At 54.2% G+C, this 115,343-nt stretch carries 111 protein-coding genes, 4 tRNA genes and 2 pseudogenes (1 of these 117 running past the window's edge); 42 read left to right on the top strand and 75 right to left on the bottom strand.

What is annotated here, in order from left to right:
• The 14 genes from pqqC to CLV44_RS05685 form a co-directional block, all read right to left on the bottom strand.
• Positions 1 to 318 carry the 5' end (the start) of a pyrroloquinoline-quinone synthase PqqC gene (gene pqqC, locus CLV44_RS05750; RefSeq protein ID WP_106591154.1) on the bottom strand. It extends 441 nt beyond the left edge of the window, so the window shows 318 of its 759 coding nt (coding positions 1-318); it begins with the start codon at positions 316 to 318; its stop codon lies off the left edge, out of view.
• Positions 319 to 329: 11 nt separating this feature from the next.
• A complete protein-coding gene (gene pqqB / locus CLV44_RS05745) occupies positions 330 to 1,250 on the bottom strand; it encodes a pyrroloquinoline quinone biosynthesis protein PqqB (RefSeq protein ID WP_106591153.1) in 921 nt (306 codons plus the stop codon).
• A gap of 77 nt (positions 1,251 to 1,327) precedes the next feature.
• Positions 1,328 to 1,399 carry a pyrroloquinoline quinone precursor peptide PqqA gene (gene pqqA, locus CLV44_RS05740; protein WP_003243383.1) on the bottom strand — a complete coding sequence of 24 codons (72 nt, stop codon included), beginning with the start codon at positions 1,397 to 1,399 and terminating at the stop codon, positions 1,328 to 1,330.
• 287 nt (positions 1,400 to 1,686) lie between these two features.
• Entirely contained in the window at positions 1,687 to 3,207 is a 1,521-nt protein-coding gene (gene exaC, locus CLV44_RS05735; RefSeq protein ID WP_106591152.1) for an acetaldehyde dehydrogenase ExaC, read from the bottom strand.
• Between the two features lie 197 nt (positions 3,208 to 3,404).
• The gene (locus tag CLV44_RS05730; RefSeq protein WP_106591151.1) at positions 3,405 to 4,709 is read right to left on the bottom strand and encodes a TRAP transporter large permease; all 1,305 of its coding nucleotides are present in this window, start codon (positions 4,707 to 4,709) and stop codon (positions 3,405 to 3,407) included.
• The gene (locus CLV44_RS05725) at positions 4,699 to 5,193 is read right to left on the bottom strand and encodes a TRAP transporter small permease (RefSeq protein ID WP_106591150.1); all 495 of its coding nucleotides are present in this window, start codon (positions 5,191 to 5,193) and stop codon (positions 4,699 to 4,701) included. The genes CLV44_RS05730 and CLV44_RS05725 overlap by 11 nt, the downstream gene beginning before the upstream one ends.
• A 63-nt stretch (positions 5,194 to 5,256) precedes the next feature.
• Positions 5,257 to 6,264, bottom strand: a complete 1,008-nt coding sequence (gene dctP, locus CLV44_RS05720; protein WP_106591149.1) for a TRAP transporter substrate-binding protein DctP — start codon at positions 6,262 to 6,264, stop codon at positions 5,257 to 5,259.
• Positions 6,265 to 6,459: 195 nt separating this feature from the next.
• Positions 6,460 to 7,734, bottom strand: coding sequence for an ATP-dependent protease ATP-binding subunit ClpX (gene clpX, locus CLV44_RS05715; RefSeq protein WP_106591148.1), 1,275 nt, complete (start codon positions 7,732 to 7,734; stop codon positions 6,460 to 6,462).
• A 93-nt stretch (positions 7,735 to 7,827) separates the two neighbouring features.
• Entirely contained in the window at positions 7,828 to 8,463 is a 636-nt protein-coding gene (clpP, locus tag CLV44_RS05710; RefSeq protein ID WP_281257811.1) for an ATP-dependent Clp endopeptidase proteolytic subunit ClpP, read from the bottom strand.
• 96 nt (positions 8,464 to 8,559) lie between these two features.
• Positions 8,560 to 9,900 (bottom strand): trigger factor, encoded by a 1,341-nt coding sequence (tig, locus tag CLV44_RS05705; RefSeq protein ID WP_106591147.1) that lies wholly within the window; start codon positions 9,898 to 9,900, stop codon positions 8,560 to 8,562.
• A gap of 218 nt (positions 9,901 to 10,118) precedes the next feature.
• A tRNA-His gene (locus tag CLV44_RS05700) sits at positions 10,119 to 10,194 on the bottom strand.
• Between the two features lie 24 nt (positions 10,195 to 10,218).
• Positions 10,219 to 10,303: transfer RNA gene (locus tag CLV44_RS05695), tRNA-Leu, on the bottom strand.
• Positions 10,304 to 10,333: 30 nt separating this feature from the next.
• Positions 10,334 to 10,409, bottom strand: a tRNA-His gene (locus tag CLV44_RS05690).
• A 38-nt stretch (positions 10,410 to 10,447) separates the two neighbouring features.
• Positions 10,448 to 10,524 (bottom strand) — tRNA-Arg (locus tag CLV44_RS05685).
• 221 nt (positions 10,525 to 10,745) lie between these two features.
• On the opposite strand from CLV44_RS05685, the gene folD reads away from it, so the two are divergent.
• Together folD and CLV44_RS05675 are read left to right on the top strand one after the other, a co-directional pair.
• Complete coding sequence (gene folD / locus CLV44_RS05680; protein ID WP_106591146.1) at positions 10,746 to 11,600, top strand: bifunctional methylenetetrahydrofolate dehydrogenase/methenyltetrahydrofolate cyclohydrolase FolD; 855 nt, start codon at positions 10,746 to 10,748, stop codon at positions 11,598 to 11,600.
• Positions 11,601 to 11,698: 98 nt separating this feature from the next.
• Positions 11,699 to 13,540 carry a PAS domain S-box protein gene (locus CLV44_RS05675; protein WP_106591145.1) on the top strand — a complete coding sequence of 614 codons (1,842 nt, stop codon included), beginning with the start codon at positions 11,699 to 11,701 and terminating at the stop codon, positions 13,538 to 13,540.
• Between the two features lie 106 nt (positions 13,541 to 13,646).
• Here CLV44_RS05675 and cysS read toward each other — a convergent pair whose 3' ends face one another.
• The 3 genes from cysS to CLV44_RS05660 form a co-directional block, all read right to left on the bottom strand.
• Complete coding sequence (gene cysS / locus CLV44_RS05670; protein ID WP_106591144.1) at positions 13,647 to 15,038, bottom strand: cysteine--tRNA ligase; 1,392 nt, start codon at positions 15,036 to 15,038, stop codon at positions 13,647 to 13,649.
• A gap of 100 nt (positions 15,039 to 15,138) precedes the next feature.
• Entirely contained in the window at positions 15,139 to 16,026 is an 888-nt protein-coding gene (locus CLV44_RS05665) for a hypothetical protein (RefSeq protein WP_106591143.1), read from the bottom strand.
• A 3-nt stretch (positions 16,027 to 16,029) separates the two neighbouring features.
• On the bottom strand, positions 16,030 to 17,709 hold the full coding sequence (locus CLV44_RS05660; RefSeq protein ID WP_106591196.1) for a glutamine--tRNA ligase/YqeY domain fusion protein: 1,680 nt from the start codon (positions 17,707 to 17,709) through the stop codon (positions 16,030 to 16,032).
• A 188-nt stretch (positions 17,710 to 17,897) separates the two neighbouring features.
• Between CLV44_RS05660 and CLV44_RS05655 the strand changes: the two genes are divergently transcribed.
• Together CLV44_RS05655 and CLV44_RS05650 are read left to right on the top strand one after the other, a co-directional pair.
• Positions 17,898 to 18,401, top strand: coding sequence for a peptidylprolyl isomerase (locus CLV44_RS05655; RefSeq protein WP_106591142.1), 504 nt, complete (start codon positions 17,898 to 17,900; stop codon positions 18,399 to 18,401).
• Entirely contained in the window at positions 18,401 to 19,174 is a 774-nt protein-coding gene (locus tag CLV44_RS05650) for a UDP-2,3-diacylglucosamine diphosphatase (protein ID WP_106591141.1), read from the top strand. Before CLV44_RS05655 ends, CLV44_RS05650 begins: the two co-directional genes overlap by 1 nt.
• On the opposite strand, the gene CLV44_RS05645 is transcribed toward CLV44_RS05650, so the two are convergent.
• From CLV44_RS05645 to CLV44_RS05615, 7 genes are all read right to left on the bottom strand, one after another.
• Positions 19,110 to 19,775: a MiaE family protein gene (locus CLV44_RS05645; RefSeq protein ID WP_106591140.1), complete on the bottom strand. Its 666-nt coding sequence runs from the start codon at positions 19,773 to 19,775 to the stop codon at positions 19,110 to 19,112. The two genes, CLV44_RS05650 and CLV44_RS05645, sit on opposite strands and share 65 nt — an antisense overlap.
• A gap of 206 nt (positions 19,776 to 19,981) precedes the next feature.
• Positions 19,982 to 20,728, bottom strand: a complete 747-nt coding sequence (locus tag CLV44_RS05640; RefSeq protein ID WP_106591139.1) for a phosphate/phosphite/phosphonate ABC transporter substrate-binding protein — start codon at positions 20,726 to 20,728, stop codon at positions 19,982 to 19,984.
• Between the two features lie 13 nt (positions 20,729 to 20,741).
• Positions 20,742 to 21,203: a PAS domain-containing protein gene (locus CLV44_RS05635; protein ID WP_106591138.1), complete on the bottom strand. Its 462-nt coding sequence runs from the start codon at positions 21,201 to 21,203 to the stop codon at positions 20,742 to 20,744.
• A 72-nt stretch (positions 21,204 to 21,275) separates the two neighbouring features.
• Positions 21,276 to 21,638 carry a roadblock/LC7 domain-containing protein gene (locus CLV44_RS05630; RefSeq protein WP_106591137.1) on the bottom strand — a complete coding sequence of 121 codons (363 nt, stop codon included), beginning with the start codon at positions 21,636 to 21,638 and terminating at the stop codon, positions 21,276 to 21,278.
• 64 nt (positions 21,639 to 21,702) lie between these two features.
• Positions 21,703 to 22,335, bottom strand: a complete 633-nt coding sequence (locus CLV44_RS05625; RefSeq protein ID WP_245912614.1) for a hypothetical protein — start codon at positions 22,333 to 22,335, stop codon at positions 21,703 to 21,705.
• A 44-nt stretch (positions 22,336 to 22,379) separates the two neighbouring features.
• Positions 22,380 to 23,621 carry a hypothetical protein gene (locus CLV44_RS05620; protein WP_106591136.1) on the bottom strand — a complete coding sequence of 414 codons (1,242 nt, stop codon included), beginning with the start codon at positions 23,619 to 23,621 and terminating at the stop codon, positions 22,380 to 22,382.
• A gap of 22 nt (positions 23,622 to 23,643) precedes the next feature.
• Complete coding sequence (locus CLV44_RS05615; protein ID WP_106591135.1) at positions 23,644 to 24,114, bottom strand: hypothetical protein; 471 nt, start codon at positions 24,112 to 24,114, stop codon at positions 23,644 to 23,646.
• A gap of 295 nt (positions 24,115 to 24,409) precedes the next feature.
• Between CLV44_RS05615 and acnB the strand changes: the two genes are divergently transcribed.
• Positions 24,410 to 27,007 carry a bifunctional aconitate hydratase 2/2-methylisocitrate dehydratase gene (acnB, locus tag CLV44_RS05610; protein WP_106591194.1) on the top strand — a complete coding sequence of 866 codons (2,598 nt, stop codon included), beginning with the start codon at positions 24,410 to 24,412 and terminating at the stop codon, positions 27,005 to 27,007.
• Between the two features lie 158 nt (positions 27,008 to 27,165).
• Complete coding sequence (locus tag CLV44_RS05605) at positions 27,166 to 27,588, top strand: immunity protein Imm33 domain-containing protein (protein WP_106591134.1); 423 nt, start codon at positions 27,166 to 27,168, stop codon at positions 27,586 to 27,588.
• Between the two features lie 26 nt (positions 27,589 to 27,614).
• Here CLV44_RS05605 and amrA read toward each other — a convergent pair whose 3' ends face one another.
• Both amrA and amrB read right to left on the bottom strand, forming a co-directional pair.
• Entirely contained in the window at positions 27,615 to 28,202 is a 588-nt protein-coding gene (amrA, locus tag CLV44_RS05600) for an AmmeMemoRadiSam system protein A (protein ID WP_170069273.1), read from the bottom strand.
• Complete coding sequence (amrB, locus tag CLV44_RS05595) at positions 28,189 to 28,989, bottom strand: AmmeMemoRadiSam system protein B (RefSeq protein ID WP_106591132.1); 801 nt, start codon at positions 28,987 to 28,989, stop codon at positions 28,189 to 28,191. The genes amrA and amrB overlap by 14 nt, the downstream gene beginning before the upstream one ends.
• A 60-nt stretch (positions 28,990 to 29,049) precedes the next feature.
• On the opposite strand from amrB, the gene amrS reads away from it, so the two are divergent.
• Positions 29,050 to 30,129, top strand: coding sequence for an AmmeMemoRadiSam system radical SAM enzyme (gene amrS, locus CLV44_RS05590; RefSeq protein WP_106591131.1), 1,080 nt, complete (start codon positions 29,050 to 29,052; stop codon positions 30,127 to 30,129).
• On the opposite strand, the gene CLV44_RS05585 is transcribed toward amrS, so the two are convergent.
• From CLV44_RS05585 to leuC, 15 genes are all read right to left on the bottom strand, one after another.
• Positions 30,097 to 31,077 carry a tRNA dihydrouridine synthase gene (locus CLV44_RS05585; RefSeq protein ID WP_106591130.1) on the bottom strand — a complete coding sequence of 327 codons (981 nt, stop codon included), beginning with the start codon at positions 31,075 to 31,077 and terminating at the stop codon, positions 30,097 to 30,099. The genes amrS and CLV44_RS05585 overlap by 33 nt on opposite strands.
• A gap of 61 nt (positions 31,078 to 31,138) precedes the next feature.
• Positions 31,139 to 32,365 carry an O-succinylhomoserine sulfhydrylase gene (locus tag CLV44_RS05580; protein ID WP_106591129.1) on the bottom strand — a complete coding sequence of 409 codons (1,227 nt, stop codon included), beginning with the start codon at positions 32,363 to 32,365 and terminating at the stop codon, positions 31,139 to 31,141.
• A 9-nt stretch (positions 32,366 to 32,374) separates the two neighbouring features.
• Positions 32,375 to 33,898, bottom strand: coding sequence for an amidophosphoribosyltransferase (gene purF, locus CLV44_RS05575; RefSeq protein ID WP_106591128.1), 1,524 nt, complete (start codon positions 33,896 to 33,898; stop codon positions 32,375 to 32,377).
• 53 nt (positions 33,899 to 33,951) lie between these two features.
• The gene (locus CLV44_RS05570) at positions 33,952 to 34,446 is read right to left on the bottom strand and encodes a CvpA family protein (RefSeq protein WP_106591127.1); all 495 of its coding nucleotides are present in this window, start codon (positions 34,444 to 34,446) and stop codon (positions 33,952 to 33,954) included.
• Positions 34,447 to 34,513: 67 nt separating this feature from the next.
• Positions 34,514 to 35,065: an SPOR domain-containing protein gene (locus CLV44_RS05565; RefSeq protein WP_106591126.1), complete on the bottom strand. Its 552-nt coding sequence runs from the start codon at positions 35,063 to 35,065 to the stop codon at positions 34,514 to 34,516.
• Positions 35,065 to 36,351, bottom strand: a complete 1,287-nt coding sequence (gene folC / locus CLV44_RS05560) for a bifunctional tetrahydrofolate synthase/dihydrofolate synthase (protein WP_106591125.1) — start codon at positions 36,349 to 36,351, stop codon at positions 35,065 to 35,067. The genes CLV44_RS05565 and folC overlap by 1 nt, the downstream gene beginning before the upstream one ends.
• On the bottom strand, positions 36,351 to 37,277 hold the full coding sequence (accD, locus tag CLV44_RS05555) for an acetyl-CoA carboxylase, carboxyltransferase subunit beta (RefSeq protein ID WP_106591124.1): 927 nt from the start codon (positions 37,275 to 37,277) through the stop codon (positions 36,351 to 36,353). The genes folC and accD overlap by 1 nt, the downstream gene beginning before the upstream one ends.
• Before the next feature lie 84 nt (positions 37,278 to 37,361).
• Positions 37,362 to 37,979 (bottom strand): phosphoribosylanthranilate isomerase, encoded by a 618-nt coding sequence (locus tag CLV44_RS05550; RefSeq protein ID WP_106591123.1) that lies wholly within the window; start codon positions 37,977 to 37,979, stop codon positions 37,362 to 37,364.
• A 56-nt stretch (positions 37,980 to 38,035) separates the two neighbouring features.
• Entirely contained in the window at positions 38,036 to 38,875 is an 840-nt protein-coding gene (truA, locus tag CLV44_RS05545; protein WP_106591122.1) for a tRNA pseudouridine(38-40) synthase TruA, read from the bottom strand.
• Positions 38,876 to 38,887: 12 nt separating this feature from the next.
• A complete protein-coding gene (locus CLV44_RS05540) occupies positions 38,888 to 41,437 on the bottom strand; it encodes a motility hub landmark protein FimV (RefSeq protein ID WP_106591121.1) in 2,550 nt (849 codons plus the stop codon).
• A 133-nt stretch (positions 41,438 to 41,570) separates the two neighbouring features.
• On the bottom strand, positions 41,571 to 42,479 hold the full coding sequence (locus CLV44_RS05535; protein WP_170069272.1) for an Asd/ArgC dimerization domain-containing protein: 909 nt from the start codon (positions 42,477 to 42,479) through the stop codon (positions 41,571 to 41,573).
• 170 nt (positions 42,480 to 42,649) lie between these two features.
• Entirely contained in the window at positions 42,650 to 43,765 is a 1,116-nt protein-coding gene (gene asd, locus CLV44_RS05530; protein ID WP_106591119.1) for an aspartate-semialdehyde dehydrogenase, read from the bottom strand.
• 91 nt (positions 43,766 to 43,856) lie between these two features.
• Complete coding sequence (gene leuB, locus CLV44_RS05525; RefSeq protein ID WP_106591118.1) at positions 43,857 to 44,939, bottom strand: 3-isopropylmalate dehydrogenase; 1,083 nt, start codon at positions 44,937 to 44,939, stop codon at positions 43,857 to 43,859.
• 30 nt (positions 44,940 to 44,969) lie between these two features.
• On the bottom strand, positions 44,970 to 45,617 hold the full coding sequence (gene leuD / locus CLV44_RS05520) for a 3-isopropylmalate dehydratase small subunit (protein ID WP_106591117.1): 648 nt from the start codon (positions 45,615 to 45,617) through the stop codon (positions 44,970 to 44,972).
• A gap of 14 nt (positions 45,618 to 45,631) precedes the next feature.
• Positions 45,632 to 47,050, bottom strand: a complete 1,419-nt coding sequence (gene leuC / locus CLV44_RS05515) for a 3-isopropylmalate dehydratase large subunit (RefSeq protein WP_106591116.1) — start codon at positions 47,048 to 47,050, stop codon at positions 45,632 to 45,634.
• A gap of 150 nt (positions 47,051 to 47,200) precedes the next feature.
• Between leuC and CLV44_RS05510 the strand changes: the two genes are divergently transcribed.
• Genes CLV44_RS05510 through CLV44_RS05500 form a run of 3 tightly spaced genes read left to right on the top strand, consistent with a single transcriptional unit; the run spans position 47,201 to position 50,061 of the window.
• Positions 47,201 to 48,070 (top strand): LysR family transcriptional regulator, encoded by an 870-nt coding sequence (locus CLV44_RS05510; protein ID WP_106591115.1) that lies wholly within the window; start codon positions 47,201 to 47,203, stop codon positions 48,068 to 48,070.
• Positions 48,054 to 49,007, top strand: a complete 954-nt coding sequence (locus tag CLV44_RS05505) for a poly(R)-hydroxyalkanoic acid synthase subunit PhaE (protein WP_170069271.1) — start codon at positions 48,054 to 48,056, stop codon at positions 49,005 to 49,007. The genes CLV44_RS05510 and CLV44_RS05505 overlap by 17 nt, the downstream gene beginning before the upstream one ends.
• Positions 48,994 to 50,061 carry an alpha/beta fold hydrolase gene (locus tag CLV44_RS05500; protein ID WP_170069270.1) on the top strand — a complete coding sequence of 356 codons (1,068 nt, stop codon included), beginning with the start codon at positions 48,994 to 48,996 and terminating at the stop codon, positions 50,059 to 50,061. Before CLV44_RS05505 ends, CLV44_RS05500 begins: the two co-directional genes overlap by 14 nt.
• A gap of 2 nt (positions 50,062 to 50,063) precedes the next feature.
• Here the strand turns inward: CLV44_RS05500 and phaR are convergent, their stop codons facing one another.
• The 7 genes from phaR to prmB all read right to left on the bottom strand — a co-directional run bounded on the left by phaR (position 50,064) and on the right by prmB (position 55,838).
• Positions 50,064 to 50,612 (bottom strand): polyhydroxyalkanoate synthesis repressor PhaR, encoded by a 549-nt coding sequence (gene phaR, locus CLV44_RS05495; protein ID WP_245912613.1) that lies wholly within the window; start codon positions 50,610 to 50,612, stop codon positions 50,064 to 50,066.
• Positions 50,613 to 50,624: 12 nt separating this feature from the next.
• A complete protein-coding gene (locus tag CLV44_RS05490) occupies positions 50,625 to 50,879 on the bottom strand; it encodes a DUF6489 family protein (protein WP_106591112.1) in 255 nt (84 codons plus the stop codon).
• Between the two features lie 62 nt (positions 50,880 to 50,941).
• Positions 50,942 to 52,096: an MFS transporter gene (locus CLV44_RS05485; RefSeq protein WP_106591111.1), complete on the bottom strand. Its 1,155-nt coding sequence runs from the start codon at positions 52,094 to 52,096 to the stop codon at positions 50,942 to 50,944.
• Positions 52,097 to 52,161: 65 nt separating this feature from the next.
• A complete protein-coding gene (gene speE / locus CLV44_RS05480) occupies positions 52,162 to 53,019 on the bottom strand; it encodes a polyamine aminopropyltransferase (RefSeq protein ID WP_106591110.1) in 858 nt (285 codons plus the stop codon).
• Entirely contained in the window at positions 52,997 to 53,494 is a 498-nt protein-coding gene (speD, locus tag CLV44_RS05475) for an adenosylmethionine decarboxylase (protein WP_106591109.1), read from the bottom strand. Before speD ends, speE begins: the two co-directional genes overlap by 23 nt.
• Positions 53,495 to 53,770: 276 nt before the next feature.
• Positions 53,771 to 54,868: a chorismate synthase gene (aroC, locus tag CLV44_RS05470; protein WP_106591108.1), complete on the bottom strand. Its 1,098-nt coding sequence runs from the start codon at positions 54,866 to 54,868 to the stop codon at positions 53,771 to 53,773.
• Positions 54,869 to 54,920: 52 nt separating this feature from the next.
• A complete protein-coding gene (gene prmB, locus CLV44_RS05465) occupies positions 54,921 to 55,838 on the bottom strand; it encodes a 50S ribosomal protein L3 N(5)-glutamine methyltransferase (protein WP_106591107.1) in 918 nt (305 codons plus the stop codon).
• Between the two features lie 67 nt (positions 55,839 to 55,905).
• Here prmB and CLV44_RS05460 point away from each other — a divergent pair, with 67 nt between their 5' ends.
• The 3 genes from CLV44_RS05460 (at position 55,906) to folE (ending at position 58,249) form a co-directional block, all read left to right on the top strand.
• Positions 55,906 to 56,475: a Smr/MutS family protein gene (locus CLV44_RS05460; RefSeq protein WP_106591192.1), complete on the top strand. Its 570-nt coding sequence runs from the start codon at positions 55,906 to 55,908 to the stop codon at positions 56,473 to 56,475.
• 77 nt (positions 56,476 to 56,552) lie between these two features.
• Complete coding sequence (locus tag CLV44_RS05455) at positions 56,553 to 57,617, top strand: PilT/PilU family type 4a pilus ATPase (protein WP_106591106.1); 1,065 nt, start codon at positions 56,553 to 56,555, stop codon at positions 57,615 to 57,617.
• Positions 57,618 to 57,709: 92 nt separating this feature from the next.
• The gene (folE, locus tag CLV44_RS05450; protein WP_106591105.1) at positions 57,710 to 58,249 is read left to right on the top strand and encodes a GTP cyclohydrolase I FolE; all 540 of its coding nucleotides are present in this window, start codon (positions 57,710 to 57,712) and stop codon (positions 58,247 to 58,249) included.
• A gap of 21 nt (positions 58,250 to 58,270) precedes the next feature.
• On the opposite strand, the gene CLV44_RS05445 is transcribed toward folE, so the two are convergent.
• From CLV44_RS05445 to dinG, 7 genes and pseudogenes are all read right to left on the bottom strand, one after another.
• The gene (locus tag CLV44_RS05445) at positions 58,271 to 59,119 is read right to left on the bottom strand and encodes a DUF4892 domain-containing protein (RefSeq protein ID WP_106591104.1); all 849 of its coding nucleotides are present in this window, start codon (positions 59,117 to 59,119) and stop codon (positions 58,271 to 58,273) included.
• Positions 59,116 to 59,988, bottom strand: a complete 873-nt coding sequence (locus tag CLV44_RS05440; RefSeq protein WP_106591103.1) for an alpha/beta fold hydrolase — start codon at positions 59,986 to 59,988, stop codon at positions 59,116 to 59,118. The genes CLV44_RS05445 and CLV44_RS05440 overlap by 4 nt, the downstream gene beginning before the upstream one ends.
• A gap of 14 nt (positions 59,989 to 60,002) precedes the next feature.
• Positions 60,003 to 60,464 carry a SixA phosphatase family protein gene (locus CLV44_RS05435; protein WP_106591102.1) on the bottom strand — a complete coding sequence of 154 codons (462 nt, stop codon included), beginning with the start codon at positions 60,462 to 60,464 and terminating at the stop codon, positions 60,003 to 60,005.
• A complete protein-coding gene (locus CLV44_RS05430) occupies positions 60,464 to 61,492 on the bottom strand; it encodes an NAD(P)H-dependent glycerol-3-phosphate dehydrogenase (protein WP_106591101.1) in 1,029 nt (342 codons plus the stop codon). Before CLV44_RS05430 ends, CLV44_RS05435 begins: the two co-directional genes overlap by 1 nt.
• Positions 61,493 to 61,536: 44 nt before the next feature.
• Complete coding sequence (locus CLV44_RS05425; protein WP_106591100.1) at positions 61,537 to 61,749, bottom strand: hypothetical protein; 213 nt, start codon at positions 61,747 to 61,749, stop codon at positions 61,537 to 61,539.
• 524 nt (positions 61,750 to 62,273) lie between these two features.
• Positions 62,274 to 63,584, bottom strand: a pseudogene (rhlB, locus tag CLV44_RS05420) (ATP-dependent RNA helicase RhlB); the annotation flags it as partial.
• Positions 63,585 to 63,589: 5 nt separating this feature from the next.
• Complete coding sequence (gene dinG, locus CLV44_RS05415; protein WP_106591098.1) at positions 63,590 to 65,701, bottom strand: ATP-dependent DNA helicase DinG; 2,112 nt, start codon at positions 65,699 to 65,701, stop codon at positions 63,590 to 63,592.
• Positions 65,702 to 65,824: 123 nt separating this feature from the next.
• Between dinG and lexA the strand changes: the two genes are divergently transcribed.
• Positions 65,825 to 66,436 carry a transcriptional repressor LexA gene (lexA, locus tag CLV44_RS05410; protein ID WP_106591097.1) on the top strand — a complete coding sequence of 204 codons (612 nt, stop codon included), beginning with the start codon at positions 65,825 to 65,827 and terminating at the stop codon, positions 66,434 to 66,436.
• Between the two features lie 75 nt (positions 66,437 to 66,511).
• On the opposite strand, the gene CLV44_RS05405 is transcribed toward lexA, so the two are convergent.
• Both CLV44_RS05405 and topA read right to left on the bottom strand, forming a co-directional pair.
• Complete coding sequence (locus CLV44_RS05405) at positions 66,512 to 67,039, bottom strand: DUF6586 family protein (protein ID WP_106591191.1); 528 nt, start codon at positions 67,037 to 67,039, stop codon at positions 66,512 to 66,514.
• Positions 67,040 to 67,076: 37 nt separating this feature from the next.
• A complete protein-coding gene (topA, locus tag CLV44_RS05400; RefSeq protein ID WP_106591096.1) occupies positions 67,077 to 69,710 on the bottom strand; it encodes a type I DNA topoisomerase in 2,634 nt (877 codons plus the stop codon).
• A 173-nt stretch (positions 69,711 to 69,883) separates the two neighbouring features.
• Here topA and CLV44_RS05395 point away from each other — a divergent pair, with 173 nt between their 5' ends.
• The gene (locus CLV44_RS05395) at positions 69,884 to 70,594 is read left to right on the top strand and encodes a DNA topoisomerase I (RefSeq protein ID WP_106591095.1); all 711 of its coding nucleotides are present in this window, start codon (positions 69,884 to 69,886) and stop codon (positions 70,592 to 70,594) included.
• A gap of 3 nt (positions 70,595 to 70,597) precedes the next feature.
• Here the strand turns inward: CLV44_RS05395 and CLV44_RS05390 are convergent, their stop codons facing one another.
• On the bottom strand, positions 70,598 to 71,104 hold the full coding sequence (locus CLV44_RS05390) for a hypothetical protein (RefSeq protein ID WP_106591094.1): 507 nt from the start codon (positions 71,102 to 71,104) through the stop codon (positions 70,598 to 70,600).
• Positions 71,105 to 71,334: 230 nt separating this feature from the next.
• Here CLV44_RS05390 and CLV44_RS05385 point away from each other — a divergent pair, with 230 nt between their 5' ends.
• Positions 71,335 to 71,775 (top strand): universal stress protein, encoded by a 441-nt coding sequence (locus tag CLV44_RS05385; protein WP_106591093.1) that lies wholly within the window; start codon positions 71,335 to 71,337, stop codon positions 71,773 to 71,775.
• On the opposite strand, the gene CLV44_RS05380 is transcribed toward CLV44_RS05385, so the two are convergent.
• Complete coding sequence (locus CLV44_RS05380) at positions 71,772 to 73,652, bottom strand: ATP-binding cassette domain-containing protein (protein ID WP_106591092.1); 1,881 nt, start codon at positions 73,650 to 73,652, stop codon at positions 71,772 to 71,774. The two genes, CLV44_RS05385 and CLV44_RS05380, sit on opposite strands and share 4 nt — an antisense overlap.
• Before the next feature lie 119 nt (positions 73,653 to 73,771).
• Between CLV44_RS05380 and CLV44_RS05375 the strand changes: the two genes are divergently transcribed.
• Entirely contained in the window at positions 73,772 to 75,718 is a 1,947-nt protein-coding gene (locus CLV44_RS05375) for a transglycosylase SLT domain-containing protein (protein WP_170069269.1), read from the top strand.
• A 7-nt stretch (positions 75,719 to 75,725) separates the two neighbouring features.
• On the opposite strand, the gene CLV44_RS05370 is transcribed toward CLV44_RS05375, so the two are convergent.
• On the bottom strand, positions 75,726 to 75,977 hold the full coding sequence (locus CLV44_RS05370) for a glutaredoxin family protein (RefSeq protein WP_245912612.1): 252 nt from the start codon (positions 75,975 to 75,977) through the stop codon (positions 75,726 to 75,728).
• 298 nt (positions 75,978 to 76,275) lie between these two features.
• On the opposite strand from CLV44_RS05370, the gene CLV44_RS05365 reads away from it, so the two are divergent.
• Complete coding sequence (locus tag CLV44_RS05365) at positions 76,276 to 78,018, top strand: PHA/PHB synthase family protein (protein ID WP_106591090.1); 1,743 nt, start codon at positions 76,276 to 76,278, stop codon at positions 78,016 to 78,018.
• Positions 78,019 to 78,080: 62 nt separating this feature from the next.
• On the opposite strand, the gene CLV44_RS05360 is transcribed toward CLV44_RS05365, so the two are convergent.
• Complete coding sequence (locus CLV44_RS05360; protein ID WP_106591089.1) at positions 78,081 to 79,532, bottom strand: NAD-dependent succinate-semialdehyde dehydrogenase; 1,452 nt, start codon at positions 79,530 to 79,532, stop codon at positions 78,081 to 78,083.
• Positions 79,533 to 79,749: 217 nt separating this feature from the next.
• Here CLV44_RS05360 and CLV44_RS05355 point away from each other — a divergent pair, with 217 nt between their 5' ends.
• From CLV44_RS05355 to CLV44_RS05340, 4 genes are all read left to right on the top strand, one after another.
• Positions 79,750 to 81,099, top strand: coding sequence for an MATE family efflux transporter (locus CLV44_RS05355; RefSeq protein ID WP_245912611.1), 1,350 nt, complete (start codon positions 79,750 to 79,752; stop codon positions 81,097 to 81,099).
• Positions 81,053 to 82,102, top strand: coding sequence for a DUF3080 family protein (locus CLV44_RS05350; protein WP_106591087.1), 1,050 nt, complete (start codon positions 81,053 to 81,055; stop codon positions 82,100 to 82,102). Before CLV44_RS05355 ends, CLV44_RS05350 begins: the two co-directional genes overlap by 47 nt.
• 64 nt (positions 82,103 to 82,166) lie before the next feature.
• The gene (locus CLV44_RS05345) at positions 82,167 to 82,880 is read left to right on the top strand and encodes a transglutaminase-like cysteine peptidase (protein WP_106591086.1); all 714 of its coding nucleotides are present in this window, start codon (positions 82,167 to 82,169) and stop codon (positions 82,878 to 82,880) included.
• A gap of 1 nt (position 82,881) precedes the next feature.
• Positions 82,882 to 84,834 carry a bifunctional diguanylate cyclase/phosphodiesterase gene (locus tag CLV44_RS05340; RefSeq protein WP_106591085.1) on the top strand — a complete coding sequence of 651 codons (1,953 nt, stop codon included), beginning with the start codon at positions 82,882 to 82,884 and terminating at the stop codon, positions 84,832 to 84,834.
• Between the two features lie 6 nt (positions 84,835 to 84,840).
• On the opposite strand, the gene trxC is transcribed toward CLV44_RS05340, so the two are convergent.
• The 3 genes from trxC to tusA all read right to left on the bottom strand — a co-directional run bounded on the left by trxC (position 84,841) and on the right by tusA (position 86,150).
• On the bottom strand, positions 84,841 to 85,275 hold the full coding sequence (gene trxC / locus CLV44_RS05335; RefSeq protein ID WP_106591084.1) for a thioredoxin TrxC: 435 nt from the start codon (positions 85,273 to 85,275) through the stop codon (positions 84,841 to 84,843).
• A 62-nt stretch (positions 85,276 to 85,337) separates the two neighbouring features.
• Positions 85,338 to 85,904, bottom strand: a complete 567-nt coding sequence (locus CLV44_RS05330) for a ProQ/FINO family protein (protein WP_106591083.1) — start codon at positions 85,902 to 85,904, stop codon at positions 85,338 to 85,340.
• Positions 85,905 to 86,150, bottom strand: coding sequence for a sulfurtransferase TusA (tusA, locus tag CLV44_RS05325; protein WP_106591082.1), 246 nt, complete (start codon positions 86,148 to 86,150; stop codon positions 85,905 to 85,907).
• Between the two features lie 128 nt (positions 86,151 to 86,278).
• Here tusA and CLV44_RS05320 point away from each other — a divergent pair, with 128 nt between their 5' ends.
• Positions 86,279 to 86,560, top strand: coding sequence for an antibiotic biosynthesis monooxygenase family protein (locus tag CLV44_RS05320; protein WP_106591081.1), 282 nt, complete (start codon positions 86,279 to 86,281; stop codon positions 86,558 to 86,560).
• Here the strand turns inward: CLV44_RS05320 and rlmM are convergent, their stop codons facing one another.
• Positions 86,561 to 87,640 carry a 23S rRNA (cytidine(2498)-2'-O)-methyltransferase RlmM gene (gene rlmM / locus CLV44_RS05315; protein ID WP_211298085.1) on the bottom strand — a complete coding sequence of 360 codons (1,080 nt, stop codon included), beginning with the start codon at positions 87,638 to 87,640 and terminating at the stop codon, positions 86,561 to 86,563.
• 395 nt (positions 87,641 to 88,035) lie between these two features.
• Here rlmM and ccoN point away from each other — a divergent pair, with 395 nt between their 5' ends.
• The 15 genes from ccoN to CLV44_RS05240 all read left to right on the top strand — a co-directional run bounded on the left by ccoN (position 88,036) and on the right by CLV44_RS05240 (position 102,124).
• Positions 88,036 to 89,466, top strand: coding sequence for a cytochrome-c oxidase, cbb3-type subunit I (ccoN, locus tag CLV44_RS05310; protein ID WP_106591080.1), 1,431 nt, complete (start codon positions 88,036 to 88,038; stop codon positions 89,464 to 89,466).
• A 22-nt stretch (positions 89,467 to 89,488) separates the two neighbouring features.
• On the top strand, positions 89,489 to 90,109 hold the full coding sequence (gene ccoO, locus CLV44_RS05305) for a cytochrome-c oxidase, cbb3-type subunit II (RefSeq protein WP_106591079.1): 621 nt from the start codon (positions 89,489 to 89,491) through the stop codon (positions 90,107 to 90,109).
• 6 nt (positions 90,110 to 90,115) lie between these two features.
• On the top strand, positions 90,116 to 90,313 hold the full coding sequence (locus tag CLV44_RS05300) for a cbb3-type cytochrome oxidase subunit 3 (RefSeq protein ID WP_211298084.1): 198 nt from the start codon (positions 90,116 to 90,118) through the stop codon (positions 90,311 to 90,313).
• Positions 90,310 to 91,206: a cytochrome-c oxidase, cbb3-type subunit III gene (gene ccoP, locus CLV44_RS05295; protein ID WP_106591077.1), complete on the top strand. Its 897-nt coding sequence runs from the start codon at positions 90,310 to 90,312 to the stop codon at positions 91,204 to 91,206. Before CLV44_RS05300 ends, ccoP begins: the two co-directional genes overlap by 4 nt.
• 132 nt (positions 91,207 to 91,338) lie before the next feature.
• Complete coding sequence (ccoG, locus tag CLV44_RS05290) at positions 91,339 to 92,763, top strand: cytochrome c oxidase accessory protein CcoG (RefSeq protein ID WP_106591076.1); 1,425 nt, start codon at positions 91,339 to 91,341, stop codon at positions 92,761 to 92,763.
• A 74-nt stretch (positions 92,764 to 92,837) separates the two neighbouring features.
• Entirely contained in the window at positions 92,838 to 93,353 is a 516-nt protein-coding gene (locus CLV44_RS05285) for a FixH family protein (RefSeq protein WP_106591075.1), read from the top strand.
• Between the two features lie 8 nt (positions 93,354 to 93,361).
• A complete protein-coding gene (locus CLV44_RS05280; RefSeq protein WP_106591074.1) occupies positions 93,362 to 95,812 on the top strand; it encodes a heavy metal translocating P-type ATPase in 2,451 nt (816 codons plus the stop codon).
• A 3-nt stretch (positions 95,813 to 95,815) separates the two neighbouring features.
• Positions 95,816 to 96,016: a cbb3-type cytochrome oxidase assembly protein CcoS gene (gene ccoS, locus CLV44_RS05275; RefSeq protein WP_106591073.1), complete on the top strand. Its 201-nt coding sequence runs from the start codon at positions 95,816 to 95,818 to the stop codon at positions 96,014 to 96,016.
• Complete coding sequence (locus CLV44_RS05270) at positions 96,016 to 96,690, top strand: sulfite exporter TauE/SafE family protein (RefSeq protein WP_106591072.1); 675 nt, start codon at positions 96,016 to 96,018, stop codon at positions 96,688 to 96,690. The genes ccoS and CLV44_RS05270 overlap by 1 nt, the downstream gene beginning before the upstream one ends.
• A gap of 72 nt (positions 96,691 to 96,762) precedes the next feature.
• On the top strand, positions 96,763 to 98,154 hold the full coding sequence (hemN, locus tag CLV44_RS05265) for an oxygen-independent coproporphyrinogen III oxidase (protein ID WP_106591071.1): 1,392 nt from the start codon (positions 96,763 to 96,765) through the stop codon (positions 98,152 to 98,154).
• A gap of 104 nt (positions 98,155 to 98,258) precedes the next feature.
• Positions 98,259 to 99,041 carry a fumarate/nitrate reduction transcriptional regulator Fnr gene (gene fnr / locus CLV44_RS05260; protein WP_106591070.1) on the top strand — a complete coding sequence of 261 codons (783 nt, stop codon included), beginning with the start codon at positions 98,259 to 98,261 and terminating at the stop codon, positions 99,039 to 99,041.
• Positions 99,042 to 99,226: 185 nt separating this feature from the next.
• Positions 99,227 to 99,769, top strand: coding sequence for an adenine phosphoribosyltransferase (locus CLV44_RS05255; RefSeq protein ID WP_106591069.1), 543 nt, complete (start codon positions 99,227 to 99,229; stop codon positions 99,767 to 99,769).
• Positions 99,770 to 99,818: 49 nt separating this feature from the next.
• Complete coding sequence (locus CLV44_RS05250) at positions 99,819 to 100,709, top strand: alpha/beta hydrolase (RefSeq protein ID WP_170069268.1); 891 nt, start codon at positions 99,819 to 99,821, stop codon at positions 100,707 to 100,709.
• Complete coding sequence (locus tag CLV44_RS05245) at positions 100,706 to 101,155, top strand: thioredoxin domain-containing protein (protein WP_106591067.1); 450 nt, start codon at positions 100,706 to 100,708, stop codon at positions 101,153 to 101,155. Before CLV44_RS05250 ends, CLV44_RS05245 begins: the two co-directional genes overlap by 4 nt.
• A gap of 57 nt (positions 101,156 to 101,212) precedes the next feature.
• Positions 101,213 to 102,124, top strand: a complete 912-nt coding sequence (locus tag CLV44_RS05240) for a recombination-associated protein RdgC (RefSeq protein WP_106591066.1) — start codon at positions 101,213 to 101,215, stop codon at positions 102,122 to 102,124.
• 24 nt (positions 102,125 to 102,148) lie between these two features.
• Here CLV44_RS05240 and CLV44_RS05235 read toward each other — a convergent pair whose 3' ends face one another.
• Complete coding sequence (locus CLV44_RS05235) at positions 102,149 to 102,787, bottom strand: rhodanese-like domain-containing protein (RefSeq protein ID WP_106591065.1); 639 nt, start codon at positions 102,785 to 102,787, stop codon at positions 102,149 to 102,151.
• Between the two features lie 143 nt (positions 102,788 to 102,930).
• On the opposite strand from CLV44_RS05235, the gene queE reads away from it, so the two are divergent.
• A complete protein-coding gene (gene queE, locus CLV44_RS05230) occupies positions 102,931 to 103,563 on the top strand; it encodes a 7-carboxy-7-deazaguanine synthase (protein WP_106591064.1) in 633 nt (210 codons plus the stop codon).
• Between the two features lie 15 nt (positions 103,564 to 103,578).
• Here the strand turns inward: queE and CLV44_RS05225 are convergent, their stop codons facing one another.
• Positions 103,579 to 104,469, bottom strand: a complete 891-nt coding sequence (locus CLV44_RS05225) for a bile acid:sodium symporter family protein (protein WP_106591063.1) — start codon at positions 104,467 to 104,469, stop codon at positions 103,579 to 103,581.
• A 334-nt stretch (positions 104,470 to 104,803) separates the two neighbouring features.
• On the opposite strand from CLV44_RS05225, the gene CLV44_RS05220 reads away from it, so the two are divergent.
• Positions 104,804 to 105,973 (top strand): cation diffusion facilitator family transporter, encoded by a 1,170-nt coding sequence (locus CLV44_RS05220; protein WP_106591062.1) that lies wholly within the window; start codon positions 104,804 to 104,806, stop codon positions 105,971 to 105,973.
• Positions 105,974 to 106,064: 91 nt separating this feature from the next.
• Here the strand turns inward: CLV44_RS05220 and paaE are convergent, their stop codons facing one another.
• The 6 genes from paaE to CLV44_RS05190 form a co-directional block, all read right to left on the bottom strand.
• Positions 106,065 to 107,162, bottom strand: coding sequence for a 1,2-phenylacetyl-CoA epoxidase subunit PaaE (paaE, locus tag CLV44_RS05215; RefSeq protein WP_106591061.1), 1,098 nt, complete (start codon positions 107,160 to 107,162; stop codon positions 106,065 to 106,067).
• Between the two features lie 9 nt (positions 107,163 to 107,171).
• Positions 107,172 to 107,711 (bottom strand): 1,2-phenylacetyl-CoA epoxidase subunit PaaD, encoded by a 540-nt coding sequence (paaD, locus tag CLV44_RS05210; RefSeq protein ID WP_106591060.1) that lies wholly within the window; start codon positions 107,709 to 107,711, stop codon positions 107,172 to 107,174.
• A gap of 25 nt (positions 107,712 to 107,736) precedes the next feature.
• The gene (gene paaC / locus CLV44_RS05205; protein WP_106591059.1) at positions 107,737 to 108,501 is read right to left on the bottom strand and encodes a 1,2-phenylacetyl-CoA epoxidase subunit PaaC; all 765 of its coding nucleotides are present in this window, start codon (positions 108,499 to 108,501) and stop codon (positions 107,737 to 107,739) included.
• Positions 108,502 to 108,516: 15 nt separating this feature from the next.
• A complete protein-coding gene (gene paaB / locus CLV44_RS05200; RefSeq protein ID WP_106591058.1) occupies positions 108,517 to 108,810 on the bottom strand; it encodes a 1,2-phenylacetyl-CoA epoxidase subunit PaaB in 294 nt (97 codons plus the stop codon).
• Positions 108,811 to 108,823: 13 nt separating this feature from the next.
• Positions 108,824 to 109,765, bottom strand: a complete 942-nt coding sequence (paaA, locus tag CLV44_RS05195; RefSeq protein ID WP_245912616.1) for a 1,2-phenylacetyl-CoA epoxidase subunit PaaA — start codon at positions 109,763 to 109,765, stop codon at positions 108,824 to 108,826.
• A 259-nt stretch (positions 109,766 to 110,024) separates the two neighbouring features.
• Positions 110,025 to 110,774, bottom strand: coding sequence for a metallophosphoesterase (locus CLV44_RS05190; RefSeq protein WP_106591056.1), 750 nt, complete (start codon positions 110,772 to 110,774; stop codon positions 110,025 to 110,027).
• A 175-nt stretch (positions 110,775 to 110,949) separates the two neighbouring features.
• On the opposite strand from CLV44_RS05190, the gene CLV44_RS05185 reads away from it, so the two are divergent.
• Entirely contained in the window at positions 110,950 to 113,085 is a 2,136-nt protein-coding gene (locus CLV44_RS05185; RefSeq protein WP_106591055.1) for a bifunctional diguanylate cyclase/phosphodiesterase, read from the top strand.
• Between the two features lie 970 nt (positions 113,086 to 114,055).
• Entirely contained in the window at positions 114,056 to 114,487 is a 432-nt protein-coding gene (locus CLV44_RS05180) for a DUF2778 domain-containing protein (RefSeq protein WP_106591054.1), read from the top strand.
• A 361-nt stretch (positions 114,488 to 114,848) separates the two neighbouring features.
• On the opposite strand, the gene CLV44_RS05170 is transcribed toward CLV44_RS05180, so the two are convergent.
• Positions 114,849 to 115,100: a phage portal family protein gene (locus CLV44_RS05170; RefSeq protein ID WP_211298083.1), complete on the bottom strand. Its 252-nt coding sequence runs from the start codon at positions 115,098 to 115,100 to the stop codon at positions 114,849 to 114,851.
• 30 nt (positions 115,101 to 115,130) lie between these two features.
• A pseudogene (locus CLV44_RS17300) lies at positions 115,131 to 115,343 on the bottom strand (IS3 family transposase); the annotation flags it as partial.

The following is a 115,343-nucleotide window of genomic DNA, read 5'->3' as shown; positions in this document are numbered from 1 at the left end:
CAGGCCCACAGCCTCGCCCAACTGCAGCCAGGCTTCGATACCACCCACAGCACCATCGTAACCATCATGGTCCATGATCCTCTGCAGCCACTGTCGACGCACATCGCGGTGCGGACAGTTAGCCATAATGGCAGCATCCTTTAGCGGAATGCTGACCTGATAATAAAAACGGTTGGCGACCCAGCCACGGATCTGCTCCGGGCTAGATTGACCGGCATACATCGCCACATGGTACGGGTGATGAATATGATAGAGATCGCCCTTGGCCCGTAGCGCCTGTTCAAACGCATCGCGGCTCATCGGTTCACGGTTACTCATGCTTTGCCTCCTCAGAGTTCGATGCTCATGCCGTCAAAAGCAACATCAATGCCATGCTCGGCCAGCACACCCCGCTCGGGGGAGTCTTCGATCAGGATCGGGTTGGTGTTGTTAATGTGAATCAGCACCTTGCGCGGCTTATCCAGGGTATCCAGGTAGGCAATCATGCCATTCTCACCGGACTGCGGCAGGTGTCCCATGTGTACACCCAGCTTGTCGCCAACACCGGCGTGGATCATCTCGTCTTCACGCCACAGCGTGCCATCCACCAACAGGCAGTCAGCGTCTTCCATAATCGGGCGCAGGTGGTCTTCGATCTGGCCAAGGCCCGGCGCATAGAACAGCGAGCGGCCAGTCGCATCATCACGCAACAGCATGCCAATATTATCGCCCGGATGCGGATCATTACGGTGCGGCGAATACGGCGGCGCACTGGAACGCAGCGGCACGGCCGTCAGGGTGATACCCGGCACTTCCGGGATCGTAAATTCATTATAGATCGCGGTACTCGGAATCTGATTCCATACCAAACCACCATTCCAGTGTTCCAACATATTGAATACAGGAAAGCCGGTGCTCAGGTCTTGTTTGACCATGTCGGTGCAGTAGACCGAGTGCGGACAACCTTCACGCAACATCAACAGGCCGGTGGTGTGATCGATCTGGCTGTCCATCAGGACAATGGCCGCAATCCCGGTATCACGCTTGCCCTGCTTCGGCTGCAGGGGCTCAAAGCTTTCCAGCTGAGCGCGGATGTCAGGTGAGGCGTTGAACAGGATCCAGTCGTTGCCATTGAGGCTGACAGCGATAGAGGATTGGGTACGGGCTTTGGCATTCAGAGTGCCGTTACGCAGGCCTTTGCAGTTGTCGCAGTTGCAGTTCCACTGCGGAAAGCCGCCCCCGGCCGCTGAGCCTAAAATCTGTATTTTCATTATTGTGTAATTCCGCTGGGGGGTAGGAAGTGCCTGTCGGCAGGAGAAGGCAGCCCCTCAGGGCCGCCTGGGGGCGCTTAGCGGTTGGCGAAGTACATGGTAACTTCGAAGCCGATACGCAGGTCAGTGTAAGCTGGTTTAGTCCACATAATACGTTACCTCATTGTTGTTATCGGTGTGTCATTGGAGACACCTTGATAGTAGGCAACTGTACCCCTGCCCCTATATGGTACTTTGGAATGAATTCGGCGCTGATTTGGTAGGAACGCGGGACGACTAACGCCCTCCCGTACCCCGAGCGCATGGTAAGTTCAACACATAAAAAAACGGCCCGAAGGCCGTTAAAAGTGTCACTGCTGCAGAGCAGTTGACTGCCAGGGTGAAGCAGTCATGAGTGCACGTCCCTGTGCAGAGCTTCGGAGAAACCGCGGCGCGCTTAGAAGAAGCCGAGCGGGTTGATATCGTAGCTGACCAGCATGTTTTTGGTCTGCTGATAATGATCAAGCATCATCTTGTGGTTTTCGCGGCCAACACCAGACTTTTTGTAACCACCAAAGGCAGCATGCGCCGGGTACTGATGGTAGCAGTTGGTCCATACACGGCCGGCCTGAATGCCACGACCCATGCGGTAAGAACGGTTCATGTCGCGACTCCATACGCCAGCGCCCAGACCGAACTCGGTGTCGTTGGCAATCGCCAGTGCTTCCGCTTCGTCTTTAAAGGTGGTAACCGATACAACCGGGCCAAAGATCTCTTCCTGGAACACACGCATGTCATTGGTGCCTTTGAGCAGCGTCGGCTGGATGTAGTAGCCGGTCTCGAAACCTGTATCCATCTGCTCCTTGTCGCCACCAATCAATACTTCAGCGCCTTCTTCACGACCGATGTCGAGGTAGCCCAGGATCTTCTCGTACTGCTCCTTGGAGGCCTGCGCACCGACCATGGTTTCGCTATCCAGCGGATTGCCCCGCTTGATCTTCTTGATGCGGTCAATCACGCGTGCGATGAAGTCGTCATAGATGCTTTCCTGTACCAACAAACGGGACGGACAGGTGCAGACTTCACCCTGGTTGAAGAATGCAAGCACGGTACCTTCAACACACTTGTCGATGAAGGCGTCTTCGTGATTCATGACATCTTCGAAGTAGATATTCGGCGACTTGCCACCCAGCTCAACCGTCGACGGGATGATATTTTCGGCAGCACATTTAAGGATGTGCGCACCTACAGGGGTAGAACCGGTGAAGGCAATCTTGGCGATACGGGTGTTGGTGGCCAACGCCTGACCGGCTTCGGCACCAAAACCGTTGACGACGTTCAGCACACCCGCCGGCAGCAGGTCTTCAATGGCTTCAACCAGTTTCAGAATCGACCAGGGCGTCTGCTCGGCCGGCTTCAACACGATGCAGTTACCGGCGGCCAGAGCCGGTGCAATTTTCCAAGCCGCCATCAACAGCGGGAAGTTCCACGGAATGATCTGTCCGACCACGCCCAGCGGCTCGTGGAAGTGATAAGCCACGGTGTTTTCATCGATCTCACCGATGGAGCCTTCCTGCGCACGGATGCAACCAGCAAAGTAACGGAAGTGATCAACGGCCAGCGGCACATCAGCAGCCAGCGTTTCACGAACGGCCTTGCCGTTATCCCAGGTTTCCGCGACGGCGATTTTCTCAAGATTGGCTTCCAGACGATCTGCAATCTTCAGCAGGACGTTGGAACGTTCGGTAACTGAAGCGCGACCCCAGGCATCTTTGGCGGCATGCGCGGCGTCCAGCGCCAGTTCGATATCTTCGGCTGTAGAGCGTGGGATTTCACAGAAGGCTTCGCCGGTTACCGGTGAGATATTCTGAAAATACTCACCCTTGACCGGTGCGATCCATTCGCCACCGATAAAGTTGCCGTAACGCGGCTTCAGAGTGACAATGGAATCTGCCTGTCCTGGCTGTGCGTAGATCATATTCTTAGCCTCTTGTTGTTATTCACATCACGCTCGAAGAGCAGTAACGATTGATGGTTCAATCTTAGCTACCGCAACTGATATCCGAGTATAGTGCCTTGGACCTGAGAATGTGGCTCTTTAGTAGTAGACAGGATGATGTTTTGAGAGGGGTCAAAGTGAGCGGGGACCTTGCGCCCCCACCTGCTTGTAAAGAGTTACCAGTTGCCGACAACGTACCCAAGCTTATCTGGCAACCAGAGTGCAATTCCCGGCACCAGCATCACCAATATCAGACTCGAAGCCATAGCCGCAATGAAGATCAGCGCCCAGCCGATGGTGTGCTCCAAACGGATATTGGCGATCCGTGTCGTTACCATCAGATTGACCGCTACCGGCGGTGTAAACTGACCGATGGCGATATTCATCGCCAGCAGGATGCCGAACCAGACCGGGTTCCAGCCGAAGTGATTCATCAGCGGCAACACGATCGGAATCAGAATCAAATAGATCGACACCGCATCCAGAAGCATGCCGGCAATCAACACCAACACCATTACCAGAATCAGCAACACCCAACCGCTGTCCGACAGTGACAGCAGGCCGTCAGCCAAGTGCTGGAAGGTACCCAAAGTTGTACCCGCCCAGGCAAAAATGCCTGCCAATGCGATGATAAACATCACCACACCCGACGTCACCGCCGCTTCAGTCGCCAGGTTGAACAGGTCTTTGATGCCCAGGTTACGGTAGATCAGGCTACCGACGATCACGCCATAGGTCACTGCAACCACAGCCGCTTCAGTCGGCGTGAACAGGCCGGAACGCAAACCACCTAGAATGATAATGGGCGCGAACAGAGCCGGCAGAGCTGCCTTGAAACTTTCCCATAAGGGCGGACGCTCAGACTCGCGCGGATCTTCCCAGCCATGCTTGCGTGACAGCCATAAAGCCGGCACCAGCAGTGACAAACCGGCAAGAATGCCCGGAAACAAACCTGCCGCAAACAGCGCACGCAGATCAACACCCGGCACCACGATTGAATACAGAATCAGGGCAATCGAGGGGGGTATCAAAATTGCGGTCGATGACGACGCGGCAATCAGCGTGGCAGAGAAGGGCTGCGGATAGCCCGCCTTGCGCATGCTGGGCAGCATAACCATCGCCACCGCTGCCGCATCTGCCGGGCCTGAGCCGCTCATGCCACCCATAATCAGACAGACCAGCACGGCAACGACCGCCAGACCACCATGGCGTGGACCTATGACCGCCTGAGCAAAGCGGACCAGACTGGCCGCAACCCCTGCCCGCTCGAAAATAAGACCGGTCAATATGAACAACGGAATCGCAATCAGCGGGTACTTGGCCACACTGTTATAGGTGTTGGTACCTAGCGTCGCCAGCATGTCGGGTGACAACCCGGCCAGAATACCGACTACACCACCCAGGCCCAGCGCGATGGCGACCGGCACACCCAGCAGCAGTGCAATCAAAAAGCTTCCGATCAGCAGCAGATCAGGACTCATGAATGACCTCCTCGCCCTGCTTGCCACGGAGCCGATCCGCAAGATTCTGAGTCAACCGAATCATGATCGCCGCCGCCATCAACGGTAGCCAGACCACATAGATCCAGTTGGGCAAACCCAGTCCAGGCGACAGGGACTCCCATTGATACTCTTCCCATGCAAACACAGAGCCATACCAGACGGTAATACCCAAAACCACCATGCCTGCCAACCACTGCAGGACATACACGATTTTCAGTAACGGCTTAGGCAGGTGATGCTCAATCAGCTCGATGCGAATATGCTGATTGTGCCGTGCCGCAACGGCCGCACCTGCGAACGTCAGCAGCACCAGAAAAAACACCGAAAACTCTTCGGTAAAGGCAAACGAGGCATCGGTCGCATAGCGCACGATGACATTGCCCAGACTGATCAGGCAGATCGCAATCAATGCCAGGGTGGCGAGCCAGGCTTCTGGCCTGAACTTGGGTCGTCGGGTAGACATGTCAGCTCCGTTCAAGACAACAACGCCCGTCACCAGGACGGGCGTTCAAGCACTTCGGTGGGATTACTTGCGATTGGCAACTGCGTCTTGAGCCTGCTTGACCAGCTCTTCACCGATACGCGGGGTCCATTTCTCGTGAACTGACCGGGTCGCCTGAACGAAGGCTGCATGCTGCTCCTCAGTCAGGTTAGTCACTTCCACGCCACGCTCTTTGATCTTTACGAGGGTCGCATCAAGCTCAGAACGGGATTTCTGAATTTCCCACTGCCCGGCATCAATGGCAGCCTGCTTCAGCAGCGCCTGATCTTCCGGTGAAAACTGACGCCATACGCGACTGCTGACTGCAAACACCAGCGGATCTGCCATATAGCCCCACTGAGTCAGGTGAGTCTGGCCCACTTGATCGATGCGTGCCACGTCAAATACAGAAATGGGGTTTTCCTGACCATCCACGGCACCTGTTGTCAGCGCCGGCTTGGCATCAGCCCAGCTCATCTGCGTCGGATTAGCACCCAGTGCAGTAAATGTATCCTGGAACAGCGGTGAACCGACAACACGGATTTTCAAACCGGCCAGATCCGCCGGCTCGTCGATCTGCAGTTTGGAATTGGACAGCTGACGGAAGCCGTTTTCGCCCCACGCCAACGGTGTCACACCACGCTTTTCAATTGCCTGAAATACCGTTTTGCCCGCCTCACCCTGAGTAATGGCATCGATCGCTGCATGATCAGGCATCAGGAACGGCAGCGAGAACAGGTTCAGTTCCGGTACCTGCGGCGACCAGTTGATGGTCGAGCCAACCGACATGTCGATCAAACCTGAGCGCATGGCGGAGAATTCTTTGGTCTGATCACCGGACACAAGCTGTGCGCCACTGTAGACCTTCATGTTGATACGCCCCTCGGAGCGTTCCTTCACCAGCTCAACCCATTTATCGGCAGCCTGTCCCCAGGGAAAAGCAGACGGGAGTACGGTGGATACGGTGTATTCGGCCTTGTACTCGGCGTGGGCGATGGGGCTCAGCAGCATGCAGGCAGCAGCTGCAGCCATGAATGTACGACGTTTGAGCATTTATCCATTCCTTATAGTTGTAATCCAGCAGAGACGGCGCATCGACAGATCCAAATTCCTTCGGATGTTAACGATCGCTACAGAATTATACGGGGTGGACAGAAGCCTGCGCAAAACGAAATGTCAGGAATTTGGCACAGATAAATAAAAATCCCCGCAATTGCGGGGATTTTTAGACTTATATACGACTAATGTTTAATGATCAGCCGCAGTTTTTGGCGCATCCTGATTTTCATAAATCAGGATTGGCTCAGAGCTGCCATTGATGACACCTTCATCAATCACCACCTTCGCCACATTATCAAGGGACGGCAGCTGGTACATGATATCCAGCAATGTTGCTTCCAGTATGGAGCGCAGACCACGAGCACCGGTGCGACGCACAAGCGCTTTCTCGGCAACGGCCTTGAGTGCCTCCTCACGGAAATCAACCTCAACCCCTTCCATGTCGAACAGAGCCTGGTACTGCTTGACCAGACTGTTTTTCGGCTCGGTCAGGATCTGGATCAGTGCATCTTCATCCAGCTCAGACAAGGTTGCGATCATCGGCAGACGACCCACAAATTCGGGAATCAAGCCGAACTTCACCAGGTCTTCTGCTTCCACGTCATGCAGCACTTCGCTCAGACGGCTTTCGTCCTTGCTCTTGACCACTGCACTGAAGCCGATCGAACTGCGCTCGCTACGGTCACGAATCAGTTTTTCCAGGCCGGCAAAAGCACCGCCACAGATAAACAGGATATTCGATGTATCAACCTGCAGAAATTCCTGCTGCGGATGCTTGCGGCCACCCTGAGGCGGAACCGAGGCAACCGTGCCTTCGATCAGCTTCAGCAGAGCCTGCTGTACTCCTTCGCCGGAGACATCACGCGTAATCGACGGGTTGTCGGACTTGCGTGAAATCTTGTCGATTTCATCAATGTAGACAATACCCAGCTGGGCCTTTTCGACATCGTAATCGCACTTTTGCAGCAGCTTCTGAATGATGTTCTCGACATCTTCACCAACGTAACCGGCTTCAGTCAGCGTGGTCGCGTCTGCAATGGTAAACGGCACATTCAACAAACGCGCCATGGTTTCGGCCAACAGCGTTTTACCGCTACCGGTCGGACCGATCAGCAGGATGTTGCTCTTGCCAAGTTCCACGTCGCCTTTCTGCTGGAAGCGCAACCGCTTATAGTGGTTGTAAACCGCTACCGCCAATACTTTCTTGGCGCGTTCCTGACCAATTACATAGTCATCCAGCGTTGCCTTGATCTCTGCGGGTGTCGGCAGGCTCTCACGCGGCTCCTGCTCATCGCTATCCTGAATCTCTTCACGGATGATATCGTTACAGAGATCGACACACTCATCACAGATAAAGACAGAGGGACCTGCGATCAATTTGCGCACTTCGTCCTGGCTTTTACCACAGAAAGAACAGAACAGTTTGCTGCCCTCTCCTTCCTTGCCGGTCGTCTCGTCTGCCATCTTATTACCTCAAAAAACCATATACTCTTGTGTATGCGCCCGATACCGGAAAATTTCAACCCCTACTCGGGAGATCCGGTCGCGGTGATGACATCAGTCTGTGCCCAGGCGGCGATCCAGTACCGAGTCAATCAGGCCGTAATCAGCCGCGGTCTTCGGATCCATGAAGTTGTCGCGGTCGGTATCACGCGCAATGGTCTCGAAATCCTGTCCGGTGTGTTCTGCCAACAGACGATTCAATTTCTCGCGGATAGTCAGAATTTCACGAGTATGAATTTCGATATCCGTTGCCTGACCCTGGTATCCACCCAACGGCTGATGAATCATCATACGGGCATTCGGCAGCGCATGACGCTTGCCCGGTGCACCACCCGCCAGCAGGAACGCACCCATGCTCGCGGCCTGGCCGATACACATGGTGCTGACATCCGGCTTGATGAACTGCATGGTGTCATAAATCGCCATGCCCGCCGTTACCGAGCCACCCGGTGAATTGATATACAGGTGAATGTCTTTGTCGGGGTTCTCGGCTTCCAGGAACAGAAGCTGGGCCACGATCAGGTTGGCCATGTGGTCTTCGACCTGACCTACCATGAAGATTACCCGCTCTTTGAGCAAACGGGAGTAGATGTCATAGGCACGTTCACCACGTGAACTCTGCTCTACGACCATCGGAACCAGACCTGAATTCATGATCTCGTTGGCACGCCCAGTGTAGATATCCGCCATGTACTAATTCTCCTTACCCTGATAAGCGAAAAAACGACAGTCAGCCAAGCCAACTGTCGTTTCCTTTATGGCTTACGCCCAGACCGGTTTACCGGATCAGGCTTCGCTTTCGTCTTCGTCTGCAGCTTCATTCTGCTGTGCCGGCTTAATGGCTTCCTCGTAAGGAACAGTCTTTTCAGTGACTGTAGCAGATGCGACCAGATGATCAACTACTTGATCTTCCAGTACCAGGCTCTTGATCTGGTTCAGAACCTGATCATTGCTGTAGTACCAGTCGATAACCTGCTGCGGATCCTGGTAAGTGGAGGCCATCTCTTCAACGGTCTCACGCACACGATCTTCGTTGGCTTCAAGCTTGCTGGTCTTAACAACTTCCTGAACCAGCAGACCGACGCTTACGCGACGTTTAGCCTGCTCTTCGAACATTTCTTTCGGCAGCATGTTCGGATCGATGTTGGCGTTTTCACCACCAAACTGCTGAATCGCCTGACGACGCAGGTTGTCGATTTCGCTGTCGATCAGAGCAGCAGGCACGTCGATGGCGTTAACCTTCAGCAGCTCAGAGAAGACCTGATCTTTCAGCTTCATCTTCAGCGCCTGCTTCAGCTCGCGCTCCATGTTTTTGCGTACTTCAGTCTTGAAACCGTCCAGTTCTTTCTCTTCGATACCGAAGCGAGAGAAGAACTCTTCGTTCAGTTCCGGCAGTTCCTGAGCAGATACGGACTGTACCTTAGTCTTGAATACAGCTTTCTTACCTTTCAGGTTTTCAGCGTGGTAGTCTTCCGGGAAGCTCACTTCCAGGTCGAACTCTTCACCCGCTTTCTTGCCTTCCAGACCCGCTTCAAAGCCCGGAATCATGGAACCGGAACCCAGTACCAGGTCGTGGCCTTCAGCCTTGCCGCCTTCAAACGCTTCACCGTCGATGAAACCTTCAAAATCGATTTTCACACGATCGCCTTCAGTCGCTGCACGCTCGACTTCAGCCCAGTTTGCCTGCTGCTTCTGCAGGGTCTCGATCATGGTGTCCATATCGGCATCAGTGATCTCGGCAGTCTGCTTTTCCAGCTCAACGCCAGACAGATCTTTCAGTGCGATCTCCGGATATACTTCAAATGTCGCAACGTACTGAAGGTCTTCACCTTCCTTGTCGTTTTTGAATTCGATGTTCGGTCCACCGGCGGGCTGCAGTTTTTCCTGCTCAACGGCAGTGTAGAAGCTTTCCTGAACTACCTGGCCCAAAACGTCCTGACGGATTGCGCTGCCAAACATGCGCTTGATCACCTTCGTCGGTACTTTACCCGGACGGAAGCCATCCAGACGGCGCGTACGAGCCTGCTGGGCAACCAGTTTGTTTACGTCCTGGTCGATGCGCTCAGCCGGAACAGTGATGGTCAACTGACGCTCAAGGCCGGAAGTCGTTTCAACAGAAACTTGCATGGAGATCCTCACAAATAGTTTGCAGCATGATGGTGCGACCTGCAGGCTCGTCTTAAATAAAACGACCGACCAGCAGAGCCTAAATTCTAAAGCGCGAAATTTTCATGCAAGCGCGGCGATTAGTCAAGTAAAACGCGGCTTCAGATGAAATCAAATAGATAAAAGAGGTGTTAAAATTTTGAATTAAATCAAGGAGGTATAAATCGAGGAGAATACACTGGGGTGGACGATGGGGCTCGAACCCACGACCACCGGAATCACAATCCGGGGCTCTACCAACTGAGCTACGCCCACCACATTAGTGTATCTGGTGTTTTTTGGTGCGGAAGGAGAGACTCGAACTCTCACACCTTGCGGCACTGGAACCTAAATCCAGCGTGTCTACCAATTCCACCACTTCCGCATCAGCTTTCACCGATGTTGCATTGAGGTATGGGGTGGACGATGGGGCTCGAACCCACGACCACCGGAATCACAATCCGGGGCTCTACCAACTGAGCTACGCCCACCATAACCTCTTTTCTTACCACTCAACCATCTAGACGGCTGGCACGCCCGGCAGGACTCGAACCCGCAACCTACGGCTTAGAAGGCCGTTGCTCTATCCGGTTGAGCTACGAGCGCATTAAGCGCCGCCTCGACTTGAACTTGCGCCCCGTGTCGAGGAGGTGCGTATATTAGGCTTGCTTCTTTCGGGCGTCAACACCTTTTTTCATTTTTTTCTGCAGAAACAACACCCTGTAACGAAAGCTGCGATAAAAGTCCATTGGCTCTGAGGCAGTAAAGATGAGAAAATCAGCCTATCTTTTTATCTACACCTGTATTCAAAGGAAAAGACCTCACTCATGAGCGCCCAGATCATTAATGGCAAACAGATCGCTTCTGAAGTCCGACAACACGTACGCGCCGATATTGATGCCCGCCTGGCAGCAGGTAAACGCGCACCCTGCCTGGCGGTAGTTCTGGTCGGCAGCGATCCGGCCTCCCATGTATATGTTCGTAACAAGAAGAACGCATGCATTGAAGTCGGCATTACCTCCAAGGCTTTCGATCTACCTGCAGCAACTTCACGCGAAGAGCTGCTGCAGCTGATCGATACTCTGAACAAGGACGCCGACGTTGATGGCATCCTGGTTCAGCTTCCATTGCCGGCACACCTGGACGCAACTGAAGTACTGGAACAAATTCGGCCGGATAAAGATGTCGATGGCTTTCATGCATTCAATCTGGGCCGACTGGCACAGCGCATGCCGGTTCTGCGTCCCTGCACACCCAAAGGCGTCATGACACTGCTGGCCTCAACCGGTGTGGATCTGCATGGCCAGGAAGCCGTGATCGTCGGCGCCTCCAACATTGTTGGTCGCCCGATGACGCTGGAGCTGCTGCTGGCTGGCTGCACCACCACCACCACCCACCGTTTTACCCGCGACCTTGAGTTCCATGTACGTCGTGCCGATATCGTTGTTGTCGGCGTCGGCATTCCTGGTCTGGTCAAAGGCGAGTGGATCAAGCCCGGTGCCATTGTAATTGACGTGGGCATCAACCGTCTGGACGATGGCCGCCTGGTTGGCGATGTCGAGTTTGACACGGCAGCAGAGCGCGCCGGCTGGATCACTCCCGTGCCTGGCGGTGTCGGCCCGATGACAGTTGCCTGCCTGATGGAAAACACGCTGGAAGCAGCCAACATGCTGGACAGCTAAGCATGTCGAGCCCGGCGCTTTATAGTGCCGGGCAACCTCTTTTACTCATCACACTATTTACGTATTTATTATCCTCGTAGTCAGCAGGATCATGCAGGATGCAACCGGAATTACACCGTAACAATGGATCGAACGGCATCAACACACGCAACAGGATTTGGCAGACCCCCTTTCTCGCCATACTGGTTCTGATTACCGGCCTCGGCCTGAGCCTTTTACTGGCCATACAGTCAGCACAAAGCGACCGCGAACGCCTGCAAGAGCGCTTCCATGCCACTACAATGCAAACTACTCAAGGAATTCAGGAAAAAGCGGATCGTTTCTCGCTATTGTTGATGGCTGGCCGCGGCATGGTGCTGAATAACGACACCCTGCCCCCACACGCACTCAATGAGCGCTGGCACAGAATGTTCGACTCCTACCCGATCAACTATACCGATCTCGGACTCGTCGGCCTGAGCTTCACACAGTACATCCCCGCGCATGAACGCGACCAACTGATCGCCGATTTCAATCGTAGCAGCACTCGGACACTCCGAATTTTCCCGCCACCACCGGCTGGACAACCCAGTCTTGCCATCCTGCACCTGGTCCCCCGCAGCATTGAGAACCGCATGCAGGGCTATGACTTGATGAGCGAAGATAAACGCCGCATGGCCAGCCTTGAAGCCATACGCAACAATCGAATGACGCTTAGTCAGCCGCTGTCATTACTGCCGACGGATGTGAACTCGCTGGATTATCTGCAGATACTGCCAGTACGCATGCTGGACAACGACGGGCACACACTGGGCATCATCACCGCTGGCTTCAGCATGAGCACGCTGATCACCTCCAGCCTGAGCGACTTGCAGATCCCGCTCCGCATTCAGCTGGTTGACCCAAGGACCGCACACCCGAGCCCAAGCTTCGACAGCCATCCCCAGCAGCCACTGAATACGGTCCACATGTCGAAAACCAGCACATTGAACATTGGCGGACAGCCCCTCACTCTGCGCATTTCAAATCTTGACCTCAGCGCCAATCACATATATCTGCGCCGATATGACACCGCCATACTGGTCTCGGGGCTGTCGATTTCCTTACTACTGACCCTGGCGCTCATGTTTTTTATTATTACCCGCCAGCAAGCCGTACAACTCAGTCATACAATGAGCTCCCGAGCTGAAGAGATGTACCAACGTTACCGGTCACTATTCACCCAATCACCTGAAGCCATTGTGGTACACGTTGATGGCATCGTTGAATTGGCCAACCAGCATGCCGCACGCCTGTTTGGCTGCAATTCACCTGAAGAGCTTTATCATTGTCATATCAAGGATCTGGTACACGCTGACAGCCTTGCCTTTGCCTATCGTCGTCGTGAAGCACTCACTCAGGGCCAACACCTGGAGCCTGCCGAACAAAAACTGATACGCCTTAATGGCCAGGTTTTTACTGCTGAAGTGTCCAGCGCGCTCACCAGCCACAAAGGCCAGGACGCCATTCAGGTAGTATTCCGCGATATCACCCATGAAAAGCAGAAGCGCCTGGAAGCTCGCATTGCCACGATTGTATTTAGCCACTGCCGGGATGCCATCATGGTGACGAACACTGAAGGGAAGATTGAACTGGTGAACAAGGCGTTCGAAGAACTGACCGGTTACACGGCAAAAAGCATCAACGGCAGAACACCCGACGCACTGAATGCCGGCCACCACAATAGCGATTTCTTCTATGCACTCTGGTCATCATTAAAGAGTTCAGGGCAATGGCGTGGAGATATTGTCAATCGCCATCGGAATGGTCACTTATATATACAGGACACCGACATTATTACCCTGCATGACGAGAACCAACAGGCATCACATTTCATTTGCCTGATGCGCGACGTCACCGAGCAACGCGGCTCCTCCGAATATTTCCGCCTGCGCGCTGAAGAAAATGCAGGGACCGGATAACGCCGCCAGAGGCTGATAACGACTGACGCCAAACGCATGCACCATCATCGCCAGAAAATCCGGAAAATACGTCAGGAGTGCCGCCATTCAGCGGCACTCCTGTTACTTACTGTTCGCGATACCAGCCCGTACCTTCACGGCTGTCTTTGAGCACGACGCCATTATCAGCCAGCAGATCACGGACCCGGTCGGCTTCAGCAAAGTTTTTATCCTTGCGCGCCTGATTACGCTGCTCGATCAGCTCCTCAATCGCTTCTGCACTCAGGCCATTATCACCCACCTCACCTTGCAAAAAGGCTTTAGGCTCCTGCTGCAACAAGCCGATCATACCCGCCAACTGCTTAAGCTGAGCGGCCAGCGCCGATACCGTCGCACTGCCCTCACGTATAGCCTTATTCAACTCACTGGCCAATTCGAACAACACTGCGAGCGCACGCGGTGTGTTGAAATCATCGTCCATCGCTTCACAGAAACGTGCTTCATACGTGTTATCCAGAGCAGCCGTTGCATCGCCAGATTCCACGGACGCCAACGCCTGATAGAAACGCTCAAGCGCACTCTGCGCTTCTTTCAAACCGTCTTCGGAATAGTCGATATAGCTGCGGTAATGAACACTGGACAGGAAATAGCGCACCACTTCCGGATTGTAATGTTTCAGCACTTCACGAATGGTAAAGAAATTACCCAATGACTTGGACATTTTTTCTTGCCCCATACGTACAGGACCCGCATGCATCCAGTAGTTCGCATAGGTACAGCCATTTGCAGCCTCTGACTGAGCAATCTCGTTTTCATGATGCGGAAACGGCAGGTCTGGACCACCACCATGAATATCGAAAGAGTCACCCAGGCAGCACTTGGACATGGCTGAACATTCAATATGCCAGCCCGGACGCCCGTCTCCCCAAGGTGATGCCCAGCTGACTTCACCTGGCTTGACCGCCTTCCACAGTACGAAATCAAGCGGACTTTCCTTCGCGGCCTCCACTTCAACGCGAGCACCCGAGCGCAGATCTTCAATTACCTTATTCGTCAGGCGACCATAGCTCTCGAATTTCTCAACCCGGTAATACACGTCACCATTTTCTGCCGCGTAAGCGTACCCTTTATCAATCAGGGCCTGAACCATGGCAATAATGTCATCGATATGAGCAGTCGCACGCGGCTCCTGATCCGGTCGCAGCACATTCAGACGCGCTTCGTCTTCATGCATCGCCGCGATCATGCGCTCAGTCAACTGCCCAACCGACTCACCATTTTCAGCAGCCCGACGGATGATTTTGTCATCCACATCCGTGATGTTACGAACATAATCAACATCCCAGCCACGAGCCCTCAGATAACGGGTAATAACATCAAATGCAACCATCACCCGCGCATGGCCAATATGACAGTAGTCATAGACCGTCACACCGCATACATACATGCGGATTTTGCCGGGTTCAATCGGAGTAAAAAGCGCCTTGCTGTTCGTCAATGTATTATAGATATGAAGCATGAGGGTCTGCCGGAATCTGTAAAAAAGAAAATGCCCATACAAAAGGCAATATAATTAAAATAGTATAAGGGATTATGCCTGAATATTAAGGCCTCTGCGATCAAGGCAAGCGGATCAACCCAAGCCAGCTACTGCCCAGCCAGCTGTTTTCGCGCGTCAACAACAGGCCCTCAGGCCGCCACAATACCGCTTCCCACTGCCCTGCCGGCGAAACCGGATGGCGCTTGGCAGCTGACCATTGCAACTGACCCTGATCGACCGGTACCAGCCAGATAAAAGCCGATGAGCTGAAACGTTTGCGCGTATATCCCAACAACGCCAACTGCTTACGCTCGGAATCATAGTCAGCAGCCGTGATCAGACCTTCAACCGGGTAACGGTCCTCACTGACAAGCGCATGACGCTGCCCATCAGGCCGCAACCGGTATAACCGCGTGTGCTGATCCTGCCAGTTTTTGCTGAACACCCACAGCACACCATCCACGACTGCAGCCGCTTCACAGTCATTGTCATGCCTGTAAGCTCCCGCAGAAGGCCCTGCATCTGCAAAACGGAATTCGGTCAACCGTGATGGCACAGGATCGGCAACACCGCCAGCATCCAATGCTGACCAGCGTATTGAGTACACCTGCATCCACTGCCGTCGGCCCATATTATTGCCGCAATCGAGCACATGTAACCACTCATCATCCTGGGCCATTTCTTCCCAGTCGAAGTTGAGCGCATCACGCAGCACACGCCGCTGCACAACCTGACCGTCCGCAGACGCCAGCGCATACAGCCTTGCCTTGTCACCACTATCATTATGGCTCCACAACTGGCCTGCATGCGCAGCAAGCCCCGACGTCTCACTGATTTCATCAGCCAGACGCGCCTGCCGCTCCACCACCAGGGACCCTGCCGGTCCAGTAGCGGGTGACGAGGCACAACCACCCGCCAGCAGAACAAGACCTGCCAGCGCGCGGAAGAGAGACCTGATCAGCAGCACGGATTACTTGCCCTTGATCTTGGCCCAAGAGTCACGCAGGGTGACCGTGCGGTTGAAGACTAACGTATTTTCCGTCGAACTAGCATCTACACAAAAATAGCCCGTGCGCTCGAACTGGAAGCGACTTTCGGCTACCGCATGCTTGAGACCAATTTCGGCACGCGCCTGCGTCATCACCGTCAATGATTCCGGGTTGATGAACTCATGGAAATCACGTGTCTTGTCAGCATCCGGGTTGGCTTCGGTAAACAGACGGTCATACAAGCGCACTTCACACGGCACGGAATTGTCGGCAGACACCCAGTGAATAACACCATTAGGCTTGTAATCGGTCGGGTTCTGTCCCTTGGTCGCAGCGTCATAGCTACACACCAGCTCAATCACTTCACCCTGCTCATCCTTGATCACTTCGTCACACCGAATCACATAGGCACCGCGCAGACGCACAGCGTCACCCGGTGACATACGCTTCCACTTACGCGGCTTCTCTTCGGCAAAATCTTCGCGCTCAATCAGCAAATTGCGGGTAAACGGTACTTTACGCAGCCCCATGGACTCATCCTTCGGATGCGCAGGCAGCTCAAACCACTCTTCCTCGCCTTCGACGTAGTTGGCGATGGTGACCTTGATCGGATCAACCACACACATGGCACGCGGCGCATTGCTGTCCAGATCATCACGAATTGCAGACTCCAGCATGCCCATATCCACGACACCGTTGGAACGGGTAACCCCGATCATGTCACAGAAATTACGGATAGACGCCGGGGTGTAGCCACGGCGACGCATACCTGAAATCGTCGGCAGGCGCGGGTCGTTCCAGCCTTCAACATGCCCCTCATCGACCAGCAACTTGAGCTTGCGCTTACTGGTGACGGTATAGTTCAGATTCAGGCGAGCAAATTCATACTGGCGCGGGGTCGCAGGCACTGGCAAGTTCTGGATAAACCAGTCATACAGCGGACGGTGGTCTTCAAACTCCAGCGTACAGATGGAGTGGGTGATCCCCTCCAGCGCATCGGACTGACCGTGCGTAAAGTCATAGGACGGGTAGATACACCACTTGTCACCGGTCTGATGATGATGCGCATGGCGGATACGGTAGATCACCGGATCGCGCAGGTTAATGTTCGGCGCAGCCATATCAATTTTGGCACGCAGAGCACATTCACCTTCGGCAAATTTGCCCTGGCGCATTCTTTCGAACAGCTCAAGGTTTTCCTCAACACTGCGTTCGCGATACGGGCTGTTTTTACCCGGTTCGGTCAGCGTGCCACGGAATTCGCGCATCTCATGAGCACTAAGGCTATCGACATACGCCTTGCCCTCTTGAATGAGATGCACAGCCCACGCATGCAGCTGATCAAAGTAATCAGAGCTGTAACGAATATCACCGCTCCACTCAAAGCCCAGCCAACTCACATCTGAAATGATGGAGTCGATGTACTCCTGGCTTTCCTTTTCCGGATTGGTGTCATCAAAGCGCAAATTGCATTGACCACTGAAACGCTGAGCAGTACCAAAGTTGAGACAGATCGACTTGGCATGACCTATATGCAGATACCCGTTGGGCTCAGGCGGAAAACGGGTCACTACCTGCCCGTCATTCAGGCCTTTGGCAAGATCATCTTCAATAATCTGGTGGATAAAGTTGTTCGGCTTGGTGCTGTCGTGTGTGGTCATATCCATATCTTGTCGAAGCTGAAAAAGGCCGGCCAATGTGCCGGAATCGATATCCGGCATTATAACCGCAGATAAGGGCTGCACGCACCTGAACCACCATGAAAAGAATAAAGCACTTGGCAGTGGATGCAGTGTCTTAAGACTTGAGTATAATAGGCATACACATAAGAGAAACAGGGAAACTGGAAATGATCATCCTGCAAACCAACGTCGGCGCAATCACTATTGAACTGGATCACGACAAAGCTCCTGCCACTGCTGCCAACTTTGAACAGTATGTCCGTGACGGATTCTACGACGGCGTCATTTTTCACCGTGTTATCGACGGCTTCATGATTCAGGGCGGTGGCTTCGAGCCAGGCATGATCCCGAAAGAAACCCGCGAACCGATCCAGAATGAAGCTGACAACGGCCTTTCCAACCAGGAAGGTACTTTGGCCATGGCACGCACCATGGACCCCCATTCCGCATCGGCTCAGTTCTTCATCAACGTTTCCGACAACACTTTCCTTGACCACACCGCCAAAACCACTGAAGGATGGGGCTACGCCGTATTCGGCAAGGTTGTGGACGGTATGGATATCGTTAACAAGATCAAGAAAGTCGGCACCACCATGCGCGCCGGCCATCAGGACGTGCCTGCTGAAGACATCATTATCGAGTCCGCACGCGTCGAACAAGCGGAGAGCTAATGCTGCGCTACTACGTTGCTGATCTACACCTCGATAACAAACGCCCGGATATCATCCGGGCGTTTGTTATCTTCCTGAACGAGAAAGCGGCACACGCCGACGAGCTCTACCTGTTGGGTGATATTTTTGAGGCATGGATCGGAGACGATGCAGCCCCCGCAGAGCTGCAACCGGTGTATACCGCACTGACATCACTCAGTCAGGCTGGCGTGCGTATTTTCTTTCAACACGGCAACCGTGACTTTCTGGTCAGTCAGAACTTCGCCGACAGGGTCGGTGCTGAACTACTGCCTGAACTGCACATTCTCACAACAGTGCATGGGCAAACACTGCTGCTGCATGGTGACCAACTCTGTCTTGACGACGTGGACTACCAGGCGTTCCGCACACTGGTACGCAACCCCGCATGGCAAGCCGAATTCCTTGAAAAACCCATTGCAAGTCGTGTGTCCATTGCACAACAACTACGCGCAGCCAGCCGCGAGCAAGGCGCCCAAAAGGCAACCGAGATCACGGATGTCAGCCCACATGCCATCAAGCAGATGATGCATGAACAGAATGCGCCACTGATGATCCACGGCCACACACACAGACCCCACATCCACCATCATCAATCAACGAAAGATGGTGTCAGAATCGTATTGGGCGACTGGGACCTGCATGGCTGGTACCTTGAGCAGGACGAAGCAGGCAGTCGCCTCTATGCATTCAACCTGCCTGCACAGACTCCGCTTGCAGCAAAGCTGAAGGATTCGCTAGCAGCGCCGCACTAGGCTTGCCACTATGGAAGCGAAACTCGTCATCCTCCGCCAGGATCAGCTCCGCTTCCAACTTTCGAAAGTGCTCTACACGCTCATCAATCGGCTCATCGGCATAGGCCTGCGCCAAACTCAGGTAATCCTGATAATGACGCCCCTCCGACTTGAGTAGCGAGCGGTAGAATCGCGCCAACTCATCATCCAGATCCGGTGCCAACGCGGCAAAACGCTCACAAGATCGTGCCTCAATAAATGCACCGATAATCAGCACGTCGATCAGACGCCCCGGCTCCGAGGTACGCACATCCGTCCGCATACCCGCCGCATAGCGTGCAGGGCTCAAATGTCCATACTTCAACCCCCTGGCCTCTATCAAACCCAGGACCTGCTCAAAATGAATCAACTCTTCACGCGCCAGGCGTGACATTTTATTCAACAGATCGGCTCGATCCACATAACGAAACATCAGCGTCATGGCTGTGGACGCGGCCTTCTTTTCGCAATGGGCATGGTCCGTGAGCAACAACTGCATGCACTCTTGTTTTGCAGCCAACTGCAGCCATTCCTCGGGTGTCTCAGCCCCTAGAAATGCCTTAATCTCTCTTAGTACTTCCATAAATTTAAACCACTCACTTTCGTACACATACTTTAAAGATAAACAGTAGGGAGCAACAATGCGGGAAGTCTACAAATTCAGGGGTGAATTTACCACTTCAGGCAGTCATACAACATTCCAGCGAACCAACCTTAGTCAGGACGGAACACCTGAAACAAAAAAGGCGCCCAAAGGCACCTTTTTTATGCATGAACACGCATCAACTGCTAATCGATCAAGGTATCGATCAAATCGATCATGAACTCAGTCTGCTCATCTTCCATTACATCCCAGCCATCAAGCCCCATGCTCTTAAGCACATCACGCCCCTTGGGATCTTCTTCCATCCCCAGTAGACGCTCCGTCAGCAACTCCGCATGCTCTTGCATTCTAGGACCAGCAACCAAAGTATGATGAACAACACTGATCTGACTGCTGACCAGCATCTTCATTTTATGACGCACCAGTTCAGAAAGCTCGTCATAACCGTCTTTGAGGAAGAATCCGGCATCAGCCTGCCCATTCAGCAGTGCCTTGGCGACCAGAACATAACTATCACACTCTTGAAAACTGACATTGGTTTTATCCAAATCAGCCGACTCCAGCATGATCATGCCCATGGTATGCACATCAGGATCAGCCGTCGTTGCAATATTGATCCCCGCACCCAGATCTTCAACACAACTGCGCGGGTCATCATGACGGGCTGCAATTACGGTTTCGTCTGCACGATTACGAGGACGCACCAACACCTTGAAACCAAGTTCGCGCACCAACATTGAAGCATCATAGGGGTTCGCGTAGATCAGATCGATTTTGCCATTGCGAATATCTTCCCGCTGGGCATCAAAGCTGTCATACAGCTCCAAGTGAACACCCGTATTCAATTGACGCTGCAGCCAGGTATTGAAGATAAACCAGCCAGAGAGGTGAGTAGGCGGAAAATCCGGGCTCACCGATAAATTTAATGTCATGGCAGCACCTTACCTATCGCAGTGTCACATAAAGAGCTTCGCTCTCCGTGATTTTGCTGCGAGATGGCTTGCGTCGTACGGATGTATACCCGACAAGCTCACCATTGCGAATATTGGGAATTACCGTTGCCTTAACCCAGTAATAAGCCCCATCCTTCCGTAGATTCTTGACATAACCTTGCCATTTTTTACCTTGAGCAACGGTATCCCAAAGATCCTTGAACGCGACAGCCGGCATATCCGGATGACGCAAAATATAATGATTCACCCCAATCAGCTCTTCTCGCGTGTATCCGGACATCTCGATAAAAGCGCGATTGGCATGCGTAATAATGCCACTTGGATCAGTACGGGAGACGATCAACTTGCCATCAGGATAAGGCACTTCACGATCCACGATTTTAGCCAATCGTTCAGTACCGTCATAGTATTTGATCAGCACCTCTCCAACTGAGCCGGTATCTTGTTCGGACATAGGCACTCCAGACCGAGAAAACAGCGTGCAGCCTACTTAACCGTATTCAGCACGCCTGGCACTAAAAAAGATTCAGAGAATCTTGCCAATCGCATCAGCTGCACGCTTAACGTCCAGAAAGATAAGACCCAGACGTGCATTGGTCTTCGCGACCACGGTCAATACAGATTCCTGATTCGCATGGGTCATGAGGATGTAACCATCTTTACCCTTGACCAGAACCTGCTCAAGCTCACCTCGGGCCAGCTCTTGGGACGTACGCTCACCCAATGACAGCATAGCTGCACTCATCGCGCCTACACGGTCTTCGTCCATGCTGGCCGGCAGCAGCGCATCAATAACCAAACCATCTGTTGAAATAACAGCCGAAGCTTCGATTTCAGCAGATGTACCGTTGAGATCGTTAAGAATAGAAGTCAACATTTCTGAGCGCATGGTAGTCTCCTTTTAGGCCATTAGCGCTGGTTTTAATCCTGTATGAAACGGCCAACCCGCTTCATCAGTAATCCAGGTAACGTCGGATCAAAACCGACATCAAATCCACAAAAGGCTGCCGATTGAGATGTGGCATCCCTTCCAATATCAAGAGAAACTTTTGCTCCCCGACATGTAGCGTCCAGAAACCAAGCTCACTTTGCCCTACTGCATCGATCAGCGCCCAGGAAGAGCCGTCAATACCCAAATGTCGACCCAATAGCGCCTGGTGGCGCTCATGCATCGATACCAGGTCTGCAGCCATACCTGCAATTGCCTCGGCTTCTTCGTTCTCAAAGCCGGATTGCCCAAGGCAAAAACCCTGATCATCCGCCAACAGCACGCGCCCATCAGCAAGACTGGGCAACACCTTGGGTAGAATCTCTTCAATCGTACCCGCTGCAACAGCTTCAGGTGCCTCGGGAAGATCAACAAAACCATGCTGAACAGCTTTGTCCAGCAAGGTCTCTGCTTCGACTTCCGGCAGCCCGGTCAACTTTTGCAACAGAGATCCAAGATAAGGTATATGTGTATCTGCGCTCAGCAACTGTAACAACAGTGCCCGCAGAGTCTCCGACTCGGTATTCAGCGTCGCATAATATGCGCCGCTGGGCGTGACCTGAAAATACCGCGGGGTATCATTATGTTCTTGATTCACGGTTTAACTCCGAAATATCCATAGTGTGAGACACACGTTTCCGGTCAGGGACAGTACAGACCGATGGCGTCCGCTGCCACAAAGAACGAGAAAACAAAACGCTGAGGCACGCCCAACATGGATGCGACGCTTTGAGCTGACAATCGCTGACTCTGCCATAGCTCTGCAATGCTTCTGGCATGAGGCGTTTCCAAAAGCCGCTCAAAGTCCGGCATCTCATTCAATAACCTGGGTTGTTCCGCCGACAGTGCATCAGGGATGCGCCCACGAGCAGTAAAAAGTGCCAACTGCCACATCAACTCATCGGACGCGACTTTTCTGCCATGTGGCAGTTCTGACTCGGCGCTACGTTCCTGCAGGGATATTTCATCAAAGCCGAAGCGGGTTCGTGTCAACTGAAGCAACAGATCCGCATCCAACCCAACCAGAAATACTTTCTCCCCCGGCAAATAAAATAGCGCCCCCGGTACACCAACAACCTGCTGCACCTTACCTGTTTCATCACCAAGGCGAACACAACGCTGAATCCAGGGCAGCAACAGTCCATCAAGACTGAAATAAACCCTACGCCGCTCAGTCACCGAGTCCAGGTTGACGTCCGGCAAGCTACCACAGCATTGCTGAATCATCTCGACCGACAGTTTTGGCGGCGGCGCCTCATCTTCCACAACAGCAGCAGGCTTTGGCTGGGGCTCTACACGCACTGGCCGCTTGGCCTGTTGCTTTTGCAACTCAGTTTGAGCTTCCAGAATCAAGCTATTCAATTCGCTGCGTTCAAGACTGAAACGACTACGCAGTGCTTCGCCTTCACGCTGAGCAGAATCACCCTTCCATGCCGACAACGCCTCACTACTGCGCTGCTTTCGCGCTTCCCACTCGGCGAACACGGCGTCACGGGCGTTACCGGGCGCACTGACGACCTCACTGACAACCCGCTCACCCTCTTCGACAGGCCCTGCAGCAAGACGGGCGCTTAACTGCACCAGAGCCTCCTGCAGTGCAATCAAGGTCAGAGGACGACTGATTTTTATACCTGTATTGGCGACATTCCGAGAGGTTGCGGCATCAACCACCGCAACAAATGGCCGCCGGTCATTCTGCAACCACTTTTCAACCTGCTCCCTGGCATCATTATCACTGAAGCCAACCAGCAAACTATCGGACAGCTCAGGCTTTACCAGGTTAAAGCCTTTAGCCTTGTTGCTTTTAAAAAAAATCTCCAGCATTGCCACTTCATTTGCAGCAAAGCCGATAATTCCTATGGAATGATTACCACCGACCGGCATGTTCGAATCCTTCTATGAGCGCTCAGTGTACTTTCTGTCTTGAAAACTGCATGCAACGCCCATTGCTCAATACTGCAAAATCAAGCGGCAATTCAGCAAGCCGTGACAGATCACGCGTATCAATCGCTTTCTTGATAGCGGTACGGTGTTCGGATTGAAGCAACGGCCCGGACTGCTTGACCAAACGGTCGACCAAAAACTGGCCTCGTCCACGCAACACCAAAAGCAAATCGATCAGCGCACCAGTCAACCGATCACTGTCTGCACATTGAATGGCAAGGTAGATGCGCCGAATGTGATTCCGCAACACGCGCGGCCTTGCAGCTACCAGCCGCGTCAGGTAGCGCAACGCAACAGTTGGCTGCACACCTACATAGATCAGTCGCTTATCGGCCTGCAAATGAAACATGACCTGCAATTTACTGAGTTGCAGATTTGCTTTTACCGCGCGCTCATCCTGTGCGATTTCAGCCTGACTGTGTGCTGAACTCATCAAGGCTACCTCCTACCTGAGATAATGTATTCGACTGTTATACGTAGCTTTTAGCTCGAATTCAAACACAGCTAAATGAATATTGACCAGCATCAACAGCTTTCTATCAATATTGCTTACATATCAGTCAATTTGGTCGAAAGTCTAAGAGCAAGATTGTCGACACAATCTTAACTTTAGCCCCTGCTTCCGCTAGAATTCGCTCGCCAATCACCATTCGATACCTAGTCGATACGCCGTCGGTGGGGTTTTACCACTCCGGCGTCCGGCGGTGAAAACAGATGAGGGCCATATCGTGCTTGAAGCTTATCGTACACATGTAGAAGAACGCGCCGCAGAAGGCGTACCACCGAAGCCGCTTGATCCTGAACAGACATCTGCTCTGGTCGAACTCTTGAAAGCACCGCCTGCCGGTGAAGAAGAGTTCCTGCTCGAGCTGATCACCAATCGTGTGCCGGCGGGCGTTGACCAGGCTGCTTACGTAAAAGCTGGCTTCCTGGCAGCGATCGCCAAAGGTGAAGCCTCTTCCCCTCTGATCGACCAGGTCAAAGCTGTTGAGCTGCTGGGCACCATGCTGGGCGGCTACAATATTGCTCCCCTGGTGGAATGCCTGGATATCGACGCACTGGCCCCGACTGCTGCCAAGGCACTGTCACACACCCTGCTGATGTTTGATGCTTTCCATGATGTACAGGAGAAAGCCGAAGCAGGTAACGCTCACGCCAAACAGGTCATGCAGTCCTGGGCTGAAGGCGAGTGGTTCACTTCCAAGCCGGAAGTTGCCGAAAAAATCACCGTTACCGTATTCAAGGTACCGGGCGAAACCAATACTGATGACCTGTCTCCGGCTCCGGATGCCTGGTCGCGTCCCGATATCCCGTTGCACGCCAACGCGATGCTGAAGATGGAACGTGAAGGGATCAACCCGGAAGAACACGGCGTTACAGGCCCGCTGGCACAGATCGAAGAAGTTAAAGCAAAAGGCTTCCCGGTTGCTTACGTGGGTGATGTAGTCGGTACCGGTTCTTCCCGTAAATCGGCAACCAACTCCGTGCTGTGGTTCTTCGGTGACGACATCCCGTTCGTACCGAACAAACGCGCCGGCGGTTACTGCTTCGGTAACAAGATCGCTCCGATTTTCTACAACACAATGGAAGATGCGGGCGCTCTGCCGATCGAAATGCCGGTTGAAGACCTGAACATGGGTGACGTCATCGACGTATACCCGTATGAAGGTAAAGTCTGCAAGCACGGCACTGACGAAGTGATCTGCACATTCGGCCTGAAAACTCAGGTTCTGCTGGACGAAGTCCGCGCAGGCGGCCGTATCCCGCTGATCATCGGTCGCGGTCTGACCGAGAAAGCACGTGAAGCACTGGGCCTGGAAAACTTCGAACTGTTCCGCAAACCGGAACAGCCGGCTGATACCGGCAAGGGCTTCACCCTGGCTCAGAAGATGGTCGGCAAGGCCTGCGGCATGGACGGCGTTCGTCCGGGCATGTACTGCGAGCCGAAGATGACCACCGTTGGCTCTCAGGACACCACTGGTCCGATGACCCGTGATGAACTGAAAGACCTGGCGTGCCTGGGCTTCTCAGCTGACCTGACCATGCAGTCTTTCTGCCACACCGCTGCATATCCGAAGCCGGTTGACGTCAACACCCACCACACTCTGCCGGACTTCATCATGAACCGCGGCGGCGTTTCCCTGCGTCCGGGCGATGGTGTTATCCACTCTTGGCTGAACCGCATGCTGCTGCCGGATACCGTCGGTACCGGTGGTGACTCCCACACCCGTTTCCCGCTGGGCATCTCCTTCCCTGCCGGTTCTGGTCTGGTTGCCTTCGCAGCTGCCACCGGTGTTATGCCGCTGGACATGCCGGAATCCATCCTGGTTCGCTTCAAGGGCAAGCGTAACGCCGGTATCACCCTGCGTGATCTGGTGCATGCGATTCCTTACTACGCGATCAAACAGGGTCTTCTGACCGTAGAGAAAGCCGGCAAGAAGAACGCCTTCTCTGGCCGCGTACTGGAAATCGAAGGTCTGGAAGAACTGACCGTTGAGCAGGCATTCGAGCTGTCCGACGCCTCTGCAGAACGTTCCGCTGCAGGCTGCACCATCACTCTGTCCGACGATTCCGTTGCCGAGTACCTGCGTTCCAACATCGTCATGCTGAAGTGGATGATCGCTGAAGGCTACGGCGATGTACGTACCATCGAACGTCGTATCAAGGGCATGGAAGAGTGGCTGGCGAACCCGAGCCTGATGCGTGCAGACGCTGATGCCGAGTACGCTGAAGTGATCGAAATCGATCTGTCCGAAATCAAGGAGCCGATCCTGTGTGCTCCGAACGATCCGGACGATGCACGCCTGTTGTCTGAAGTGGCTGGCCAGAGCATCGATGAAGTCTTCATCGGTTCCTGCATGACCAACATCGGCCACTTCCGTGCCGCTGGTAAACTGCTGGAGTCCTCAGGCAAGTCCATCCCGACACGCATGTGGATCGCACCGCCGACCAAAATGGACCAGGCTCAGCTGAGCGACGAAGGTTACTACAACATCTTCGGCAAAGCCGGTGCGCGCATGGAAATGCCGGGCTGCTCCCTGTGCATGGGCAACCAGGCACGTGTAGCCGCGAAGTCTACAGTTGTATCGACTTCAACTCGTAACTTCCCGAACCGTCTGGGTGATGGCGCCAACGTATTCCTGGCATCCGCTGAACTGGCGGCTGTTGCGGCACTGGAAGGCAAACTGCCGACCGTTTCCGAGTACATGGAATACGCTAGCAAACTCGACAGCATGTCTGGCGAGATCTACCGTTACCTGAACTTCGATCAGATGGACAGCTACGTCGCCAAAGCGTCGACTTTCATCCCAACTGTAGAAGTCTGATCCTGCCGAGGGCGCACTGCGCGCCCTCACTGGCTCACTGAAACCCCGCTTCGGCGGGGTTTTGTGTTTACGGCCCATACGTTTCAGCACGACCACAGCAAACTGATATACTCCCTCCTGCGTATCAGCCACGAATTGTCGTATACAGGTTATTATTCATGAATTCACCTACGCCCGATCTACCCCTGACCGCCGAACAGGAAACTGCACAGACCAAAAATGGTTATCTGGCACTGGTTTCACGTCTCATGCTGGAAGATAAGCTGCCGATTCGTTTCCTGTACAAAACCGTACCCGAACATCTCAACGATACCGGCTGGCGCATGTTTACCGGCTACGAGACACCAGAATTTCTGGAAAATGAGCAGATCAACCTGGTTCCTATCCCGTTGGAGCGTATCTGCGAGATGGACCCGTCACTGACCGAACTGGTGCAATACAATGCCGGCACCGTATGGGAACGCACACCGGAAGCAGAAGGCTGGGAGCGTGTGTATGATTTCCGCATCCCGGCCCCCACCGTGGAAGTCGACATCACCAATGACGTCGACCGTTTCGCCCAACAGCGTGAAGGCAGCTGACATATCGTAGAAAACGGCCGGTGTCCTCATTCACATGCCGGCCGCTCTACCGCCTCAGCAAAGCTTTCACTACGGTAACGCCATACCCTAACCCGTTCAGACCAATAGTCTGCCGGCAGCCCTGCCTTCAATTTCAACTCCTTCATAAAGACTTCTGGTTGACTCAAACTGGTCCAGACAACGGGTAGAAAAGTCGATCGACAGCGACCAGACTGTAATAAAACCCCGTCCTTGCCCGGCTCAAGCTGACACAAAAGATCCTCTTCAGACGTAAATTGCATCTCCTGCAGAGGCGACAATATCGATACTGATATCCGTATCGGCTCTGCTGCCTCCAGTACTTGAAAGCGGTAATCATGCAAGGCAGCACCACAGGCATTATGCAAAATATCATGTCCTAACGGCCGCACTGGCTCAAGTGAACCGATACACCCACGCAACCGACCAATACTCTCCAGCGTGACAAAACTGGCGCGCTGAGGCTGTAGAAAAGGTGCCATCTGCTCCACATCAGGCAAGGCCACACTGCCGGTCATCACTGATTGACACACACCCTGACGTGCCAGTGCCAGAATGGCCGCTCGCTCTTCAGAGCCATATTCAATAGCACACATAAGCCCCATACCCCACAACCTGCTCTTTACTGCCGGCCGTATCTCCAGATGTCAAACGACTCAAACAGTGTATTTCCAGCCCTTGCCGCCGCGCAGCCAGCAATAATCCGTTGAGCGCGTGATAGCCACAGGCCTGCTCACTACCCAGGTGCGCATCCAATGTATTGATCATCTTGCTGGTGACAGCATCAAGGCGCTGCGCTTCGGACCACGGGTGATAATGACTCAGATCGCTACTGATCAACACCAGGTTGGACTCATCCTGCCAGCAGTATTCAATCAAGGCAGCAACATCCTCACTCTCCACCCCCCCGACCAGAACAGGCACCAACGCCAACTCGGGCATGATCGTTTGCAGAAATGGCAACTGCACCTCCAGTGAGTGCTCAAACCGATGCACATCAGGCCTGATAGTCAACTGGAACTTCGTACATAGCTGTTCAGTGTATGCGCGATCAATTGGCATACGACCCAAAGGACTGGACCAGAATGCTTCATCTGACACCGCCATGCCGTGAAGCGGCATACGGTGGTTTGGTCCCAACAACACCACTCGTCGCCACAACTGGTGCGACGCAGTGCTTTGCAGTAAACGATAAGCCTTTGCCGCCACAGGGCCTGAATAGATCAACCCCGCATGCGGCACGACACATGCCTTAAGCGGACGCGACAGCAACTCCGGGGCTGCAATTGCTGACATCAGAGTATCCACCAACCCCTTTAACCCCAAGGGGTCTGCCGGATAAAACGCCCCTGCAACCGCTGCAGGTCGAATAGAAGCGTCCATCAGCGCATCCCCCTCGTTGTTTGCTATGCTTCAAGTATAGTACCCGTGGAGATCTTCAGTATGAGCGCCAAACACAGCGTCGCTACTGAGTATTGGCACCGCCTGGATAATGGCAAGCTCCAGTGCGATCTTTGCCCACGCTTCTGCCAGCTGAATCCAGGCCAGCGGGGCATGTGTTTTGTACGCGGCCGCGTTGATAACGAGATACGTTTGCTGAGTTATGGCCTCTCCAGCGGTTTCTGTATCGATCCAGTCGAAAAAAAACCGCTGAATCACTTCCTGCCCGGCACACCCGTACTCTCATTTGGCACGGCCGGCTGCAATCTGGCATGCCGCTTCTGCCAAAATTGGGATATCAGCCGCTCGCGGCAGACCGAAAGACTCTGCGACAGCGCATCACCCGAGCAACTGGTACGCGCCGCCGTTGCACATGACTGCCGCAGCATTGCCTTTACCTATAATGATCCGGTTGTTTTTCATGAATATGCCATTGATGTGGCAAAAGCCTGCCGGCAACAGGGACTACGCAGCATTGCGGTCAGCGCAGGCTATGTATGCCCCGCTCCCCGCGAAGCCTTTTACCGGCATATGGATGCAGCCAATATCGACCTGAAAGCGTTCACAGAGTCGTTTTATCGGCGCATCTGCGGCGGTCAACTCGCCCCCGTATTGGAAACGCTGGAGTACATTCAACATGAGACTGATACCTGGCTGGAGATCACAACCCTGCTGATACCCGGAGAAAATGACTCCGACCGTGAAATCGGCCAGCTGTCACGCTGGATATGCACCCGGCTCGGTCCAGACGTACCGCTGCACTTTACCGCCTTTCATCCTGACTGGAAGATGCTGGACCACCCAAACACCCCCCTGGATACCTTGCAACGCGCACGCATGATCGCCCGAGAAGAGGGGCTACATTTTGTATACACGGGTAATGTGCATGACGATGAAGGCAGCACGACATACTGCCCCGAATGCGACAAGGCGTTAATTCAACGATCCGGCTATATTATCAAGGATTGGCAGCTTAGCGCGGAAGGCTGCTGCCGTTTTTGCGGTCACCGCATCCCCGGTGTATTCGATGCCACACCGGGGCACTGGGGGTCAAAACGTATGCCGATCCACATCAATCATTAACGCATCAACCGCTGCCTGCAATACCACTGCAACCCGCTGAGGGTCACGCTCGACACGGATATCGGCAAACAAGGCTTCTGCCTGCGGATAGTGACGCTGCATCATGCGCAACCACTGCTTGGTCCGTCCATTTACATGACGCGCTTCAATGCGTGCCATGACATCATGGTGATAGCGGTGCAGCAGGCGACACGTCTGCGACCAGGTTGACGCCGCATCCATGCCTGCCTGCCCGTAACGTATAGCGTGTGCAAGAAAAGGATTGGCAATCAACCCACGGCCGATCATCACGTCATCACATCCGCTAACCTCTCGACAGCGGTGATAATCTTCTACTGTCCATATATCACCGTTGGCCACAACCGGGATGGAAACTGCTTCGCGAATGCGTGCAATCCACTCCCAATGTGCCGGGGGCTTGTAACCTTCAACCTTCGTCCGCGCATGCACAGTCAAACGCATCGCACCCGCTGCTTCCAATGCCTGCGCATTTTCGATTGCCAATGATTTGTCCTGAAATCCAAGCCGCATTTTGGCACTGAGCGGCACCGAACCTGCCAGTGCCTGACTCACCCCAGCGGTAATATCATGAACCTCTTCAGGATCCTTTAGCAAAATGGCACCGCCACGGCTCTTATTCACCGTTTTGGCTGGACAGCCAAAATTCAGATCAATTCCGGGCGCACCCATCTCGGCAGCACGGACTGCGTTTTCACCCATCATCACGGGGTCATTGCCCAGCAACTGTACCAGCACCGGCACACCGGAATAAGTTTGGCTACCTTGCTCCAGCTCGGGTGCCAAGCGCCGGAACACCGTGGCAGGCAAAAGCTGATCCGTCACCCGAATAAACTCGGTCACGCAGCAATCAACGCCCTCGATACGCGTCAGAATATCGCGCAGACCGTAATCAAGAACACCCTCCATCGGGGCCAGATAAATATTCATCGCTGTATACTTTCGAAGGACAGCGGCCACGCCAGAAAAGGCGTGGCCGGATGGGTACGAATCAGGCGCTTAGCGCATCCAGACCGCGCTGCAAATCAGCCTTGATATCATCAACCGATTCCAGGCCGACCGAGAAACGGATCAGACCTTCACGGATACCGGCAGCATCACGCTCCTCAGCACTCATGCGACCATGGGTGGTCGTAGCCGGGTGAGTAATCGTCGACTTCACATCACCCAGATTGCCGGTAATGGAAACCATCTGCGTTGCATCAATAAAGCGCCACGCCTCTTCACGCTCACCGTCGACTTCAAAGGCCAATACGCCACCAAAAGCCGACTGCTGTTTGCAGGCAAGTGCATGCTGAGGGTGATCCGTCAAACCGGAATAATAAACTTTACGAATACCGGGCTGCTGCTGCAGCCAAGTGGCGATCTGCAATGCGCTTTCGCTATGAGCCCGCATGCGCAACGGCAACGTTTCCAAACCCTTCAAAAACACCCAGGCGTTGAACGGGCTCATGCAGGAACCACCGGTACGGATAAGGCCGAAAACCTCTTCCATCTCCTTGTCACGCCCTACCAGAACACCACCAATGCAGCGCCCCTGACCATCCAGATACTTGGTCGCTGAGTGCATTACGATATCGGCACCCATCAACAACGGGCGCTGCAATGCAGGGGTCAGGAAACAGTTATCGACCGCCAGCCACGCGTCATGTGCATGAGCGATATCTGCAACCGCCGAGATATCCGTCAGCTCAGCCAGCGGATTGGATGGTGTTTCCATGAAGAACAAACGCGTACTCGGCGTAACCGCCGCTTCCCAGGCGGCAAGATCCGTCGGATCCACGAACGTGGTCTGAATACCCGCCCGGCTCAAGTACTTGGTAAACAGCGATACGGTCGAACCGAAAACACTGCGCGAGCAGACAACATGATCGCCCTGCTTCAGCAAAGCCAAACCCAGATTGAGAATCGCGGCCATGCCGGACGCAGTTGCAACCGCACGCTCGCCACCCTCAAGTGCGGCGATACGTTCTTCAAAAGCCTGCACCGTCGGATTGGTGAAACGAGAATAAATATTACCTTCTTCGTCACCACCAAATCGGGCCGCCGCTTCGCGCGCGCTGGAAAAGACGAAACTGGAGGTCGCAAAAATGGCATCGGAATGCTCGCCTTCCGCGGTTCTGCTTTGCCCGGCACGTACCGACAAGGTATCGATATCATAGGCATCACTGGTTTCAAACTGAATCCGATGCGCGCGCTCGTAACTGGACTGGCTCATACACTTCCCTCAGTCGATCTTGTTGTGCAGGTCTGCGGACTCATTATCGTCTTCGGCATTGGGTTCCGCATCAGCCTTGGCATCATCGTTGCGTTTGGCATCTATACGCGCCAAATAATCCTCATCGACGGTACCGGTTACATAACTGCCATCAAATACGCAGGTATCAAATTCCTTGATCTCCGGATTGAAAGAGCTGACACACGCTTTGAGATCATCCAGATCCTGATACAACATCCAGTCACAACCAATGTACTCGCCGATCTCATCAGCGGTACGTTCATATGCAATCAACTCGCGCGCCGAAGGCATGTCGATGCCATAGACATTGGGGAAGCGCACCTCAGGGGCTGCCGAAGCAAAGTAGACTTTGCGCGCACCCGCATCACGGGCCATCTGTACGATCTGCTTGGACGTGGTACCGCGCACGATAGAATCATCAACCAGCATCACAACCTTGTCGCGGAACTCAGCCTGAATCGGGTTCAGCTTCTGGCGCACGGACTTCTTGCGCAGCGTTTGCCCCGGCATGATAAATGTACGGCCAATATAGCGGTTCTTGATGAAGCCTTCACGGAAGGTAACGTTCAGGGAGTTCGCCATTTCCAATGCGGCCGTGCGACTGGTATCCGGAATCGGAATAATCACGTCGATGTCGTGATCAGGGCACTCACGCAGGACTTTTTCAGCCAACTTAACGCCCATCTCCATACGTGAATGATGCACAGAAACACCGTCAATGATGGAGTCCGGGCGCGCCAGATAGACATACTCGAACAGGCAGGGTGCGATTTTGCTTTCCGGTGCGCACTGGCGGGTCGTAATCTGACCTTCAGTATCAATAAAAATTGCTTCGCCCGGTGCCAAATCACGCACCATTTCGAAACCGGAGGTATCCAGGGCCACGCTTTCGGACGCAACCATGTACTCGTCACCCGCGTCAGTCACGCGCTTGCCATAGACAACCGGACGGATTCCACAAGGATCGCGGAACGCGACAATGCCGTAACCGGTAATCATTGCAACAACGGCATAACCACCCTGGCAGCGACGATGCACCTGCTCGACCGCCTTGAAAATATCTTCAGCTACTGGCTGCAACTTGCCAATTTGCTGCAGTTCATGGGCGAAAATATTGAGCAGTACTTCAGAGTCAGAGGTGGTGTTGATATGACGCAGATCGGCGCGGAAAATTTCGTCAGCCAACTTATCGGCATTGGTCAGGTTACCGTTATGGGCCAGCGCAATACCATACGGCGAGTTGACATAGAAAGGCTGGGCTTCGGCTGAGCTGGAACTACCCGCTGTCGGGTAACGTACATGCCCGATGCCCATATTCCCCTGCATCTTTTTCATGTGGCGCGTACGGAACACCTCATTGACCAGGCCGTTATCCTTGCGCAGAAAGAAACGGTTGCCCTCACACGTGACCATGCCGGCCGCGTCTTGGCCGCGGTGCTGCAGCACCGTCAATGCATCAAAAATAGTCTGGTTTACATAGGACTTGGCAACAATGCCGACGATACCGCACATTCAATCCACCTCAGAAGGATGTCGCTAAAAGGATGGCGCTAAGCAAATTGTGCCTAGCGTCCGATATTCCAGATTACTTGCCCGATGTCGCTCGCCATTTGGCGGCTCCAGCCTTCGAGCAATACGAAATGGGGAACCAGTTGAGATTCCTGCCACCAGCGATCCTGAACCGCTGGCGTCATGCCCAGGAGGGCTACAATGACTACAATGACCAAACCGCCACGCACTGCCCCAAACCCCATCCCCAATACACGGTCAGAGTTGGTCAGCCCGGTCGCGTTGACCAGCGCCGCAAACAAGGCTCCGATTAACGCACCCGCAAGCAGCGTGATCACAAACAGAATAGCAAACGCGGAGACCAGACGCAGCGACGGCGTCTGTATATACGGCTCCAGCAAGAAGCCAAGAGAAGGTGAGAACAGGCGCGCCACGACGAACGCAGTTACCCAGGTAAGCAGTGATATTGCCTCACGCACAAAGCCTCGCTTGAGGCTCATCAGGCTTGAGATTGCAATGATGGCAAGAATGGTCCAATCAGCCCAGTTCATCGTCAGTCGCCAGTCTTTAAAACAGCGCGCATTCTACCAGAGCAATGAGGCCAACCCAACGATGAATTCACTGTGTCGTGAATCGAACAATCATGCCATCAAGCGAGTAGTCCCGTTTCAGGCGTGCCTGCAACTGTTCAAGCCGACTGCGCTGCAGGTCCGGACCGACAAATACACGCACCATGTTCGGGCCATGCCGGATATACACCTTGTACCCTGCGGCCACCAATTCCTTGCGTAACGAACGCGCATTCGCTTCGTCACGGAAACTGGCCAGCTGCAAAGTCCATGCGACCGGTACCTGCTGCTGATCCAGCGCCGGGGTATCTTGGGTAGCATCTATACTTGGCTGCGCCTGTACAATCGCAGGCCGTAATGCGGGAGCCGGAACCTTCACCACTGCCGGTGCGGCCGGCGATGCTGGCTCAGCCGTATCCGGCAACGCTGACCGGTTCGGCTCAATATCGACCAGTGCTGGCATGGCCGGAGCGGGCGGGATACGGTCCTGTAAATGACGCTCGCGGTAACCCGTCCCGTCCAGCAGCAGCGGAAACAAAATAATGGCAGACACCAGAATGGCAACTGCACCTACCAGTCGCTTCTTCTGCACTTCCGTCATCAGTTGCCCGCTCCAGAAATCAGCGCCAGCGCTTCAGCGACCGTAAAAAACGACCCCGCGATCACAACTCGGTCGCGCGCATCAAGCGCCTGCAACATCGCGACCGCATCTGCCACGCTGCCAGCCACATGAATAGATGCAGCATCAACACCCGCTTCTGCCAACACCGCCACCAGAGTATCTGCAGTAGCACCACGCGGCACATCCAGCGTCACCGGATACCAGCGATCAACAACCGGTGCCAACTGCTCAACGACCGCACTGATATCCTTATCTGCCAACATGCCCAGCACAAAGTGGAGCTGACCTTCACACTGTTCACGACGCAGGGTATCGGCCAGATATAATGCCGCCTCCGGATTATGTGCCACATCAAGCGTTGCCGCGAGCGCCCCGATCTGCACCGGTTGCATGCGACCCGCCAAACAGGCACGGGCAAAACCCTGACGCACAGCGGACTCACTCACACTGAATGGCAACAACTGCAGCACCTGCATGACCAATGCAGCATTGGACAGCGGCAGCGTTGGCAACGGCAATGCATTAAAACTGCATGCATTCCCCTGCGCATCCAGACCATTCCAATTCCAACTGCCTGCCCCGCGTTCAAAGCGGTAAGCAACACCGTTACGATATAATGGCGCCGCCAGCGAATCTGCATGTCTGATCACGCTATCCGGCGCAGCAACATCACCACACAGCGCCGGTTTGCCGGTACGGAATATGCCTGCCTTCTCAAAACCGATCGTTTCACGGTCCGATCCCAGCCAGTCGGTATGGTCCAGCGCAACCGTTGTCACAACGGCAATATCGGCGTCCACGATATTGACTGCATCCAGACGCCCACCCAAGCCGACTTCCAGCAAGGCCACGTCAACCTGTGCCTGACTGAAAATAAGCAGCGCAGCCAGTGTGCCGTATTCAAAATAGGTCAACGGTGTTTCACCGCGCGCCTGCTCAATGACAGCAAAAGCCTGGCACAGACACTCATCATCAACCGGCGTACCGTTGAGCGTGATCCGCTCGTTGTAGCGCAGGAAGTGAGGTGAGGTATACACACCCACACTCACCCCCTGCTGCCGCAGGATCGACTCAAGCATGGCAACGGTCGAACCCTTGCCGTTGGTACCGGCAACAATGATTTTGCTGCTGCGTTCCAGATCGATCGGCAAGCGCGCCGCGACTTCTGCCAGCCGCGTCAACCCCAGTTCGATCTCACTGGGGTGACAGGCTTCAATGCGCGCCAGCCAGGCATCTAGCGTTTGCGGGGGAGCTGTCAGGCTCATTATTTTTCTACATCCACATCAACAGCGGGTGCTTCTTCAACGTCCTGCACGTCTGCCTGAATCACAGGCTCCGCATCCAGGTTGCTGAGCTTACGCAAGATGGCGGCAATACGTGTTGGCAGCTCGTTGCGGCTGATGATCATATCAACTTGACCATGCTCCAACAGAAATTCGCTGCGCTGGAAGCCTTCCGGCAGTTTTTCGCGCACGGTTTGCTCAATAACACGCGGACCTGCGAAACCGATCAGGGCATTCGGCTCAGCCACATTGAGATCACCCAACATCGCCAGCGAGGCCGACACACCACCATATACAGGATCGGTCAGGACAGAAATATAGGGCACACCCGCCTGCTTCAGTTTTTCCAACGCTGCACTGGTTTTAGCCATCTGCATCAAGGAAATCAACGCTTCCTGCATCCGCGCACCACCCGATGCCGCAAAACAGATCAACGGAATGCCTTCTTCAAGCGAGACCTTGGCTGCACGTACAAAACGTTCACCAACCACCGCCCCCATGGAACCACCCATGAAGCTGAATTCAAAGGCGACCGCAACAACCGGCAGACCCTGCAGCGTTCCGCGCATGGCAATCAGGGCATCTTTCTCACCAGTGGCTTTCTGTGCCGCACTCAAACGATCTTTATACTTCTTGGAATCGCGGAATTTGAGACGATCAACCGGAGTAACTTCAGCAGCAAGCTCCTGACGGCCTTCACTATCCAGAAACAGCTCCAGACGGCGACGGGCATTCACACGCATGTGATGGTCGCATTTGGGGCAAACATTGAGATTCTTCTCAAGCTCCGGACGATACAGAATAGAATCGCACTTGGGACACTTCTTCCACAGACCTTCGGGAATATTGGCACGCTTTTTCTCACTGCGTACCATCGACGGCACGATCTTTTCCAACCAGTTACTCATGTTTCACATTCCTGTTCATGCCTGCCCACCAGCTCATGGCAGCAGGCGTATGGAAATCATTGACTTACTATAATTGAATTTGCTTTAAGTGCGCTGAACAGCGGCCATAAAAGCAGAAATTTTCACGTCATCCTTGCGCCCCGGTGCCGACTCGACACCGCCGGAAACATCCACGGCATAGGGGGCTACGCGCGCAACAGCCGTGGCGACATTATCTGCCGTCAAACCACCGGCCAGAATCACCTTGGGCGCCAAGCTGGGTGGAATCAATGCCCAATCAAATACGTCCCCTGTTCCTCCCGGAACGCCAGGACGATATGCATCCAGCAACACACCCCGGGCACTGGTATAACGCTGCACCAGCGCCATAATATCCAGCTCAGGACGCACTCGAAATGCCTTGATATACGGCCGCCCGAACCTTCGACAAAAATCTTCAGGCTCATCACCATGAAACTGTAAGAGGTCAATACCGGTCTGCTGGATAACATCCGCAACAAGGTCTTCTGCTGCATTGACGAACAGCCCTACAGTCGTCACGAAAGGCGGCAGACGGCGAATAATATCGGCAGCTGCCGCTGGTGACAAATAACGCGGACTCGGTTCATAAAACACAAACCCAAGTGCATCTGCACCCGCCTCGATTGCGGACATCGCATCCGCATAACAGGTAATGCCGCAAATTTTCACTCGTGTCGTCATGCTATATCCCGGAGTCTGGTGCAAGGCGGCCATATTAACAAAGCCACCTCGGGGCGTCAGTCTGATGTTGGCAGAAAATGCGGTCCCAGCGGAGTATCAGGGAGTTTGAACAGGTCAGGATAGCGCACATCGACAAAATATAACCCATCCGGGCGCGCGGTTACCCCACCCTGGCACCGGTCTCGTGCCTGCAGCACTTCCAGCGCCCACTCCGCAGGCCGGTCACCCGCGCCCACCGCCATCAGTACACCCGCTATATTCCTGATCATGTGGTGCAGAAAAGCATTGGCACTGACATCAATGACAATCAAATGACCGCTTCGGTACACATCCAAGCGACGAATCTCACGTACCGGACTCTTCGCCTGACACCCCACTGCTCGGTAGGACGTAAAGTCATGCTCACCCAGTAGATAGTGCGCAGCTTGCTGCATGCGCTCAACATCAAGCTTGCGATGTGTCCAGGTGACGCCACCGGCCAATATCGCCGGCCGCGAAGGCGACGTGTAGATCAGGTAGCGATAGCGACGTTCACGCGCCGAAAAACGGGCATGAAAACATCCCGGCACTTTAGTCGCCCACTTAATGGAGATGTCATCCGGCAGATGGCTATTGGTTCCCAGTACCCAGGCCCGATCATTGCGCTCAGCCCAGCTATCGAAATGAACCACTTGATGACTGGCGCTAACACCCGCATCGGTACGACCTGCACAAATAACCTGAACCGGGTGATTGGCAATGACCGAAAGCGCACGCTCAACCTCGGCTTGAATGGTCGGTACATTATCATAGGCTTGCACCTGCCAACCACGGTAAGCAGCACCCACATATTCTATGCCCAACGCATAACGAAACGGGGCGATCGAAATCGCCCCGGTAGTTTTTTCTTTACTCATCTACAGTCTTTATCAACCCAGCGTCTCCAGCAGCTTCTGCGCTTCTTGTCGCTGACTGTCGGAGCCTTCACCGGTAATTTCGTTCAGGATATCACGCGCGCCTTCGCCATCGTCCATTTCGATATAGGCACGAGCAAGATCCAGCTTGGTTTCTATTTCATCGGCATCACTGAGCAGATTCAGCTTATCAAATACATCTTCCTGCTCGCCGCTGCCCTGTTCTTCCAGCGCGATGTCATCATCGGTGCTGTTCAACAGGTCTTCAACTTCAGAATCCAGGTCCATCTCAAGGTCGTGAGAGATATTGGCGGTCAACTCTTCTTCTACCGCTTCACCCGCACTGAAACGACTGACAGGAGCGGTGTTAACCGACTCTTCAGGATCAAAGGATGCAAGCAGGCTATCCAGGTCATCATCTGCGTTGTCACTATCATCCGAGAAGCCGGCACCAAATTCAACTTCATTTTCAGTACCTTCATCCGCGCCGACACCACCCTGAAGCATGGCTTCCAGTTCTGGATCGACCTCAAATTCAAGCTCAGGTGCAGATTCAACCGTTTCATGCAGACTATTGTCTACACGATCCTGCTCATTTTCCAGCGACTCCTCCTCAGAGGCCTCATCCAGCGTCAATTCAGACAAGGATCCGAAATCAAGCTCTTCATCCAGTGAAGAAGTCTCGACACTGTCATTATCACCGACACTGTCACCCAACAAGAAATCCAGATCATCATCCAGATCATCGTCGGCCAGCATACCATCAAGCTCACTGGCCTCCTCGGCTTCAGCCAAGGCAGGCTGCTCAACCTTGAATTCAAGCTCATCGGTTTCGGTTGCAGAGGCATCATCGGCGGCGACTTCAATCTCTTCTTCAAGACCCAGGTCAAACTCGGCGGCATCAATAGTACTGGCGGCTACCGTCTCATTCGGCATCTCCAGATCATCAAGATCAAGATCCATGTCGAGATCAAGATCCTGCAGATCACCATCCAGATCCGTCAGGTCATCTTCAACCGTAACCTCTTCTTCAGGTGCCAACGATTGCATAGGTGGGCGCACAAAATCAGAATCCGTGCCCTGCTCAGCCTCACCCAACGGAGCAGGCTTGTCCTGAGCCAGAGAATCGGCCACCACCGCAGCGCCAGCCAAGGCTGCTGCCCCGACGGCCAAATCCCCCACATCGGCATCATCACGTAAATCATCCGGCACACTCACCAGATCACGCTTGCCCCCAGTTTCCCCGTTGCGCTTACGACGCAGAATAAACCAGACACCACCCAACAGCGCCAACACACCAGCCCCCAAGCCACCTAACACGGCAGGGCTCTGCAACATTGATGGCTGCTGCGCAACGGTATCAGCGGACTCAACCGGTGCAACGCTCTGCTGTCCCAACTCGGACTGCAACGTGGACATCTGCTGGGACTGCAGCTCCAACAAACGACTCTGCGACTCCAGTTGTTGCAGCACGGAGTCCAGTTTATTGTTCAAGTCCGAGTTGTCACGCTCAAGGCGATCAATCTTCTCCTGAGCAACGATTACTTCACTTTCCAAACGCTCGGCCGCAGCAGAAACAACCTGCTGATTAGTCTCATCGACACGAGACATTTCAGCTGCATCTGCATCAATATTATCGCCTGCGGGCGCTGCTTCAACAGGATCTATCGACTCGACAGGGGGCGTTACAACCGTGAGCTGCCCTTCCGCCGGCGCGTCATCGGAGCCCGCATCAGCGACAAGAGCCTCGGCGGTAGCCGAAGGCTTACTGACATCCACTGGCGCTTTGGGTTGCGCCTGAACCGTAGTCTTGCCGTCACGCCACATCTGCATCTGACGCGCCACTTCAGCAACGGCTTCCCGGTGTGTCAGCCGTTGTACTTCCGCGGCCGATGGAATATCAATGGCCACACCAGCCTTCAGATTATTGATGTTCCCGGAGGGAAATGCCTGAGGGTTTTTACTCAGAATCGCCATCATCATCTGATGCTCAGTGGTACCCTGAGGCTTGGTGTTCTTGGCGATTTCCCACAAGGTGTCGTTGACGCCTACATACATCTGGCCGTCATTCGTGGCACGGGTACGGATATTCTGCGGCGGAACTGCCACCGCAGGGCGCGGCTGCACACTGGCCGTTGTAAATGACTGCCCAACCGGTGTCGGCTCAAAAACCGGGGGATCCAGCAACAAGGTGTACTCACGTACTAAACGTCCACTGGGCCAGTTCACTTCCACCATGAAGTTCAGGAACGGCTCTTGCACCGGCTCAGTTGATTTGAGACGTATACGGCCATTACCTTCAGGTGACACCAGCACTTGAAACTGAATATCCCGCAAATAACGAGATTGACCACTGGCACTGGCAGTCGCGTATTCATCCAGCGACGCCATTCGTGGCTGAATCTGCAATGGAGAGAGGTCGCGAACCTGCGTCAGTTTTATCTCGGCATCAAGCGGCTCATTCAGAGCCGAGTTGACTTTAATTTCCCCGAGCCCAAGGGCATTAACCTGTGACGCCCCCAGAGCTGCTGAGATCGCAAGGCTTAAGGCTAATTTACGCAGCATCGGTTACTCCCTTTGGTATTGAGTACGCGCCCTCTCCATTTCTCTACGAATCAGAGGGTTACGGATCCATATTTTTTGCAAGTATTATGTTTAAACACAGGACGGTCAAGCCATGCCACCCTCTGCTATCTTGTTAACCACTGTGCAGCGCCAACGCAATTTCTAGCGCAGTCAGGGCACTGCCACGTCCGAGATCATCACTCAACGCATGCAAACCAAAACCGCCTTCACCCGTTGTATCGGGACGAATCCGGTTAACGATAACCACATCCTGCCCGATAACATCATTCACCAGGCTGGCTGGCTGTTTAGCCGCCACATCAAAACGCACACCCTGTGCACGATCCATAAGAAGCTGCACTTCATCCAGATTCAATGGCTGGCGCGTTTCTGCCTGCGCAATCACCATATCACCGTAGAACACTGGTACTCTGACCGCGCTGACATCCACTTCCAGTGCATCATCGCCCAGCAGGATCGGCAGCTGAGCCATCACCTGCTCTTCAAGCGTGGTAAAACCGGAGGCTTGTACCGGTCCAACGTCAGGAATCAGATTGAATGCAATCTGACGTTCAAAAAAGTCGGCATCCACATCACGCCCGTTCAGCAATCGTGCGGTTTCCGCCGCCAATGCTTCCACGCCCTTACGATCAGCTTCGGATGCTGCACACAGAACCGTCAGGTTCAGCTTAAGTATTTGATAAGCCTGATGCAACGGAGCCAATGCCAGGACAGCGGCTATAGTAGCCGATCCAGGCACACCGATAATACGACCTGCGTCAATCGAAGCGAGAGCTTCGCCATTGATTGCAGGCACAACCAGCAGAGGCTGCTCAACATAGCGTTGCGGATAGAGGTCAATAACAGCACCTGACTGCATCTGTTCAAGTATTTGAACCTGCGCACTCGGCACATCTGCGTCACATACGAACACCAGCGACAGACTGTCACCGGTAAATGTTTCGATCGCTTTCGTACGGCACGCATGACCTTTGAACATCAAACTGCGCCCGGCACTATCAGCCTCTTCATACAGTGACATTGTGTCTATCTCGAGCGACGATTCGTCCAGCAACTCAAGAAGTTTTTCCCCTTTCAGGGTGCCGGGTCCAATTAAAGCAACGTTCAATGACATGTTTTTCAGAGTCTCACAAAGCAAAACAGCCCGGACATACGCCGGGCTGAGGTGATATTACATCGATAAAGTATGAATCAACGCTCAAGCAGGATACGCAACATGCGGCGCAATGGCTCGGCGGCCCCCCACAGAAGCTGGTCACCAACACTAAACGCATTCAGATAGTCTGGCCCCATTTTCATCTTGCGCAGACGACCAACGGGCACATTCAGTGTCCCTGTCACTTTGGTCGGCGACAAGTTGGCAATCGTAGCCTCACGCTCATTCGGTACCACGCTGGCCCAATCATTGGCTTCTGCAATCATCTGCTCGATTTCGTCCAATGGCAGATTCTGTTTCAGCTTGATGGTAAAGGCCTGACTATGGCATCGCATCGCACCAATACGCACACAGGTTCCATCAATCGCGATCGGGCTGTCGGACAGACCAAGGATCTTGTTGGTTTCAACAAAACCCTTCCACTCTTCCTTGCTCTGACCATCAGCAACGGCTTTGTCGATCCAGGGAATCAGGGAACCCGCCAATGGCACACCGAAATTCTCGGTCGCAAAGGCTTCGCCACGCATGGTATCCACGACCTGACGATCAATATCCAGAATTGCAGAGGCCGGGTCGGCCAACAGTGCTTCTGAACCAGCATGGATCTGGCCCATCTGGGTAATCAGCTCACGCATGTTCTTGGCACCGGCACCAGACGCCGCCTGATAGGTCATGGAAGAAACCCATTCAACCTGACCTGCCTTGAACAAGCCACCGAGGCCCATCAACATCAGGGACACCGTGCAGTTGCCGCCAACAAAATTCTTGATACCGGCATCAATACCCTGCTCGATTACACCCATGTTGACCGGATCCAACACGATCAGGCTGTCATCAGCCATACGCAATGTGGACGCCGCATCGATCCAATAGCCGTTCCAACCGGACTCGCGCAGTTTCTGGAACACTTCGGTGGTGTAGTCACCGCCCTGGCAAGAAACAATGGCGTCCATCTGCTTCAGCTCGTTGATATCACGCGCATCTTTCAATGCCGGAATATCCTTGCCGATATCAGGACCTGCCGCTCCAGCCTGAGACGTGGTGAAGAAAACCGGCTCTGCAATGTGATTGAAATCCTGCTCTTCCAGCATGCGCTGCATCAGAACGGAACCGACCATACCACGCCAGCCTACAAAACCTACACGCTTCATTCGTGCCCCCTATAGTGTTTACTGTAAAACGAGACTCTGAATCCAACCGAGCGGAAGCCTGACAGCGACAGCCTTCCACCCATAACAACAATCAGGCGTTAAGTGCTGCGACAACCGCATCACCCATTTCCGCTGTGCTGACCTGGCGCATACCTTCAGACATGATGTCTCCAGTACGCAAGCCCTGATCCAGCACCGTGCTCACAGCGGCTTCTATCAAATCAGCCGCTTCGCCTGCCTTCAGAGAATATCGCAACATCATAGCGACTGAGAGGATCGTTGCCAACGGATTCGCTTTGCCCTGACCAGCGATATCCGGCGCAGAACCATGACAAGGCTCATACATGCCCTTGCCGTTTTCATCCAAAGATGCAGACGGCAGCATACCAATGGAACCGGTCAACATGGCGGCAGCATCAGACAAAATGTCACCAAACATGTTACCGGTAACAACTACGTCAAACTGCTTGGGCGCACGCACCAGCTGCATCGCGGCATTGTCCACGTACATGTGGCTCAGCTCAACATCCGGGTATTCTTTACCCAGCTCTTCCATGATTTCGCGCCAGAGCACGGTCACTTCCAGCACGTTGGCCTTGTCGACAGAACACAAACGCTTATCACGCGCCCGCGCTGCCTCAAATGCCACACGACCAATACGACGAATCTCGTTCTCGTCATAGACGTAAGTATTGAAACCTTCGCGAATGCCGCCTTCTTTCTCACGGATGCCGCGCGGCTGGCCAAAGTAGATGCCGCCGGTCAGCTCACGCACAATCAGGATATCCAGACCGGATACCACTTCCGGCTTCAGCGTGGACGCATGCGCCAGCTGCGGATACAGAATGGCCGGACGCAGATTACCGAACAGCTGCAAGTGAGAACGGATACCCAACAGGCCTTTCTCGGGACGAATCTGGAAATCGGGATTGGTATCCCACTGCGGGCCGCCCACGGCACCCAACAGGATAGCATCAGCTGCCCTGGCCGCTTCCAGAGTGGCATCCGGCAGCGGTACGCCAGTAGCATCGATCGCAGCACCACCAACCAGCGCCTCATTGATTTCCAGATCCAATGCGAAACGGTCATTGATCAAATCCAGCACCTTGCGCGCCTCGGTCACGATTTCAGGACCGATACCATCGCCCGGCAAAACCAGTACATTCTTGCTCATGTTGTTCTGTTTCCTTGAATTCAAAAGGGGTTACTTGATCGCATCAAACAGCCAAGGCGCTTTCTGACGGCGGCGTGCTTCATACGCCTTGATCTCATCAGCATGCTGCAGAGTAAGACCAATATCGTCCAGCCCGTTGAGCAGGCAGTGTTTGCGGAAGTTATCCACTTCGAACGCAAACGTCTCACCCGACGGAGCTACAACCACCTGACGCTCCAGATCAACCGTCAACTGATACCCTTCAGTCGCCTCTACTTCCTTGAACAACTGATCAACCTGCACGTCCGACAACACGATCGGCAGCAAGCCATTTTTAAAGCAGTTATTGTAGAAAATGTCGGCAAAGCTCGGCGCGATCACCACACGAATACCGAAGTCATCCAACGCCCAAGGGGCATGCTCACGACTGGAACCGCAGCCAAAGTTTTCCCGTGCAAGCAACACACTGGTACCGTCGTAACGCGGCTGATTCAGTACGAAATCCGGGTTCAGCGGACGGCCTGCACAGTCCTGATCCGGCTGACCTTCATCGAGATAACGCAGCTCATCAAACAGGTTGGGACCGAAGCCGGCACGCTTGATTGACTTCAGGAACTGCTTCGGAATGATCATGTCGGTGTCGACATTGGCACGATCCAGCGGTGCAGCAATACCGGTATGTTGGGTAAATTGTTTCATATTGTTCTCCCGTTTTACTGCATCAGCTCACGTACATCGATGAAATGACCTGTCACTGCAGCGGCAGCGGCCATCGCCGGACTTACCAGGTGGGTACGCCCACCAAAGCCCTGACGACCTTCAAAGTTACGGTTGGAGGTAGACGCGCAATGCTCGCCCTGGCCAAGTTTATCCGGGTTCATCGCCAGACACATGGAGCAACCCGGCTCGCGCCACTCCAGACCCGCTTCGATAAAGATCTTGTCCAGACCCTCAGCCTCAGCCTGCGCCTTGACCAGACCAGACCCAGGCACTACCAATGCCTGCTTGATGGTGGCAGCGACCTTACGCCCCTTCACCACTTCAGCAGCCGCACGCAAATCTTCGATCCGGGAGTTGGTACATGAGCCGATGAACACACGATCCAGCTGGATATCGGTGATTTTCTGCTCCGCTTCCAAACCCATGTACTGCAACGCACGACGAATGCCGTCAGCCTTGCCCGCATCCGCTTCATTCGCCGGATTCGGGACCCGCGCACTCACGGACGCCACCATTTCCGGAGACGTGCCCCAAGTGACCTGAGGCTGAATATCTTCAGCCTTGATTTCAACGACCGCATCAAACGTCGCATCGTCATCAGAGACCAGTGTTTTCCATGCAGCCGCAGCTGCATCCCACTGATCCGCCTGCGGCGAGAACGGACGACCATGAAAATACTCAATGGTTGTATCGTCCACCGCCACCAGACCGACACGCGCACCCGCTTCAATCGCCATGTTACAGATGGTCATACGACCTTCCATGGAGATGGAACGAATGGCACTGCCGCCAAATTCGATGGCATAACCGGTACCACCGGCCGTGCCGATAACACCGATGATGTGCAGTACTACATCCTTGGCGGTTACACCTGCGCCCAGCTCGCCATCGACACGCACCAGCATGTTCTTCATTTTCTTGGCGATCAGACACTGTGTCGCCAGCACGTGTTCAACTTCAGAAGTGCCGATACCGTGTGCCAGCGCACCAAACGCACCATGGGTAGACGTATGAGAGTCACCGCAAACAACCGTCGTGCCCGGCAAGGTCATGCCCTGCTCCGGCCCTACAACATGAACGATACCCTGGCGGTGATCGTTCATTTTGAACTCGACAATGCCGAACTCGTCACAGTTGGCATCCAGTGTTTTCACCTGGATACGGGAAACAGGGTCCACAATTTCATCAACACCGGCTGAACGCTCGGTGGTTGGCACATTGTGATCCGGTGTAGCCAGGTTGGCATCGATCCGCCACGGCTTACGACCTGCCAGACGCAACCCTTCAAATGCCTGTGGCGACGTCACTTCGTGCAGAATCTGACGATCGATATAGATCAAGGCACTGCCATCTTCATTCTGGCGCACCAAATGGGCGTCCCAGAGCTTGTCGTATAATGTTTTTGCGGCCATGTTTCTTTCCTCTCTCATTATCCGCTCATGGCGATATGCAGCCATCCTAATGCACCCTATTAAAACAAACAAATTCATAATTTTTATGTTTTGAATTCCAATAAGGAATAGATAGACTAGTACATCAAGCACACCTAGCAGAGAACAGCCATGGATACTGCCGGCCTACACGCATTTGTTACCGTTGCCGATACCGGCTCGTTTTCACAGGCAGCGCAATTGCTGTTCCTGACCCAATCAGCCGTCAGCAAACGGATCGCATTGTTGGAAAGCCAGCTCGACTGCCGCCTGTTTGACCGCGTCGGTCGCCAGGTATTGCTGACCGAAGCGGGTCAGGCATTACTGCCCAAGGCACGGGACATTCTTGCCTCCATGGAAGATGCCGAGCGCATGCTGGGCAACCTTTCAGGCCATATTGGCGGACGCCTCGCGCTGGCAACAAGCCATCACATCAGCCTGCACCGCCTGCCCCCCTTACTGAAACGCTTTGTAGACCACTATCCCGAAGTGGAACTGGACCTTCGGTTTGCAGCCTCCGAGGTCGCCTATGAAGGCGTTTTACGCGGCGATCTGGAGCTGGCACTGATCACTCTGGCACCCGAGCACGATGATCGCATCTGCGCCTGCACAATCTGGACTGACCGACTGCAATACGTCGTCGGCCGCAATCACCCATTGGCACAGTCACCTCAGCTCGACCTGAGCGCACTGACACGCTATCCCGCGCTTTTACCCGGAGCCGACACGTTCACTCATCAGCGCGTACGCCAACAACTGGCAGGCCAGGGCCTCGAACTTAATTTGGGCATGAGCACCGATTATTTGGACACTATCCGCATGATGGTCCGCATCGGCCTGGGGTGGAGCCTGCTCCCGGAAACCATGATTGATGACCAACTGGTTCGTCTCGACACCGGAACAGAGCCGATCTACCGCCCCCTCGGCTATATCCATCATCGCAACCGAACCCTCAGCAACGCAGCCTGCGAACTGGTCCGCCTGCTTGAGACAGACGTTTAACAACCGCACGCCATGGTTTAAGATCAAGACCCCCAGCCCACGGAGACGTGAAGTGAACGAGCAATTCCTGAACATGATGCGCCAGTGGCTTGACCAACTGGAGCAAGGGCAGGATCACAACGCCCCCGAAGAGGCGCAGTCGTCGTTCGATACACAGACGTCCTCGGCACATTCGGACAACCCGTCGCATGCTGATTTACTGTACCGCCTGACTCGGCAAAGTACCCAGTTCTGTCGGTTCGCGGATGAACTGCTGTCGCTGCACGACGATACCGGCAGCGTCGATAGTACTCAGCTGCTCAACACCTTCCGGAGGCATCTGGACCGGCTCAATCAAGACTGGGTCATGCATAGCTGGACACTACCGGAACAGCTGGGCATTTTGCTCACTCTGATGACTCGTGAAACACCTCAGCCCGCCAGCGATCTGTTAACCAAACTGCTGCAACAGCTACTGAATACTCTGGAACCGCACACACAGCCTTCACGACTTGCACAGCTGCGACGGACACTGCACCAGCTGGAGCATTTTGAACAGGCACGCGAGTGCTATCTGCAGCAGCTGACCGCCATTAATCAGACAGCACTTGAGCATCTGAACCAACACTTGGTTAAGCATCCCATCGACAATCTGGACGCTCTCCACCAGCAATGGGTCGATTGCTATGAGCAGGCGTATCAGCAGCAGCTCGAACAGCCAGAATACCTGCAAGCGTTTGGCAATCTTGGCAACGCTGCCATGGCGCTGAGGCATGGCTGGCAACAACAACTCGAACAGCTTTACAGCGCATGCGGCTGGGTCACTCAGACCCAGTATGACGCACTGAGCCAGCAACACCATGAACTGCGCCGCCGAGTGCGCGTACTCGAACGCCAGATGCAGCAGCAGGCCACAGCCGATACGCCGCCGACCAGGGATATGCATGACACGGATTAAACTTGACCCGGCCGGAATCCAGCATCAACTGCAGGCTCACCGGCAAACGCTCAAACAGGGCCTGAATACTGCCGCCAAACTGGACATCCACCACCTGCCAACACCCCATCGCGTTCTAATGCATAGTGGCAGCGTACGTCTGATCCAGTTCCTGCCGACCACGCCACAGCAAATCCGCACCCCGGTACTGATTTGCTACGCACTGGTCAATCGCCCCTGGATTCTGGATCTGAGCTCACAACGCTCGATGATCCGCAACCTGCTGGATGCAGGCGTTCCGGTATATCTGGTCGACTGGGGTTACCCCGCACGCTGTGACCGTTATCTGACGCTGGAAGATTATCTTGTCGACCTGCTCGATCGTTGCGTTGATCATGTTCGACAGGATAGCCATAGCGAACAGATCAACCTCATGGGCGTCTGCCAGGGCGGCGTACTCAGCCTATGCTACAGCGCCCTGTTTCCACGCAAGATCCGCAATCTCATCACGCTGGTCACGCCTGTCGATACCTCTTCTCCTCGCTTTCAGCTTAACCGCTTGAGCCAATACATTGATGCTGGCTTGACCACTGCAACCTATGGCAACCTGCCTGGCGCATTACTCAATGAACTGTTCACGGCATTACAGCCAGGACGACTGGGATTACAAAAACGCCTTGCAGCAGCACAACAGCTTGATTCAGAGCATGCCGAACACTACCTGCTGATGGAGCAATGGCTACAGGATTGCCCTGATCTGGCCGGTGCCGCACTGCAAGAGTTCATTCAACTGTTCTTCCGCGATAATGCACTGATGTCGGCGCAGGGGTTTCAATTGGCAGGACAAACGCTCAACCTGGGCAGGGTACAGATGCCGGTACTGAATATTTTCGGCAGCAAGGATCAACTGGTACCACCGGAATCCTCAATCGCACTGGGCGCACGGATCGGCAGTAATGATTATACGGAAGCGCCCGTGGAAAGCGGTCATATTGGTGTTCTGAATGGTCGCACGGCATTGCGGACGCTCCCAAGCCTGATCCAGCTGTGGCTAAAGGAGCGTGATCCAGCGTAGTTTTACTGTCCCGAAGGCTTGGGCTTATCCGCCTTCCCGGCAGCGGCATCGACAGCAGGCTCCTCGGCGTTTTGTGCATTATCCGCTGCATTACCTTCCGTACGTGGCGCAAACATATTCCATACCGCCATATTCTGGTCGGCAATATGCCCCATCATGGTCAGCGGATTGGCCACCCCCATCATGGTTTGCATCTGCTCACGAATGCGATCCTGATGTTCCAGAAACGCTGCAATGCTCTGCTCAAGGTACTGACTCATCATCCCCTGCATGCTGTCGCCGTAGAAACGGATCAACTGCTGCAGAACCTGGTTGGTCAACAGCGTGCCATGCCCATCCGCCTCCTGCTCGCTGATGATCTGCAGCAAAATGTTGCGCGTCAGATCATTACCGGTCTTGGAATCCTGCACCTGAAAGTTCTCGCCACTAAGGACCAGCTGTTTCACATCTTCAAGCGTGACATAACAACTGCGCGAGGTGTCGTACAGGCGTCGGTTGGTATATTTGCGCAGAATCCGCACGGCCGATTCTCCTGCTCCACTTTGACTCATCCGTTTATTCCTTCAGTCGGCGTCGCGTTTATCGTTTCCATACTGACTCATCATGCCGAAAAGCAGCTTCTGGAAGGATTCCATCGAGCCGATACCACTATTGAGGTAGGGCTTCAGTAACGTCAGCGGGTCGTATCCTTCCACCCCGGCTTCCATCTGTTCCCTCACCTTATCGATCATTTCCTGCTGCAGCGCAGCAACATCCGGCAAACCCAGCACCCGACGCATTTCGTCAGGTGTCATTTCGATATCAATTCTGAAGTTCATGGCGTTGTCACCTACTCGGCAGCGTTCATTTCATACTATAGCAATGACAACCCAAAACAACATCAACAGCGATGTTGCTGCACATTACCCGGAAATATCCAGATCAATGCCAGCAACATTGCTAACACGGACACGGCGGCCGCAACCCCAAAACTCAACACGCCCCAGCTGCCCCACAGCTGTCCGGTCACAACCGCCCCCAGTGCACCACCCGCCCCAAAACCGACACTGGAGAACAGCGCTTGCCCCCGTCCCTGTGTCGATGGAGAGAAATAATGCTGCACCAGCGCAATCCCAACCGCATGAAAGCTACCGAAGGTTGCCGCATGCAGGCACTGGGCAAACAGCATCACCCAGAACTGTTCCGGCAGCCATGCCGTCAGACTCCAGCGCAGCACACACATCAGAACGCTGAACAGCAACAGCGCACGTAAACTGAAGTGCGCCAGCAACCTGGGCATCAACGCGAACATGACTACCTCAGCCGCCACACCCAACGCCCACAACAAGCCGATGGCACCGCGCTGATAGCCAAGTTCCTGCATCAAGACACTGTAGAATGTGTAATAAGGCCCGTGGCTGAACTGCACCAGAAAACAGACCAGAAAAAACACGAGGACCTGAGGCTTCCGCAGTATTGGCATGATTGTGCCCGACTGACCACTTGCATGACTGTGCCGATCAGCCTCCCGCTCGATCAACAGTGTGTTCAGCCATATCAGCAGCATCAACCCCAACACGACAAACGGCAATACCTCGATACTGGTCCAATCCAACAACCAGCCGATCAAAACCACCGCCAAAATGAAGCCAACAGAACCCCACAAACGAATACGGCTGTACTGCGCGCTATTCTCACCCAGATAGCCCAGCGTGATAACCTCAAACTGCGGCAATACAGCATTCCAGAAGAAGCTGAACAGTGCCATCACCAGAGCAATCCCGATCGCATCGGTTTGCCAGAAAATGGCAAGAAAACACACCCAACTGGCCAGCGCCCCCATGCGCACGATCATAACCCTCTGGCCGGTCTTGTCGGCCAGCCACCCCCATAGATTAGGAGCTAATACACGGGACACATGCAGTATTCCCATCAGCCAGCCGATGGTAGCCGCATCAAACGACAACGATTGCAGGTAGAGCGTCCAGTACGGCAGCAGCGCCCCCAACAGGGCGAAGTAGAACAGATAAAAACCGGAGAGTCTGGTATAGGGCATTGGCAGGCTTATACATGAAAAAGCCGGCTCGGGGCCGGCTTGAGCATCAGAGTGGCAACGGGTGTTTACAGCGCATCCAGTGCCTTAACCACATACTGCGGCAGCGCAAAGCTGGCAACATGCAACGCAGGATTGTAGTAACGTGTATCGATACCACTACGCTCGAAACGTTCGCTGATTGTCGCCACGTCCAGCTGACGCAACTCGACATTATCGCTCGCCCACGCCAACGTCATCACACCGCCAACATAAGTGGGTACAGCGGCCGCATAAAAGCTCTGGTCGGCAAAATACGGCCCCAGACGGCGACGTGTCGTCAGAATTTCGTCCGGCTGCATGAACACCACACCGTTCTGTGCAACGAACACACCACCTTCATTCAGACAACGCTTGCAGCCTTCATAGAAACGACTGGAGAACAGCACCTCGCCCGGACCGACCGGGTCGGTGCAGTCAGAGATGATGACATCAAACGTTTCAGTACATTCACTGACAAATTCGACGCCATCCGCAATCACGATATTCGCACGCGGGTCGTCAAAGGCTCCCGCCGAATGGTTGGGCAGGTACTGTTTGCACATGTCGATCACAGCCTGGTCGATTTCGACCTGAGTCACATGCTCAACACTTTCATGACGCAGCACTTCACGCAGAATGCCGCCATCACCGCCACCAATGATCAACACACGCTTGGCTTTGCCATGCGCCAGAATCGGCACATGTGTCATCATTTCGTGATAGATAAACTCATCACGTTCGGTGGTCTGAATGATGCCATCCAGTGCCATCACAGTCCCGAACTCACGGTTCCGGAAAATGATCAGCTCCTGGTGATCAGTGCGATGCTCGAACAGCACCTCATCCAGGGTGAACGTCTGGCCGTAGCCAGAATACAGTTTTTCAAGATAGGTAGTCGTCGTCATCAATGCTCACCTTACCGCGCAGGATCTCTTCAACATTTACTTCAGTCGGCGCAAATGCCGCTTCCAGTACAGGAACGGCCTTGGCAGGCTCCGAGTCACCGCACATGAAAACGTCAAACGCCGCAAAATTACGCTCCGGCCAGGTGTGCACACTGATGTGTGATTCCGCCAGCACCGCAACTCCGGAAATTCCGCCATTCGGAGTGAAATGGTGCAAGTGGATATGCAGCAGTGTTGCTTTGGCCGCTTCGATCGAATCGCGCAATGCTTTTTCCATCACTTCCAGATCATCCAGACGTGATGCACCACGCAGGTCGATGATCAGATGGGTGCCAGCATAACGATGACCGTCACGCTCGATGAAAAAGTCCAAACGCTCTTCATCGTCGCCCTGAGTATAGGCGGGCCACTCAGCAACACTGCCTGTAGCCTCTTGGTCGTTCACGTCAGACGCAAGGTCTATCGTTTCTTGCATGGGGATGACTCCAAACAAGTCTGTGTTAACACAGAGTTCAAAAAACAAAAACCCAACCTTTCAGGCTGTGCCCGGATTCCATGGAAGCGTCACTGCTACTGGCCAAATGCGTCATCAGGCACGCCCAGATCGCTTCATAAACCCTGCACGGCCCAAAAGGTTGGGACGTATCAAATTCTGCCGCATTTAAACCGCGTTATGCGCAGAATTCAAGCAAAAAACACCCAAGCGTCAGAAAAAATTCATCGTACTCAAGCAATATCAATCGGTTAACTTTCAGAGCTGACGCAGAACCGGCAGCCCCGAATCCACATCAGCATTTTGTCCTCGGTGGCGCAACAGGTGATCCAGCAACACAATTGCCATCATGGCCTCTGCAATCGGTGTTGCACGGATGCCAACACAAGGATCATGACGCCCTTTGGTCACCACCTCTATCGCTTCGCCCGCCGCATTAATACTGCGGCCCGGAAGATGCAAACTGGAGGTCGGCTTCAACGCAATATGCGCTTCGATCACCTGGCCGGTAGAGATGCCACCCAAAATGCCGCCAGCATGGTTGGACAAAAAGCCTTCCGGCGTCATTTCGTCACGGTGTTCGGTACCCTTCTGATTCACTACCGCAAAACCATCTCCGATCTCGACACCCTTGACCGCATTAATGCTCATCAACGCATGTGCCAAATCGGCATCAAGACGATCAAATACCGGCTCGCCCAGCCCCACCGGCACGCCGCTAGCCTGCACCGAAATCCGTGCACCAATGGAGTCACCTTCCTTACGCAGTGCATCCATGTAGTCGGCCATTGCATCAGCCGCCTCGGCATCCGGGGAAAAGAACGGGTTCTGTCCCACCTGAGCCCAGTCAAAGCGCGTAGCGTCGATGCAGATTGGCCCCAGCTGAGACAGGTAGCCGCGCACTGCGATACCTTTCTCGGCCAGCACTTTTTTTGCAATTGCACCGGCCGCAACTCGCATGGCCGTTTCACGCGCGGATGAACGGCCACCGCCACGGTAATCACGAAAACCATATTTATGCGAATAGACATAATCCGCGTGTGCCGGACGGAATGTCTCTGCAATGTTGGTGTAATCCTTGGAGCGCTGATCCGTGTTCTCGATCAGCAATCCGATCGAGGTCCCCGTGGTCTTGCCTTCAAACACACCGGAGAGAATCCGAACCTGATCCGGCTCACGGCGCTGTGTAGTATGACGTGATGTTCCCGGCTTGCGGCGATCAAGATCGGCTTGCAGATCAGCCTCACTCAACTCGATGCCGGGAGGACAGCCATCCACGATACAACCCAGCGCAGGGCCATGGCTCTCGCCGAAAGTGGTGACTGTAAACAGTTTTCCAAAGCTGTTTCCGGACATAGTTCCCTACTCTATAGATGTCGGGTGCAAGCCTGAATGGCTGCACCGGAATTCATAACAGGTGGCGGTGAGCCTGCAACTCGGCGGCGGTAATAACGAATACACCATTGCCGCCATTTTCCAGTTCGATCCAGGTCAGCGGCAGTTCCGGCAAGCTATTCATCAGATGCACTTCGCTATTACCTACTTCCACCACCAGCAAGCCGTCTTCGGTCAGGTAATCAGCACCTTCGCGCAAAATGCGGCGCGTAATATCCAACCCATCCGGGCCAGAGCCAAGCGCCAATGCCGGCTCATGCGCATATTCGGCTGGCATGCCAGCGAGATCATCGGCATCGACATAGGGTGGATTGCTGACAATCAAATCATAGCGCTCACCCGCCACCGCCGCGAACAGATCGCCCTGACAGGTGCGCACACGGTCACTCAATTCATGACGTACAATGTTCTGCTGCGCAACGACTAGCGCATCCGCTGATAGATCTGCCAGATCCACTTCAGCTTCCTGAAACGCAAATGCACAGGCGATACCGATACAACCACTGCCCGTACATAGATCCAGAATACGATTGACCGGACCCGGACGCAGCCAGGGCGCAAACCCCTGCTCGATCAATTCGGCAATCGGCGAGCGCGGAATCAGCACCCGCTCATCCACATGAAAGGGCAGCCCCATGAACCAGGCTTCACCGGTAATATAGGGTAGCGGCTTGCGCTCTTCGGCGCGCTGACGTACAAAGTCCAACACTTTAAGCCGTTCAGCTGGCGTCAGTCGCGCATCCAGCACCGCGGGATCCGTATCCCAGGGCAGATCTGCCGCATTGAGTACCAGCTGACTGGCTTCATCCCAGGCTGATACATGGCCATGACCGAAATAGACCTGATGACGATAGAATTCGCTCAAGGTCCAGCGAATGTAATCGCGGAGGGTAAAAAGATGCTCTGTAATCGCGGCTTGATCCGAGTTCATATATCGCCTGATAATACGTTTCGCTACATAAGGGCGATTATGTTAATGAAAACCCCCGATGAACGCCATGTCTTATCCAACTGATACAGAAGCCGATCTCGATTTCGGCACCGCAATGAAGGGCGTAACGCCCCTCACCCATGACCGCCATACCGAGCCTCAGACACTGAAGTCCAAGCTGCGGCGCCCCCGTGACCGCGCAACGGATTATCGGCGCCAAGCTGCTACTCAGGAAATTGAGCAGGTGATTGATGGTCTGTCATCCGAAGCCCGCGAAATTCTCGGCTCCAACGATGAATTGCTGTTTGCCGCACCCGGTGTACAACTGCGCATGCTCAAGCGACTGCGTCAGGGCCACGTACCCTGGGAGGCAGGCCTGGATCTGCATGGCTTCAGCGTTGAACAGGCTCGAGATGAGCTCAGCAGCTTCATTCGTGATGCCGGCCGACAGCAGATGAGAGCCGTACTCGTGGTCCACGGCAAGGCGTTCACCCAACCGGGACAGCCCGCTTTACTCAAGTCATGTGTCAATGACTGGCTGCGGCAGCTCAATTCCGTACTCGCGTTCTGCTCGGCCCAACCGAAAGATGGCGGCACTGGTGCCGTCTATGTTCTATTGAAACGTGATAACCGCTAGCAGCACCCGCTACAGCGTCTATTCTTGAGGGGCAGCCCTGCCCTGGGCAACTGACTTCTGCCGACAGGAACAGACGCATGATTGATCTGCACCACTATCTCAACTACATGGCCAGCCGTGGCGCATCAGACCTGTTCATGAGCGCCAATGCCCCCATACAGATCAAGATTGAAGGGGCACTCAAACCGATCGACGACACTCCACTGACCGCCGATGATATCGACGCGCTCGCCCATGACCTGATGACCGATCACCAGGCTGCCCTGTTTCGTGACGAACTGGAAATGAATTTCGCCTATGAATTGACCGATATTGGTCGCTTCAGAATTAACGTATACCGCCAGCGTGGCGATGTTGCGATGGTGATCAGGATGATCCGCTACCACATCCCCGGCATGGATGAACTCAACCTGCCCAATGCCCTCAAGACCCTGGTCATGTTGCGCAGCGGACTGGTGTTACTGGTCGGTTCAACCGGATCCGGCAAATCGACAGCACTGGCATCAATGCTTGATTACCGCAACCAACGTTCGACTGGCCACATCCTGACCATTGAAGACCCTATCGAGTACCTGCATGGCAACAAGCAATCATTGGTCAACCAGCGCGAAGTCGGCGTCGACACCCTGTCATATGAAAATGCACTCAAGAATGCGTTGCGGGAAGCACCTGATGTCATCGTGATCGGCGAGATCCGCGACCGCACTACCCTTGAGCACGCCGTGCGCTACTCGGAAACCGGACATCTGTGCCTGTCGACCTTGCACGCCAACAACAGCGTGCAGGCAATCGAGCATATTGCCAACTTCTTTCAGGGCGACGAGCAACGTAAGGTCAGCACCGACCTGTCACTCAATTTGAAGGCTATTATTTCCCTGCGCCTGATCCGGGATGTGAACGGCCATTTTATTCCCGCAACCGAAGTACTGATCAATACTCCTTATATCGCCAAGCTGATCGCTCGCGGCGAATATGCCAGGATTCGTGAGGCCATTGAGCAGAGCAGCAGCGATGCACATACGTTCGACAGCCATTTATTGAAACTTTATCAGGCAGAACGCATTTCACTGGAAGAGGCACTGCGCAATGCAGACTCGCGCAATAACATCGCGCTACGCCTGAAATTATTGGGTGGTCGATAGTCGTGATCAGGGGCGGGCCTTTACCCGAGTGTCATATTCAAGTAATTTACGCCGCTTTACCCTAAGATGCGTCGAGTAACCGAGGATCCAAGATGGAAACAGCCTACGCCCAGATTATTGAACAGCTCGGAGAGGACCTGAACCGCGAAGGCCTCAAGGACACTCCAGCTCGGGCCGCCAAGGCGATGCGCTTTCTGACCCGAGGCTACAATCAGGACCTGGAAGAGGTCGTGAACGACGCCCTGTTCCCGTCAGACAACAGCGAAATGGTCGTGGTACAGAACATCGAGCTTTACTCGCTGTGCGAGCACCACCTGCTGCCGTTTATCGGCAAGGCCCATGTTGCCTACATTCCGCAGGGCAAGGTACTGGGACTGTCCAAACTGGCGCGCATTGTCGACATGTATGGCCGCCGCCTGCAGATTCAGGAGAATATGACCAAAGAAGTTGCTGAAGCCATTCAGCGCGTTACCGGTGCAGCCGGTGTCGGTGTCGTCATTGAGGCGCAGCACATGTGCATGATGATGCGCGGCGTGGAAAAGCAGAATGCATCGATGAAAACATCGATGATGCTGGGCTCCTTCCGCGAGAACCCGGCTACTCGTGCCGAGTTCTTGGCACTGCTGAAGTAAGCACGCCAGCAAGGAGGGCTGTCAGCCCTCCTTCAGCACCACAACGGCAACTTGCCGACGAGCACCCAATACACTGGGCACCAGCCCGCCTACACCCTTGGCCCGAATGTAACGGCCATCGGCACCTTCGTCGATGACCATACGCTGAAGCCGCTCTGCCGCCTCCTGCGACTGACGTAGGGTCAACTCCAGGTCTTGCCCCTGCCAATGCACTACCAGCCAAAGCTCATGCTCAGGGAATGCTCGGCTTAGATCCAACAATGCCTGCACGGTACGGTCTGGTGAATCAGGCCAATCCGGCAGTTCGACATAGCCTTGACGACTCAACCTGACACTGAGCTCCCGCGTTGTAAGAGAATCATTTTCCAACACGTCCAGATGCAAATAGACACGACCATTACCGCGTCGTACCGCGTACAGTGCGACATGCGCCCTCTGCATCGAAAAAGCCGCATAGAACTGGCTACTATCAACACCGTACAGACGTGACTGACCAAAAATGTCGTTTGCCCAGAGACTACTGGGACCACACTGCCGCCCGGCACATTCGAACAACACCTGACTACCCTTGTCCAGCAGCTGGGCACGCAGGTAATTAAAGCCGGCCTCAGGGGTATAACCGGACGGTAGCTGCCAGGTAAATTGCGTCAATTGCGCCTGCAAGCGCTGCTCGCGATCACTCCTGACCAACCCATTGATCTTGACAATCCCCCCAAGCATCAACCGGTAATCAGGCTCAGAGCGCTGCAGCTGACTGACGACCGTAGACAGAGGAAAAGGATCCAATCCCAACGGCGGCTCTACCGTTTCTGCACGCAGAGGCGTGGCCAAAAACAGTAGTGATACGATGCACAATAATACAAACTTCATGACTCACTCCCTCGACAGCGACACAGTTCTGAATAGAACGCATTGATCGCCGCAGCAATCTGACGAGCTGGCCCCACCTCCATATGCAAATGATGGTTGCCTGCAAATTGTTTACGCTGTAATTGGGAAATCAGCTCTGCCCGCTCATCCAACAATGGCGTCCCGATACCGTCGGTCCCCATGATCAGCAGAGAGGGTGCGCTGATGCGACGCAGAAAGGCACGAATCTGATCCTCCGACATGCGCAGCACCGAAGGCAGCGCCAATGCCGGATCACTGCGCCAGCGGAACCCTTTGGCAGTATGCACGATGGAACGCTCCACCAGCCAGCGTGCCGCCTGCTCGGTGACAGGGAAACGACCACTGACCCGTGCAGCAACGGCATCCTCCATCTCGGCATATAATCTGGGGCTGCGCGCCTTGCGCTGACGGCGCTTGATCGCCAATGCCATCTTTTCCGGTAATTCCTCAGGCGCGTCAGCTTGAGGCGCCAACCCCTCCAGCATCACCAGGCTCAACACTCGCTCCGGCATCGCACCTGCCAAAAGCACAGAAATACCTGCCCCCATCGAATGCCCCAACAGATGAAACTGCTCCCAACCCAGCTCATCGGCAATGGCCAACACATCGGATACGTTATCCCAAATGTAGTACGGCATTGCTTCTGGCCGATGTGCCGAGTACCCATGACCAACAAGATCAATGGCGACCAGCCTGATGCCATCAAGATGTGGCTCCAGCGCCCTGAAACTGGCTGCATTATCCAGCCATCCATGCAAGGCCAATACCCGCATGCCATCGCACGGTCCGATCGCACGGGCCGCCATAAGCTGACCGTTGACTTCAAAGCGTAGCTCATCTTCGACCATGGATTAGATCTCTTTCAGGAGGAGGGATCGGCATCAAGCCAACGGATCAAACGGCCCATGCCCGCTGCAGGCCAGTCGAGTTCGAGAAGCGCCCCACTGCAGGGCGCAATGGGCAACGATTGCTGACTACCGTCAGACAACCAATGAATCAAGCGCCCACAGAGGGGCTGATGCGTCACCACAACCAATGGCCGTTCTGATGCAAAAAACGGCTCCAGCGCAGCGGCTACGACGGCCATTCGACCTGTTGGTACCAATTGCTCGGAGGTATCAAGATCAGCGGGCAGGGTTAGTGCTCCCGCTGTGGTCCGAGCCCTCTCCCAAGGACTACTGAGGACACGATAGTCTCCCAATAGTGATTCCAACTGCCCTCGCATGACATGGCTCTGGGCCTGCCCGTGAGGCGTCAACTGCCGGAGTGGATCATCATCGGCACCTGCATATGCCTCGGCGTGGCGCAGAATAACCAAGCGCATCAGGAATCCTGACGCGGCAGGACAAATTCCACATCGGTACTCTGCACGTTAAGCATCATTCCACGCGCAACCTCTTTCACGGGCGCATGGTTGAACACCACTTCGTACAAACCGGCCACCAACGGCATGTAGATATCCAGGCTCTCCGCCTTTTCCTTGACCAGACGGAGCGTATTAACGCCTTCAGCCACTTCACCGAGCGCAGCAACTGCCTGATCCAGCGTTTTACCTTCACCGAGCGCATAACCGACACGGTAGTTGCGACTCAGCGGCGACATGCAAGTCACGATGAGATCACCTACCCCCGCCAACCCCAGGAAGGTAAACGGGTTAGCACCGAGACTCACGGCAAAGCGACTCATTTCCGCCAGGCTGCGCGTCATCAGCATGCTTTTCGTATTCTCGCCCATGCCGAGCGCAGCACTGAGACCAGCAGCGATAGCATATATATTCTTGAGCGTACCCCCCAGCTCAACACCATAGCTGTCGGTACTGGCATAAACACGGAAGTAGGATGTATGCAGCAGTTTCTGCACACATTCGCGCAGTTCGGCATCGGCACTGGCTATCACGGTAGCCGTAAGTTGTTTCTGTGCAACTTCCTTGGCCAGGTTAGGACCACTCAGAACGCCGACACGCGCTTGCGGGCATTCCTGCTCCACAACTTGGCTCATCAAACAAAAAGTACCGGCTTCAATACCTTTCGTAGTGCTGATCAGATACTGTTCCGGCGTTAACATGGGCGCGGCACGGCGCAGCACTTCGCGAAAGGCACCACTGGGAATGGCGATAAACACCGCTTCCACATCGACCAATGCCTGCGCCAGATCGGTGGTGGCGGTCAGCGTGGGTGCCAGCGTATATCCGGGCAGATAACGCTCATTGCACCGCGTCTGATTGATCGCATCAACGGCAGCTTGATTGCGCATCCAGAGCCGCACCTCAAGCCCTTTTTCAGCCATCAGATTGGCCAGTACAGTACCGAAGCTGCCGCCGCCCAGGACGGCCACAGGGGGCTGGGAATGCATATATTCTCCCTCAGAATGACCACAGGGGGCCGGACACGGGCGCATCAGGAAGGATCAATCTTATCCAGAAGACGCCCAATGCCTAAAAACAGACCTTTCACGATTACATACGACGCCAGCGCCAGAGCCAAAAACAGCAATAGCTGCATCATATCTCCGGTACGCTGGAATCCCGCAATCGCCACAGCTGCAAAAAAGGCACTGGCGATAATCGCCAGCACCGTGCTTATCCGCTGCAGATTATGCTTGTCACTCATTTATCGGCCCGCTTGTCCCCTTCAACCTTTTCAGCTTGTTCAGCTTGTTCAGCTTGTTCAGCTTGTTCAGCTTGTTCAGCTTGTTCAGCTTGTTCAGCTTGTTCAGCTTGTTCAGCTTGTTCAGCTTGTTCAGCTTGTTCAGCTTGTTCAGCTTGTTCAGCCGATGCTGTCGACTCTACCGCTTCTGCGACAACAGGTTCATCATCAACAGACGGCGTTTCAACTACTTTTTCTGCAGCAACAACCGGTGCATCATCGGACTGGGCAACCATCATCATCTCATCGACCTGACGCTCACTGTCGACTGACGGCGCTTCGGCAACCGTTTCTTCAACTGCAACAGCAGCGGACTGAACCGGTTCAATATCAACCTGCTCGGCAGCCTCTTCAACGCCTGCGGCATCCGCATCAGGCGTCTCGACTGTCGCGACTTCTTCAACAACCGGCTCAGCCGCAGCATCCGCCTCAACGGCTTCCGACTCAGCAACCGGCGCAGCGTCCAGCGGTTGCAACAATTCAGCACCCGGATGAATACACTCCAGCTTGACGCCGGTTTGACGCTCAATATCCGGGATCAGGAAAGAGTCATCTTCGCAGGCGAAACAGATCGAAGTGCCATTCTGCCCGGCACGACCGGTACGACCGATGCGATGCACGTAATCATCAGCATCTTCCGGCAGCTGGTAGTTGATGACATGAGTAACACCATCGATATGGATACCACGACCCGCAACATCCGTCGCCACCAGCACTTCAATCTTGCCGCTGCGGAAATCTTCCAGCGTACGCAAGCGCTTGTTCTGCGGAATCTCGCCAGACATCAGTGCCGCCTTGATTCCATCCTTGCACAGACGATCTGCCAAGGCGCGGGTTTCGTGACGACGATTGCCAAATACGATTGCACGCTCGATACCGTTGATCCGCAAATAATTGCGCAACAGCAGGTATTTTTCATGACTGGACACCAGGAACACCTTCTGTGCCACGTTGTCAGTCGTCTTGCGCTCGGACTCCATCTCGATGGTGATCGGCTCATGCGTCCACTGCTCGGCCAGGCGCATCACTTCATCAGTGAACGTTGCGCTGTACAGCAAGGTCTGGCGCTCGGCCCCCTTGCGCGGCGTCTGCCGAATGATGGTGCGCACGTCAGGGATGAAACCCATGCTGAGCATGCGGTCCGCTTCGTCCAGCACCAGCACTTCAACCTGGTACAGATCAACTTCCTTGGAACGAACAAAGTCGATCAGGCGACCTGGAGTCGCTACCAGAATATCAACCGGCTTGGCCGCCAACGCGCTGCGTTGCTGCTCGTAATCCATACCGCCAACCAGCGAAACAACCGACAGGTCAGTGTACTTGCCGAGCCCTTCGGCATCCGCTGCGATCTGCAGCGCCAGCTCACGAGTCGGAGCAATAATCAGTACACGAGGCTCTCCGTGTTTACGCTCGCCTTCCAGCGGGTAGTCCAGCAGATCGGTCATGATACCGATCAGGAACGCTGCGGTTTTTCCGGTACCTGTCTGTGCTTTACCGATCAGGTCACGACCCTGCAACGCATGCGGAATCGTCGCGGCCTGAATCGGCGTACAATATTCGAAACCAAGATCGGCAATAGCCCGCATCAGCAGGTCTGGCAGTCCGAAATCGTGAAAACGGCGTTTGCCCTCCACGACCGGCACTTTGAACATTACCGGTGACCAACCGCTCTGCTGAGCACCTGCATCACGCGGCTTGCGTGAACGACGACGGCGACGCGGACGGTTGCTGTTGGACTTCTGCTCTGAGCTGGCTGCAGCTGTGGTCTGTGTGTCTTCAGTACTCAAGATCGGATCCATTCAAATTAACGGTTGATTTCGCGCCGAAACGGAGGAAGAGAGTCTAACAGTTGTCGCCCATAGCGTCGCGTCACAACACGACGATCCAGCAAGACAACACGCCCCGTGTCCTGTTCCGTTCGCAGCAGACGCCCGACGGCCTGAGTCAGGCGCATTGATGCAGCCGGAACAGTCCAGTCGGTAAAGGCATTTCCACCACGCGCCTCAATCCATTCCGCCATAGTAGCATCGACCGGATCATCCGGGACACTGAACGGCAGTTTGGTAATAAATACATCGGTCAGGTAACGTCCGGGGAGGTCAACCCCCTCGGCAAACGATGCCAGTCCGAAAATAATACTGGGCTTGTCTCCATCAATACATGCCCGGTGACGCCGCAGTGTTTCCTGCTTGCTGTACTCGCCCTGCGCCAACACGTTATTTTTAATGGATTCATCCAGACCTTCAAGTACCGAGCGCATTTGCCGCCAGGAGCTGAACAACACCAGCCCGGCCTTCACCGCCGGCAACTGTTCATTCAGAATCTCAAGTACCTCCTGGGTATGCGCCTCGGGCTGGCTGGGGTCGGTCTTCATCGAGGGCACCTGCAACACGCCACAGCGGGCATAATCGAAGGGGCTATCCAGCCGTATTGCTGCCGTATCTGCAGGCAAGCCCAGGGAGGCAAACAGCTGATCAAAACGTCCCAGCGCCGTCAGCGTCGCCGAGGTGATAATCGCGGCATGACACGCCTGCCACAGATGTTCGGAAAGAGTATCAGCAGCGGACACCGGCGCACTGCGAAGCTCCAGATCATCACTGCCGGGGCTTTCGATTTTCGTAATCCAGCGAGCTGTCGGCGACTTGCCTTCAACATCCTCACGGGCATAGCTGTGCGCCAGCCACGCAATATGCTGCACCCGCCCCCACAGACTACCCAGCTGAGGGAACCAGCGTTCTGCTGCACCACGAGGCACATCAGCAACACCGCCTTCCAGAGCTTCCTTGAGCACATCAACGATCTGCTCCAGCTGCTGTTGGGCACGATCTGCTGCTGCTGCCAGTGCAGCACTGGGCTCAATAAGCGGTGCCGGCAGCTTGCCACCGGGGAAGCGGTAACGCTCTTTCGGATGCTCGCTCATCAACGGTCTCAGCAACAGCTCCAGCTGCTCCAGCGCCAGCGTCATGTCTTCCATTGGACGGTGCAAACGCTCAACCGGCGCCGTCAGTTGAGCCGCCGAACCGGTATCTGTCAGCATCTGCGACAATTGTTTTTGCGCCGAACGCAGCACACGTCGACTGCCATCAAGACGTGCACCAAAGGCAAAATGACCACTGGCCTTATCGGCCAGGTGATGACCCTCATCAAAAATATAGATGGTCTTTTCAGGCTCAGGCAGAATTGCACCACCCCCCAATGCCAGATCGGCCAGCACCAGGTCATGATTAGCGACGATCACATCCGCTTCTTCAAGGCGATCGCGGGAACGGTAAAAAGGACAGGCACTGAAGTTCAAGCAACGGCGGTTGCTGCACTGCATATGATCACTGGTCAGCGGCTGCCAGATGCGATCATCGATCTCTTCGCTCAGCGCATCACGATCGCCATCCCAGCGACCGGCAGCATACTCATCCATCAAGCCCTGATAACGCAATAACGTTTCGGCAGGCAGTTGCTCCTGTGCTTCATCTTCGTACAGCGCGATTTGGCCATACACACCCTGCTGTTCCAGAAGGTTTTCAACCTTATTGAGACATAGATAGCGCCCGCGTCCCTTCGCCAGACGATATTTCATCGGCAGGGCAGCATGCTCTTCAACTTCGGGCAGATCCTTGTTAACCAGCTGCTCCTGCAAGGCAACGGTTGCGGTCGACAGAACCAGTCGACACTCCTTTGCCCGCGCCAATGGAATGGCTGCCAGCAGGTATGCAATCGTTTTACCGGTGCCCGTACCCGCTTCAACCACGCCAACAACCGGTTTATCGTCGGCCTCGCCGACAGAGCTGCCCGCAGCAGCCAAAGTACGCGCCACGGCGGCCACCATCTGCTTCTGAGCCGGACGCGCCGTCAGGCCCCTGCTCTTGAGAAAGCGGCTATAGGCCCCTTGTATCTCCTGTTTTTGCGCGTCGCTCAGCACTCTATTTCCTCACTCAATCATTGGCGCAAATTTTAGCAAGATACTGGATGTATAGACAGATAATGCTTGACCCTAAAAGCTCCCTGTATAAAATCACAGTAAATCGATTGAGTAACGGCCGCCATGAAACTGACCAAACGCCAGACCGAAGTACTCGAGTGCATCAGAGATCACATTGATACAACCGGCTACCCACCCACACGGGCCGATATTGCCCTGAAACTGGGCTTTCGCTCCGCCAACGCTGCCGAGGAGCACCTCAAGGCACTGGCTCGCAAAGGGGCCATCGAGCTGACCAAAGGCACATCGCGCGGTATCCGCCTGCCGGAAACTGACACCAGCACCCGCGTTGAAGGCTTGCCCATCATCGGCCAGGTTGCTGCGGGCGAGCCGATTCTCGCTCAGGAGCATGTCGAAGACCAATGCACCATATCAGCCGATTTCTTTCGCCCCCGCGCCGACTATCTGCTCAGAGTCAAAGGCATGAGCATGAAAGACATCGGCATTCTCGATGGCGACTTACTGGCCGTGCATCAAACACCCAACGCCCAGGACGGGCAGGTTGTAGTTGCCAGGATCGGCGACGAAGTCACGGTTAAACGCTTCAAGCGTGATGGCCGCAAAGTATTTCTCATTGCAGAAAACGATGATTTTGCCCCGATCGAAGTGGATCTCTCCGAACAGGAACTGATCATTGAAGGGCTTGGTGTAGGCGTTATTCGCCAAGGCAACTGATACCGGATCAGATGAGCCTGGCCGCCATACAGGACAGCGCCCAGGCCATAATATTGAGACGCAGCTGAAACCTGCTCACCACTCCTGCATATTGGCGCGCAGACGTTCTAGCAGGTCACGAAACGCCTGCAGCCAATCGTTATATTCAGCCAGCACGTCCCGATCTTCCGCATGATTGGGGTTGATCTGCAGCACATGAATTTCCGACACACTCCCCTCACGGGCAACAGGCTGGGCTTTATCGTCAGCTGCATCCCAGCACGACTGGTAGGCCGCCAGCATTTTGTGCAGCCAACTGTTTGTATCCCGCTCCAGAATTTCCAACTCATGCGCTTCTGGAGACTCCTGAACGGTCGCTTCCAGCTGTTCGACAAGATCAGAAAAATGATGGATGCGAGACACATCCAGATTGTAGTTTTCTGCAATTTCCCGCAACAGTGAAGTATAACCGCTGGCTAAAAAGAACAGCACCGACTCGTGATAAGACTCGATACGCGGATTCTGACTCCACTGCGGAGACTCCTGCGCCTGTACCAACGCCTTGATGTGCAAGCGGGCAAAATTAAGCTTCTGATTGGTACGTACCGCGTAGATATCACTCATCATTACTGCTCCCTTTTGTGCCTTTGATTACGGCGGATCAGCGTTTGCTGCCCCGCTCCTCCTGCCAACGACCGTCCCGATAGAAAGCCTTCCAGCCCGTCGCCTTACCTTCAACCTCAGACATCACATACTGCTCTTTGGTCTTGCGGCTGAAGCGTACCACTGCCGGATTACCGTCAGGGTCCTTCTGCGGCGCATCCATCAAATATGCATACTTGGGATCGATTTCGCTTTTGTGCGGTACCAGCTCGGAAACCAGCGGCGCACGCGTTTCACGCTTTTTGGGAAACTGGCTTGCAGCCAGGAACAGGCCACTGGCACCATCACGCAGTACATAAGTATCTTCCACTTTCTGACACTGCAACTCAGGCATCGGCACCGGGTCCATCTTGGGAGGTGCTGCCTCACCGCTTTTGAGCAGCTTGCGGGTATTCTTGCACTCGGCATTGGTACAACCGAAGAACTTGCCGAAACGGCCGGTTTTCAACTGCATCTCGGCACCGCACTTGTCACACTCAATGCTGGGACCATCATAGCCCTTGATGCGGAAACTACCGGCTTCAACTTCAAAGCCACTGCAGTCAGGGTTGTTGCCACACACATGCAACTTACGCTTTTCATCGATCAGGTAAGAATCCATCGCTGCATCACAAAGCTTGCAACGGTGCTTGTTGCGCAGAATACGGGATTCTTCTTCATCATCACCATCAACACTGACCACCTCATCACCGGGGATCAGGTTAATAGTCGACTTGCAGCGCTCTTTGGGCGGCAAACTGTAACCGGAACATCCCAGGAACACGCCGGTGCTGGCGGTTCTGATCATCATCTGACGGCCACATTCAGGGCAAGCAATATCAGTTGGCGTCGGCGTATTCGGCCGCATGCCATGCTCTTCGCCCTGCGCATCCTTCAATTTTTCAGTGAAGCCCTGATAGAACTCGTTCAGCAGTGCTTTCCAGTCCACACTGCCCTGAGCCACTTCATCCAGACGCTGCTCCATACGCGCCGTGAAACTGAAGTCCATCAGATCGCCGAAGTTCTCATTCAAACGCTCGGTAACGATATCACCCATCTTGCACGCATAGAAACGACGACCCTGCACCTGGACATAGCCACGATCCTGAATCGTGGAGATGATCGACGCATAGGTTGATGGACGACCGATTCCGCGCTTCTCCAACTCCTTGACCAGACTGGCTTCGCTGTAACGCGGTGCCGGTTTGGTGAAATGCTGCTTGGGATCCAGCTCCACCAGTGACAACGTTTCACCCTGCTGGATATCCGGCAGAATGATATCTTCGTCATTGCGTCCCTTGGACGGCAATACACGGGTGTAACCATCAAACCGCAGAATACGCCCCTTGGTGGTCAGCTCGTACTCACCACAACGCACATGGATACGGGTACTGGTGTAACGAGCCGGAGTCATCTGGCAGGCCATGAACTGACGACGAATGAGGTCATACAAACGCTGAGCGTCCGGCTCCATCCCCTTCAGCTGCTCAACACTGAGCTCAACATCAGACGGACGGATCGCTTCATGTGCTTCCTGCGCGCCTTCCTTGCTGCTGTAGCTGATTGGCTGTTCCGGCAGATACTCATCGCCATACTGCTGCTGAATGAACTCACGACAGTTGGCAACCGCTTCCGCACTCAAGTTGGTTGAGTCGGTACGCATGTAGGTAATATAACCGGCTTCATACAGACGCTGTGCCAACATCATTGTCTTCTTAACACCGAAGCTCAGCCGCGTACTGGCGGCCTGCTGCAAGGTAGACGTAATGAAGGGCGCAGACGGCTTGCTGCTGGTCGGACGGTCTTCGCGCTTATCAACCTGATAGGTGCCAGCACGCAAGCGGGCCAGGTGCGCATCGGTTTCGTCGCCACTCAGTGGACGGAAAGCCTTGCCGGCATGCTTGCTGACCTGCAAACGCAACGCAGTCTCGGTGGCAGCTTTCGTATCAGCGTGTACTTCCCAGTATTCTTCAGGGATGAAGGCGCGAATTTCACGCTCACGCTCGACAATCAGGCGCACGGCAACCGACTGAACACGACCGGCCGACAGACCACGGGCGATCTTTTCCCACAACAGCGGTGACAACATGTAACCGACGACACGGTCAAGAAAACGGCGCGCCTGCTGAGCATTAACGCGATTCAGATCCAAGGTGCCGGGCTCTTCAAACGCCCCCTGAATCGCTTTCTTGGTGATCTCATTGAACACGACACGCCGGTAGCGGCTTTCATCGCCCCCGATCGCTTCACGCAGGTGCCAGGCAATTGCCTCCCCTTCGCGGTCCAAATCCGTTGCCAGATAGATTTCATCGGCATTGCGCGCCAGTTTGCGCAGCTCTTCGACCACTTTTTCCTTGCCGGGAAGAATCTCATAGTGCGCCTCCCAGTCATGCTCGGGATCAACACCCATGCGGGCGATCAGCTGCTGATACGACTTTTTCTTCTTGTACTCGGCCTTTTCATCCGGCGACATCTTGCGGGTCAACGCCGCCTGGCGAGCACGTTCTTTAGGATCACTTTTACTGGCACTGCCACTGGTCGGCAGATCACGGATATGACCCACACTCGACTTGACCACATACTGGCTGCCCAGATACTTGTTGATCGTTTTGGCCTTTGCCGGTGACTCGACAATGACAAGGGTTTTTCCCATGAGATACAGATCCTTTTTACAACGGGCAACTCAGAAACTGCGAGCATATATAAGGTGTGGTGCCGTCAGCGTCAAGCAGTGTCTAAGTCGAAACATACCAGTTCACGCACGAGTCGCTTACAATTCATCCGGTAACTGATGTAAATTAACTTCTTTTCAGAGTGCCAAACACAATGCTCGGAGACAACCTGTATCTTGTAATCATGATTGCCGGCGTCGGTATACTCGCCCTGGTTGTGAACTATGTGGTCACCAGCCGAGAACAGGAATCCGAAGCGCGCAAGGAACGTCTAGGCTGGTTGAAGACACAGGCTGAACATACGTTAAACGCTCTGTCAGTGCTCAAGGAAAGCGGCTGCCGTCAGGATATCATCGACAAACTTAACCAGCATGCCATGGCCCTGATAGAAGAAATCAGCCTGCTGGCACCGGATTCGGAACTGATGACCCAAATCAGTGAACTGAAGGAAACCAGCGACCGAACCAAAGTTGACAAATCACGCTTCAATAGCGATCGTGCGGTAAAACGCGCACAGATTTACATCAATTTCGCCGAAAAGCTGATCGTCCAGATGGCCAAAGCCGGGAAAATGACCGGACAACTTGCCCGCACCTATCAGCAGGAACTCTATTGGCTCAACGTATCACTGGTAGCCGACGCACACCAACATCAAGCCAATCGATTGTCCGAAATGGGTGACAAACATACTGCACTCACCCACCTCAAACATGCCAAGGCAGTCCTGGTCCGAGCCACTGCACCTCAGCGTCAGAAGCAGCCGAAGCTGGATGAAATTCAAGCCAGTATTGAGCGCATCCAACCCAAACGCAATTTTGGCTCAGGTGCTCTGGCCGAGTCTCTGGACGATTACCTCAACGACTGAACGTTATATTTTAGCTTCGAGCAACGGCTGCACCCATGCATGCAGTTGCTCCAGTCGGTCCGATTCGCCACGTTCATGCCAGTACAGACTCAAATGCAATGGCGTGGACTCGACCCCGACAACATCGTCCGGCAATTGCTGCAGCAATTCAATTATCGACGCCTGCGCAGTTGCCGACAGCCGCTCCGCACCCTTAATCCAGCTCCAGCCATCAGGCAACCCGGCATCATTCAGTGTCGCCAGACGATGTACCTGCCATCCGATCCAGGCATCACGCTCGGCACGCTCGAGATTGGTTCTGACAAAACGATAGGCGGGCACACTGATGGTCTCAGCTTCCATTTCACCCTGCGCCCTCGGCAGCGCAAGGCGTGCCAACTGAACCTGAATCCCCAATTTCCGAGCACGCATTCTCAAGTCGGCCTGATAGCGCTGACGGGGGCTGGGCATGACCCACATGACCGACCCCACCAGTGAGGCCACGATAAATACAATAATCACCCATTCCATACTTTCACTTCCTCACAGGGCTCATTACAGCCAGGACTATTATATTGACGCGCATCATAACCGGCCCCGATCACCGGTAACAGCCAGCAGACATGCATGCATCACATACAGTTGTAACAACACAGTTTATTGATGCCGGTATGGGCTACACGGAAAGGTTGGTGCTATTCTGAGGACAGAATCACCACGTCGCACAGGTTGCTTTGCAACCCAAAGAAAGGATTACGCGCATGAGCATCTATACCCGCATCCTGCTGGCTCTCGACCTCTCCGAAGAGTCCGACCAGCTAGCCACTAAAACAGCGCAGATGGCCAACGCTCTGGGTGCCGAACTGAACCTCATCCATGTCGTAGAGCCCCTCAGTTTCGCTTATGGCGGTGATGTCCCCATGGACCTGACCACCATTCAAGAACAGCTCGATGACCATGCCCGCGCCAAGCTCGATGAGTACGCCGAGAATATCGGCTACCCGGTGAACAAGAAGATTATTGTCACCGGACACACCGAAACCGAAATTCACCGCGCCGCCGAAGATCTGAATACCGACCTGGTTATTGTCGGCAGCCACGGTCGTCACGGACTGGCATTACTGCTGGGCTCTACTGCCAATGGCGTACTGCACGGCGCCAAGTGCGATGTGTTGGCCATTCGAGTCAAAGAGGAGGGTTAATCCCCCTCCTGCATCGCTTCCAGTTCCATCCAGCGCTCCATAAGCGTTTCAAGCTGCTGTTCCTGCTGCTGCATTTGAGCCAGTGTTTCAGCAACCTGTTCGTGGCCACCCGCATAAAAATCCGGTGCGGCCACGACCGCTTGCAGGGCTTCCAGCGACTGCTCGACGGCTTCCATCTGCTCAGGCAACTGGTCCAGTTCACGCTGCAGCTTATAACTCAGTTTCTTGCTTTGACGCTTCTGCGGCTTGACTTCGCCCTTACGTTCATCGCGCTTCTCGACCGCCGCGGCCACCACCGGACGCTGACGCAACCAGTCTTCGTACCCCCCGACATATTCACGAACCTGCGCACCGCCCTCAAACACAATGGAGCTGGTAACCACATTATCCAGGAAGCGACGGTCATGACTTACCAGCAGAATCGTACCGTCAAAGTTCAGCAGGATATCTTCCAGCAGCTCCAGGGTTTCAATGTCGAGGTCGTTGGTTGGCTCATCCAGTACCAGCACGTTCGCAGGCTGACTGAACAGTCGTGCCAGCAGCAAGCGGTTACACTCCCCCCCTGACAAGGCTTTGACCGGCGTTCTGGCGCGTTCGGGACTGAACAGAAAGTCCTGCAGATAGCCGATGATATGTTTCGTCTGACCATTGATTTCAACGCTTTCACGACCACCGGACACGTTATCGATCACGCTCTTGTTCATGTCGAGCTGACCACGAAGCTGATCGAAGTACGCTACTTCAAGCTTGGTGCCCATGCGTACTTCGCCAGCATCAGGCTCCAGCTGACCAAGAATAATCTTCAGCAGGGTACTTTTACCGCTACCATTAGGCCCAATCAAACCAATACGATCACCGCGCTGAACCTTCATTGAGAAGTCCACCAGTAGCGGTTTGTCGGCATAGGTCATGGACACGTTCTTGAGCTCGGCCACCAGTTTGCCGGAACGCTGCCCTTCCTCCAACCCGAAGCTGGCGGATGACTGACGTTCACGACGCTGGGAACGCTCACGACGCATCTTCTCCAGCGCACGCACACGACCTTCGTTGCGGGTCCGACGCGCCTTGATGCCCTGACGAATCCAACGCTCTTCCTGCGCCAGTTTCTTGTCGAACTCGGCGTTCTGACGCGCCTCTTCTTCAAGCAACTGCTCTTTCAGCTCAAGATAACGATTGTAACTGCCCGGAAAACTGGTCAGATTGCCACGATCCAGCTCGACAATTCGCGTCGCCAGCTTTTCAACCAGCGCACGGTCATGAGATACAAACAGAATGGCACCACGGAACTCTTGCATCATCTGCTCGAGCCACTCGATGGTCTCAATATCCAGATGGTTGGTCGGCTCGTCCAGCAGCAGCAGATCTGGGTTCTGTACCAGCGCTGCTCCCAGTGCGGCGCGTCGACGCCAACCACCGGAAAGATCCGCCATACGCGTATTCGCATCCAGTCCGAGGCGATCCAGTACGGTTTCCACCTGCTGCTCCAGATGCCAGCCATCACGCGCTTCCAGCTGATGCTGCAAATGCTCCATCTTGCGCAACGATGCCGCATCCGTTTGATGAGACAGAGCATCGAACGCTTCACGCAGCGCAAGCACTTCAGCCAAACCGCCTGCGACCACATCATGCACCGTGCGCTGATCAGCAGCCGGCAAGATCTGGGGCAGCTGAGCGACACGGATGGCCGGATCCTGCCATACCAGTCCGCTATCAGCATGAATCTCGCCTGATACCAGTTTCATCAGGGTCGATTTACCGGCACCATTGAGCCCAACCAGCGCAATACGCTCACCCGGATCGATCTGAAAATCGATCTCATCCAGCAGCGGCGCAGCACTGAAACTGACCGAAACGCCTTCTAACTTCACCAACGGCATAAAGACTCGCATCCTGTCCTGTAAATATCAGCCGTTAGTGTACCTGAACGGTTATCTTCCCCGCCATGCCGGTATACACTTGGAAGCACGCTCCCCCAGGCAAAAAAGTTGAGGTATTAATGGTTACGCCGCGCAATATTCTGCTGATTGGTTCACTGCTCACGCTACCGGCGCAAGCGATGGCCAGCCAATCGCTGGTCGATCTCCGCCAGACATTCATCCAAAGTTATGATGCTGCAGTAGCAGAGCCCGGCAATGTGAGCGCCGCCCTGCACAAGGCCCTGGGGGTATATCCGCTGTATCCCTACCTTGAATATCAGGTTCTGCGCTCGACGCTGGACACTCAGTCAAATGACCGCATCAACGACTTCCTGCAGCGCAACAGTGATACCCCGCTCTATGGGCGATTGCTGTTTGCCTGGGCCAAACATACCGGCACACAAGGGCAATGGGATCAATTTCAGCAGGCCTGGGAGCGCATTCAAAAGCCTGATACCTCACTCAAGTGTCTGCAGGGCCAGTACCAGTTACAGCAAAGCAATACAGCATCCGCCTGGGAACAGGCGCGTCAACTATGGACGGTCGGCCACTCACAACCGGACATCTGTGACCCGTTGTTTGACGCCTGGCTGAAATCGGACAATTTCACCTCCGCCGACGCCTTGCAACGCTACCGCGCCGCATTGATAGGGGGCCGCGAAAGTCTGGCCGCTTACATCAAGCGTTTCATTAAGGACGAGCAACACCTGGCTGCGGCAACGCACATTCAAGCGCTGTACCTTGAGCCACGCGCATTGCTGGATCAGCCGGAACAACTCACGGCCGACACGACAAACGCTGATGCGCTACTGAACATGGCCGTCAAGCGTTTGGCCAGAAGTGACTTGCAAGCCGCCATCCAGCTCTGGATACGTGACCGGGAACGCCTGAATATCGCCAGCAGCGAATGGGAACCGCTCTCGACTTACCTGGGTGTATGGTTGTCCAAGCGCTTCCCTGATACGGAAGGCCGCGCACTACTCACTCAACTGGACCCAAACAAACAGTATCCCAAGCTGACCGAATGGCGCATTCGACTGGCACTTACGGATCAGGACTGGGCAGCCGTCAGCCAGCTGATCGACAGCTTGCCCGACACCGAACGCAGCAATGATCGTTGGCGCTATTGGCAGGCAATTGCAAACCACCACCTGCAGGATAAACAGCAGGACGCCTTGCTGATATCACTGGCCAAAGAGCGCAGTTTTTACGGTTTCATGGCCGCACAGTTCCTCGGAAAGCCCTACCAATTGAATGACAGCGCCTCCCGCTTCCCGCAGGCACAACTCGATACGTTGGCACAGACTCCTGCCTTCGTCCGCATGCAGGAATTGCTGACACTGGAGCGATATTCCGATGCCCGCTCCGAATGGAATTTGGCGACGGCCGAGATGACTCCCCAAGAGGTCCACCGTGCTGCACACCTGGTCAGCCAATGGGGCTGGTACCACCAGGGGATTCGTGGTGCCATCAGCAGCAAACAGTGGAATGACATGCTGATACGCTTCCCCAACCCCTACCCGGAACTCTATCAGCGCCATGCAGACTCCCAAGCGATTGACCCCGCCTGGGCACTGGCCGTCACCCGCCAGGAAAGCGCTTTCTGGATGGGGGCAAAATCCCGTGTTGGAGCCCGCGGCCTGATGCAGTTAATGCCAGCGACCGCACGTGCGACCGCGCGGCGCCATGACATCCCACTATCCAATCTCGCCGCGCTGTCCGAACCGGATACCAACATCCAGCTGGGCACCGCCTATCTGGGCGAAGTGGCACAACGCTTCAATGGCAATCTGGCCTATGCCAGTGCCGCTTACAACGCAGGCCCCAGCCGCGTCAGCCGCTGGCTGGATGCACGAGGTACACTGCCACTGGATATCTGGATCGAGACCATTCCTTACGATGAGACCCGCAATTACGTACAGAACGTGCTGTCATTCCGGGTAATCTATGAACGCATGGCTGACCAGCCCGTTGCCCTGTTCAGTGAACAGGAATTTGCCACACTGGCGTTGCGCCAACAGGAGTAAAGACACCTCAACGCTGCGTCAGTGCCTGCAAGAACTGACGCAGCTGTTGGGCATCAAATGGCCAGCCCAGTTCAGCACTGCCATCACGCTCAACCAGCACAGGTATCCGGGTAGCGTAACGCTCCATCAGGTCCGTTTCATAGACGATATCGACCAGATCAACCTCGGCTTCGCCAACACTGAGCACCTGCTGCAACACAGCCGCAGCCTCATCACATAGATGACAGCCCTCTGTCGTCATCAGATCCAGATACAACACAACCACTCTCCCTTCGTTGAGATTAACGCAGCATTGTTACCGATCAGCCACCTGCGGACAACGCCTGTACATCAAGATGCAACATGACAGGAATACACTTGTACGCTGAGTACGTGGATAAACACGCCCTACGACCTTTAACGGCTTGCAACCCTCCACGTCAAGCGTCTATGCTCAAATGGCTATCGCGCTACAGGCCAACCAACAGGTAGTGAACAGGGCATCAGCCCGTAGCGGCCGGCAGCCGTGTATTCGCCGGTACTGACGCCCTGATACAGCAGACTGGAAGCAGGCATCTATGACGGACACACACGGCAACATTGCAACAGATCCACAAGAATTCATTAACTATGTAAACCGCGAAACAAATAAAGTACTGGAAATGTTCTCCGCCACCGGTGGGGACGATATTTTACGTCAGTTCACCCACTCCTGGACTGAATTGGCAACCCGCTCATTAGAAGACCCCAGTGTATGGATTCGCGCCATCGCCGACTACCAGCAGGCCCAGTTTAGCCTGTGGCGCAACTTGCTCAGCGGGAGCACCAATGACCAGCCGGTCGCAGAGCCTCCACCGGGGGACCGCCGCTTCAAAGGCGACGAATGGTCCAAGAATCCCGTTTTCGACTACATCAAGCAATCTTACCTGCTCACCTCCCGCATGCTTATGGAGATGGCGCAAAACGCCAAACTCTCAACTCAGGAACAGCAGAAGCTTGAGTTCTATACTCGACAGTATGTTGATGCCCTGTCACCCACCAACTTCGCGCTGACCAACCCCGAAGTACTCCAGCAGGCCCTTGAAACCAAAGGCGCGAGCCTGGTCGATGGCCTCAAGAACCTGCTGAGCGACATCGACAAGGGTCGCATCTCGATGACCGATGAAGATGCCTTCGAGCTGGGTACCAACCTGGCAACGACCGAAGGTGCGGTGGTATTCCAGAACCATATTTTCCAGCTGATTCACTACAAACCGCTGACAGAACAAACCTACGAACGCCCGACCCTGATCGTGCCGCCCAGCATTAACAAGTTCTACATACTGGATCTGCAACCGGACAACTCCTTCGTTCGCTACTGCCTGGAACAGGGACAGGATGTTTACCTGATCTCCTGGATCAACCCGTCTCAGGAAGAGCGCAACCTGAACTGGGATGATTACGTCGGTGATGGCATTCTCAAGGCAATCGACGTGACCAAGGCGATCAGCGGTCAGGACAAGGTCAATGCCGTGTCCTGGTGCGTCGGCGGTACCTTGATGGCGTCGGCACTGGCGGTCATGACCAATCGCAAGGACAACTCTGTCGGCAGCTGCACCTTCCTGACCACGCTGTTGGACTTCAGCGATCCAGGTGACCTGTGCGTGTATATCGACCAGTATCAGGTCAAGCACCTGGAAAACAAGGTCAACAGCGAAGGCATCCTGCACGGCCGCGAGCTGGCCACCTCGTTCAACATGCTACGCTCGAACGACCTGATCTGGTCTTATGTCGTAAATAACTACCTCAAGGGTCAGACACCACCGCCGTTCGATATTCTGTACTGGAACAGCGACCCGACCAACCTGCCGGCCGACATGTACACCTACTACATCCACAACATGTACATGGAAAACAAGCTGGTTCAGCCTGGCGCCATGACCATCTGCGGTGAGCCGGTCGACTTGAGCAAAATCAAGACGCCCTGCTACTTCCTCTCCACCATGGAAGACCACATCGCCCCCTGGAAAGGTACCTTCAAGGCACTGGACCTGTTCAGCAATGCCGAATTCGTTCTGGGTGCCAGCGGACATGTTGCCGGTGTTATCAACCCGGCCAAGAAAAACCGCCGCAATTTCTGGATCAAGGGCACTACAGGACAGGGCCCTGACACTTGGCTGGAAACCGCCGAGCGCCAGGAAGGCTCCTGGTGGAACCACTGGAGCGAATGGGTTCGCCGCCGCGCCGGCAAAAAAGTTGCAGCTCCTGCCGATTACGGTAATGCAGAGTACAGCGTGATCGAACCTGCACCGGGCAGCTACGTGCGCAAACGTCTGGACTGATACCGATAGCAAAACGGGGCCACGAAGGCCCCGCTTTCATACCGACAGACTACTAACGAACGTTAAATGCCACCCATCAGCATGTATTTGCATTCAAGATACTCATCCAACCCCTGGCGCGCACCTTCACGCCCCAAGCCGGATGTCTTGATGCCGCCGAAGGGTGCCAGCTCTGTAGAAATAACCCCTTCATTGATACCGACCATTCCATATTCCAGCGCTTCAGACACACGCCAACAGCGCCCCAGATCACGACTATAGAAATAGGCTGCCAATCCGGAATCGGTGGCATTGGCCATTTCAATCGCATCCGCCTCATCCCTGAATCGGAAAACCGGTGCCAACGGACCAAACGTCTCGTCACGGGCCACGCACATATCGGCGGTCATGTCCCTCAACACTGTTGGTTCAAACCAGGTACGGCCCAGCACGTGAGGCTTGCCACCACACACAATGCTTGCCCCCTTAGCGACGGCATCATCGACATGCGCCTGTATTTTGTCCACGGCAGCCTGATTGATCAGCGGACCCTGCTGTACATCCGCATCCAGACCCGACCCCACTTTCAATTGCGCCGTGCGCTGCGCCAGTCCTTCAACAAAGCGGTCATAGATACCGTCCTGCACCAGAAAGCGGTTGGTGCAAACGCAGGTTTGCCCCGTATTGCGAAACTTGGAGGCCATAGCCCCATCCAGCGCACGCTCCAGATCAGCATCATCAAAAACGATGAACGGCGCATTGCCACCCAACTCCAGCGATACTCGTTTGACCGTTGCAGCACACTGTGCCATCAGCAATTTGCCGATGCCGGTTGAGCCGGTAAACGACAGCTTGCGCACTTTATCACTGCCGGTCAGCACCGCACCCAGCGCCTTCGGGTTACCGGTAATAATATTGAACACACCCGCTGGCACGCCAGCACGCTCAGCCAGCTCGGCCAAAGCCAACGCGGATAACGGCGTATCTTCAGCCGGCTTACATACAAAGGTACAACCCGCCGCCAGCGCCGGGGCCGCCTTGCGCGTGATCATCGCTGCCGGGAAGTTCCACGGTGTAATCGCGGCCACAACCCCAACGGGCTCACGACTGACCAGAATACGGGCATCGGCCTTATGGGTGGGCACCATTTCACCGTAGGCGCGCTTGCCTTCTTCGGCAAACCACTCGATGAAGCTGGCAGCATAGACCACCTCGCCTTTAGCCTCAGCCAAAGGCTTACCCTGCTCTAGCGTCATCAACAACGCCAGATCGTCCGCGTTTTCGAGTACCAGTTCATACCATCGACGCAAGATCGCCGAGCGCTCTTTGGCAGTCGTCTTTCGCCACTGCTTGAACGCAATTTCGGCAGCAATGACGGCCGCTTCGGCATCTGCTTCGACCATCAGCGGCACCTGCGCGATCTCTTCTCCGGTAGCCGGATTGAGTACCGCAAACGTCTCGCCACTTTTCGCGCCTATCCAGTGGCCATCAACGTAAGCCTGCTGACGCAGCAAACGGCTATCCTTGAGTTTCATGTTTCACCTCCAAACAAAGATCTGCACAGGGTTGCAGGTCGGCATTGCACTCCCATGACCGCACGCTTATGCTTGCAGCCTGAAGGAGTGAACAGTCATGACAGTCGGCACGGGATCCATGCCGCCACCATCGCCTCTCCGCCTATTTACACCCGCTAGAGTACAACATTCCACCGTGTTCAGTTTAAGCCAGAAACGCAACGCAGAAGTTCGATATTTGCTACAGCTCGGCTGGCCCATCATGGTGGCACAGCTGGCCCAAAATGCGATGGGGTTTATCGACACCCTGATGTCCGCCCGCGCCGGCACCGAAGACCTTGCCGCCATCGCGCTGGGCAGCAGCCTTTGGCTCCCCGTGTTCCTCGCACTTGCCGGTGTCCTGATGGCAACCACACCCATGGTGGCGCATCTGGTCGGAGCCAACGACGAAGCCCGATCACGCAGCGTTCTGCACCAGGCATTCTGGGTCGCAGCCCTGCTAAGCCTGATCGGGGTAGTCCTGCTGCGCAACGCAGAACCACTGCTGGCACAGCTGCAACTGGCACCCGCATTGCAGGCCAAAACTCAGGCCTATCTGGACGCGATCAGCTGGGGATTCCCCGCCTTCCTGTTCTATCAGGTCATCAGAAGTTTCAGCGAAGGATTCGGCAAAACCCATCCAGTGATGCGCATCGCCGTATTGGGCATGCTGTGCAACATCCCGCTGAATTACATCCTGATTTTCGGCAAATTCGGTTTACCTGCCCTGGGCGGTGTCGGCTGTGGCTATGCCACTGCCATCGTCATGTGGGTCATGCTATTAACCGGCATATTTTACTTACTGAAAAGCACCCGCTTCAAGCCTTTGAAATTACTGAGCAATTGGCAGCCACCCGCCTTTACACAATTATTGCACCTGCTGAAGTTAGGCATTCCGATTGGTTTTTCCCTACTGATCGAAGCCAGCATGTTCTGTGTGCTTGCCCTGATTTTGGCACCACAGGGCGAAATCACTATCGCTGCCAACCAGATCACCATTAGCTACACCGGCATGATTTTCATGGTACCGCTGAGTATCGCCATGGCGTTAACAATACGTGTCGGTCAATTGGTTGGCCGTGGCGACCCGGTCGCCGCCCGCTTTGCGGCCAACACCGGCATATTCATCACCCTGTTTATTGCCACCTTCAGCTGCGTACTTTCCCTGCTGCTGGCACGCCAGATCGCATTGCTCTACACCCCCGTCGAAGAGATTGTCGTCCTTGCAGCCACACTGATCAGCATCGGTGCCGTATTCCAGTTTTCCGACGCACTGCAAGTTAGTGCGGCCGGTGCATTGCGTGGCTACAAGGATACGGCCATACCTCTGGTTATGGTGTTCATCGCCTATTGGCTAATCGGCCTGCCCGTTGGCTACATACTCGCCTTCACCGACTGGGTAGTAGCTCCGCTCACGGCGGCAGGGCTCTGGTATGGTTTGCTGATCGGTCTAAGTGCTGGCGCCGTACTATTAACGACACGTCTAATGCGGATCACGCGCCATGCGATCGATACTACTGATCATCGCCTTACTGCTGAGCGGATGTAGTGCGGAAGGCCCCGAAGCTCAATTAAAGGATTACGCCAAGCGGGTAAGCAACGCCATTGACTATGATTTCGATGTGCAGTTCAACCATACCCTACCTGCCTACCCGCCCAAGCGACTGCAGCAGCTTACCGTGACCGAACAGCGCGAAGGCCTGATCGACGTACTGGATTTACGCCCCTGCGGCCTGCTGGAGCTGATTGGCGAGCGCAACAGCTCTCTGGGGGTAATGGCACCCTCCTCGCAGCGCCTGATCTATGAACTGAGCTTCCTGCCGCGACTGCGACACTGCATCCATGAACTGGACCGCACAGAAGCCAACGACGATACCGAAAACCTGCTGCAACGCCTGCGCCAGATTGAGGAAACAAAACACCGCAATTTGCCCTCGGTGATCAGCAACGCCATTTTCAGCGCCGACGAAATCAGCGCCCAGTTCGCCCTCAATGCAGCTCCATTGACAACAGAGACACTGGCTCAGTCCAGCAACCTGCTGCCTGCCTTTGAACGCTTCACCCATCTAGCCAACATCAGCCAACAAGCACAATGGCCTGAACCGCCCTGGACCCACGATCTCGAAACCAGCTATGCCAGCTTTTATCAGTCCGATTTCGGCGCTGGCTGGCTAAAAAGCCTGTCCCTGCTGACCCAGACACTGGACCAAACCGCAAACGCCATTCATGCACGCCTGGATCAACGCCCGATCTGTTTCAATCGCACACCCACCCCGCAAGCCGCCATTATTCGTACCGTATTCCAGCGCTATTACGCCCAAGAGCTGCAGCCCTGGATGTCCGCTGTACACCGCAATGGCACCCAATGGCGCCAGCAGTGGCTGACATTGCTCGAGCAGCTGCCCACCACGCCGGCTGTCGAACAGTACTTTATGGCACTGTTCGGCCCACAGAATGGCAGCCTGTGGCAAGCCTACACGGAGGCACGCACTCGACACACCGATGCCTGGCAGCGTTTATTGGGAGATTGCGGCATGATGCCTGGTAATTGATGAACACATAAGTTGAGGGAATCCGGTTTTTGGCCCATGATGGAGCCACTGCACCGGAGTGAAAATGGAATTGTCTGCACACGCTTCACGCTTAGCCCGCGCACGTTATGCGCTCACCCTTCCAGTGCTGGCAGCAGTGGCATTGGGTGCGTATGTGCTGGCAGCCGACATCAGCAGCCTCCGCCTGAATAGCACACAGATCGAAAACTATCGCCAAACCTACGGAGACCCTGCCGCTCAGCGCCTGAACGCCTGGCAACAGCTGCTGCGGGATGCAGCCGGACTACCGGAGGATGCAAAGCTGGAACGCGTCAATCAATTTTTCAACCAGGTCCGCTTCATTGATGACCGCGTTCATTGGGGGCAGGAGGATTACTGGGCAACACCGGTCGAGTTTCTGATCAGTAATGGCGGCGATTGCGAAGATTTTTCCATTGCCAAGTACTACACCCTGAAGGCGCTAGGGGTTGCCGAAGACAAAATGAGCTTAACCTATGTCAAATCACTGGAGTTAAACCAGGCCCATATGGTGCTCACGTATTACGCCAGCCCGACCACTATGCCGGTCGTGCTCGACAACCTGATCGGCGAGATTCGCCCGGCGAATCAGCGCCCCGACCTTCTACACGTCTATACTTTTAACGGTGACAGTCTTTGGCTCAGCAAAAAGGGCCGCCGAGCAGAACTTGTCGGCACCTCCGACCGCTTGAAGCCATGGACCAGCGTGCAGTCGCGCGTAGAAAACAATCACATCAATCTCAATTCCAGGGAGCCTTAGGATGTCACTCACAAACCAACTGATCGCAACGGTACTGGCGGTGCTGCTCGGGTTGGTCCTGAGTACCCTGTATATTCTATCGGACAGCTCGCGCGACACCCTGCTTACCCAGCTTGAGTCTCACGCCGAAGACAGCGCCACACACTTAGGGCTGTATCTGGCTCCCTATATGCAACAGCAGGACAAGGCCACCATTGCGACAGCCGTGAATGCGATTTTCGACAGCGGTCTTTATCAACAGATAGAAGTAACCGACGGCCAGAACAACACGCTCTACAGCAAAGCCTATGACACAACCGCCACTATCAACGCTCCCGCCTGGTTCATCCACCTGATACCGATCAAGCCTCCAGAGAAATCACGTCAGATTGCCTATCAATGGCAACAGGTCGGTAGCATTCATGTTCGCAGCCGTGCCGGTTACGCTTACGAAATGCTTTGGCAGGGCGTACGCAATGCATTGATCTTGTTTGTCAGCCTCTCGGCTCTATCAGCTCTAATGCTCTCTTGGCTACTGCGCCACCTTCTGCGCCCGCTGAGCGGCGTCGAACATCAAGCCATGGCACTTTCAAGGCGTGAGTACATCGAACAGCCTACTCTGCCGCGTGCGCGCGAACTGCGCCGCGTTGTAACAGCCATGAACCTGATGGTGCGACAGGTGCAACACATGTTCGACGAACAAAACCGCAATATCGAGTCCCTGCGCAATACCGCCTATCGCGACAGCCTGACCGGACTGAACAACCGCCGCGCTACCCTGAGCCAACTCACAGAACACCTGGAGTATCGCCAGGATTTCGGCCCCGCTTCTCTGATCATGATCCACCTGGATGACCTGCAAGCACTGAATAACTCTTTGGGTGAGGATATCGCCAACCACCTGATCAATAGCTGCGCCCAGACCCTGCAAACCCTCAGCCAGAGTCTCGGCCCCCATGTAATCGGCCGTATTGGCGGTGCTGACCTGGTACTGCTGGCACAGCGCCGCAGCCTGGATGACTGGCAATTACTACTGACTCCTCTGCTACAGCAGGCCATCAACCTTAAACAGCAACAGAACAAGCATGACACCCCCATCAGCCATGTGCTCAGCATCGGCATTGCATCATCTGATGTCCCTACAACAGCCGAAGAGCTCCTGAGCCAAGCCCGACTCGCCCAGCAGGAAGCCGAGCAGAACCGCACATATCCCATCGCTCTGTACCAGACACACCAGCACCAACAAGGCTGGTCTGAGCAATGGCAACAGCACGTTGCCAGCGCCATTAGCAACGAACAGCTTTTTCTGCAGCAGCAAAGCCTGGTTGACCAGCATTGCCACTGCATTCATGCCGAAGTATTTGCCCGTATCCTCAATCAGGATAACGAGCCTTGCCAGGCTGGCGATTTCTTCGGCGTGGCCCGCGATCTGAACCTGCTGGAGAAAATTGATCGTGCCATCGTCAAACATGCCGTACAGCACCTCAAACAGCACCCGGAAGCCGCCCCTCTAAGCCTGAACATTGCCAACCAGACGCTGACCGAGCCGGCCTTCACCGAGTGGCTACTCGACACCCTTGCCAACAGCGGTGAAACGGCGCGCATCAGCATTGAAATCAATGAAACCGCCATCCTGACCCACCTGGAGAGCATCCAGGCACTGCGCCGCGCGCTCGCCAGACTGAGTGTTACCTTCGGCGTAGACAACTTCGGCACCCACCCAAACGGTTTCAGCTACCTGTATGCCCTGAAACCCGATTATCTGAAAATCGACGGCTCACTGATACGACAGCTTGATCAAAGCGATGAAGATCGCTTCTTCGTCAGCAGCTTGATCAGTGTGGCGCACAGTTTGGGAATTCATGCCTACGCTGAACATGTGGAGCGGGAGCCACAGTTGCAGGCGCTTCTGGAGATGAATATCGACGGCACCCAAGGCTATCTGCACGGGCAACCGTCGGCACTCAAGGGATAAAGGGGTTCAGAGCTGCGACCTAACCCATTGCCGCAAGCGGTTTAGATCCATGGCACCCGCCTGACGGGCAATTTCCTGACCGCGATGCAGCAAGAGCAAGGTCGGAATACTGCGTATCTGATAGCGCGCAGACAACGATTGGGCTTCTTCGGTATTAACCTTGAGTAGACGACATTCAGGCTCAAGCTGTGCTGCTGCCTGAGCAAATACCGGCGCCATCACTTTACAGGGACCACACCACGGTGCCCAAAAGTCTACCAGGATCGGTATATCCGTATTGGCAACAACACGCTCAAACGTTGCCGTATCGGCTTCGATTGGCATTGCCGTAAACAACTGAGATTGGCAGCGCCCACACTGGGGCGACTGTTCAAGCCGAGACGGCGCAACACGATTGGTTGCCAGACAACTCGGACAAGACAGGTGCAACATATCATTCATAATGAGAGCCTCTATCCATCGGGTACTGGATAAATAGAGGCTAAGCAGCCGAATTTCAAGGATTAACGACCCTTGAGGTTAACCAGCGCTTCCAGCTTGCGATTCAGACGAACGTCCTTTTCGTTCTTGCGCTGCTGCTGTTCCTCTTCGCGCTTCTGCTTCTGCAGCTCACGACGCTGCGCCTGGATCTCTTTCACACGACCCTGCGCATGTTCAGCTTCACTTGCACTCACAACGCCTGAAGCTTCGCCCTTGAGGTCGATACGTTCAGCACCTTCCTGAACGCTGCGCAGATAGGCCAACGAACGCACATATGTAGCCAGCGCTCGTTTGATGCGATTACGCGCCAGCTTCTCGTCGGCAATCAGGTCCTCCTGGATACCGATTTTGAGCGGGCGCACATTGTCACGACTGAAAGTCTGCGGATACGCCTCGACCAGCTGTTCCAGCGCGGCCTGATTGGCTGCACGGTTTTTAGAGCGATTTTTACTATTGGCAGTTTGGTTCACTGTTTGACTCTCTGTTGTCCCGGTTACTGCCACACTCCGCTTTTCCGCAGCGGACAGTTTGTGTTCACACTCCTGCAGCAACGATTCAACCGTTTGCTGCATATTGATCAGATCTGACACTCAGCCAGCTCCCTTGCGAATAAGATACTCATAGGTCTGATTGTCCAGCACCCGCTGATCAACCAGCTCGTGTCCCAAGAACGTACAAAACTTGGGAATATCACGCTGCGTCGAAGGATCTGTTGCAATCACCTGCAACACATCGCCCGCGGACATCTCGCGAACCGTGTTATGCAACATCATAACAGGCTCGGGGCATAGTAACCCGGTGGCATCCAGCGTCTGATCTATACCGGTTTTATTCATGCGGGTATATGACCCTCCCGACCACACGATTGGGTTGAAACATTCATGTCTGCATCACACATACAGACTTGCGACCTTCCAGAAAGCAATTATCCTGATATAGAGACCATCTCTCAAGGAGTAAGCCAATGATTCGTGTACTGATCGAGCGCCATGTTGCTGCCGAACTCTACGAACACTACGAGCGTGCGTCCCGTGAAACCCTGCAAAAAGCCATGCAGGCACCGGGGTTCATCTCGGGAGAAGCCCTGTACGACACTGCAGACCCCGACCATCGCGTCATTCTCGCCACATATCGTAGCGAGCTTGACTGGCAGCGCTGGTACACCTCGGAAGAACGCAGAGACATGATGGATCACATCACTCCAATGCTGGAAAGTGAAGAGAAAATCACCGTCTTTGCGCATTAACTAGCCGGCCTGATTCAATGACAGCCAGCAGGTGATCTCTTCACGATCATGATACAGCTGACGAGCATCCAGGCGATAACCAATGCCAGCCGCAGCCAGTTCGCGCTGCAGATATTCAAGGCAGCGCTCGACTTCATCGAAGCGCTGCTTCATTGGCAGCTTCAAATTGAACATGGCATTCCGGCACCAGCCGTTGAGTGCCCACTGCAACATCAACTCCGTAACCCTGGCCGGCTTATCAACGATATCACACACCATCCAGTCAACAGGCTTCGGTGGCGCAAATGTGAACGCATCCTCACGGCGGTGCTCCACTTGCCCGGACTCCATCAAATCTGCATTCATCGGACCGTTATCAACCGCTATGACAAACATGTGCTGCTTGACCAGCTGCCATGTCCACCCACCTGGCGCAGCACCAAGATCCACAGCCGTCATACCGCCGGACAGGAACTCATCCTTGCGCCGCACCGGAATGAAATAGTGCCAGGCTTCTTCAAGTTTAAGCGTGGAGCGGCTCGGTGCCTGCTGGGGAAACTTCAACCGCAGGATACCCATTGGCCATGGTGAACTGTTGTCGATACGGGCAACGCCCAACCAACAGGTACGCCCATCAAGAACAAATAACTGCAACCGCCACTCGGCACGCTGCTTGCGCGGCAATAGCAAACCATCCCGACGCAAGGACTGAGCCAGGGCGGAACCGAATTTGCGGGCAAAGCCATGCAATTCACGCCCTTCCGTGGTGTCCGCCACTTCAACCATCAGCTCGCTGGACTGCGGCAAACCGGCGACGTGTCCTGCAATGGGCGTGATACGATCATGAGCCGGAAGATCATCCAGGCGCGACAAACACGCACACCACTGACGGGCAAACACCAACGAGCGGAACCGGAGTGTACGCATCGCCGCCAGCGCGCCATTGGCCTCATAGCAGATGAACAGCACATAGGCTTGTGACGGCTCGAACTGAGGATAACCATAGATGCCAGCTTCGGCACAGCGGGCGGTAATTTCGGCCGCACACTCTTTTTCAAATCCAGAACGGCAATGCAGCAACAGTGTATTCAGATCGGTCATACGGTCTCCTCGAATATGCGCGCACTATAGTAATCCATTGGTCTAATAACAACCGTACAAAAGGCCAAACCACCATCAAAAAGCCTCAAAAACACGACTTGATCCATATCAACTAACTACTGTAAACAAATTTACCTACACGCCTAAAAACCGCAGAAACATCACATTCGCAATGAAGACGCACACTCGACCATCTATTAATAGCTATTTAAGCCTTTTTAATTCATGCAGTTAGTAAATCCCGGCGGAAATTCACTAAATTGAGACGTTTGAAATTGTCCTGCGACAATAAACCACAGTTAAAGGTTCCATCACATTGAAATACCGTGGGTATTCCCAGATAATTGCCGGTGGAACTCTTCTTACTACTATTAGCTTGTTGATGAGAGCCTGACATGAGCACTGCAACTGAACACCCGACTTACAACTACAAAGTCGTGCGCCAGTTCGCCATCATGACGGTGGTCTGGGGCATCGTCGGTATGGGCGTTGGCGTACTGATCGCCGCCCAGCTGGTGTGGCCTGCACTGAACTTTGATATACCTTGGTTAACCTACGGACGTATTCGTCCGTTACACACCAACGCGGTTATTTTTGCGTTTGGTGGCTGTGCGCTGTTTTCGACTTCCTACTATGTCGTTCAGCGTACCTGTCAGACCCGTCTGTTCTCCGACGGCCTGGCGGCATTCACCTTCTGGGGCTGGCAAGCCGTTATTCTGGCAGCAGTTGTAACCCTACCCATGGGTCTGACTTCCTCCAAGGAATATGCCGAACTGGAATGGCCGATCGACATTCTGCTCGCCGTTGTGTGGGTCAGCTATGCCATCGTCTTCCTGGGCACTGTCAAGAACCGCAAGACCTCCCACATTTATGTGGGTAACTGGTTCTACATGGCGTTCATCATTACGGTTGCCGTTCTGCACATCGTCAACAGCCTGGTCATCCCGGTCACTTTGACCAAATCCTACTCGATTTACCCGGGTGCGGTGGATGCAATGGTTCAGTGGTGGTATGGACATAACGCAGTAGGTTTCTTCCTGACTGCCGGCTTCCTGGGCATGATGTACTACTTCGTACCCAAGCAGGCCGAGCGTCCGATCTACTCGTACCGTCTGTCTATCGTCCACTTCTGGGCGCTGATCGCGACCTACATGTGGGCTGGTGGCCATCACCTGCACTACTCTGCGCTGCCTGACTGGACCCAGTCGGTCGCCATGGTAATGTCTCTGGTTCTGCTGGCACCTTCTTGGGGCGGCATGATCAACGGTATGATGACCCTGTCTGGCGCGTGGCACAAACTGCGCACCGACCCGGTTCTGCGCTTCCTGGTGGTATCCCTGTCGTTCTACGGCATGTCCACTTTCGAAGGCCCGATGATGTCGATCAAGACTGTCAACGCGCTGTCGCACAATACTGACTGGACTGTTGGCCACGTACACGCCGGCGCTTTGGGCTGGGTTGCGATGATCTCTATCGGTGCGGTGTACCACATGATTCCGAAACTGTTCGGCAAGGTACAGATGTACTCCGTTGGCTTGATCAACACGCACTTCTGGCTGGCAACAATCGGTACCGTGCTGTACATCTGCTCCATGTGGGTCAACGGCATTCTGCAGGGTCTGATGTGGCGTGCAGTTAACCAGGACGGCACTCTGACCTACAGCTTCGTCGAAGCGCTGGAAGCAAGCCACCCGGGTTACCTGGTGCGCTGGATCGGCGGCATGTTCTTCCTGACCGGTATGCTGCTGATGGCCTTCAACGTTTGGCAGACCGTACGCAGTGGCAGCACCGTCAAGGCTGCTGAACCTGCTGCCCAAGCGGCCTGATTGAGACGAGGAGCAGATAGCAATGATCAAACACGATACGATTGAAAAGAATATCGGCCTCATGATCCTGCTGATCATTATCGTGATCAGCGGTGGTGGCCTGGCAGAAATTGTGCCGTTGTTCTTCCAGAGCTCGACTACCAAGCCGATCGAAGGACTGCGCACCTATGACGCACTGGAACTGGAAGGGCGTGACATCTACATCCGTGAAGGCTGTCATGTATGTCACACCCAGATGATCCGCCCGTTCCGTGCTGAAACCGAGCGTTACGGTCACTACTCGACCGCTAACGAGCACGTATGGGAGCACCCGTTCCTGTGGGGTTCAAAGCGTACCGGTCCTGACTTGGCCCGTGTCGGCGAGCGTTACTCCGACGACTGGCAGAAAGCGCACCTGTACAACCCGCGTGACGTTGTCCCTGCATCCAAGATGCCATCCTATCCTTGGCTGTTTGACAACAAGCTGAGCGGCAAGGATACGGCAGCGAAGATGACAGCTCTGCGCAAGCTGGGCGTACCGTACACCGATGAACAGATCAGCACCGCCCGTGACGACGTCCAGGGTAAGACCGAGATTGATGCTCTGGTCGCCTACCTGCAGTCACTGGGTAAAACGCACTCTGTTTACACAAACAAGCGGTAATTTTCAGTGAGTTACGAGGTTTATGGTCCTTACATTCCGGTCATTATGCTGATCACCTTCATCGGCCTCTTCGCCTGGGTATTACTACCCGGCAACAAGAAGGGGTTTGATGAGGCATCCAACCTCCCCTTCGCGGATGAAGAGAAGGAAACGGGTGAGCAAACAGACCAGAACGAGCCCCATAACAGGAGAGACGACAAATGAGTGCTTTCTGGAGCGCATGGGTAACGGTGATTACCCTGGCAGTCATTTTAGGCTGCGCATGGCTACTCTTTGCTACTCGCAAGGGTGAAAAGTTCAAGGAAACGACTGAAGAAACCGTCGGTCATGTCTATGACGGTATCGAGGAGTTCGACAACCCGCTGCCGCAGTGGTGGTTCTACATGTTCGTAGCAACCGTCATCTTCGGTCTGGGCTACCTGATGTTGTACCCGGGTCTGGGTAACTTCAAAGGTCTGCTGGGTTGGACATCTGCCAATCAGTGGGAGCAGGAAATGCAGCACGCCGAGGAGGTTTACCGCCCGGTATTCGCGCAGTATGCCACTCTCTCCGTTGAAGACCTGCAGAAGCCTGAAAATGCCGCCGGCCTGAAAATGGGCCAGCGCATGTTCGCCAACAACTGTTCTGTCTGCCATGGCGCTGCCGGCACCGGCGCAATTGGCTTTCCCAATCTGACTGACAACGACTGGCTGTATGGCGGCGAACCGGCCACCATCAAGCAGACGCTGGTCAACGGTCGTAACGGTGGCATGCCTGCATGGAGCGCCGTACTGGGTGAAGATGGCGTACGTGACGTTTCCAGCTATGTCATGACTCTGAGTGGCCAGGAAGCCATCCCGGGTACCGATATCAGCAATGGTGAAAAGCAGTTCCAGGCATTGTGTACAGCGTGTCATGGCCAGGACGCCAAGGGCATGCATGCCTTGGGCGCACCGAACCTGACCGACGATATCTGGCTGTATGGCGGCTCTTTCAAGCAGATTGCACACACTATTCGTGCTGGCCGTGCAGGTGTAATGCCTGCCCAGAAAGATCTGCTGTCTGAAGACAAGATCCACTTGATCACTGCCTACGTCTACAGCCTGTCTAACAAATAAGTTATTCTGGCTGAACAAAAGGCGACATGATGCAAGTCATGTCGCCTTTTTTGTTGTCGCACTAGTATAATATTCAGCATTCCTAATACGTTTGGGATTGACCTGTCGACGCAACCAGCTGTAGGTACTGGCATGAATCAGATACCGGTAAAGGACGTAACCCCCAAAAAATCGGGTAAGCAGGAGGCAGAGGCCTACAACCTCTATGCCAAGCGCGAACATATTTACGTCAAGTTTTATAAAGGCCTGTTCAAAAATTTCCGTATCATTTCCGGCTTCCTGATGCTGGCAATGTTCTACGGCGCCTCCTGGATTCAATACGACGGACGCCAGGCAATACTGTTTGACCTGCCCAACCGTCAGTTCCATATTTTCGGTATGACCTTCTGGCCTCAGGACTTCATGTTGCTATCTTGGCTGCTGATCATCCTTGCCTTCACACTGTTCTTTGTGACCGTTTTTGCAGGCCGTCTCTGGTGTGGTTACGCCTGCCCGCAGTTTGTCTGGACTTGGCTGTTCATCTGGGCCGAGCGCATTACCGAAGGTGATCGCAACAAGCGCATGCGCCAGGACAAACAACCCATGAACGCCGAAAAGGCGCTCCGCAAAACCGCCAAGCACACTCTCTGGCTCGCCATCGCCGCCGCATCTGGGGTTGCATTTGTAGGCTACTTCTCGCCCATTCGTGAATTGATACCCGACATCATGGCCTGGGATCTCGGCCCCTGGGAAACCTGGTGGCTCGCCTTCTTTACCGTTGCCACATATGGCAATGCCGGCTGGCTGCGCGAACAGGTTTGCATTTACATGTGTCCATACGCTCGTTTCCAAAGCGTAATGTTCGACCAGGACACACTGGTTATTTCATATGACGAAGCTCGTGGCGAACCGCGCGGTAGTCGTAAGAAAAATGTCGATAAGGACGCCTCTGGACTGGGCGACTGCATTGACTGCTATGCCTGCGTACACGTCTGCCCTGTTGGCATCGACATCCGCGACGGCCTGCAGTACGAATGCGTTGCTTGCGGCGCTTGTGTCGACGCCTGTGATGACATGATGAAACGCATGGGTTATGCACCAGGATTGGTACGTTACACCACTGAACATGCGTTAAGCGGCAAGGAAACCAAGCTTCTGCGCCCGCGCCTGATCGGCTACTTTGCCGCGCTGCTGGTGATGTTCGCTGCGTTTGCATGGGCGATTACCGACCGCGTGCCACTGGAAGTTGATATCATCCGCGACCGTGGGCAACTGTATACCAACACACCATCCGGCAAGATTGAGAATGTTTACACGCTCAAAGTAGCCAACAAAGAGCAGGTCGAGCATAACTACACCATCTCGATTTCTGGCCTCGACGGGCTAGAGATGATCAATGATCCACAGATCACCATTGCCGCAGGCGAGTTGCTGACGTACCCCATACGCCTGCAGATTGCACCCGAGCAATTATCCGCACCCAATTCGACCATCCTGTTCAAAGTGCAGGCCGAGGATAAATCCGAAATAAGCATTGAAACTGAAAGTCGTTTCCTTGGTCCTATACCTCAGCGATAGTCCCTGAAACCGTTAATATCGGTTAGAATGACGGCCAGGTTTTTTTCTGGCCGTCTCTTTATGTAAGGAGTGTCATGAACACACACGCAAACACCCCGGCTCCCTGGTTCAAGCAACCCTGGCTCTGGTTTATCCTGGCACCTTTGATTGCGGTCTTCATCTATGCCAGCATCTTTATCTATGTTGCCATCACAACCAGCGACGGCGTGGTTAAGGAAGACTATTACAAGATCGCACGTGGGATGAATATCGATACATCCAAGGCTGACATGGCCCAACAGCTTGAATTGATGGGCGCATTGCGTCTGGATACGCTGACCGGCGATATCAACTTGAGCCTGAGTGGTGCCATCAAGACCTACCCGACCGAACTGCACCTGAATATCATTCACCCGACTCACCAGAAGTATGACCAGATCCTGACACTGCGCAGCGTGGACGGTAAGGGTCTCTACGTCGGTAGCCTGGAAGGAATGATCAGCGGCAGACGCTTCCTGTCACTGTCACCTACCGATGAGAGCTGGCAGTTGCGTCAGGAAATACTGCCCCCCTATAACGAGCAGCTCAGCTACTCTCTGATTCCACAGTGAGCCTTGATATGACCGTGTTGCGGGCGCCGGAACGGCTTGCATGCTTCCACTGCGGCCTCCCTGTGCCTGCGGGCACTGATTACACCACCATCATTGATGGTAATGCCCAACCCATGTGCTGTCCCGGCTGCCAGGCCGTTGCGCAAACAATAGTTGATGGCGGCCTGGATAACTTCTACCGCCATCGCGACAATACCGCGCCGAGTCTCGACACCCGGACCGCCGACGCCGTGCATGCCGACGAATTGGCCATGTACGACTCAAGTGCTGTCCAGGCCGGTTTTGTACGCAAATTGGGTACGGACAAAGCAGAAGCCACACTGGTCATTGAAGGAATCACCTGCGCTGCCTGCATCTGGTTGCTGGAGCATCACCTCAGCAACCAGGCAGGCGTCGAGCAGTTCAGCGTCAACCTGAGCAACCACCGCGCCCACCTTATCTGGAATCCCGACACCTGTAAGCTGAGCACCCTGTTTGCCGAAGTCAGCCGCATCGGGTACAAGGCTCACCCATTCCACCCCAACAAGGAAGAGCAGCTGCTCGAGCAAGAGCAGAAACGGGCTATCCGGCGCCTGGGCATTGCCGGCGTCGGCATGATGCAGGTCATGATGATGGCCATTGCACTGTATGCCGGTGCCCTGCAAGACATGGAAGCACGCTTCGTCGAATTCATTCGCTGGAGCAGTTTGATTATCACGACTCCGGTCGTTTTCTACGCCGCACGCCCCTTCTTTGTTGCTGCGGTGCGCGATATCCGCAGTCGACATCTGAGCATGGATGTACCCGTTTCAATCGCCATTGGCGGTGCCTACCTGGCCAGTATCTGGGCTACGGTCATGACCACCGGCGAGGTGTATTATGACTCTGTAACCATGTTCACCTTTTTCCTGCTGATCGGTCGCTATGTGGAGATGCAGGCACGCCACCGCACCGGACGCGCCGGCAACGCCCTGCTGGACCTGCTGCCCACCAGTGCTACCGTGCTGGAAAACGGACAGGAACGGATGCTGCCTGCTGCCGAACTGAAACCGGGCGATATTGTCCTGGTGCGACCCGGCCATACTTTACCCGCCGATGGCGTAATCATCGACGGCACCAGCTCTGTCGACGAATCGGCGCTGACCGGCGAGTACCTTCCCCTCAGCAAACAACCGGGCGATACCGTGGTTGGCGGCACCATCAATGTCGAACATCCACTTCAGGTCCGCATCAGCGAAGTAGGCGTTAACACCCGCCTGTCCGCTATCGTCGGCCTGCTGGACCGCGCGCATGCTGAAAAACCGATGACGGCACGCCTTGCCGACCGGGTCGCACGCTATTTTGTCTTGGCCGTTTTGCTAACTTCAGCGACCGTCGCTACCGGCTGGTACCTGGTCTCACCGGCCGACGCCTTCTGGGTTACCCTGTCAGTTCTGGTGGTTACCTGTCCCTGCGCATTGTCACTGGCAACCCCCACCGCGCTGACAGCTGCGACCGGCACACTCAGACAGCAAGGACTGCTGATCACCCGCGGACATGTATTGGAAGGTTTGGCCAGTGCGACCCATGTCATTTTCGACAAGACCGGTACTCTTACCGAAGGCAATCTAAGCATTCAACGCATGCAACCTGCCCGCGAGCTGAATAACCTTAACCCTTACGCCATCGCCGCTGCACTGGAACAGGCCTCAGAGCATCCCATTGCGAAAGCGTTCCACGCCTACTTTACGCATCCGGCTGACAACATCCGCGTGCAGGTCAATGCCGGGGTCGAAGGTGAAATTGATGGTATACGCTACCGCATCGGCAAGCCTGCCTATGCCGCTGAGCTATACACTGACCAGCCTCCCCTCCAGCCTGACGACCATCTGCAATGGCTGCTGCTCGCGGACTCTGACGGAGCACTGGCCTGGTTTGCACTGGATGATCAGGTTCGCCAAGATGCCCGCATCACCGTCAATACACTAAAGCGCCTGGGGCTACAGGTCGGCATGCTGACCGGTGACGATTCCTCCGCAGCGGCCCGTGTTGCCGCCGAACTGGGTATTGATACTGTACGACAGGGTGTTTCACCCGACGAAAAGTTAAGCTATATCAACTCGTTACAAGCCGAAGGTGCCAGCGTTATCATGGTTGGCGATGGCATCAACGACATTCCCGTACTGGCCGGAGCGCGCACCTCGATCGCCATGGGATCTGCGACCGATCTGGCCAAAACCAGCGCCGATGCGGTATTGATCTCAAGTGAGCTTGAGCGCTTGGCACTGGCACTGCTGGTGGCCCGCAAAACGCGCACCGTCATCCGGGAAAACCTGGCGTGGGCGCTGCTGTACAACCTGGTTGCATTACCATTGGCCGCTCTGGGCTTCATCGCACCCTATATGGCGGCCGTTGGCATGTCAGCCAGTTCACTTATCGTGGTCGGCAATGCCATGCGACTGTCACGTCCGCCCCGCATTCGCCGCACGCTCAAGGAGTAGTTCATGGATATTCTTTATCTACTTATTCCGCTGGCGATCATTCTGGCAGGTGTCGCCACCTGGGCTTTCTTCTGGAGCGTCAAGCAGGGACAGTTCGACGATCTGGAGTCACCGGCACACCGCATCCTGTTTGACGACGATGACGCACTTATCCCGGATGATGCCCGTATTAAAAAAGACGAAGGCAAGGACAAGCATTCCTGATGGAGCCGACCCTCGTCGTGTCAGCCCTGCTATTCGGTCTGGCTGGCAGCACCCACTGCATTGGCATGTGTGGCGGCATCGCCGGTAGTGTTGCCATGAGCAGCAGTGCGGCCGGTCAAAAAGGGCTACCATTGCTGGTAGCATTTAATACCGGCCGCATTATCAGCTATGCCATAGCTGGCTTTATAGTTGGCCAACTGGGCAGCACCCTGTTCAACAACCCCGATCTGACTCTTATTCTGCGCAGCTTTGCCGCACTGATCATGGTCATCATGGGTCTGTACATCGCAGGCTGGTGGCGAGGGGCCGCTTACCTTGAGCGCATCGGCGGTGTCTTCTGGCGCCGCATCCAGCCCGCCAGTCGCTATCTGCTGCCAGCAGACACACTGCCCAAGTCACTTGCACTGGGCGGACTCTGGGGCTGGCTACCCTGCGGTCTGGTGTATACCACCCTGCTCTGGACAGGAAGCGTTGGCAGCACACCCGCCACCAGCGCAGCCCTGATGGCACTGTTTGGTCTGGGCACATTGCCCGCAATGCTTACTACCGCACTGCTGGCACGCCAGCTGCGCCAACTGCTGCAACACAAGGGTACCCGCCGTACAGCCGGTGCAATTGTCATCCTGTTTGGTATCGCAACCCTGCCGTGGCCATTATGGTTGCAACACGCTTGATATTCATCAACCACCACATACCCCCACTGCCCCTATAATAAATCTTTCGATCATTATCCGAGAGGTGTAGTAGTGACTCATCAGAGCAACGTCAGCTGGGATCTGGAACTTATCCGCCGTTACGATCTTTCAGGCCCACGCTACACTTCCTATCCAACGGCCATTCAGTTCGACTCCGAACTCACGGCCGACCAGCTGATCAACGCCGGTCGTGACAGCGCAGACCATAGTGCGCCCCTGTCACTGTATGTGCATATCCCTTTCTGTGCACATGTCTGCTACTACTGTGCCTGCAATAAGGTCATCACCCGCAATCGCAAAAAGGCACAGCCCTATTTGGATACGCTGTATCAGGAGATGGCACAACTGTCCACTTGGTACCGTGATGAACGCACCGTGAACCAGTTGCATTGGGGCGGTGGTACGCCGACCTTCATCAGCGATGAACAGATGCGTGAGCTGATGCAGGCCCTGCGTAACAACTTCAACCTGCGTGATGATGACAAGGGCGATTACTCGATCGAAATAGATCCCCGTGAAGCCGGTGACGACACCCTTGCCGTGCTCCGCGAGATTGGCTTCAACCGTATCAGCCTGGGGGTACAGGACGTCAATCCTTTGGTACAGCAAGCCGTCAACCGCATCCAGCCAACCGAGCAGGTTGCTGCAGTGCTTGACCGGTCTCGTACCTTGGGATTCAAGTCAATTAATATGGACTTGATCTATGGCCTGCCACATCAGAGTGAACAAAGCTTCGCCGATACGCTCGAAACCGTGATCGACATGAGTCCTGACCGTTTATCAGTCTTCAATTACGCACACCTGCCAGACCGCTTCCGTTCACAGAAGCATATCCGTGCAGAAGATTTACCCTCCGCCGAAGAAAAGCTGCGTATCCTGCAGAACAGCATTAACCGCTTGCTGGATGCCGGTTATGTCTATATCGGCATGGACCATTTCGCCAAGCCTGACGATACGCTGGCCATTGCCCAGGCCGAAGGCAAACTGCATCGTAACTTCCAGGGTTATACGACCCATTCCGATTGCGATCTGGTCGCCATGGGCGTGTCAGCCATCAGTCAAATCGGTGATGTGTACTATCAGAACGAACATGATATTGCCGCTTACAGTCAGGCCGTTGCCCAACAGCAGCACGCAGTTAAACGTGGCGTGATGCTCAACCCTGACGATCACATCCGCCGGGCGGTCATCACTGCCCTGATCTGTCAGTTTGAAGTCAGCAAATCCATGATCGAAAAACGTTTCGCAATTGCATTTGATTCCTACTTTGGCGCCGAACAGGCCGAATTACAGCAATTTGCCGCCGATGGCTTGATCGAGCTGGATAATGACATGATACGAGTCACTGCGGCCGGCCGTCTGCTCATTCGACGCATTTGCATGGCTTTTGATATCTACATTCCCAAACAGAAACCAAGCAGCAACTTTTCCCGCATCATCTAAAGTTAAGGCCCGGTTCACGGGCCTGCCGCTTCACCCTTGAGGGTAAATGTTACATAATGCGCCTAATAGCCATCGTGTGACTCACCAATCAAAGGATACTCTTAATGGCCGACTGGAAAAATCAAGGAAAGCTGCACAGCCTGCCTCAGGTGCATTGCAAGACCTGCAGCCTGAGCTCGCTATGCTTACCAGTATCTTTGGAACTGACCGAAATCGACCGTCTGGATGACATTGTCGAGAAGAGTCGTCCACTGAAAAAAGGCGAACACCTGTTCCATCAAGGCGAAGAGTTCAGCTCGGTATATGCCATTCGTGCGGGGACCATCAAAAGCTACACCTTGACCAATGAAGGTGAAGAGCAGATCACCGGCTTCTACTTCCCGGGAGAGCTGGTTGGGCTTAGCGGCTATGATGCCGAGACCTACCCGATGTCAGCCAAGGTACTGGAGACCACTACGGTTTGTGAAATTCCGTTTGAACGTCTGGACGATTTGTCGGGCCAATTGCCGGAACTGCGCCGTCAGATGCTGCGCAGCATGAGTAAGGAATTGCGTGACGACCAGCAGATGATGTTGCTGCTGTCCAAGAAAAACGCCGAACAGCGTGTTGCCACTTTCCTGCTGAAACTTTCGCAGCGTTTCAAGACACGGGGCTATTCGGCATCCAATTTCCGCCTGTCCATGTCACGCAATGAGATCGGCAATTACCTCGGCCTTGCTGTTGAAACTGTCAGCCGTATTTTTACTCGCTTCCAGAAAATGGAACTGATGCGCGTTGATGGTAAAGAAGTCGAATTGATCAACCTGGATGAAATGTACCGTTTGTCCGGTGAAACACGAAAAAGTGAAAGCACCCCCAAACAAGAGCAGGAACAGATAACGTCCTGACAGCATTCATGACCGGGCATGGATGACCCCGCCAGAAAAAAGGGACGCAGCCTCATAGAAGCTACGTCCCAAGTTGCACAATGAAATAGCCATCTCAGTGTGTAACCCAACGCTTGTATTAAACCCTTATTACACCATTGCCGCATTGAGTTATATCAATTGAGTGCCCAACTGGGAGATTTTGTATGTCCTACGATGAGTTTTACGTCAAGTCCGTCATCCGCTCACTGCAGGACTGGCCTGAACCGGGCGTCATATTCCGCGATGTAACCCCGATCTTTAAAGACCCGAAAGCGATGCACATGGTCTCTGATGCGTTTGTACAGCGCTATCTCGACAGCGACATTACCCATATTGCCTGCATTGACGCACGCGGCTTCCTGTTTGGCGCAATCATGGCCTACCAGCTGAACCTGCCGCTGGTACTGGTACGCAAGAAAGGCAAACTCCCGGGCGAAACCATTCATCAGGAATATGCTCTGGAATACGGCACCTCAGCCGTCGAAATGCAGACCGATGCCGTAACCAAGGGCGACCGTGTTTTGCTGTTTGATGACCTGATTGCAACTGGCGGCACGCTACTGGCCGCTTGCACCCTGATCAACACACTGGGTGCTGAAGTCGTCGAAGCAGCTGCGCTGATCGACCTGCCCGATCTGCAAGGTTCTACCCGTATCCAGGAACTTGGCATTCCTGTCTATGCCCTGCTGGCTTACGAAGGCCTGTAATCGGCACCAACGTACAAAATCATGCCATCACAACGAGAGGATGATATTCATGTTACGCAACCTGATTACATGCATTCTGCTGCTTGGATCGTTCGGTGCCCATGCCGAAACGGTTACTACCTCTCTGCATGGCATGACGCTCACCGCCAACCTTGAGCATGCCGACGGGCCGTACTCAACCGATACCACAACGGTTCTGATCACCCACGGCACCCTGGGCCACAACGGCATGGAGCTTGTTGAGGCCCTACAAGAAGCACTGACTGAAGCCGGATTCAACAGCCTGGCAATCAACCTGAGCCTGGGTATTGATCACCGCAAAGGCCGGTATGCCTGCGACACACCCCATACACATCAACATACCGATGCCGTGGGCGAGATTGGTCAATGGGTTAACTGGCTTGAAGAGCAAGGCAGTAACAGCGTTGTGCTGCTGGGCCATTCCCGCGGAGGCAACCAGACTGCCTGGTATACAGATGCGACACGCCCGCTTCCGGCATTAATCAAGGCACAGGTTCTACTGGCACCGATGACATGGAACTACGCCCGCGAAACGGCACAATATGAAACGCGCTACGGCCACAGTCTGGCACCGTTGCTGGCAGCAGCCGAACAGGCTCGCTCCAACAACACACCCATGATGCAGCCAGTCGATTTCCTGTATTGCCCGCAGACACAGGCATCACCTGCTGCAATACTCAGCTATTACGCTGATGAACCTCGCATGCATACCCCAAACCTGCTTACCACCCCGTTACCAACCTTGGTAATTGCCGGCTCGGCCGACACAACCGTTCCGGATGTCAGCAGTGCCATGGCCAACGTCGACAATCCTCAAGTGACGCAGGTTACCATTGAAGATGCCGACCATTTTTTCCGTGACCTTTACACCTACGATATCGTTGACCACTTGACCGCTTTGATGGAATCACTACAGTGAGACTGCTCGCCGCCCTATTGCTGCTATTTAGCGCTCACCTTCAGGCTACCGAAAAACTGCCCTGGTTTATCGGCTTTGAGGCCCTCAAAAGCAATGACACTCCACCCAAGGTGCTCGTGCTACTGTTCTCTCAACCCGATTGCCACTATTGCGACCAGGTTCGCACTGACTTTCTGCTGCCCTTGCAGCATCAGCAACGCCCTGAGCTGGCCATACGTGAATTGAAGATTCCGGGATCCGGAGATGTACTCGGCCCGCTCAATGAGCGGTTAAGCGCCGATGCATTCGCCCGTCGTTACGCTATCAGCTTTTTCCCCAGCGTACTGATGCTCAGCATGCAGGGAGACGCATTGGCAGCACCACTGATCGGTATCAGCTCACCTGATTTTTATGGCTATTATCTGGATCAGGCGATTGAGCAGGCACTTGCAGCTACCGCCCAATAGTTAACCTGCACTACGACTCAGCACACACTTTCAGCCGTTCATTTTCCGGGAGATACCATGCTCTGGTTTCGCAATCTGATTTTTTACCGTTTTGAACCATCCGCCGAACTGACGCAGGAGCATCTTGAACAGGCACTTGCCGAGCATCCTTTTACCCCTTGCGGTAGTCAGGAGCTGAGCCGCAGTGGCTGGAGCCAGCCGGTCAAGGAAGCCGAAGAGATGCTGGTATTCAGCAGCAACGGCTTTCTGCTCGTCAATTTGGCCCAGGAGGAGCGTATTATTCCCGCCAGCGTCGTTCGTGAACAACTGGATGACAAGGTTGCCCTGATCGAAGCAGAGCAATCACGCAAGGTCTACCGCAAGGAAAAGCTGCAACTTAAGGACGAAGTCATCATGGACCTGCTGCCACGGAGCTTTACCCGCCGCCGCAGCATCGAAGCCATACTGATGCCGCAACAGGGCTGGATCGTGGTCAACGCCTCCAGCCACAAGCAGGCTGAAGAATTGCTCAACCAATTGCGTCAGGCACTGGGATCACTGGTGGTCAAGCTGCCTCTGACTCAGATATCAGCCGACAAGGTGATGACCGCCTGGCTGCAGGGTGAAGCGATGCCGCAAGGCTGGGTTCTGGAAGATGAGTGCGAACTGCGTGACCCAATGACCGAAGGCAGTAAAATCAGCGCCAAGGGACAGGACCTGCTCTGTGACGAAATCAGTGCACACATCACCGCCGGCATGCTGGTCAAGCGCCTGGCGCTGGAGTGGCAGCAACAGATCCGCTTCGTCTTGCATGAAGACCTGAGCCTGCATCGCCTGCGCCTCAGTGATGAATATCGCGAGCAACTGGATGCCGACACACCGGAAGATGTGCTGGCAGCACGCGATGCGGAGCTGGCCCGCATGGGACTGGAGTATGCGCGGCTGCTACCGGAGTTGCTGGAAACATTGGGAGGTGAGCCTCAGCATTGAGGCTCACACCGAAATAACATCGGGTTATTCGGCACCGTCACCAATGACGGTGAAACCGAGGCTGGTCCATGCCTGCATGCCGCCACGGTAGTATTTTAGCTTTTCAGCCGGATAGCCCAGCGCCAGCAACTTACGGATCATGGCCGGGGTCTGACCGCACCAGTAACCGTTACAAAACATGGCCAACGTTTTCGCTTGGCTGAAATCGTATCCTCCCTCGGCATTCGAGGTGACTCCGAAATCATCCAGCGCCCACTCCCGATCACCCTCATCATCCATCATGGTATAGGGATAATTACGCGCGCCAGGAATCGTCAGACGCACATGCCAACCGATGGTTCGGGTATCCACAATCATCACCGAATCATCCTGCTGCGCCTGCATCATATAGTGAATAAACTCACGCTCCCCTAGTGTTTCAACCGCATGCGGGGCAAAAGGATGCATCGCCTGAGGCAGGCCGCGTGAAGTCGTTTCATACAGCGAATGTATACGGTGCTCAGGATCCTGATTGCGCATAATGTCGTATTCGGTACCATCATGCATCACCTTGAACGAATACAGATCAGGTGTGATCATCACCCGGCTCTCGCCTTCGGCCCATACCGACGGAGCCATCATTACGCCACCCAATACCGCAGCAGCCAGCCAACGCGTATCCATTAGTCTCTCCTTCCTTATGTTGTTTAAACCAGTATATGGCAACTAATAGCCCTATACCCGAGTACCTGTATCGGATTTATCGCGCACTGCTTGATCATTGTCAATTTGCCGATAAACTGACGCCTTAACCAGCAGGAGCTTGCATGTACAGCGTCAAAGAAATTTTCTACACCTTGCAGGGCGAAGGCGCACAGACCGGCCGCGCCTCCGTATTCTGCCGTTTCACCGGGTGCAACCTGTGGTCCGGGCGTGAACAGGACCGTGCTGAAGCTGTCTGCGACTTTTGTGATACCGATTTTATCGGTACCGATGGCCAGAACGGCGGCAAATTCAAGGATGCTGAAGCCTTGGCCGAGCGCATCGACAGCTTCTGGCCGCAAGATGCAGGCGGTCGCCGCTATGTCGTCTGCACGGGTGGCGAACCAGCACTTCAGCTGGACGCAGCACTGGTGAATGCACTGCATGCCCGCGGCTTCGAAGTCGCCATCGAAACCAATGGCACCAAACCCCTCCCCGCAGGACTGGATTGGATCTGCGTGAGCCCCAAGAGTGGCAGCGAGGTCATCATCACTCATGGCGATGAACTCAAGCTGGTCTATCCACAGAGCCTGGCCCCGCCTGAACGCTTTGCCGATGCAGACTTCACCCACTTCTACCTGCAACCGATGGACGGCCCTTTACAGAATGACTATACCCGGCGCTGCATCGATTACTGCATGGCGCATCCGCAATGGCAACTCAGCTTGCAAACACACAAAATGCTGGGTATCGACTAAGCCTTAACCAACCGGCTAACGCTGCAGCAATGCCCGTACCGGTTGCCGCAGCACGCCGGGGTTACGCCACAGCAAGATCAATACGGCAGGTATCTGCATTACCACCCCATAAATAAGTGCGCTGGCCGACATTTCGGTATTCTGCAGCAGCCCGGCAGTGACCAGCAATGCGGTGCCTGCATTCTGAATGCCCACTTCAATGGCCAGAGTCACACGCTGTGCATCCTGCAGACCCGCCACCCGTGCCAGCCCATATCCCGCCGCCAATGCACACACCGTCAGCAGCAAGGCCACCGGGCCGACTTGATTAATCAGACTCGGCAGGGCCTCCCTGTTAGCCAGTACAATCGCCGTTACGATAACGATCATAAACAGCAATGAGCAGAGCTTGACCGGCCGCTGCATACGCGTGCACAGACCAGGACGGCATGCCGCAACCAGCATACCGATTCCAACCGGCAACAGCGTCACCACCAACATTTTCATAATCGTAATCAGTATCGGAAAATCAGGCAGCACATCCATCAACCCCTGTTGCTCCAGTACCAGCAGAGTCAACAGAGGCAATGTAAACGGCGTGATCAAACTGCTTACGGCCGTGAGCGTTATGGATAATGCCGTATCGCCACGCGCCAACAGAGTCAGCATGTTGGAGGTTGCACCTCCCGGAGCAAACGTCAGGATCATCAGGCCTGTCGCCAGCAGCGGTGGCAAAGCCGTCAGCCCGATCACGACCGCGCCCAACAGAGGTAACAGCAACAATTGGCCCGCCATACCCACGATAACAGCACGCGGCGCATGCAGCAGCCGGGTAAAATCGGCGGCTTTCAGGGTCATGCCAACACCGAACATGATACTGAACAACGCCAATGGCAAAATCCATTGCGTCAAGTATGAAGTCTGCATGTGAAAGATCCCGAAACGACACCAAAACAGCCAAGCATGGTAAGTTATCCCGCCCACAGGAACAATGAAACATCGCCCAACCCGCGCAGCATCGACGTTACACCCTCATACCCACATTTACTGTGGATAACACTGTGAAGATATCATGACAAAATGGCTTCAGCTCGGATGATACCTAAGCCGAACACAGATTGTTCAATATTTGACCATTAGTTTTTTTGCCTTATGAATCAAACCGTTATATTTATCCAAAACACACTTCTGCGCATGTCGCTAGTCCGGAGATCAAGATAGCGGTATGATAGCGCGCTGTTTTTAGCGGAGTGTACAACCGATGCAGGAGCAATTAGACAAGCGGCGCAAAGCGGCAGAACGGGTGACCATTATCGGTGCCATTCTGGATACGCTATTAGGTGTGCTCAAAATCCTGGTGGGTGTAATGGCCAACTCCAGCGCATTGATCGCCGATGGCATACACTCGTTCTCCGATCTGCTGACCGACTTCATGGTCGTCGCCGTTTTACGGCTGTCACATCGCGCCCCGGACGCCAACCATCCCTGGGGGCACGGACGCTTCGAAACCGTCGGCACCGTCGCACTGGGCGTGGTCCTTATCGTTGTCGGTGCCGCCATGGCCTATGACAGCATCAGCCTGCTGTTTGCCGACGAACAACCGCCATTACCCACATGGCCAGCGCTTATTGCGGCAACCCTGTCTATCATTGGTAAAGAGTGGATTTTCCGTTACACCCTGAAAGTCGGCAAGGCACTGCAGTCCGACCTGATCATCGCCAACGCCTGGCACAGCCGCACCGACGCCCTTTCATCCATCGTTGTGCTGGTTGCTGTCGCTGGTGCCATGGCCGGTATCTGGTGGCTGGATGCACTGGCTGCCGTACTGGTTGCCCTGCTGGTCGGTAAAATTGGCTGGGATCTTGTCGCCAAAAGCGTGACTGAACTGGTGGATACCGCACTGCCTGAGGAGCAGGTACAGGCTCTGCGCGAACAGGTACTCAGTGTCGATGGCGTGATTAACGTCCACAGCTTCAAAAGCCGAAATATGGCCAACCAGGGCCTGCTTGAGATGCACTTGCAAGTGGCACCTCACTTAAGCGCCGCGGAAGGTCACTACATTGGTGATAATGTGGTGTGTCAGCTGCAGAATCGATTCGATGATATTGGCCATATCATTTTCCACATCGATACCTATGATGACGAAGAATTTCACGGAGAGGCCTTTTGCCCGGTCATGCCGACCCGACGTGAGATCAGCCAGCATTTGGATGCAACCATCAGCCGCATCCTGGGTGACAATCCCGATTATGAGCTGATTCTGTACTACCACCCTGAGTATATTGACCTCGACATCAAGGCTTCGGAACAGATTCACCAGCTGCTGCATCACACCGGCCTGAGCGCGCGCGATCTGGAAGAGCAGCTCAGGGAGCAGCTGGCATCGCTCAACTGGTTCCGCACCCTCAAACTTTGGTTACCGCCACGCTGATAACGCCTTGAAACAAAAACGCCCGATGCAGTGCATCGGGCGTTTTCACTACGATGGTAAACAAACCATCGCTATACCAGACAAGCCGTAATCAACGCTGATCGAAGTCCAGAACCACTTCGTCACTGATCGGGTGCGCCTGACAGCTAAGCACGTAGCCGGCTTCAATCTCGTGCTGCTCAAGACCGTGAGAGATATCCATCTCTACTTCGCCCTTGACCAATTTACACTTGCAGGTTGAGCACACACCGCCCTTGCAGGAATACGGCAAGTCCATACCTGCATCCATGCCAGCGTCGAGAATATTCTGACCCACAGTTGCCAGATCGAACATTACCGAACGGCCATCAGCAACAACCGTTACCTTGCTGGTTTTCGCTTCGCCATACTGAGCCACACGCGCCTGTGCCTTCTCCAGCGTAGCCTGAGCATCGGCGGAGGAGCTGGCGAACAGCTCATAGTGGATCTGATCATCACTCAAGCCTTCCATACGGAAACCACGAGAGACTTCAGTCATCATCGACTCCGGACCACAGATAAAGGCTTCATCCGTGCTCTTGATATCAATCAGGCCGGCCTTCTGCAGCGCATAGCCCTTTTTGTTATCAATACGACCGTTGAGCAGATCAGCCCCCTGGTCTTCGTAGTCCATGATATTGATCCACTGGAAACGGTCCATGTAACGGTTCTTGACGAAGTTGAGTTCGTCTTTGAACATCACGGTGTTGGAACGCTGGTTACCGTAGATCAACGTGACCTTGCTGTTCGGCTCAATATCCAGCACGGATTTCATGATTGAAATCATCGGCGTAATACCGGAACCGGCAGCAATACACATGTAGTTCTTGGCATTAGCGGGGTTCAGCTCGGAGTAAAAGCTGCCTTGCGGCGGCATTACTTCAATATCCATACCGGGCTTGAGCTGATCGTTGGCATAGTTGGAGAACTGGCCTCCCTGAACGCGCTTGATGCCGACACGCATGTGACCGTCGGTCACGCCCGAGCAGATGGAGTAGGACCGGCGAACATCTTCACCGTCGATCATCGCACGCAGGGTCAGGAACTGGCCCTGAATGAACGTGAACTTCTCTTTCAGCGCTTCCGGCACATCGAAAGTCACACTGATCGCCGAGTCCGTCTCCGGTTGCACATCGGCTACTTTCAGCGTGTAGAAATTGGTGTCAGACATCGCGTCACCTTATATTTTTTTGAAATAGTCAAAAGGCTCGTTGCAATCATTGCACTGAAACAGCGCCTTACAAGCGGTGGAGCCAAACTCACTTATCCGACGGGTATTGCGGGACCGACAATGCGGACACTGCGCATGCGCATCGGGGGTCAGGCCATCTTCATCAATGTCGGCGTCTTCCGGCGGTGCTATGCCGTAATCACGCAACTTGCGACGACCTTCCGGTGACATCCACTCAGAGCTCCAGGCAGGCGATAGCTTGGTTTTCACCTCAACGTCGGCGTAACCTTCCGCCTGCAGCGCGGCAACAACATCATCCGTAATGGTGTTCATCGCCGGGCAGCCCGAGTAGGTCGGCGTGATGGTGACGACGATACGTTCACCCTCACGCTCAACATCACGCAATATCCCCAGATCCCAAATACTCAGCACCGGCACTTCCGGGTCCTTGACCTCGTCGAGCAGGTCCCACAGCACCTTCACATCAGCAGCATTACGCTGCTGCAAGCGACGATACTGCTCTTCTGGCATCAGTGATATTTCATTCATGGTACGTATTCCTGGCAGCTTGTGCTTACCACTGACAACCGGGCATTGAACGATGCACGATCTGCATCTCGGTCAGCATGTGCCCCAGGTTTTCAGTGTGGTATCCGGTACGACCACCACGCACGGCCCAGCTATCTTCAGGCACGGTCAACGTGGCTTCAGTCAGAATATCGCTCACCATCGCCAGCCACTGATCGCGCAGCTTGGCAACGTCGACACCGATACCGGCATCTGCAAGCAGCTGCTCGGTTTCATCCATGTCGAACATTTCGTGGGTATAGCCCCAGAGCGCATCAACTGCCTTCTGTGTGCGCTTGTGACTTTCTTCAGTCCCATCCCCCAAACGCAGCACCCAGTCACGGCTGCGACGCAGGTGGTATTTGGTTTCCTTGACGCCCTTGGCAGCAATTGCAGCCAGAGTTTCGTCTTTGGACTGTTCCAGCTGGGGCAATAACAAGGCGTAGTACACATCAGCAAACAGCTGACGCACCTGTGAGTAAGCGAAATCACCTTTCGGCATTTCCAGCAGCAACAGGTTGCGATAATCGCGATCACTGCGCATGTAAGCGTAGTCATCTTCAGTACGGCCATCGTCAGCCAGCTCGGCCGCATAGGTATAGAACATGCGTGCACGGCCAATGTAATCCAGCGCTACGTTGGCGTAGGCAATATCTTCTTCAAGGAAAGGCCCGTAGCTGACCCACTCGGAAATACGGTGGCCCAGTACAACAGAATCGTCACCCAGACGGGTTGCGTATTCCAGCGTTGCCGCTTTGATTGCATCACTCATTACGGTTTCCTCCGATTACATGTTGTTGACGGGATCGGGCAGAACGTAATAAGTCGCATGACGGTACGGCTTGTCATCGCTCGGATCATAGAAGCAATCCGCATCGTCTTCCTGCGAGGCGCAGATGTCGCTGGATTTGACGACCCAAATGCTCACGCCTTCGCTACGACGGGTGTAGCAGTCGCGAGCATATTCAAGCGCCTGCTCCTGATCTTCAGCGTGCAGGCTACCGACATGCTTGTGATCCAGACCGCGCTTGGAGCGCACAAACACTTCAAAGAGTTCCAGTTTTTCTGTTGGCTTTGTCATTTCAGCTCCCCTCTCACGCCGCGTTTTGCGCTTTCTTGGCTCGTTTCTTTTCGTTATAGGCAGAGATCGCGTCACGTACCCACTCACCCTCTTCATGGGCGGCAACATGGTGCTCGATACGCTGACGATTGCAGTGACCATTACCGTTGATCACGCTCCAGAACTCATCCCAGTTCAGATCGCTGCTGTCGTAGTGACCGCGCGCTTCATTCCACTGCAGGTTCTTGTCAGGATGTTCAAGACCCAGCACTTCAATCTGCTTGACGGTCTGATCAACAAATTTCTGGCGCAGGTCGTCGTTGGTCTCACGCTTGATCTTCCACTCCATTGATTTCTGGGAGTGTGCAGACTCGGAATCATGCGGACCAAACATCATCAGTGACGGCCAGTAGAAGCGGTTCAAGGCATCCTGTGCCATCGCTTTCTGCTCTGGCGAACCCTTGGACAACGCCAGCATGGCTTCATAACCCTGACGCTGATGGAAGCTTTCTTCCTTACAGATACGGATCATGCCGCGAGAATACGGACCATAGGAGGTGCGCTGCAGCGATACCTGGTTAACGATGGCCGCACCATCAACCAACCAGCCAATCGCCGCCACATCGGCCCATGTCAGGGTCGGATAGTTGAAGATGGAAGAGTATTTTGCCTTGCCGGTCTGCAGCTGCTCGATCATTTCAGAGCGGGAGATGCCCAGCGTTTCTGCCGAGCTGTACAGATAAAGCCCATGACCTGCTTCATCCTGCACCTTGGACAACAGAACAGCCTTACGGCGCAGCGAAGGTGCGCGCGTGATCCAGTTACCTTCAGGCTGCATCCCGATCACTTCAGAATGGGCGTGCTGAGAGATCTGACGGATCAGGTTTTTGCGATACGTATCAGGCATCCAATCCTTCGGTTCGATCTTCTCTTCGGCTTCGATCTTACGCATGAAATTTTGTTCTTCGGGCGTCATCATTCTGCTCTCCGATCTTATGTTTCGTTCTGTCACACTGTGTAACTTATTCTTGTAAGCCAGAGTGTTTTTTGTATCGCACCGGCCGAAATCGGCATTGGTGGGGGTTAGCGGCCGACTGCAATACAACAGGATACGCTTACCCGTATGCGACAGATTAAATGTACACCATGTATTCCACTTAATGATACACAAATATCAAAATATTTTTCAATAAGTGTATCACTTGATGCGGCATGCCGTAATCAGCACCTCCCCTCTACAAGTTGCCAGGAACCCTGAACAGATCCTCTACCTGTATCGCCGAGATGCGAGGATGTGGAATTTGATCGTCCGACTTATAGCGGCTATCAAACAGGGCAGCACCGGTATCAATATAGATTCCGTTGCCGCGGCGAAGAATACGCGGCACAACCACATGACCATGTACGCACAAGTCGATACCCTCCACGGTTCGTTCAAACCCCGAGGCCTTCACTGGCCGATCCCATATAAGCGACTCACGCAGCGACGCTTCCTGCGGCAATCGTAGCTGTAACTCCAACCATTCTTCTGCAGGCAGAGAGCTGTGCGAGATAGCCACTCGACGGCCATCAGCCAGGCTAAGCTCGATCACCCAAGGCATGACGCTGGCCAAATATTCTGCGTGAACACGTAATGCCGTATTCCGAGCAAAAAAATGCTCGGGGCCACGCCCCAGCCAGGCGCGCCCGCCATACCGCATCCAGGCATCGACATCCACACCAGCCGGATCAGCCAACCAATCAAACAGGATCTGCTCATGATTACCCCTGACGGCGTGAAACCAGGGCTCTTGAGTCAACAACAAACATGCAGCCGAATCTGGCCCTCGGTTAATCAAATCTCCTACCGAAAACAGGCGATCACATTCAGGATTAAAGCAGAGCGCATCCAGTTCAGCCTGCAACGGCTCCAACCAGCCATGCACATCACCCACCACAAAATCGCGACCTTTTTGGTTGGCCGCTATACGCTCAATCACGGACACCCTGGCTCACTCCTTATCTCAATACGATATATCAGCCTGCTGGCATTATTCTGTCATCAATACGGATGTAGCATGTGCACAGACTCAATATATATCAATAATAGTTATCACGGTGGACAGCGCACGTAACGCCCGCTAATCTCGGCTAATTGACACCTTTTTTCAGGCCTCCGCGTTGAAACAGACCCGCTATATAGATTTCATCTGCACAGCGGCCTTTCTGGCTGTCACCAGCATCGGCAGCTATGCAACCTATACCGGCTTAAACCTGTATCAAAGTCGCCAGGATTTTCTGATCAGCGAGCTACTGAGCACACAGGCTTCGATTCTTGAGAACCGCCTGCAGCGCGCACTCTCTGCCACTCAGGTTTTAAGTCAGGAAGTTAAACAAAACGGCGGAATGTTTGCGGACTTTGAGGAATTTGCCGAAGCCCTTATGCCGTCGTTTCCGGATATCGCCAGCGCCCAATTGGCCCCCGGCGGCATCACACGCCATATCTATCCTCCAGACTCCGGGCATATAGGCCGCGACCTGTTAAAGGACGCTGCGCGTAGCCAAGAAGCACAGCTGACTATCGAGTCCCGCAAGATGACGCTGGCAGGTCCGTTTGAACTGAGCCAGGGCGGCATTGGCATGGTCGGGCGCAACCCGATTTTTCTATATGCACCAAACGGTACAGAAAAATTCTGGGGCTTCGCCTCCGTCGTGATCTATCTCGACACACTGTTACAGACCTCGGATCTGGAGGTGCTGGAGCAAAAAGGGATCCGTTACCAGCTAAGCCGCACTCACCCTGCTACCGGCCTGAAGCAGGTTTTTGCCCGCTCAGGGCTTACACTCAATGAGAACAGCTTGTCGATTGATATTCAGGCAGCCAATGCTGAGTGGCAACTCAGCATGAGCCCAGCCACACCTTACTCCACTACCGGCTACTGGGCTGGTTACAGCATCAGCACCCTGTTCGCATTACTGATCGCATCTCTGCTGCGCAGAGTGCTGCGCCAGCCGCTGGTGCTACAGCAAGTCGTCGAAGAACAAACGCGTACCCTGCATTATCAAGCCAATTACGATCAGCTTACCGGTCTGGCCAACCGTTTTTACTTTAGCGAAGAAGTCGAACGCGCCTGTAAGGAGTGCATACGCCACCACCAGAAGGCAGCACTGATTATCTTCGATCTGGACGACTTCAAACAGATTAATGATATCCGCGGCCATGACACCGGCGACGCCTTGCTGCTGCAGATAGCTGAACGCCTGGATGATCAACTGCTTCGCGAGCACTTGGTCGCCCGACTGGGCGGTGATGAGTTTGCCATACTGATCCATGACCTGGGCTCAACCGACAGCCTCAGCAAGCTAATTGATTCACTGCGTAACAGAATGACCCACCCTATCGTAGTAAATAACAACACGTTCAGCCTGACCGCATCTTTCGGTATTGCCGTGATTCCGCAAGACGGAGCACGCTACACAACGGCTTATCGACATGCCGACATGGCCATGTATGCCGCCAAAAAGGGCGGCAAGAATCGTTATGCCTTCTACAATGAACGACTTCAGCAAGCCGCAGAAGACTACACCACCCTGCAGCATGCACTTGCCACCGCGATCGATCAGCATGAGCTACGCCTGCACATGCAACCCATTATCGACTTGCGCACAAACCAAGTAGCGGGCTACGAAGCTCTGGTGCGCTGGCAACATCCTGTTAAGGGGCTACTTGGCCCAGACAACTTCATTGGTATGGCCGAAGAAAGTCAGCTCATATTCAAATTGGGTTATTGGGTATTCGAAGAAGCCTGCCGACAAATCCATCAATACAAGATTGATGGCTGGGTTGCCATTAATCTTTCACCCCGGCAATTCAATGACCCTCAACTGGTCAAGCAGATTATCAGCATCCTGCAAGCACACAATATATCGCCTGGACAAATTGAACTGGAAGTGACCGAATCATGCCTGATCGACAGTATTGATGATGCCATTACAACACTTCAGGCATTATGCGACGCTGGCCTGTCCATCTCCCTTGACGATTTCGGTACCGGTTATTCATCACTGGCACTGCTCAAACGCCTGCCGGTCAAAAAACTGAAAATTGACCGCAGTTTCATTCAAGACCTTGATATGGAAGATCGAAAGATTGTGCAAGCTATGACCGGACTGGCCCATACGCTTGATATGAAGGTGGTTGCAGAGGGTATAGAGGAAACCGGCCAGCTGCATATTCTGAACAGCATGCACTGCGACTTCGGGCAAGGCTACCTGTTTAGCAAACCCAAACCCATGGAGGAACTGCTTAACTTTTAGCAGACGTGATATGCATGCAATAAACGAGAACATTCGATATGCTCGCAACGAATATTACGAACACCTGATACAAAAACTCACACCTCAAGCCTAAACCAATCTCCAGAACGAGAAGTCATGAGAAAGAAACACGCCTCGCATGTGCGCACGCACGCATTGGGGAGTGGGTCTAATTTTTTCAGGTAGCCATCGGAAAAAGGTGATAAAGGTGATGCACTGAAGGAATATGGCTGAAGGCCACGAATCACAAGGGCTTCAGGGGACACGCGAAAGGTGATTAAACGGTGATAGATTGGTGATGTGTTACCTTTTAGATAGGTGATATAGATAAAAAATAAAATACTTATAAAACAATAACCTATAAACCCATCACCTTTTTGATCACCTTTCATCACCTTTTAGAGGTAACAAAAAAAACCATAAATATCAGTCACTTACAGACGATTTTACACAGCATCACCTATATCACCTTTTCCCGATGCAGGAATGAAATATGCAGCCATGACCGTATCACCCAGAACGCTCTGTAACCCCCTCTGTACCCGCATAAATCCGCATGAATTCCGATCACCACCACAGCTGCGAAAAGCCCACACCAGGCCTGTCCTACAGCCGTATCATGCACCGCATAATTACACGCTCAAGAAGCACCGCAGGCGTGGAGGGGGACGAGCGCGTTTTCTATAAGTAGTTTCCAGAGAAAGATCGGGATTGTCGATCTTTCTCTGGAAACACAAGGAGTACTTTAAGTAAGTACTTAAATACCTGCATTGGAGCCATTTACATACAGTATATTGCTATTCTGGGTCCTCACTTGTTGCTTCACTAATTTAGGACTGGTAACACCTGGAAAAATCGTTCAACATTAGAGCACTATGGATAGTGCTTTATTACTTAATGATACGCACAGCTAAGATGCATCTGCGCTTTTAAAATATTGATTCTTCACTAAACCACAAGGAAGTATTTCATGATCGATTACAGTTTTCATTTAAACAATAAGTCAATGAGCTCGTTCAAAATGGGTGGAGCTTCATTCCCTGCATTCTCAGGCATGAATCAGCACATGAATCGAGCAAAATCCCACTGTATTTCAAATGAAGGTCCGATCCCTAAGGGAACCTACTATATTATTGATCGTCAATCCGGCGGGTTTCTCGGTCCCCTTAGGGATTGGTTAAGTGATAAAGATGAGTGGTTTGCACTTTATGCGATAGATAGCAATATAGATGATGAAACACTTTGTGATCAGGTAAAAAGAGGACAGTTCCGCTTACACCCCAAAGTTCCTCTTGGAATTAGCAAGGGCTGCATTACCATCGATAGCTGGAGTGACTTCCAAGTAATACGATCCTTGTTGAAGTCAGCAAATACTCAGAAAATACCGAATACAGATATTTAATGTTACGGCAAGGTCAAAGTATGGTGACTTTATGATGAAGTTTAAATATTTAGTTATTTGGCTTATCACCGGAACATTAGCTCTAGCATTCTTATTGGGAAGGTACTATCACCATTTAAATTTTAGCTATCCCGATTTTATCGTTAAGTGGTCGATGAGTTTATACAACCCACCAAATCAAGAATCAGTTGCTGACTTGGAAATTATTCTTAATCTAATTTTCTCATTTTTGTTAGTTTTTATTTCTACATTCACATACTTAGCGATCAACAAGCTAACAAAATGCATAGGGCGCAACTAAATTGCTGTGCTCTTAATTGCTAATATCAGCTTCAGGCCAGCAAAAGCTGGCCCTCTTCCATCAAAGTTCTGGCATCTCCCTTTTAGCACGGGCTTCTTCTATCGCGTAGGGGTCGAACTTCACTACCTCTTCACCCATCCATTCGTTGAGTTCCAGGAAGCGGCTTTGCAGCGGTACCAGTTCGTTGCGTGCAAACACGCGGGCAGCTTTCTCAACATATCCAAACCCACCCACGTTGCTGGGCATGATACCCATCAGCACCGGTGGCACGCGGTGCGCGGCGCGCATGTCATCGCGGGTGGTAACTGTCAACGTAGTTGTCGCGTATAAGTCATCTGCTCTTTAAAAATTCGCCGCCTTTTCCGGGTTCAGCGTTACCGTTTTGGGCAAGCTGAGGTTACGGATATCACCAGACCAGCGCGGAGGGTTCTTGGCTTTCTCTGCTTCGAGAACCTGTCGACGCTGGTCTAGTACCTTCTTGGCCTCGCCATTATGGCGTTGCTCGGGTGTTACATATTTCAGGGCGCTGTGTCGGTGCTCGGTGTTGTACCAACG

This window comes from Marinobacterium halophilum (genome assembly GCF_003014615.1).
Taxonomy (GTDB): Bacteria; Pseudomonadota; Gammaproteobacteria; order Pseudomonadales; family Balneatricaceae; genus Marinobacterium; species Marinobacterium halophilum.
Note: the sequence above shows the minus strand (reverse complement) of the source record. Positions and strands in the feature narration are given on the sequence as shown.

Excerpts from the sequence above, each read along its gene's own strand:
- pqqB (WP_106591153.1), bottom strand. The coding sequence starts at position 1,250 with ATGAAAATACAGATTTTAGGCTCAGCGGCCGGGGGCGGCTTTCCGCAG.
- exaC (WP_106591152.1), bottom strand. The coding sequence starts at position 3,207 with ATGATCTACGCACAGCCAGGACAGGCAGATTCCATTGTCACTCTGAAG.
- CLV44_RS05730 (WP_106591151.1), bottom strand. The coding sequence starts at position 4,709 with ATGAGTCCTGATCTGCTGCTGATCGGAAGCTTTTTGATTGCACTGCTG.
- CLV44_RS05725 (WP_106591150.1), bottom strand. The coding sequence starts at position 5,193 with ATGTCTACCCGACGACCCAAGTTCAGGCCAGAAGCCTGGCTCGCCACC.
- dctP (WP_106591149.1), bottom strand. The coding sequence starts at position 6,264 with ATGCTCAAACGTCGTACATTCATGGCTGCAGCTGCTGCCTGCATGCTG.
- clpX (WP_106591148.1), bottom strand. The coding sequence starts at position 7,734 with ATGGCAGACGAGACGACCGGCAAGGAAGGAGAGGGCAGCAAACTGTTC.
- clpP (WP_281257811.1), bottom strand. The coding sequence starts at position 8,463 with ATGGCGGATATCTACACTGGGCGTGCCAACGAGATCATGAATTCAGGT.
- tig (WP_106591147.1), bottom strand. The coding sequence starts at position 9,900 with ATGCAAGTTTCTGTTGAAACGACTTCCGGCCTTGAGCGTCAGTTGACC.
- folD (WP_106591146.1), top strand. The coding sequence starts at position 10,746 with ATGAGCGCCCAGATCATTAATGGCAAACAGATCGCTTCTGAAGTCCGA.
- CLV44_RS05675 (WP_106591145.1), top strand. The coding sequence starts at position 11,699 with ATGCAACCGGAATTACACCGTAACAATGGATCGAACGGCATCAACACA.
- cysS (WP_106591144.1), bottom strand. The coding sequence starts at position 15,038 with ATGCTTCATATCTATAATACATTGACGAACAGCAAGGCGCTTTTTACT.
- CLV44_RS05660 (WP_106591196.1), bottom strand. The coding sequence starts at position 17,709 with ATGACCACACACGACAGCACCAAGCCGAACAACTTTATCCACCAGATT.
- CLV44_RS05655 (WP_106591142.1), top strand. The coding sequence starts at position 17,898 with ATGATCATCCTGCAAACCAACGTCGGCGCAATCACTATTGAACTGGAT.
- CLV44_RS05650 (WP_106591141.1), top strand. The coding sequence starts at position 18,401 with ATGCTGCGCTACTACGTTGCTGATCTACACCTCGATAACAAACGCCCG.
- CLV44_RS05645 (WP_106591140.1), bottom strand. The coding sequence starts at position 19,775 with ATGGAAGTACTAAGAGAGATTAAGGCATTTCTAGGGGCTGAGACACCC.
- CLV44_RS05640 (WP_106591139.1), bottom strand. The coding sequence starts at position 20,728 with ATGACATTAAATTTATCGGTGAGCCCGGATTTTCCGCCTACTCACCTC.
- CLV44_RS05635 (WP_106591138.1), bottom strand. The coding sequence starts at position 21,203 with ATGTCCGAACAAGATACCGGCTCAGTTGGAGAGGTGCTGATCAAATAC.
- CLV44_RS05630 (WP_106591137.1), bottom strand. The coding sequence starts at position 21,638 with ATGCGCTCAGAAATGTTGACTTCTATTCTTAACGATCTCAACGGTACA.
- CLV44_RS05620 (WP_106591136.1), bottom strand. The coding sequence starts at position 23,621 with ATGCCGGTCGGTGGTAATCATTCCATAGGAATTATCGGCTTTGCTGCA.
- CLV44_RS05615 (WP_106591135.1), bottom strand. The coding sequence starts at position 24,114 with ATGAGTTCAGCACACAGTCAGGCTGAAATCGCACAGGATGAGCGCGCG.
- CLV44_RS05605 (WP_106591134.1), top strand. The coding sequence starts at position 27,166 with ATGAATTCACCTACGCCCGATCTACCCCTGACCGCCGAACAGGAAACT.
- amrA (WP_170069273.1), bottom strand. The coding sequence starts at position 28,202 with ATGTGTGCTATTGAATATGGCTCTGAAGAGCGAGCGGCCATTCTGGCA.
- amrB (WP_106591132.1), bottom strand. The coding sequence starts at position 28,989 with ATGGACGCTTCTATTCGACCTGCAGCGGTTGCAGGGGCGTTTTATCCG.
- amrS (WP_106591131.1), top strand. The coding sequence starts at position 29,050 with ATGAGCGCCAAACACAGCGTCGCTACTGAGTATTGGCACCGCCTGGAT.
- CLV44_RS05585 (WP_106591130.1), bottom strand. The coding sequence starts at position 31,077 with ATGAATATTTATCTGGCCCCGATGGAGGGTGTTCTTGATTACGGTCTG.
- CLV44_RS05580 (WP_106591129.1), bottom strand. The coding sequence starts at position 32,365 with ATGAGCCAGTCCAGTTACGAGCGCGCGCATCGGATTCAGTTTGAAACC.
- purF (WP_106591128.1), bottom strand. The coding sequence starts at position 33,898 with ATGTGCGGTATCGTCGGCATTGTTGCCAAGTCCTATGTAAACCAGACT.
- CLV44_RS05570 (WP_106591127.1), bottom strand. The coding sequence starts at position 34,446 with ATGAACTGGGCTGATTGGACCATTCTTGCCATCATTGCAATCTCAAGC.
- CLV44_RS05565 (WP_106591126.1), bottom strand. The coding sequence starts at position 35,065 with ATGACGGAAGTGCAGAAGAAGCGACTGGTAGGTGCAGTTGCCATTCTG.
- folC (WP_106591125.1), bottom strand. The coding sequence starts at position 36,351 with ATGAGCCTGACAGCTCCCCCGCAAACGCTAGATGCCTGGCTGGCGCGC.
- accD (WP_106591124.1), bottom strand. The coding sequence starts at position 37,277 with ATGAGTAACTGGTTGGAAAAGATCGTGCCGTCGATGGTACGCAGTGAG.
- CLV44_RS05550 (WP_106591123.1), bottom strand. The coding sequence starts at position 37,979 with ATGACGACACGAGTGAAAATTTGCGGCATTACCTGTTATGCGGATGCG.
- truA (WP_106591122.1), bottom strand. The coding sequence starts at position 38,875 with ATGAGTAAAGAAAAAACTACCGGGGCGATTTCGATCGCCCCGTTTCGT.
- CLV44_RS05540 (WP_106591121.1), bottom strand. The coding sequence starts at position 41,437 with ATGCTGCGTAAATTAGCCTTAAGCCTTGCGATCTCAGCAGCTCTGGGG.
- CLV44_RS05535 (WP_170069272.1), bottom strand. The coding sequence starts at position 42,479 with ATGTCACTGTATGAAGAGGCTGATAGTGCCGGGCGCAGTTTGATGTTC.
- asd (WP_106591119.1), bottom strand. The coding sequence starts at position 43,765 with ATGAAGCGTGTAGGTTTTGTAGGCTGGCGTGGTATGGTCGGTTCCGTT.
- leuB (WP_106591118.1), bottom strand. The coding sequence starts at position 44,939 with ATGAGCAAGAATGTACTGGTTTTGCCGGGCGATGGTATCGGTCCTGAA.
- leuD (WP_106591117.1), bottom strand. The coding sequence starts at position 45,617 with ATGAAACAATTTACCCAACATACCGGTATTGCTGCACCGCTGGATCGT.
- leuC (WP_106591116.1), bottom strand. The coding sequence starts at position 47,050 with ATGGCCGCAAAAACATTATACGACAAGCTCTGGGACGCCCATTTGGTG.
- CLV44_RS05510 (WP_106591115.1), top strand. The coding sequence starts at position 47,201 with ATGGATACTGCCGGCCTACACGCATTTGTTACCGTTGCCGATACCGGC.
- CLV44_RS05500 (WP_170069270.1), top strand. The coding sequence starts at position 48,994 with ATGACACGGATTAAACTTGACCCGGCCGGAATCCAGCATCAACTGCAG.
- phaR (WP_245912613.1), bottom strand. The coding sequence starts at position 50,612 with ATGAGTCAAAGTGGAGCAGGAGAATCGGCCGTGCGGATTCTGCGCAAA.
- CLV44_RS05490 (WP_106591112.1), bottom strand. The coding sequence starts at position 50,879 with ATGAACTTCAGAATTGATATCGAAATGACACCTGACGAAATGCGTCGG.
- CLV44_RS05485 (WP_106591111.1), bottom strand. The coding sequence starts at position 52,096 with ATGCCCTATACCAGACTCTCCGGTTTTTATCTGTTCTACTTCGCCCTG.
- speE (WP_106591110.1), bottom strand. The coding sequence starts at position 53,019 with ATGACGACGACTACCTATCTTGAAAAACTGTATTCTGGCTACGGCCAG.
- speD (WP_106591109.1), bottom strand. The coding sequence starts at position 53,494 with ATGCAAGAAACGATAGACCTTGCGTCTGACGTGAACGACCAAGAGGCT.
- aroC (WP_106591108.1), bottom strand. The coding sequence starts at position 54,868 with ATGTCCGGAAACAGCTTTGGAAAACTGTTTACAGTCACCACTTTCGGC.
- prmB (WP_106591107.1), bottom strand. The coding sequence starts at position 55,838 with ATGAACTCGGATCAAGCCGCGATTACAGAGCATCTTTTTACCCTCCGC.
- CLV44_RS05460 (WP_106591192.1), top strand. The coding sequence starts at position 55,906 with ATGTCTTATCCAACTGATACAGAAGCCGATCTCGATTTCGGCACCGCA.
- CLV44_RS05455 (WP_106591106.1), top strand. The coding sequence starts at position 56,553 with ATGATTGATCTGCACCACTATCTCAACTACATGGCCAGCCGTGGCGCA.
- folE (WP_106591105.1), top strand. The coding sequence starts at position 57,710 with ATGGAAACAGCCTACGCCCAGATTATTGAACAGCTCGGAGAGGACCTG.
- CLV44_RS05445 (WP_106591104.1), bottom strand. The coding sequence starts at position 59,119 with ATGAAGTTTGTATTATTGTGCATCGTATCACTACTGTTTTTGGCCACG.
- CLV44_RS05440 (WP_106591103.1), bottom strand. The coding sequence starts at position 59,988 with ATGGTCGAAGATGAGCTACGCTTTGAAGTCAACGGTCAGCTTATGGCG.
- CLV44_RS05435 (WP_106591102.1), bottom strand. The coding sequence starts at position 60,464 with ATGCGCTTGGTTATTCTGCGCCACGCCGAGGCATATGCAGGTGCCGAT.
- CLV44_RS05430 (WP_106591101.1), bottom strand. The coding sequence starts at position 61,492 with ATGCATTCCCAGCCCCCTGTGGCCGTCCTGGGCGGCGGCAGCTTCGGT.
- CLV44_RS05425 (WP_106591100.1), bottom strand. The coding sequence starts at position 61,749 with ATGAGTGACAAGCATAATCTGCAGCGGATAAGCACGGTGCTGGCGATT.
- lexA (WP_106591097.1), top strand. The coding sequence starts at position 65,825 with ATGAAACTGACCAAACGCCAGACCGAAGTACTCGAGTGCATCAGAGAT.
- CLV44_RS05405 (WP_106591191.1), bottom strand. The coding sequence starts at position 67,039 with ATGAGTGATATCTACGCGGTACGTACCAATCAGAAGCTTAATTTTGCC.
- topA (WP_106591096.1), bottom strand. The coding sequence starts at position 69,710 with ATGGGAAAAACCCTTGTCATTGTCGAGTCACCGGCAAAGGCCAAAACG.
- CLV44_RS05395 (WP_106591095.1), top strand. The coding sequence starts at position 69,884 with ATGCTCGGAGACAACCTGTATCTTGTAATCATGATTGCCGGCGTCGGT.
- CLV44_RS05390 (WP_106591094.1), bottom strand. The coding sequence starts at position 71,104 with ATGGAATGGGTGATTATTGTATTTATCGTGGCCTCACTGGTGGGGTCG.
- CLV44_RS05385 (WP_106591093.1), top strand. The coding sequence starts at position 71,335 with ATGAGCATCTATACCCGCATCCTGCTGGCTCTCGACCTCTCCGAAGAG.
- CLV44_RS05380 (WP_106591092.1), bottom strand. The coding sequence starts at position 73,652 with ATGCCGTTGGTGAAGTTAGAAGGCGTTTCGGTCAGTTTCAGTGCTGCG.
- CLV44_RS05375 (WP_170069269.1), top strand. The coding sequence starts at position 73,772 with ATGGTTACGCCGCGCAATATTCTGCTGATTGGTTCACTGCTCACGCTA.
- CLV44_RS05365 (WP_106591090.1), top strand. The coding sequence starts at position 76,276 with ATGACGGACACACACGGCAACATTGCAACAGATCCACAAGAATTCATT.
- CLV44_RS05360 (WP_106591089.1), bottom strand. The coding sequence starts at position 79,532 with ATGAAACTCAAGGATAGCCGTTTGCTGCGTCAGCAGGCTTACGTTGAT.
- CLV44_RS05350 (WP_106591087.1), top strand. The coding sequence starts at position 81,053 with ATGCGATCGATACTACTGATCATCGCCTTACTGCTGAGCGGATGTAGT.
- CLV44_RS05345 (WP_106591086.1), top strand. The coding sequence starts at position 82,167 with ATGGAATTGTCTGCACACGCTTCACGCTTAGCCCGCGCACGTTATGCG.
- CLV44_RS05340 (WP_106591085.1), top strand. The coding sequence starts at position 82,882 with ATGTCACTCACAAACCAACTGATCGCAACGGTACTGGCGGTGCTGCTC.
- trxC (WP_106591084.1), bottom strand. The coding sequence starts at position 85,275 with ATGAATGATATGTTGCACCTGTCTTGTCCGAGTTGTCTGGCAACCAAT.
- tusA (WP_106591082.1), bottom strand. The coding sequence starts at position 86,150 with ATGAATAAAACCGGTATAGATCAGACGCTGGATGCCACCGGGTTACTA.
- CLV44_RS05320 (WP_106591081.1), top strand. The coding sequence starts at position 86,279 with ATGATTCGTGTACTGATCGAGCGCCATGTTGCTGCCGAACTCTACGAA.
- rlmM (WP_211298085.1), bottom strand. The coding sequence starts at position 87,640 with ATGACCGATCTGAATACACTGTTGCTGCATTGCCGTTCTGGATTTGAA.
- ccoN (WP_106591080.1), top strand. The coding sequence starts at position 88,036 with ATGAGCACTGCAACTGAACACCCGACTTACAACTACAAAGTCGTGCGC.
- ccoO (WP_106591079.1), top strand. The coding sequence starts at position 89,489 with ATGATCAAACACGATACGATTGAAAAGAATATCGGCCTCATGATCCTG.
- ccoP (WP_106591077.1), top strand. The coding sequence starts at position 90,310 with ATGAGTGCTTTCTGGAGCGCATGGGTAACGGTGATTACCCTGGCAGTC.
- ccoG (WP_106591076.1), top strand. The coding sequence starts at position 91,339 with ATGAATCAGATACCGGTAAAGGACGTAACCCCCAAAAAATCGGGTAAG.
- CLV44_RS05285 (WP_106591075.1), top strand. The coding sequence starts at position 92,838 with ATGAACACACACGCAAACACCCCGGCTCCCTGGTTCAAGCAACCCTGG.
- CLV44_RS05280 (WP_106591074.1), top strand. The coding sequence starts at position 93,362 with ATGACCGTGTTGCGGGCGCCGGAACGGCTTGCATGCTTCCACTGCGGC.
- ccoS (WP_106591073.1), top strand. The coding sequence starts at position 95,816 with ATGGATATTCTTTATCTACTTATTCCGCTGGCGATCATTCTGGCAGGT.
- CLV44_RS05270 (WP_106591072.1), top strand. The coding sequence starts at position 96,016 with ATGGAGCCGACCCTCGTCGTGTCAGCCCTGCTATTCGGTCTGGCTGGC.
- fnr (WP_106591070.1), top strand. The coding sequence starts at position 98,259 with ATGGCCGACTGGAAAAATCAAGGAAAGCTGCACAGCCTGCCTCAGGTG.
- CLV44_RS05255 (WP_106591069.1), top strand. The coding sequence starts at position 99,227 with ATGTCCTACGATGAGTTTTACGTCAAGTCCGTCATCCGCTCACTGCAG.
- CLV44_RS05250 (WP_170069268.1), top strand. The coding sequence starts at position 99,819 with ATGTTACGCAACCTGATTACATGCATTCTGCTGCTTGGATCGTTCGGT.
- CLV44_RS05240 (WP_106591066.1), top strand. The coding sequence starts at position 101,213 with ATGCTCTGGTTTCGCAATCTGATTTTTTACCGTTTTGAACCATCCGCC.
- CLV44_RS05235 (WP_106591065.1), bottom strand. The coding sequence starts at position 102,787 with ATGGATACGCGTTGGCTGGCTGCTGCGGTATTGGGTGGCGTAATGATG.
- queE (WP_106591064.1), top strand. The coding sequence starts at position 102,931 with ATGTACAGCGTCAAAGAAATTTTCTACACCTTGCAGGGCGAAGGCGCA.
- CLV44_RS05225 (WP_106591063.1), bottom strand. The coding sequence starts at position 104,469 with ATGCAGACTTCATACTTGACGCAATGGATTTTGCCATTGGCGTTGTTC.
- CLV44_RS05220 (WP_106591062.1), top strand. The coding sequence starts at position 104,804 with ATGCAGGAGCAATTAGACAAGCGGCGCAAAGCGGCAGAACGGGTGACC.
- paaE (WP_106591061.1), bottom strand. The coding sequence starts at position 107,162 with ATGTCTGACACCAATTTCTACACGCTGAAAGTAGCCGATGTGCAACCG.
- paaD (WP_106591060.1), bottom strand. The coding sequence starts at position 107,711 with ATGAATGAAATATCACTGATGCCAGAAGAGCAGTATCGTCGCTTGCAG.
- paaC (WP_106591059.1), bottom strand. The coding sequence starts at position 108,501 with ATGAGTGATGCAATCAAAGCGGCAACGCTGGAATACGCAACCCGTCTG.
- paaB (WP_106591058.1), bottom strand. The coding sequence starts at position 108,810 with ATGACAAAGCCAACAGAAAAACTGGAACTCTTTGAAGTGTTTGTGCGC.
- paaA (WP_245912616.1), bottom strand. The coding sequence starts at position 109,765 with ATGACGCCCGAAGAACAAAATTTCATGCGTAAGATCGAAGCCGAAGAG.
- CLV44_RS05180 (WP_106591054.1), top strand. The coding sequence starts at position 114,056 with ATGATCGATTACAGTTTTCATTTAAACAATAAGTCAATGAGCTCGTTC.